This is a genomic window from Kineosporia succinea (genome assembly GCF_030811555.1).
Taxonomy (GTDB): Bacteria; Actinomycetota; Actinomycetes; order Actinomycetales; family Kineosporiaceae; genus Kineosporia; species Kineosporia succinea.
Genome location: NZ_JAUSQZ010000001.1, coordinates 4,880,815 through 4,996,157, shown reverse-complemented (window position 1 = coordinate 4,996,157; position 115,343 = coordinate 4,880,815). Strand labels below are relative to the sequence as shown.

The window sequence follows — 115,343 nt, the reverse complement described above, 5'->3', positions numbered from 1 at the left end:
CCTCGACGGTCAACCTGCGCTGGGCCCTGAGCGGCCTGACCACCAACGGGCTGACCTCCGCACGCACGGTCACGGTGATCGTCGGAGCCCCGGTCAGCGGCGGCACCGGCGCCGGGGTACTGAGCCGTTCCGGGCTGGACGCCGCCGGGGTGCGCACCCTGGTGGCCGACACCGTGGCGCTCGCCCGGGCGGCCGAACCGGCCGAGGACGCGGCCCCTTTCGCCACCGGTGACGAACTGCCGGGGTTCGCCGACCCGGGGGCCGAGACCGGGGCGTCCACCCTGGGCGGGGTCGCCGAGGCCCTCGGCGAGGTGTTCGGGCGCTCGCGGGCGCAGAACCGGGAGTCGTTCGGGTTCGCCCTGCACGAGGTGGTCACCACCTGGCTGGGCACCAGCGGCGGCCTGCGCTACCGGCACGAGCAGCCCCGCGGCACCATCGAGCTCACCGGAAAGGCCGGTGCGCGAAGCCGTTCCGCGTACGTCGCGGGCGCCACGCGCGACTTCAGCGACGTCGACGTGCTGGCCCTGGACGACGAGATCGCCACCCGGCTGCGCTGGCAGGAACGCACCGTGGCGCTCGAGCCGGGCCGCTACACCACCGTGCTGCCGCCGACCTCGGTGGCCGACCTGATGATCTACCTGCTGTGGTCGGCCGACGCGCGCACCGCGCACGAGGGCCGCAGCGTGTTCTCGAAACCGGGCGGCGGCACCCGGGTCGGCGAGAAGATCACCGGCAGCCCGCTGAGCCTGCTCAGCGACCCCTTCCACCCCGGACTGGGCTGTGCCGACCGGGTTCTCACCACGTCGTCCTCGCCGATGGCCTCGGTGTTCGACAACGGCCTGCCCTCCCCCGCGGCGGCCTGGCTGGACTCCGGCACGATCAGCGCCCTGCCCAGCAGCCGGCACACCGCGAGCCTGACCGGCCTGCCGGTGACGCCCGCCGCGGAGAATCTGGTGCTGACCGGGACCGACGGCACCGGCTCGACGATGGACCTGCTGGAGGGCGTCGAGCACGGGCTGCTGCTGAGCTCGATGTGGTACATCCGCGAGGTCGAGGCGCAGACCCTGCTGCTGACCGGGCTCACCCGCGACGGCGTCTACGTGGTGGAGAACGGCGAGGTCGTCGGCGCCACCACGAATTTCCGGTACAACGAGAGCCCGGTCGACCTGCTGTCGCGGGTCGAGGCGTACGGGGCGACGGAGGTGTGCCTGAGTCGCGAGTGGGGTGAGTGGTTCACCCGGACGGCGATGCCGGCGCTGCGGATCACGGACTTCAACATGTCGACGGTGGCCGAGGGCGCCTGACGCGCCCCGACCCCGTCGGGTGACCACCGCGTCCGTCATGGAGCTTTCGGACGCGGTGGACCCGAACCCCGGTGACCTACAACCCGTGGGAGAGACCACCGTCGACGGAGAGCATCGTGCCGGTGACGAAACTCGCGGCGGGTGACAGCAGGAACACGGCGGGCCGCGCGAACTCCAGCGGCTCGCCGTAACGCCCCAGCGGGATGCGGGACTCCTGCTGGCGGCGGGCCTCCTCGGGGCGGCCACCGGCGGCGTCGAGCGTGCGCACCCGGTCGGTGTCGATACGGCCCGGCAGGATGCCGTTGACCCGGACGTTGCGCTCGCCCAGCTCGTTGGCCAGAGACTTGGCCGCCATCGCGAGCCCCGGCCGCAGGCCGTTCGACAGCGCCAGCCCGGCGATCGGCTCCTTCACCGAGGTGGAGAGCACGAGCACCACCGAACCGCCCTCACGCGAGGACAGTTTGCCGATCGTGCGGGCCAGCCGCAGCGGGCCCAGGAAGGTCTCCTCGAACGACAGGCGCCAGGCGCCGTCGTCGAGGTCCATCACCGTGCCGGCGGGCGGACCGCCGACACTGATGAGCCCGCCGTCGAGCCGCCCGTAGCGCGCGATCGCGGCGGCGACCAGGCAGGTCTCGATGCCCGGCTCCCCGATGTCACCGGGCACGGCGATCGCCCGTTCGGACCCGCCCAGCGAGGCGGCCGTGGCCTTCAGCTCCTCCTCGTTGCGCGAGCACAGCACCAGCCGGGCCCCCTCCGCCGCCAGCAGTTCCGCGCAGGCCCGGCCGAGTCCCCTCGACGCCCCCGTGACGACGTACACCCGGTCCGACAGACCCAGATCCATCACTGTTCCGTTCTTCGCGCCCCGTTGACCACTCATCGTGACTGGACGATCACTCTAGAGCGCGGGGCCGGGCGAATCCCGCGACGCGGGTCGTCCGATCGGACCGAACTCTCACCTGGCATCATTTGGCGGGTGATGACCCGTACCCGTCGGATCGCGTTCCAGGGTGAACTGGGCGCGAACTCGCACATTGCCTGCCGCGACGTCTATCCCGACTACGACCCGGTGCCGTTCCGCACCTTCGAGGAGTGCTTCGGCGCGCTCGAGGACGGCACGGCCGACCTGGCGATGATCCCCGTCGAGAACTCCACCGCGGGCCGGGTGGCGGACATCCACTACCTGCTGCCCCAGTCGAAGGTGCACATCGTCGGGGAGTACTTCCTGCCGGTGCGCCACCAGCTGCTCGGTGTGCCCGGTGCCCGGGTGGAGGCGATCAAGAGCGCCCGCAGCCACCCGCAGGCCCTCGACCAGTGCCGCAACGCGCTGCGCGAGCTCGGCATCGTGCCGGTCGTGACGGCCGACACGGCCGGCAGCGCCCGCGAGATCGCCGAGCTGGGCGACCCGACCGTGGCCTCGATCGCCTCCCGGCTGGCGGCGGAGGTCTACGGGCTGGAGATCCTGCGTGAGGACTTCGAGGACGAGGCGCACAACACCACGCGTTTCATCATCCTCTCGCCCGAGAACCTGCGCGCGGCGGCCGGAGTCGGGCCGATCGTGACGACCTTCGTGTTCGGCGTGCGCAACATCCCGGCCGCGCTCTACAAGGGGCTGGGCGGTTTCGCCACGAACGGCGTGAACATGACGAAGCTGGAGAGCTACATGGTGGGTGGGCAGTTCACCGCCACACAGTTCCTCGCCGACATCGACGGGCACCCCGACGAGCCGCACGTGGCGCGGGCGTTCGAGGAGCTCAGCTTCTTCGCCGAGGTGCGCATGCTCGGGGTGTACCGGGCCAGCCCGTTCCGCGAGCAGCAGCGGCCGGGGGTCTAGGCCCTGCTTCGTCTCCGGCGGGAGCCCTTCGGCCTCAGCGGTAGGTGGCTCCGGTGAGGGTCACCGGGCCGTCGTCCTCCTCGTCGTCCTCGCCGTCGCCGTCGCCGTCGCCGTCCTCGCCGTCACGACGGCGCACCTCCCGCACCAGGGCGACGGCGAAGAGGATGTAGGCGACGATCGCGAATCCGTCCCACTGCACCGAGTACGACAGGTTGATGCCGATGCCGGGGTCGGGCTCCTCGGCGCCCTCCGGGGTGTCGGCGGCCGCCGGGTCCTCGCTCACCAGGGCGCCGAAGGCACCCACCACCCGCTCGTCGGCCAGGCCGGTCGCGGTCGCCAGCGCGGCCACGTTCAGCCGCACGGCCTGGCCCTCGGGCGCGGTGCGACTGGAGAGCGGCTCGCTGGGCCGCAGCCGGGAGACCACGGTGACCTCGCCGGTGGGAGCGGCGGGGACGCTGTCGGGTCTGGACGCGTCGTTCGTGCCGGCGGGGATCCAGCCGCGGTCGACGAAGAACACGCTGCCGTCGGTGGTGCGCAGCGGGACGACGACCTCGTAGCCGTTCTGGGCGTTGCTGCCGCCCGCGCTGAGCGAACCGGCCTGGCCGATCTGGTCGTGCGGGCGGTTGCGGATGAGCACGGTCTGCTCGGGCAGGTACTCGCCCTTCACCGTGACCGGGCGGTACTCCAGGGTTTTCGGCAGGGTGGCCCCGGCCTGCTGCTCGGCCGGGGGGATCAGCTCGGCCAGCGGCACCGGGGCGGCGTGGTAGTTGGCCTTGACCACGTTGTTGCGCTCGGAGCGGGCCTCGTGGCGGTGGAACTGCCAGCGGCCCAGGAACACGAAGACGACCGAGAGCACCACGATGCCGACGAGAGCGAGGAGCCAGCCGCGTTCGCGGAGCAGGGCCAGGGCGGCCTTGGTGGTGCTCCAGGCGCTGCGGCGGGTGACGGTGGCCGCTGAGGGGTCAGGGCCGTCGTAGTCCTCGGGATCGCCGGTGCCCTCAGAACCTCCGGTCCCGGTGGGGCCTGCTGCCGATTCGACGCTCATCCCAGCTCCTGCGTGCTCACCGTGTCCTTGAGGAAGCCCCTCAGGCTGAGGAACTCCTCAAGGTGTTCCCGGTGGTCGTCACAGGCCACCCAGATCTTGCGCCGCTCCGGCGTGTGCAGCTTGGGGTTGTTCCACCGCAGGGCCCAGACCGCGGGCCGTCGGCATCCCCGGGCGCTGCACGTGGGGTCTTGCCGCTCTGTCACGCAGGACAGTCTGCCAAAAGGCGAACGCCGGGCGGCCACGGGGGATGCCGCCCGGCGTTCATTTGCGCGGCCCGACGGGGGATGCAGGCCGCGCTCAACAAGTATGACACGGATCGGTGTCAGTCTGACCCACCAATCAGGACGGCCATTCGGATGATGCTCACTTCGGCCGTTCGGTCGCCTGTTCGAATCGCCGGGCCGAATCCGCCTCGAAACGCGCGGAGTCGGGGCCCGGCGCCCTGAAACCCGGCTCAAAATAATCCGAATCGGACTTTTCTTCTCGAACGGGGCGCTGCGGCGGATGAATCGTGATCTCGACGTCGTCGTCGAGCCGGGTGGGCGGCTCGGCCGCGGGCAGCGAGCGCTTCGCCTGCGGGGTGATCGGGGCCGGCCCCGGGCCGCCGCGCTGCCGGTCGACGGCGTTGGCCATGACGACGGCGACATAGGGAAGGATGACCGCACCGATGGCGAAGATCCACCAGGACCAGTGCCCCCACCGCGCGTGCACGACGATCGCCAGGATCACGCAGAGCACGCGCACGGACATCGAGATCAGGTACCGGCGGATGCGGATGTCGAGATCGTCGGAGTGCGGCGTGAGCGCTCCGGTGATGCTGTGGACGGGCTGGGGCTCGCGGCCGCGGGAACGCCGGTCGGTGTCCTGGTCAGCCCGTGAGGGAGAGGTCTGGCGTTCTGGGCCCGCGGACCCGGGCGCCCGCTCCCCCGCGCGATCCGGCTCGGGTGCGCCGGTCGTCTTCGATTGGGGCTTTCCGCCACTGTCCACGCGACAACCGTACGCCTGTGGGCAGGGATGACCAGTTGCGGGTGAACCACCGCCCAAAGCCGCGTTTGATCACGCGGTGCGGTTCACGAATTCGCGGGCCGGACTCGCCGACGGCCCGGGGGCGCAGGTGGTGCGACGCACCCCCGGCCGTCGGCAACACTAGGGACTCCTCCTGAGTCCGGCCAATGGCAGGGCGACGAAGGCGGTCAGGCCTGCTTCGCCTTGCCCCGGGTAGCACCACCCCGGCCTCGGAGCTGGACCTCGTTCTCCGTGAGGATGCGGTGCACGAAACCGTAGGATCGGCCCGTCTCCTCCGCCAGGGCACGAATACTCGCGCCTGACGTGTACTTCTTCTTGAGCTCGCCTGCCAGCTTCGAACGATCGGTGCCCGTGATCCGGGCTCCCTTCTTAACACTCTCGGCCACGAATCCTCCTCGAACGTGTGTCGTTCTTCGACCATGGTGATCTCGAGTCGTGCATCCGGCCACTCGACGCGACACGCAAAGTGACTCGCCGGGCATTCCTTTCATGGCCGGGCAGTCCCGATCAAGCCCACCCACCGGTAACCGAATCCGGCCGTACGGTGGCACGATTCGCCGTCGGGAACGATCTTCACCGCGAATTCCTGCGCCTTTGCCCAGGATCCGAAGGATTACCCGCGAGGAAAGTCAGGCCAGGGTGACCAGGTCGAGATACGACTTGTTCCAGAGATCCTCTTCCCCGTCAGGCAGCAGAACCACCCGTTCGGGGTTCAGCGCCTCGACGGCGCCCTCGTCGTGGGTGACCAGGATGATGGCGCCCTCGTAACGCCGCAGGGCGTCGAGGACCTCCTCACGGCTGGCCGGGTCGAGGTTGTTGGTGGGCTCGTCGAGCAGCAGCACGTTGGCGCCGGAGACGACCAGCGTGGCGAGCGCCAGGCGGGTCTTCTCACCGCCGGAGAGCACCCCGGCGGGCTTCTCGGCGTCGTCGCCGCCGAAGAGGAACGAGCCGAGCACCGTGCGCACCTGGGTGTCGGTGAGGTCGGGGGACGCCGAGCGCATGTTCTCGAGGACGGTGCGCTCGGTGTCGAGGGTCTCGTGCTCCTGCGCGTAGTAGCCCAGGCGCACGCCGTGCCCGGGCCGGATCTCGCCGGTGTCGGGCTTCTCGATGCCGCCGAGCATGCGCAGCAGGGTGGTCTTGCCGGCGCCGTTGAGGCCCAGGACGACGACGCGGGACCCGCGGTCGATGGCCAGCGAGACGTCGGTGAAGATCTCCAGGCTGCCGTAGGACTTGCTGAGCCCCTCGGCCATCAGCGGGGTCTTGCCGCAGGGGGCCGGCTGCGGGAAGCGCAGCTTGGCCACCTTGTCGGCCTGACGGGTCTCTTCCAGGCCGGACAGCAGCTTCTCGGCGCGCTTGGCCATGTTCTGCGCGGCGGTGGCCTTGGTGGCCTTGGCGCGCATCTTGTCGGCCTGCTGCATCAGCACCGAGGCCTTCTTCTCGGCGTTCTGGCGCTCGCGCCGGCGGCGCTTCTCGTCGGTCTCGCGGGCCTCGAGGTACTTCTTCCAGCCGACGTTGTAGACGTCGATCGCGGCCCGGTTGGCGTCGAGGTGGTAGACCTGGTTGACCACTTCCTCCAGCAGCTCGACGTCGTGACTGATCACGATCAGACCGCCGTTCCAGACCCGCAGGAAGTCGCGCAGCCAGGCGATGGAGTCGGCGTCGAGGTGGTTGGTGGGCTCGTCGAGCAGCAGCGTGTCGGAGCCGGAGAAGAGGATGCGGGCCAGCTCGACGCGGCGGCGCTGACCACCCGAGAGGGTGCCCAGCGGCTGCTCCAGCACCCGGTCGGGCAGGCTCAGGCTGGCGCAGATGGTGGCCGCCTCGCTCTCGGCCGCGTAGCCGCCGCCGGCCACGAACTCGGCCTCCAGACGGGAGTAGCGCTCCATCGCGGCGTCACGCGTCTCGTCGACCACGCTGGCCATCTGGCCCTCGGTCTCGCGCATGCGGCGGATGACGTCGTCGAGGTTGCGGGCGCTCAGCACCCGGTCGCGGGCCAGGATCGACAGGTCGGCGGTGCGCGGGTCCTGCGGCAGGTAACCGACGTTGCCGCTGCGGGAGACCGTGCCGGCGGCGGGCTGCGCCTCCCCGGCCAGGACCTTGGTCAGGGTGGTCTTGCCGGCACCGTTACGGCCGACCAGGCCGACGCGCTGACCGGGGCCGACGCGGAAGGTGGCGTTCTCGACGAGCAGACGGGAGCCGGCACGCAGCTCTACACCGTTGGCGACGATCATGGGTGGGTAACGCTCCTGCGAGATGTCTCGGACTGGGCGCCCGGTGTGCAGCAGCAGTCGAACCGGACCAAAGGTGGTGGCAGCATTCTACGCGGGCCCGGGGACGAGCCCGTTCACAGCGGTGACGACAGGGGTGCGCGGTGGGTATCGAGTTCGACGACGACCGGGTGGACGTGGGCGGCGTGGACGACCGCCGCGGGATGGGCCTGGGCACCGGTGGCCTGGCGATCGGTGGTGGTGCGGGAGTCATCGGCGTGGTGATCTACCTGGTCATGACCTTCCTCGGCGGTGATCCGGGCGGGGGTGGCTTCACCCAGCTGGGCGCGGGCAGCGCCAGCAGCACCGGCAAGCAGGAGTCGCGGCAGGAGCTCAGCGACCGCTGCAACTCCGACGGGGCGCTCGATCAGTACACCGACTGCCGGCTGATCAAGGTCTACGACATCGCGGACACCACCTGGGAGGACGAGTTCTCGCAGCGCGGTCTCGACTATCACGCGCCCACGCTGGTGTTCTTCGACGACGCGGTGAGCACCGGCTGCGGCCAGGCCTCCTCGGCGGTGGGCCCGTTCTACTGCCCGGCCGGTGAGGAGATCTACCTCGACCTGGACTTCCTCGACCAGCTCCAGGAGGAGTACGGCGCCGAGGGCGAGTTCGCGCAGGCGTACATCCTGGCCCACGAGTACGGGCACCACCTGCAGACGCTGCTGGGTACCGAGCAGCAGGTGCGCCAGGCCCAGCAGAGCAACCCCGAGGCGGAGAACGAGTACTCGGTCGCGATGGAGCTGCAGGCCGACTGTTACGCCGGCGTCTGGAGCAAGCTGGCCGACCAGGCCAAGAGCGGCATCGACCTGACCCAGGCCAACATCGCCGAGGCGCAGAAGGCCGCGCAGGCGGTGGGTGACGACCGGATCCAGAGCAGGTCCGGGGGCGAGGTCGACCAGGACTCCTGGACCCACGGCTCGGCGGAGCAGCGCAAGAAGTGGTTCACCACCGGCTACTCGGCCGGAGACATCGACCAATGCGACACGTTCAGCTCGATGGGGCTCTAGGCGAGGGCGCCTCGCCCCGGCGCGGCTGCGGCGGCTTGCCCGCCAGGAGACGGTTCAGCCGCTCGTCGTCGGTGCCCGTGGTCGCCAGCATCTCCGGGGTGAACACGGCCACCCGGTTCCGGCCGCCCTCCTTGGCCCGGTACAGCGCCACGTCGGCGAACTCGACGAGCTGCTCGCCGTCGGCCCTGCCGTCGTCGACCGCCACGCCCAGGCTCGAGCTGACCCGCACCGAGCGCCCGTCGAGCGCGAACGGCTCGGCCAGCACCCGGCGCACCCGCTCGGCCACCCCGGCGGCGTTCTGCGAGGTGAGCACCACGAACTCGTCGCCGCCGAGCCGGGTCAGCACGTCGGCGCCGCGCAGCACGGCGGTGACGCGCTCCCCCACCTGCACGAGCAGGTCGTCGCCGGCGCCGTGCCCGAGCGTGTCGTTGATGATCTTGAACCGGTCGAGGTCGAAGTAGATGACGCCCAGGCGCCGCCCGGTCTCCCGGCTCAGCGCCAGCGAACTCGTCAGGTGCTCGAAGAACAGCGTGCGGTTGGGCAGACCGGTCAGCGGGTCGCGGGTGGCCTGGTGCGCCAGCTCGGCGTTGGCCTCGGACAGGCGCAGGTTGGCCCGTTCCACCGCCTCCCGCTCGGTGCGCAGCTCGTCGGCCAGCAGGTGGTTCTGCCGGGCCAGCAGCCGCGCCCCGGCCACCTGCTGGTAGCCGTAACGGGTCAGCGGCATCGCCCCGAACCCGCCGAACGCGACCAGGGCCACCAGCCCCCAGTTGCCCTGCGAGGCGAACCCGGTGACGCCCGCGACCACGATGCCGGCGTGATAGGCCAGGTAGGCCCCCGGGGTGGCGCAGCAGAACAGCAGGTTCGCGGCGTTCGCGAGCACCAGCGTCGCCATCGCCACGGCGAACAGCTCGGCCTGGCCCTCGCCGGGCCGCACGAACACGCAGACACTCCCCCACAGCGTGCCGGTCACGCCCTGGATCACCGTGAAGCGACGCCGCAGCGGATCGACGGGACGCCCCGCCCGCGCCGGGCGGCAGACCCAGATCGGCACCACGACGTGGAAGACGGCCAGCCAGGCCAGCAGCCCGAGCGTCCAGGCCAGGACCTCGCCCGTCCGCAGGCCGGTCGCCCACAGCACCCCGTCCGCCGTCGCGAGCAGCCCGTACCCGAGCAGGTTGCTCAGCCGCGCCGCCTCCGCCGACTGCACCAGAAGCTCCCTGCGCACGACGTCGTCCACGTCCGGGTCCGGCGCCCGGAGCATCCCCCAGATGTCCTGCACGGTCTAGGACTCGACACCCGGCTGCAGCCAGTTGAGTTCCGGCGCGTAGAGCGCCACCCGGTTCCGGCCCTGCTGCTTGGCCCGGTACAGCGCCATGTCGGCCCGTTCGACCAGGTCCTCGGCGCCCAGGCCGGTCTCGTCGATCGCCACCCCGAGGCTGCCCGAGATGGTCACCGGATTGCCGGACAGGTCGAACGGCACGGCCAGCACCTCCCGGATCCGCTCGGCCACCTCGGTCGCCACCTGCGAGCCGGGCCCGGACTCGTAGTCGTGCGTCAGCACCACGAACTCGTCGCCACCGAGCCGGGCCAGCACGTCCGGGCTGCGCAGCACCGCGCTGGTGCGCTCGGCGACCTGGATCAGCAGGTCGTCGCCGGCGCCGTGCCCGAGGGTGTCGTTGATGGCTTTGAACCGGTCGAGGTCGAAGTAGACGACGGCCACCGGGGTGCCGTTGCGCCGCCCGTGCCGCATCGAGCGCACCAGGTGGTCGAAGAACAGGCTGCGGTTGGGCAGGCGGGTGAGCGGGTCGCGGGTCGCCTGGTGCCGCAGCTCGGTATTGGCCTCGGAGAGCTCCAGGTTGATCCGCTCCACGGCCTCCCGTTCGGCGCGCAGGTCCTCGGCCAGCAGGGCGTTCTGCCGCGCCACCAGCCGCGAGCGCGCCACCTGCTGGTACATGTAACGGGCGAGGGGGAAGGCGGCCAGCACGGTCAGCGCGTTCAGGGCCGCGACCGCGCCCTCACCGTGCCGGAGGAGGCCGGCCGAGCCGACGGTCAGCGCCGCCAGGTGGAAACCCAGCCAGGGCAGCGGGGTCGCGGAACTGAAGACCACGTTGGCCGCCACCGCCAGGGTGGTCACGGAACATGAGACCGACACGATCGCGGTGCGGTCGTCCACCGGCGTCACCAGAACCGGGAGCAGGCCCCAGACGGTGCCGCCCAGGGTCTGGGCCACGGTGAAGATCCGCAGGCGCTCGCGGTAGTCGCCGCGCCCCCGCACCACGAACCGGCCGACCGCCGCGACGTACAGGAGCATCACGAGCAGAACCAGGGCGGTCCAGGTACCGATCTCACGCCCCGAGGCGCCGCTGGCCGTCATCGCCGCCAGCACGATCACCGACAGCGGCAGCCCGAGCAGGCTGCTCAGCCGGGAGGCCTGCGCCGACTGCACCAGCAGGCCGTCCCGGACGACGTCGTCCAGCACCGGGTTGGGTGCTGCCACGAGCCGCCAGATGTCCTGCACCCAGCCTTATTCGTCCCTTTGGGGCCCGGCATTGAATGTGAGGCGCGTCCTGCCCCTGCTGGAGGACGCAGGACAGCCCCGGTGCGGTCGGGGCACCGGGGCTGTCGGACGGGTTCGGCTACAGGTTGAAACCGAGCGCCCGCAGCTGCTCGCGGCCGTCGTCGGTGATCTTGTCCGGACCCCACGGCGGCATCCAGACCCAGTTGATGGCCATGCCCTTGACCAGCGGGTCGAGGGCGGCCTGGGCCTGGTCCTCGATGACGTCGGTCAGCGGGCAGGCCGCCGACGTGAGCGTCATGTCGATCGTGGCGTGGTTGTTCTGGTCGATCTGGATGCCGTAGACCAGGCCCAGGTCGACGACGTTGATGCCCAGCTCGGGGTCGACGACGTCGCGCAGGGCCTCCTCGACATCGGCCACGTCCGCGGGGACGTCGGCCGGGCTGGTGTCCACTGCCTGGTCGCTCATGAATTGTCCTTTGCTGTCGGTCGTGCGGCCTCGATACGCAGCAACGCGTCCTCGAACGCCGTCCATCCCAGGATCGCGCACTTCACGCGATTCGCGTGCCGGCTGACCCCGGCGAAGGCCACGGCGTCGCCGAGCACCTCTTCGTCGGGCTCGCCCTCGCCACGGCTGCGGAGCATGGTGCGGTAGTCGGCGAGGATGGCGCGGGCCTCGTCGACGGGCTTGCCGGTGATCAGGTCGTGCATCACCGAGGTGGCGGCCTGGCTGATCGAGCAGCCGTCGCCGGTCCACTCCACGACCCGCACGTCGTGATCGCCCAGCGTGATCTGCACGGTGACCTCGTCACCGCAGAGCGGGTTGTACTGGTGGCTGCGGGCGGTGCCGCTCGCCGGGTCGGCGTCACCGGTCAGCTCGGCGCGACCGTGCTTCTCCTTGGAGTGATCCAGGATCACCTGCTGGTAGAGAGCTTCGAGAGAGGACAAGGTCAGCTCCTGCCGAAGAATCCGCGGACGGTGCCGAGGGCCGTGACGAACCGCTCGATCTCCGCGTCGGTGGTGTAGAGGTAGGCGCTGGCGCGGGTGGACGCGTTGACGCCGAAGCGCCGGTGCACCGGCTGCGCGCAGTGGTGACCCACGCGCACGGCGACCCCGGCCGCGTCGAGCACCTGGCCGACGTCGTGCGGATGCACGCCCTCGACCGCGAAGGCGACGGTGGCCGTGCGGTTCTCGGCATCCTCCGGGCCGATCACCCGCACGCCCTCGACTCCCGCGAGCCCGTCCAGCATCAAGGACGCCAGCTCGTGCTCCCGGGCCGCGATCCGGTCCATGCCCACGCCAGTGAGGTAATCGACCGCCGCGTGCAGGGCCACGGCCTGGGCCACCGGCGGGGTGCCGGCCTCGAACCGCTGCGGGGGCTCACGGAACGTCGCGGTCTCCATCGTGACCAGCTCGACCATGGAGCCACCGGTCTGCACCGGCGGCAGGGCTTCGAGCAGCTGCGGACGCGCGGCGAGGGCGCCGATGCCGGTCGGGCCGAGCATCTTGTGACCGGAGAAGACGGCCGCGTCGACGCCCAGCTCGGTCAGGTCCACCGGGAGGTGGGGAACCGACTGGCAGGCGTCGAGAATGGTGAGAGCGCCCACGCTCCGGGCCTTTTCGGCCAGCAGCGCCACCGGGTTGACCGTGCCGAGCACGTTCGAGGCGTGCGCGAGGGCGACCACCTTCGTCCGCTCGTTGATCAGCTCGTCGATGTTCCGCAGGTCGAGCCGGCCGGCGTCGGTGAGCGGGATCCAGCGCAGCTTCGCCCCGGTGCGGGCGGCGGCGCGCTGCCACGGCACCAGGTTCGCGTGGTGCTCGAGCTCGGTCACCAGGATCTCGTCGCCCGGTTTCAGCGCGTGGGCACCGGCGTCCGGATCGGTGAGCGCACTCGCCAGGAGGTTGAGGCCCTCGGTGGCGTTGCGCGTCCAGACCAGGCCCTCGTAGGGCACGCCGACGAAGCGGGCGACGCTCTCGCGGGCGGCCTCGAACGCGTCGGTGGCCTCGCCGGCGAGGGTGTGGGCGCCGCGGTGCACGGCCGAGTAGGAGGTGGTGGCGAAGTCGTACTCCGCCTGCAGCACGGATTTCGGGCGCTGCGACGTGGCCCCGGAGTCGAGGTAGGCCAGCGGCGCGCCGTCACCGACGGTGCGGTGCAGGATCGGGAAGTCCGCGCGGATCGTCTCGACCTCGTCGGGGCCGAGCGTCGTGGGTGCGGCGGACGTGAGAGTCACGCGATCAGATCCTTCGTCGTTGGATCGAAATGGTGGACGTCCGTACGCGAGTCGCGTACGGACGTCCACCATCGGGTTGATCAGACCGACGCGCTGGTGAAGCGGTCGTAGCCGTTGGCCTCGAGCTCGTCGGCCAGCTCGGGGCCACCGTCGGCCGCCACCTTGCCGTCGACGAACACGTGCACGAAGTCGGGCTTGATGTAGCGCAGGATGCGCGTGTAGTGCGTGATGAGCAGGACGCCCACCTCGCTGTTCTCGCGCACCCGGTTGACACCCTCGGAGACGATCTTCAGGGCGTCGACGTCGAGACCCGAGTCGGTCTCGTCGAGCACCGCGAAACGCGGCTTGAGGAGCTCCATCTGGAGGATCTCGTGGCGCTTCTTCTCTCCGCCGGAGAAGCCGGCGTTGACGTCGCGGTCGGCGAAGGCCGGGTCCATCTTCAGCGCGTCCATCGCGCCGCGGACGTCCTTCACCCAGTGACGCAGGGCCGGGGCCTGGCCGTCGATCGCGGTCTTGGCGGTGCGCAGGAAGTTGGACACCGTGACGCCGGCGACCTCGACCGGGTACTGCATGGCCAGGAAGAGGCCGGCGCGGGCGCGCTCGTCGACGCTCATCTCCAGCAGGTCCTCTCCGTCGAGCGTGACGGAGCCGGAGGTGATCGTGTACTTCGGGTGCCCGGCGATGGAGTAGGCCAGGGTGGACTTGCCGGAGCCGTTCGGGCCCATGATCGCGTGCGTCTCACCGGAGCGGATGGTGAGGTCGACCCCGCGCAGGATCTCCTTCGGGCCCTGCTCGGTCTCGACGCTGACGTGCAGGTCGCGGATTTCCAGAGTGGCCATGGTGGTTCAGTTCTCCTAGAAGGTCTGGGGATTCAGGACGCGGCAGCGTTGGTGATGACGGCGGTGTCCACGTACACGTCGTCGCCCTCGAGCGAGACCTCGTAGACCTCCACCGGGGTGACGGCGGGCAGCACCGTCGGCTTGCCGCTGCGCAGGTCGAAGGCCGAGCCGTGGAGCCAGCACTCGATGGTGCAGTCCTCGACCATGCCCTCCGACAGCGAGACGGCCGCGTGGGTGCAGAGGTCGGCGACCGCGTGCACGTCGCCGTTGCTCTCGCGGGCCAGCGCGACGGTCTTGCCGCCCGCGCTCACCTGGATCGCCTCACCGGGCTTCAGGTCGGCCAGGGACGCGACCCGCTCGCGACTCACTCCGTCACCGCGCCGATGGCGGCTTCGGGCTCGCCCCCCAGCTCGGCCTCGATGGCGGCGAGCAGACGCTCCTGCAGGTCGGGGAGGCCGAGCTTGTTGATCAGCTCGGCGAAGAAGCCGCGCACGACCAGGCGGCGCGCCTCTTCCTCGGTGATGCCCCGGGCCTGCAGGTAAAACAGCTGCTCGTCGTCGAAACGGCCGGTGGTGCTGGCGTGCCCGGCGCCGACGATCTCGCCGGTCTCGATCTCGAGGTTCGGCACCGAGTCCGCGCGGGTGCCGTCGGTCAGCACCAGGTTGCGGTTCATCTCGTAGGTGTCGGTGTCTTCGGCGGTGGCGCGGATGAGCACGTCACCGACCCACACCGTGTGCGCGCCCTCGCCCTGCAGCGCGCCCTTGTACGTGACGTTGCTGCGGCACTTGGGAGCGCTGTGGTCGACGAAGAGCCGGTGCTCCTGGTGCTGACCGGCGTCGGCGATGTAGAGGCCGGCCATCTCGGCGTCGCCGCCGGGACCCGCGTACTCCACGGTCTCGACGAAGCGCACCAGGTCGCCGCCCAGGGTGACCTGGGTGGAGTTGATCGACGCGTCCTTGCCGAGGCGGATGCCGACGTGCTGGGCGTGCACCGCGGTGCGGTCCCAGCCCTGCACGCTGACGAACTTCAGCTTGGCGCCGTCGCCCACCAGGATCGACAGCTCACCCGAGTAGCGAGCGGTGCCGCTGTGCTCGATCACCACGGTCACCTGCGCGTTGGCGCCGATGTCGAGAATGACGTGGCCCCAGACGATCTGGTCGTCGGTGCCGTGCAGCTTGATCACGACGGGCCGGTCGGGCTCGGCGTTCTGCTTCACCCTGACGACGACCGCGCCGTTCTTGGCGTTCTCGAGCGCGAGGACGCTGGTGCGGTCGACCGACTTGGGCACGGCGCGCAGCAGCGGGTCGCCGGAGCCGGCCGTGGTCAGCTCGACGCCCTCGGGCAGGTCGGTGGTCCAGGTGAGGGCGGAGTCGGTGGGCTCGCCCTCGAGCAGGCCGCGGAGGCGGTCGAGCGGGGTGAACCGCCAGTCCTCCTCGCGCCCGTTCGGGATCGGGAAGTCCGCGACGTCGAAGCTCGAGCGGTGCAGCTCGACCGGTCCGCCTTCGATCGTGAAAGTCTCAGTCATGGCTCTCTGTTCTCGGATTCTGGGGTGACGGGGACGGGTGGGCGGACTAGCCGACCGCGCCTTCCATCTGCAGCTCGATCAGGCGGTTCAGCTCGAGCGCGTACTCCATCGGCAGTTCCCGGGCGATCGGCTCGACGAAACCACGCACGATCATCGCCATCGCCTCCTCCTCGGTCATGCCGCGGGACATCAGGTAGAACAGCTGGTCCTCGCTCACCTTGGAGACCGTGGCCTCGTGGCCCAGCGTCACGTCGTCCTCGCGGACGTCGACGTAGGGGTAGGTGTCGGACCGGCTGATCGTGTCGACCAGCAGCGCGTCGCACCGCACCGTGCTGGCCGAGTGGTGCGAGCCCTCGAGCACCTGCAGCAGACCGCGGTAGGAGGTGCGGCCACCGCCCCGGGCCACCGACTTGGAGACGATGGACGACTTGGTGTGCGGCGCGGCGTGCACCATCTTGGCGCCGGCGTCCTGGTGCTGGCCCTCACCGGCGAACGCGATCGACAGCGTCTCGCCGTTGGCGTGCTCACCCATCAGGTAGATGGCCGGGTACTTCATGGTGACCTTGGAGCCGATGTTGCCGTCGACCCACTCCATGGTGGCGCCCTCGGCGGCGGTGGCCCGCTTGGTGACCAGGTTGTACACGTTGTTCGACCAGTTCTGGATGGTCGTGTAGCGGACGCGGGCGTCCTTCTTCACGACGATCTCGACGACGGCCGAGTGCAGCGAGTCGGAGCTGTAGATCGGCGCCGTGCAGCCCTCGACGTAGTGCACGTACGAGCCCTCGTCGGCGATGATCAGCGTGCGCTCGAACTGGCCCATGTTCTCGGTGTTGATCCGGAAGTAGGCCTGCAGCGGGATCTCGACGTGGACGCCCTTGGGCACGTAGATGAACGAGCCACCCGACCACACGGCGCTGTTCAGCGAGGCGAACTTGTTGTCGCCCACCGGGATGACCGTGCCGAAGTACTCCTGGAAGAGCTCCGGGTAGTCACGCAGACCCGTGTCGGTGTCGACGAAGATGACACCCTGCTTCTCGAGTTCCTCGTTGATCTGGTGGTAGACCACCTCGGACTCGTACTGCGCGGCGACGCCGGCGACGAGTCGCTGCTTCTCGGCCTCCGGGATGCCCAGGCGGTCGTAGGTGCTCTTGATGTCGTCGGGCAGGTCGTCCCACGAGGTGGCCTGCTTCTCGGTGGAGCGCACGAAGTACTTGATGTTGTCGAAGTCGATGCCCGACAGGTCGGAGCCCCAGGTCGGCATGGGCTTCTTGCCGAACAGCTTGAGGCCCTTGAGACGCTGGTTCAGCATCCACTCGGGCTCGTTCTTCTTGGCCGAGATGTCGCGCACGACAGCCTCGGACAGGCCACGCTGGGCGGCCGCGCCGGCGGCGTCGGAGTCGGCCCAGCCGAACTCGTACCGCCCGAGGCCCTCGAGTTCAGGATGCGACACGGTGCTCATCGGCTGCTTTCTCCTCTTGTGACGTGACATCCGGCCCGGGTGCTGACTCGGGCCGGCCGGTCGGGTTACGTGTGTCGAGCGTGGCCGAGACCGCGCTCAGGGGAATGTGGGTGGTGCAGACGTGCTCCCCGTGGGCGAGCGTGGCGAGCCGCTGCACGTGGACCCCGAGAAGGTTGGAGAACGCGTGCGTCTCGGCCTCGCACAGCTGCGGGAACTGGGCGGCGACCTGCTGGACCGGGCAGTGCCCCTGGCACAGCTGCTTACCCGTCTGCCGGGTGGTCTGCTCCTCGTGCGCGCGGCCCCGCTCCTCGAGTGAACGCACGCTGGCCGCGTATCCATCCGTGCTGAGGGCCTGGGCCAGAGCTCCGGCCCGGCGGTGGGGGTCTCCCCCGGCCGCATCGACGGCGGGACGGTAGCGCTGGGCGAGCCGTTCGGCCCGCACCACGGCGAACTCGCGCACGGCGTCGGGCCCGGCCGTCTCGGCCAGGAACTCGAGCAGCTGCACGGCCAGGTCGTCGTACGCGGTCGACATCACGGAGTGACCCGCGTCGGTCAGCACGAAGAGCCGGGCCGGACGGCCCCGCCGCCGGGGGGTGCCCTCGGGAGGGTCCCACGTGCAGACGAGACCCTGGTCTGTCAGGGTGTCCAGGTGCCGGCGCACCGCCGCGGGCGTCAGCCCGAGCGTGGCCGCCAGGTCACTCGCGGTGATCGGACCGTGATGCAGGATCTCGCGCGACACCCGGTCACGGGTGCCCCGATCCTCCATGCGACCGGCTTCGGAGTCGGTCTCGGTCATTTCCACCACACCAGTGTGACGTTATTCGACGCCCGCCTCAAGCCGGGAGGGTGTGCTTGCCCCTCACGGGTTCTGTCTGGTGCGTCACGGAAGGTAAACCTAACTTGGGTGTTTTCCGCCGTCGTGAACACCGTTTGTCGCGGGTTGCCGGACCAGGGAACCACGCCGGGCGGGCCGCTCGACGGCGGGGTCGTGCCGAACCGCCCCCGCTTCTTCCCTATGGTGGAGGTGTGCGCGTCGAGTCAGGCAGTACTGCATCAGGTGACGCCGCGGTCGAGGTGACCGGGCTGATGAAGCGTTACGGAGCGAAGCTCGCCGTCGACGGCGCCTCGTTCTCCGCCGTCGCGGGCGCCGTCACCGCCGTGCTCGGCCCCAACGGCGCCGGCAAGACCAGCACCGTCGAGTGCTGCGAGGGACTGCGCCGGCCCGACGGCGGGACGGTTCGCGTGCTCGGGCACGACCCGGTCACGGACGGTGCCTGGCTGCGCCCCCGTGTCGGCGTGATGCTGCAGGACGGCGGCATGCCGCAGGGCGCGCGCGCCGGCGACGTGCTCAACCTGACCGCCGCGATGTACGCCCGGCCCTGGGCCACCGGCGACCTGATCGCCCGTCTCGACCTGGGCTCCCGGCTGCGCACCACGGTGCGGCGCCTGTCCGGCGGCGAGCGCCAGCGTCTGGCCCTGGCCGTGGCCCTGGTCGGCCGCCCCGACGTGGTCTTCCTCGACGAGCCCACCGCCGGTCTCGACCCGCAGGCCCGGATCGCGGTCTGGGGTCTGATCGGTGAGCTGCGGGCCTCCGGCGTCGCGGTGGTCCTGACCACCCACCTGCTCGACGAGGCCGAGCGCCTGGCCGACCACGTGGTGCTGATGGCCGGCGGCCGGGTCGTGGCCGCGGGTTCGCCCCGCGAGCTCACCGGCGGCACCGACCACACCCTGAGCTTCGGTGGCCCGGCCGGTCTGGACCTGACCGAGCTGGCCCCCCTGCTGTCCGCCGGGATCGCCGCCACCGAGGTGCGCCCCGGGCACTACGTCGTGGCCAACCGCACCCCCGAGGCGCACCTGCTGCCCGGTGACGTGGCCGCCACCACCGCCTGGTGCGCCCGTCTCGGGATCATGCCCGAGGGACTGGTTCTCGGCCGGAGGAGTCTGGAAGACGTGTTCCTGGAGATCGCTGCCCGTCAGAACGAGGTGATCGGGGCGTGAGCGCGATCGAGATGACCGCTCCCGAGGCGTCGCCGCGCGCGGACGGCACCGACCGGGCCGCGTCCGCGCGGCGCCGGGTGCTGGCCCAGACCCGGTTCGACGCGATGGCCATGCTCCGCAACGGCGAGCAGCTGCTGCTCACCGTGATCCTGCCGCTGTTCGTGCTGGCCGGTCTGGCCCGGAGCGGGGTCGTCGACCTCGGCACCGGGCGCCGCATCGACCTGGCCACGCCCGGCGTGCTGGCGCTCGCGCTGATCTCCACCTCGTTCACCGGCCAGGCCATCAGCACCGGCTTCGACCGCCGCGCGGGCCTGCTGCGCCTGCTCGGCACCACCCCCCTGGGCCGTTCCGGCCTGATCGCCGGCCGTCTGGGCGCGGTCGCGGTGGTCTCGGCGATCCAGGTCGTGCTGCTCGGCGCCGTCGGCCTGGCGCTCGGCTGGCACCCCTCGGCCGCCGGGCTGGTGCCCGCCCTGCTGGTGGGGGTGCTCGGCTCGGCCGCCTTCGTCAGCCTCGGCCTGCTGCTGGCCGGAACGCTGCGCGCGGAGGCCGTTCTCGCGGCGGCGAACCTGATCTGGGTGCTCCTGCTGGCCGGCGGCGGCGTGGTGCTGGCCGGCGACCAGCTCGGCCCTCTGGGTGACGTGGTGCGCTGGCTGCCGTCGGGGGCGCTCGGCGACGGGCTGCGGGCCACGCTGGCCCACGGCGAGTGGCCGTGGTTCGACCTGGCCGTGCTCGGGGTCTGGACCGCGGCCGGCACCGCGGCCACGATGCGCTGGTTCCGCTGGGACAGCTGACGTCGCCATGGGCCGCGTCCTCAGTCTGATCGCCTGCGGCGCGGGCGGTATCGACGGCCTCCGTCCGGGCCTGGTGGCACCGCTGGTCGACGCGGGGTGGACCGTCGCGATCACCCTGACCCCGACCGCCGGCACCTGGCTGTCGGCCGACGGTGAGGCCGGCGCCCTCGAGACCCTGACCGGGCTCCCGGTGCGGTGGGCCTCCCGCCTCCCCGGGCAGCCGCGTCCTCACCCGGACCCCGACGTGTGCGCGGTGGTGCCCGCCACCGCCAACGCCGTGGCCAAGCTGGCGCTGGGCATCAGCGACAACCAGGCGATGACCGCGGCCAACGAGATGATCGGCCGCCCGGACGTGCCGGTCGTGGTCTTCCCGTGCATCAACCTGGCCCACACCCGCCACCCGGCCTGGGCCGGGCACGTCGCGGCGCTGGAGTCGGCCGGGGTGCGGCTGCTCTCGCGCGACCTCACGGCCCCGCGCCAGGAACCCGGGCTGCCCTGGGCGCTGATCCGCGAGGCGATCACCCGGGCACGGTGAACCGCACGCCCTCGTCGGGCGGGAGCTCGGTGCGGCCCGGCACCGGGCGGGTGAACCGCGCGAAGCCGTAGGGCTGCGCCACGCTCGCCCAGCAGTCCGCCGCCGCGCCGTTGCCGGGCCGGTAGAGGATTCCCCACGTGCCGGGGTGCCGGGCCACCACCGCGCTCGCCGTCGTGAGTCCCGGTCCGCCGCGCCGGGCGCCGGGCGCGATCCAGAACCCGAGGATCGACTGGTCGTCCGTGCCCAGCCGGGTGACGACGGCGAACCCGACCGGAGCCGGGTACCCCGTCCAATGGCCTGTTATCGCCCAGCCAGGAACTCACAGCGATCGAAACACGGCCCACCACCGTCCTTTACCCAGGCGAAACACCGGCGTGCGTCGATGAGGTCACCCTAGACGGGACCCGCAATTCCGGATACGTTCCATTCCTAGATGGATCCAATCTGCGTCGATTGCTATCCAGGCCCCCCTGCTTGCCTGCCCGTCTCGTAGGAGCTCCTCATGCCGCGTCCCCCGATCGACCCCAGCATCGACACCAGTGCCGTCCCCACGAACGACGTCTCCCGCCGCACGATGCTGCGCGGCGCCGGACTGCTCGGCATGGGCATGACCTTCGGCCTCAGTGGCCTGCTCTCGGCCTGCGGGGTGGCCGCCGACGACGACACCGACGGCGCCGCGAGCACCGGCGGCACGCTCACCCTGGCCATCGACGGCACCAGCGCCGTGAACGACCCGGCCTTCTACACCACCCTCGGCGACTGGATGGCCGTCGACTGCGTCTGCCGCGGCCTGACCTTCATCTCGTTCGAGAGCAACGAGCCGCAGCCGGATCTGGCCGAGTCCTGGGAGATCTCGGACGACCAGCTGACCTACACCTTCCGTCTGCGCACCGGTGTGACCTTCCACGACGGCACCACGTTCACCTCGGCCGACGTGCTGGCCAGCCTGAACCGGCAGTGGAACGACAAGGACAAGACCCTGCCCGAGGGCGCGTCGCGGCCTCTGAAGAACCTGGCCGACAACGTGAAGTCGCTGAAGGCGGTCGACGACAACACCGTCGAGCTGAAGCTGAACAAGCCCGACCGGATGGTGCTCTCACGCCTGTCGGACATCGGCGGGCGCATCATCTCCAGCGCCGCGCTGGAGAAGGAGGGTTCCGGCATCGGCAAGGCGCTCGTCGGCACCGGCCCGTTCAAGTTCGTCTCGGCCACGGCCGGCCAGTCCGTGGTGCTGGAGGCGTTCGAGGACTTCCGACTCGGGCGCCCCCCGATCGACCGCCTCGTGCTGCAGCAGGTGACCGACCCGTCCACCATCGTGAACTCCCTGATCTCGGGCGACATCTCGGCCACGCAGTTCACGCCGTACTCGAGCCTGGCCTCGCTGGCCAAGAACGACGCGGTGACGGTGCACGACACCACGCTCGGCTTCGACGCGATCCTGATGATCGACGCGCGGCGCATCCCCGAACTCGAGGTGCGGCAGGCCATCAACCTGGCCATCGACCGCAACGCCATCGTCTCGCAGGCCTTCTTCGGCAAGGGGCAGACACCCGACGGTTACGCCATCCCGCCGTCGCAGAACGGCTACGACGCGAGCCTGAAAGACCTCAGCACGCAGGACCTCACGAAGGCCAGGGAACTGCTGAAGCAGGCCGGGGCCGAGGGACGCACCGTGCACCTGATGGCCGCCAGCGACAGCTGGCACCCCAAGGCCGCGCAGATCGTGGAGCAGAACCTGACCGACCTCGGGCTCACCGTGAAGGTCGATTCCGTGGACCCGGCAGCGTATTTCAACCGGATCTACGACACGACCGACGAATACCACGACCTGATGATCTGGGAGCGCAACTCGTACGTGCCCGACCCGGACAACATGGTCGGCTCGATGGCCCTGCCCTCGGGTGTCTACGGCGACTTCGCCACCGGGTTCGCGTCCTTGAAGGGGTCCGAGCGGTTCGCGGACGACCTCTACACGGCCAAGAACCTGCCCGACGGCGACGAGCGCACCGCGGCCTACACCGAGATCCAGCGGCGCTGGGCCGAGGAGTACATGGTGCTGTCGATGCTCGCCTACTCGACCAACCCGGTGGTGAGCGGCGCGAGCGTGCAGGGCCTGAACCCGAACGCCCTCGGCAACCACCGCTGTTTCCTGGAGAAGGCGAGTGTCTGAGCTTCTCCGCCACCGGCGCATCGGCACCAACTGGCTCTCGGCCGCGTCCTGGCTGGTGCTGGTGTTCTTCGTGCTGGTCGCCCTGGTCGGGCCGTTCCTGGTGAGCGCCGATCCGATGCGTCAGAGCAACAGCCCGCTGCTGCCCCTCGGCAGCGGCGGGCACCCGCTCGGCACCGACGACCTCGGCCGCGACGAACTGGCCCGGCTGGTGCACGGTTCCCGGCCCCTGCTGCTCGTGGCCGTGCTGGCGACCACCCTGGCGACCACGATCGGCACCCTGATCGGCCTGTTCGCCGGGTATTTCGGCGGGGTGGTCGACCAGGTCGTGATGCGGCTGGTCGACCTGGCCCTGGCGTTCCCCTCGATCCTGCTCATCATCCTGCTGGTCGCCGGGGCCGGCGCCGGACCGGCCACCCTGGTGATCGGGATCGGCATCTCGCTGGCTCCCGGCCTGGCCCGGCTGGCCCGGGCCCTCAGTGCCCGGGAGGCGGCGCGGGACTACGTGCTGGCCTCGAAACTCGGTGGCAGCCAGGGCGGGCGGATCATGCTGCGGGAGATCCTGCCGAACATCGCCGGGCCGATGCTGGCCCAGGTGATCATGACGCTCTCCGTCGCCGCGGGTTTCGCGGCCGGGCTCTCGTACCTCGGCCTGGGCATCCCGGCCTCGACCCCGGACTGGGGAAACATGGTGCAGGCCGGGCAGGAGTTCGTGCTCACCACGCCGGCCCTGACCGTGCTGCCCGCGGCGGCCACGCTGGTCTTCGTGGTGGCGTGCAACTTCGCGGGTGACGACCTGCGGGACGCGCTCGACCCGAAGGGACTCGCGTGACCCGCAATCCGGCGACCCGAACCATCGCGCTGAGACTCCTCACCGTTCCCCTGGTGCTGTGGGCCCTGGCCACCCTGGTCTTCGTGGCCCTGCGCTTCCTGCCCGGCTCCCCCGCCACCTCTCTGGCGGCGGGCGGCGCGAGTGACCAGTCGGCCGAGCAGATCACCGCCAACGCCGACCAGATCAGCGAGAGCCTGGGTCTGTCCCAGCCCTTGCCGGTGCAGTACCTGACCTACCTCGGTGACCTGATCCGTGGAGATTTCGGCTCCTCGTACTTCGGTGGCAACGACGTCCTGTCGCTGCTGAGGAGCGCCCTGCCCGCCACCATCGAGCTCACCGTCGCGGCCATGCTCGCCGCCGTCGTCATCGGCGGCGTCTCCGGCCTGGTCGCGGCGCTGCGCAAGGACACCCCGGTCGACACCGGCATCCGGGCGGCCGCCACGGTCACGTTCAGCCTCCCCTGGTTCGCGCTCGGTGTGCTGGGCATCGTGGTGTTCGGCGTCTGGCTGGGCTGGCTGCCCGTGCTGGGCCGGCTGCCCAACCGGCTGGAGTACGAACCGCTCACGAACTTCGTGCTGCTGGACGCGGTCCTGCAGGACCGGCCCGAGCTGATCTGGCCCTGGATCCAGCACCTGATCCTGCCCGCCGCCACGCTGGCCCTGTCCACGGCCGGTTTCATCACCCGGATCGTGCGTGCCTCCGTGCTGGAGGTACTGGGTGACGACTTCGTGCGCACCGCCCAGATGAAGGGCCTCGGCGAGGGGCAGGTGGTGCGCAAACACGTGCTGCGCAACGCGTCCCTGCCCATCATCACCGTGCTCGGGCTCCAGTTCGGCACGCTGCTGGGCGGTTCCACCGTCACCGAGACCGTCTTCTCCTACCCCGGGGTGGGGGTGCTGCTCGTCGACGCGGTGCTGCAGCGCGACTACCCGGTGGTGCAGGGCGCCGCGCTGGCGATCGCCCTGCTGTTCGTACTGGTCAACGCGGCCGTCGACGTCCTGTACCTGGTGCTGGACCCGCGGCTGGGAAAGAGTTGAGATGAACATCGTTCTCGTGCACGGCGCCGGTGGCACGCCCACCACGTGGTCGTTCGTGCTGCCGATGGTCCACGCGCGGGGGCACGTGGTCTCGGCGGTCACCAATCCGATGACCTCCCTCGAGGACGACATCGCGACGACCACCGCGTGGATCGACGAGAACACCGACGGGGACGTGCTTCTCGTCGGGCACTCGTACGGCGGCGCAGTGATCACCGGCGCCGGGCACCATCCGCGGGTCAAGGGCCTGGTCTACGTGGCGGCGTGGGCGCCGGACCAGGACGAGTCGATCCAGGACATCCTGGCCCGGTACGACGTCGCGCCGGTGAACAAGCACATGGTGCGGGGAGCGGACGGTTCGTGGCAGTCGTCGCGCTCGCCCGAGTACTACGCGGAGATCGCCTGGGACCTGCCGCCGGAGCGCCGTGAGGTGTGGTCCGCCGAGGGACGGCCCAGCTCGAACGAGATCTTCGCGCAGAAGTCCGGCGTCCCGGCCTGGAAGACCCGGCCCAGCTGGTATCTCGTGGCCGCTCAGGACAAGACGCTGCGGGTGGACACCCAGCGCGACATGGCCGCCCGGATGCGGGCCGTCACCTCCGAGGTCGACGGCAGCCACTTCGTGCCCCAGGTCAGTCCCGGCCGGGTGGCCGACCTGATCGAGGAAGCCCTGTCGTGACCACCGTTCTCAGCGTCCGTGACCTCAAGGTCGAGTTCGACGTGCCGGCCGGCCGGCTGCCCGCGGTCAACGGCGTCAGCTTCGACTTGTTCGCGGGTGAACTGCTGGCGCTGGTCGGCGAGTCCGGCTCCGGCAAGAGCGCCCTGACGATGGGGCTGACCGGGCTGAACCGGGGCCCGCGCACGCACATCTCGGGTACGGCCGACTTCGACGGCACCGACCTGGTGGCGGCCGGGGACAAACAGCTGCAGCGCATCCGCGGGGCCGGGATCGCCGTGGTGTTCCAGGACGCCCTGGCCGCACTCAACCCGGTGCAGCGGGTGGGTAAGCAGGTGGCGGAGATGATCCGGCAGCACCAGCCGGTGTCGTCCAAGGAGGCTGCGCTGAAGGCGGTGTCCCTCCTGAGGGACGTCGGCCTGGCCAACCCGGAGCAGAGCGCCCGCGCCTACCCGCACCAGCTCTCCGGCGGCATGCGGCAGCGCGTCATGATCGCGATCGCGCTGGCCAACGATCCGGGTGTGCTGATCGCCGACGAGCCCACCACGGCCCTCGACGTGACCATCCAGGCCCAGGTGCTGGCGCTGCTCAAGCGGATGCAGCGCGAGCACGGCAGCGCGGTCGTGCTCATCACCCACGACCTCGGCGTGGTCGCGGAGGTCGCCGACCGGATCGCGGTGATGTACGCCGGGCGGATCGTCGAGATCGGTACCCGCGACGAGGTGCTCAACCACCCGCGCCACCCGTACACGGTCGGGTTGCTGAACTCGATGCCCCGGATCGACGGCCCCCGGCCGCGCCGGCTGGCGGCGATCAAGGGCAACCCGCTGACCGGGGTCGACCGGCCACCGGGATGCGCCTTCGCCCCCCGCTGCGACCTGGTGCAGGACGAATGTCTCGAGCAGGTACCGCCGCTCGAGAACCAGGTCGCGTGTCTGAGAGCCGGTGTCGCATGAAACCCGTTCCCCTGCTCCAGCTCACCGGGCTCCGCGTCGAGTACTCCCGGCCCGGCGGTCAGAAGGTCCGGGCCGTGCGGGACGTCGACCTGGTCATCGCCGAGGGTGAGACGCTGGGCCTGGTCGGCGAGTCCGGGTGTGGCAAGTCCAGTCTCGGCCGGGCCGTGCTGCGGGCGATCGAGCCACAGGCCGGGCGCATCGACTTCCTCGGCCTCGACATCACCCACCTCAAGGGTGCGCCCCTGCGCCGGGTCTGGGCCGACCTGCAGATGATCTTCCAGGACCCGTTCGGCTCGCTGAACCCGCGCCGCAAGGTGGTCGACATCATCGCCGAGCCGGTCGTGCGGGCCCGGGGCGCGACGCGCCAGGAGGCCGAGGAGCGGGCCGGCGAGCTGCTCGAGAAGGTCGGCCTCGGCCGCGACGCCGGGCAGCGCCGGCCCCGGGAGTTCTCCGGCGGCCAGCGTCAGCGCATCGCGATCGCCCGGGCCCTGGCCCCGTCGCCGAGGTTCGTGGTGGCCGACGAGCCGGTCTCCGCGCTCGACGTGTCGATCCAGGCCCAGGTGGTGAACCTGCTCGCCGACCTGACCGAGACGAGCAACCTGACCTGCCTGTTCATATCGCACGACCTGGGCGTGGTGCGGCAGCTGGCCGACCGGGTCGCGGTGATGTACCTGGGCCAGATCATCGAGATCGCCGAGCGCGACCGGTTCTTCGCGGGCCCGGCCCACCCGTACAGCAGTGCCCTGCTGGCCTCGGTGCCCCGGGTCACGGCGGTGGCTGAGCCGAAAGCTGCTCAGCTCCAGGGCGATCCCCCCGACCCGGCCGATCCCCCGGCCGGCTGCCTCTTCTCCACCCGCTGCCCCGCGGCCACCGAGCTCTGCCGTACCGAGCAACCGGTGCTCCGGGAACTCGGGCCCGGCCACGACGTCCGCTGTCATTTCCCTCTCGAACCTCTGGAGCACGCGTGATCATCGACGCCTACAACACCACCCAGGACGTGCGCGGCCGCTCCGACTACCTCACCGGCGCGAAGCCGGGCGAGAAGCCGCCGCCCCACACACCGTTCGACCCGCAGCGCATCCTGACCCGGATGGACGCGGCCGGCGTGGACATGGCCATGGTGTGCTCCCTGGCCCAGCGCATCGAGAACGACTTCCTCATCGACATGGTGTCGAAGCACCCCGACCGGTTCATCGGTTTCGGCCAGGTCATGCCCCAGGCCGACGACGCCCTCGACGAGATCGAGCGGTTCGCGGCGGCCGGGCTGAAGGGCCTGAAGCTGCACCCGAGCCTGCACGGTTACCACGTGGCCGATCACGGGCTGCTCGACCCGGTCTTCGAGAAGTGCGCCTCGCTGGGACTTCCCGTGCTGATCAACGCCCTCGACGACTCGTTCTGCGCCCCGCTGGCCATCGAGGAGATCGCCAAGGACCACCCGGGAGTGCCGACGATCATCGCGCACATGGGTGCCGTCTGGAACGTGCCCGAGGCGATCATCGTGGCCGAGCGCCAGCCGCACGTGTTCCTGGAGACCTCGGCCACCCTGATGAGCGACGTGAAGCGGGCCTACGCACGGCTGGGCGCCTCGAAGATCCTGCTGGGCAGCGAATGGCCCGGCTCCGACTTCGATCTCGAGCGCTTCAAGATCGCCAAGGCCATTCCCGACGAGACCGACCGGGCGCTGGTCGAGGGCGGCAACTTCGCGAAGATCCTGGGCCTGTGATCCTGCGTCTGCAGGCCCCCGGTGATCCTGAGCTCTTCGAGCGAGCCCAGGACCTCCTCGAGAAGGTCTACGTACAGGGCCGTCACGAGGTGGCGACCGCTCTGCGCACCCGGGACGGATCGGTGCACACCGGCGTCCATGTCGAGGGTTCCTGCCGGCGTAGCTCGATCTGCGCCGAGGGGGTGGCCATGGGTGCGGTTCTGGCCGCGGGCGGCGTGCTGGACATCGAGGCCGTGGTCTCGGTGCAGATCAAGCCGGCCGACCGGTTCCGGGTGATCGCCCCCTGCGGGGTGTGCCGGGAACTGATCAGCGACTACAGCCCGGACGCCCGGGTGTGGGTGACAGCCTCCGAGGACATCGTGGAGTACGAGGCCCTCGACCTGCTGCCCGAGAAGTCGCGCCGGGTCTGGTAATACGATGGAGGACGATGTGAGCAAGCCCCTGTACTGGGAACGTCAGACCTGGCCCGAGGCCGGCGAGACGGTGAAACGCACCGACGCGGTGATCATTCCGGTCGGCGCGGTGGAACAGCACGGCCCGCACCTGCCGCTGGCCGTGGACACGCTGATCGGCACGGCGGTCGCCGAGCAGGTCTCGGCGCGCACCGGGGTGCCGGTGCTGCCGCCGGTCACCTACGGGGTGTCCGGGTCGCACGGCGACTTCCCGGGAACCGTCGCGCTGCGCCCCGAGACACTGATCGCGGTGATGGAGGATCTGATCGACTCGCTGCACGCCAGCGGGGTGCGGCAGTTCGTGCTGCTGAACGGGCACATCTGGAACAACGGCGCGCTCGACGTCACGGCCGAGAAACTCCGGGTGCGGCACCCGGACTCGCGGGTGCGGGCGCTGGGCTACGTCACCATGTACCCGGGCCCGGAGGTCAACGGCCGGGTGCAGTACGGGCGAGGCCTGATGCACGCCAACTTCTTCGAGACCTCGGTGATGCTGCACCTGCACCCCGAGCTCGTGCACATGGACCGCGCCACCTCGCACGTGGACGTGGACTCGTTCTGGGACTACCGCATGGACCAGGTCAGCGACACCGGGGTCTGGGGCCGCGACGTGCACGAGGCCAATGCCGACCACGGCAAGGCCGAGTTCGAGCGCTGCGTGAGGACCACCGCCGAGGCGGTGGCCGGAGCCGTCGCCGAGCCCTGGCCGGACCCGACCCATCGCCCCGGAAAGGCGTGACGATGAAGATCTACGACATCACCCTCCCCATCCACCCGAAGATGCTGCACTGGGGCCGCAAACCCGAGGTCGAGGTGGTCGAGTCGCTGGCCAACGGCGACGCGTCCAACGTGACCCGCTGGCGCCTGGGCGCGCACACCGGCACCCACGTCGACGCCCCGGCCCACTTCGTCGACGGCGCGACGCCGATCGACCAGGTGTCGCTGTACTCGATGATCGGCCCGGCCATCGTCGCGGACTGCACCGGGGTCGAGGGCGAGGTGCTCCCCGAGCACCTGGAGGCGGCAGGCGTCGCCGGGCACCGGCGGGTCCTGCTGAAGACCACGAACTCGGCCGGTCCGCTCAAGGAACCCGAACGGGCGCAGACCTGGGTGGGTGTCGGGCCGGCCGCCTCGCAGTGGCTGGTCGATCACGGCGTCGAGCTGATCGGCACCGACTACATGACCCTCGAGCACCACACCCGCACGGACACCTGGGACTCCCACCACGTCCTCCTGAACGCCGGGGTGCTGATCCTGGAGAACGCGGACCTGGACGAGGTGCCGCCGGGCGAGTACGAATTAGTGTGTCTTCCGGCCAAACTGGTCGATGCCGACGGCGCCTTCACCCGGGCCGTCCTGATCACGAGGGACTGAGACACCGATGGCAGCAGTAGCGATCGCGGCTCCCCATCCCGACGCGGTGTCGGCCGCCCGCGCGGTGGTCGAGGCCGGTGGCGGGGCGGTGGACGCCGCGGTCGCCGCCGCTGCCGCCCTCACCGTCGCCTACCCGCACCAGTGCTCGGTCGGCGGTGACCTGATCGCGCTGGTCCGCCTGCCCTCGGGCGAGGTACGGGCCGTGGTCTCGGCCGGGGCCGCGGCCCAGGGTCTCGACGTGTCCGCGGTGGCCGGGCTCGACCGGATGCCCCCGGGCGGCCCGCTGTCGGTCACGGTCCCGGGTGTGGTGGCGGGCTGGGCGCGGCTCGCCGGGCTGGGTGCCCGGTTGCCGCTCGCCGACCTGCTGGCGCCCGCGATCGGGCTCGCCCGCGAGGGGGTGGCCGTGAGCCCCGGGCTGGCCCGGGGCACGCTCGACCGGCTCGCGGTCGTCCGTTCCGATCCGGGGTTGTCGGCTCTCCTGCTGGACGACGCGTCGGCGCCCCGGGCGGTCGGCTCACCTCTGGTGCAGCCGGCTCTCGCGGACACCCTGACCGAGATCGCCGCCGACTGGCGATCGTTCTACACCGGCCCGCTGGCCACCCGGATCGCCTCCGCGCTGGAGGCTTTCGGCAGCCCCCTGCGGGAGCCCGACCTGGCGGTGCACCGGGCCGAGGTGGGCGAACCGCTGTCGGCGACGGTCGACGGCGTGGTCTGGTCGGTCGCTCCCCCGCCCAGTCAGGGGGCGGCTCTGCTGGCCGTGCTGTCCGCCGCCCCGGGCCAGGAGCTCGGCGCCGCCCGGGCCGCCGAACTGCGCCGCGACGCGCTGCTGGGCGACCCGGCGCGGGGTCCGGTCGACGTGGCCGCCCTGCTGGGCCAGTCGTCCGTCCCGGTCGACGCCCTGCCCACCGGTCCCAAGCCGGCCGGCGACACGGTGGCGGTCACGGCCGTCGGCGCCGACGGCACCGCGGTCACGCTGATCCAGAGCGTGTTCCAGACCTTCGGCTCCGGTTTCCTCGACCCGGCCACCGGAATCGTCTTCCACAACCGGGGTTCGGCCTTCAGCCTCGACCCCGCGCACCCGGGCCGGATCCAGCCCGGGGCCCGCCCACCGCACACGCTGTGCCCGGCGATCGCGGTCTCCGGCGAGACGGTCGTGGCCCTCGGCTGCCAGGGAGGCCGCGCCCAGGCGTGGATCCTGTCGCAGGTGGCGCGCGACGTGGTCACGGCCCCCGACCTGTCGGCGGTGCTCGACCGCCCGCGCTGGGTGATCGGTTCGCGGGACCTCGGAATGCCCTCGCCCACGCTGCTGCTCGAGCCCGCGGTGCCCGGTGCCGAGGCCCTGGCGGCGGCGGCCACCGATCTGGGACTGACCGTGGTCACGTCGGGGAGCAAGCGCGACGACGCCGGTCACGTGCAGGTCAGCCGCCTGGACGCCGGGGGCCTGTCCGCCGCGGCCGACCCCCGCGCCGACGGCCGGGGCGAGGTCCTGACCTGAGCGGGATCGATGCGGGCGCCCTCTCGTTCCGGGAGCCCGGGCATGCCTGACGTCCTCATCACCGGCGACATCCACACCCTCTCCCCGGACCGGGCCCTGCCGGCCCGGGTCGGCGCGATCGGGGTGCGCGACGGGGCGATCGTGTCGTGGGGCACGCCGGGCTGGGTGCGGGCCGAGCTCAGCGCCCGCGTGCGTGAGATCAACCTGCCCGGAACGGTCCTGCCCGGCTTCACCGACAGCCACGTCCACGTGATGTGGGCCGGGAGGCGACGCGACCGCTGCGACCTGACCGGCGTCCGTTCGCTCCAGGCCCTGCAGCAACGGCTCAGCGACTACGCCGACACGCACGACGGCTGGATCGAGGCCGACGCCGCGTTCGAGCCCGTCGACCTGGCCGAGCGGCGCCTGCCCAACCGCTACGACCTCGACCGCGCCTGCCCGGGCCGCTTCGTGGTGCTCGACCGCAAGGGGCACGACGCGATCGTCAGTTCGTCCGTGCTGCGGTGGGCCGGGATCTCCGCCACCACGCCCGATCCGCCCGGCGGCCGCATCCAGCGTGACCGCACCGGCTCCCCCACCGGCGTGCTCGTCGAGCGGGCCGTGGCCCTCGCCCGGAAACCCCGGCCCGACCTGGAGACCCGGATGCGCTGGATCCGGCTGGGCCAGGCCGAGCTGCTGGAGCACGGCATCACCACGGCGATGGACCCGGCCGTCGCGCTCGACGACCTGACCGCCTGGACGCGGGCCGCGCAGGAGGGCTGGCTGCGGCAGCGGGCCGTCGTCATGCCGCTGGGCTCGGACGAGGTCGACCCGCTCGACGTCACCGCCGCCGTCGATGCGATCACCGGCGTCGACCCGCGGCAGCTGCGGGTCGGCCCGACGAAACTCTTTCTCGACGGCGGAGGTTCACTCGGCACGGCCTGGCGGTCGGTGCCGTGGCCGGGCACCGACGACCACGGCAACCGCACGATCACGCTCGAGACCCTGCGCCGGCACTGCACGGCGGAGCTGCGTGGGCGCGGCGTCGGGGTGCACGCGGTGGGTGACGCCGCGGTCGACGCCGTGCTGGATGTACTCGAGGTGCTCAACTGGGCCGGTGAACGTCCCTACCGCGGAACGGGTTTCCACATCATCCACGGCTACCTCTCACCCGGTCGCGCCGCGATGGCCCGGGCCGCGCGACTCGGCGTGGCGCTGTCGGCCCACCCGGCGCTGCAGTGGGCGTTCGGCACCACCCTCATCGACCGGCTCGGCGAGGACGAGGCCGCGCAGGCGAATCCGCTGCGGGCGTGGCTCGACGCCGGCGTGCTCGTGGGCGGCGGCAGCGACGGGCCCGGGCCGCCGCTGCCGCCGCTGTTCGGCATGTGGCAGGCCCGCACCCGCCGGGTGCGCGGCCGGGACACCCCGCTGGGCGAGGCCCAGGCGATCACCCCGGCCGAGGCCCTGGCCCTGTTCACCACCGGCGCCGCCCAGGTCACCGGCCGTGCGGGCCACCTGTTCCCGGGCGGGCCGGCCGACCTGGTGGCACTCGACGTGGATCCGCTGACCTGCGACGACGATGCGCTGCGGGAGGCCCGGGTGCTGGCGACGGTGGTCGACGCCCGGGCGGCGTCCACCTGAGGCCTCCTGCGACCTCAGAGGAAGGTGCCTCCGGACGCGGACAGGAAGGCCTCGTCGGTGGCCTCCAGCACCCGCAACACGTTGCGGCCGGCCAGATCGGCCAGTTCCGGCGCCGTCCAGCCCCGCCGCGCGAGCTCACCGAGCAGCCGCGGATAGGTCGAGACGTCTTCCAGGCCGGTCGGGAACGAGGGCGCGCCGTCGTAGTCGCCACCGAGACCGACGTGGGCGAGCCCCGCGACCGAGCGGACGTGCTCGACGTGGTCGGCCGCCTGCTCGAGCGTCGCGACGGGCCCCGGGCCCTCGGGCATCGTGGCCGAGGTGCCCCACCAGTCCGCGACCTCCTGCGACACGAACCCGGCCACGAACGAGACCATCTGCACGCCACCGTTCCCGGGCAGCCGGGCGATCACGTCGTCGGGCACGTTGCGCGGGTGCGAGGAGAGCGCCGCGCACGAGGAGTGGGAGAAGATCACGGGTGCGGTGGTGAGGTCGAGAGCCTGCCGCATCGTATCGGGCGACACGTGCGAGAGGTCGAGAAGCAGGCCGAGCCGGTTCATCTCCCGGACGTAGTCGGCACCCCGGGCGCTCAGACCGCCGTGCACGGGGGTGTCGGTGGCCGAGTCGGCCCAGCTGGTGCCGGTGACGTGGGTCAGGGTCAGGTAGCGCACGCCGAGACGCGCGAACATCCGCAGCACGGCCGGGGAATCGTTGATCGAGTGGGCGCCCTCGGCCCCGATCAGCGAGGCGACCCGGCCCTCGGCGCGGGCCCTCACGACATCGGCCGCGGTACGGGCGAACACGAAGTGCCCGGGGTGGTCGTCGGTGAGGCGGTGCACGAAGTCGATCTGCTCCAGCGTCGCCTGGACCGCGGCGGCGCCCTCGAGATCGACCGGCACGTAGACCGACCAGAACTGACCGCCGACGCCACCGGCCGCGAGCCGGGGGGCGTCCGTGTGCAGACCGGGGACGTCGCCGTCGAGCCCGTCGGTGGTGTGACCGAACCGCTCGCGCCTCGCCCAGGGCAGGTCGTTGTGCCCGTCGATCACGCCGCAGAGGCCGAGGGCCTCCACGACCACGTCGTCCACCTCAGGATGTGCCTCACGTACGTCGCCCATGACGCGATCATGCCTGATCCTGCTCCCGGACGGCATATTGACGCATTCCGGACGCGATACCTAGCCTGGTCCGGACGCCAACCTCCACCCCGGGGAGCCCGCGCGATGACGAGCACCGCCCTGGAAGCGATCTCCGGCCCGTCCGCCTGGAAGGGGTCCGACCTGGCCGCCTCCACCGAGTGGATCTACGAGCTCGACGCGGCCGAGCGGGCCGACCTGGAGGCGGCCGGGCGCCGGTTCGTGGCCGACGACCCCGACCTGCGCACCGTCACCGCCGCCGACTACCCGCTGCCGGCCTGCACCCGGCTGAACCAGGAGTCGGCCCGCCAGCTCGACGCCGGGCGCGGATTCCTGCTGGTGCGGGGGCTGGACACGCCGGACTACGGCGACGTGCTGGCCGGTGCGATCTTCTTCGTGCTGGGCCTGCACCTCGGCCGGCCGATCGGGCAGAACCAGATGGGCGACCTGCTCGACCACGTGATCGCCACCTCCGACAAGACTCTCGCCGACGCCGACGCGAAACCCTCTCGGGTGCGCGACCGTCTGCCGTTCCACTCCGACTCCTCCGACGTGGTCGCGCTGATGTGCCTGCGCGGCTCGAAGGAGGGCGGGGCGAGCAGCCTGGTCAGCGGCACCACGATCTACAACGAACTGCTGCGCCGGCGCCCGGATCTCGCCCCGTTGCTGCTCGAGCCGTTCCACTGGGACTGGAAGGCGCAGGATCCGGACGCCCCGGCGAACACCTACACCTCCCCCGTCGTCTCGTACGTCGACGGGGTCTTCAGCGTCTACGCGGGCATGTCGATGGTCTTCTCGGCGCAGCGGTTCGCCGAGGTGCCCCGCCTGACGCCCGGGCAGGTCGAGGTGCTGAACCTGTTCGACGAGATCTCGCAGGAGCCGGGTCTGGCCCTGGACATGAACTTCCGGCCCGGCGACGTGCAGTGGCTGCTGAACTACGCCGCCCTGCACTCCCGCACGGCCTACACCGACTTTCCCGAGCCCTCGCGGCGGCGTCATCTGCTGCGGCTCTGGCTGAGGAGGGACGTCGGGCGGCCTCTGGTGCCGGAGTTCGGCAAGCACGTGGTGACGATGGGCGAACCGGCCGGTGGGGTGCTGCCGGGTGGCCGGTTCACCATCGCCGAGGCCGTGCTGCCGAACCTCGCGTGGGGGAACTAGGCTCTGTCCTGGGGCCGGACGGCCGCCGAGTCCCAGTAGTCCACGCGGTGGGCGATCAGGCCGTCGGGGTCCAGGGTGAACACGAAGACACCCCGCACCCGCGCCGAGGGCCGGAACGTCATCACGTAGGGAACGGCGACCCTCGCCCCGTCTTCGATGAAACACTCCGGCTCGTAACGAAGCCCGGCGAAGTCGGCCAGGAAACCCGGCAGCGCCGCCGCGTACGCGGCCCGGCCCCGGCGCGTCACCCCTCCCCGGCTCGTGTGCTCGTTGACGAAACCCTCGCTCACACAGGCGACCGCCGCGTCCACCGTGCCCGTGTTCAGAGCACTCAGGTAGCGCCGCACGACCTCACTCAGCCCGATCACCCCACAGCTTCTGCACCAGCTCGAAGACCTTCTGGTTGTGCGAGATCTCGATGACGTTGCCGTCCGGGTCCTTGAGCGCGCAGATGTAGCCGACCGGGCCGGGCATGTCCCGGGGTTCCCAGTGCAGGCACCCGAGTTCACGGGCCCGCTCGGCCATCGCGTCCACGTCCGCCCGCTCGGGCACCTCGACCCCGATGTGCGCGAACGGGGTGAGCAGGCCCAGCTGCCCACCCCTGTCCTGGTTGAACGAGACCAGCACGAGCACCATCGGGGTCTCGACCTGCTGGGCGTTGGACAGCCAGGCGCTCTCCCCGTTCTCGTCGGAGAACCGCTCGACCACCACCAGCGGGGTCAGCTCCGTGTAGAACTCGACGGCCCGGTCGAGGTTGCCCGTGGGCAGCGCGACGTGGGTCCAGCGGGGCGAGGTCAGGTTGGGCATGACGCATCTCCAGTCGGTCGTGTAAGGATGCTCGGGTGGAGTACCGCACGCTGGGAAGAACCGGCATCGAGGTCAGTGCCCTGGCTCTGGGCACCATGATGTTCGGGGCCTGGGGCAACCCCGACGAGGCGCAGTGCCGGCGCATGGTCGACATCGCGCTCGACGCGGGGGTGAACTTCGTCGACACGGCCGACGTCTACGCGTTCGGCGAGTCCGAGACCTTTCTCGGGCGGGCGCTGGCCGGGCGCCGCGACCACGTCGTGCTGGCCACCAAGGGGCACAACGAGATGCCCGGCGACCCGCTCGACCGCAACCGGCGCGGCAACTCGAGGGTCTGGATCACCCGGGCGGTCGAGGCCAGCCTGCGCCGGCTGGGCACCGATCACCTCGACCTCTACCAGGTGCACCGGCCCGACCCGTCCACCGACATCGACGAGACCCTGGGCGTGCTCAGCGATCTGGTGCGGGCGGGCAAGATCCGGGCGATCGGCACGTCCAGCTTCCCGGCCGAGGCGCTGGTGGAGGCGCAGTGGGTCGCGCACGACCGGCACCGCGAGCGCTTCGGCACCGAGCAGGTGTCGTACTCGATCCTGGCGCGGCACAGCGAGACCGCGGTGCTGCCGACGGCGGCGCGGTTCAATCTGGGCGTGCTGGCCTGGAGCCCGCTCAACGGGGGCTGGCTCACCGGCAAGTACCGGGCGGGGCAGGAACCCTCCGCCGGCTCCCGGGCGCTGCGCGAGCCGGAGCACTTCGACTACGGCGACTTCCCGGTGCGGGAGCAGAAACTGGCCGCGGTGGAACGACTCACGGCGATCGCCGACGAGGCCGGGCTGCCGCTCGTCCGGCTGGCGCTGGGATTCGTGCTGAGTCACCCGGCGGTCACGTCGGCGATCATGGGGCCGCGCACGCCGGAGCAGCTCTCCGCCCAGCTGGGGGCGGCGCCCCTGCCCCACGACGTACTCGACGCCATTGACGACGTGGTGGCCCCGGGCACGCTGATCAACCCGGTCGACGTGGGGTACGTGCCTCCCGCACTCGAGACGCCGTCGCTGCGGCGGCGCTGACCTCACCGCCATAACCGGGGTTTTCACGAAGACCCCCGTTCGAAGGGCTGTCCCAGGGCCCGGGGCTGCCGCGACGAGGCGACGAACACCAGCATGGCCACCAGCGCCAGCAGGTACGGCGCGGCGGCGAGCAGCTGCGAGTTCAGCGTGACCCCGAGGGCGGGCAGCGCCAGGCGCAGCGCGTCGGCCAGCCCGAACAACGCGCAGCCCAGCAGCGTGCGCCCGAGCCGCCAGGCCCCGAAGATCACCGCCGCGATCACGATGTAACCGCGTCCGGCGGTCATGTTCTGGCTGAACGACCCCACCTCGCCCACGGCCAGGTGCGCCCCGCCGAGCCCGGCCATCACCCCGCACCAGAGCATGGCCTGCCGACGCCGCCGGTTCACGTGGATGCCCGTGACGTCGGCGGCCTCCGGGTTCTCGCCCACCGAGCGCAGTTCCAGGCCCCAGCGGCTGCGGGAGACCAGCCACCAGGTCAGCGGCACCAGGCCGAGGAGCAGGTAGACGGGCCAGCGCTCGACGGCCAGCGGGGGCCCGAGCACCGGCAGGTCACGCAGCACCGGCACGCTGACCTGCGTCACCTGGTGCGACGCGAAGTCCGACGAGGCGATCAGGTAGCTGGTCAGGCCGAGGACGAGGGTGTTCAGCGCGAGGCCGACGACGAACGGGTTGACCCGGGCCCGGTGGCTCAGCGTGCCGTGCACCAGCGCGATCAGGGCGCCGGCGGCCACCCCGGCCGCCAGCCCGAGCGTGGCGCTGCCGGTGGCCGACGCGGCCGCGACCGATGCGAACGCCGCCCCGAGCATCATCGCCTCGACGGAGATGTTCAGGCACCCGGCCCGTTCGGCCACGTACTCCCCCAGTGCCGCGAAGGCCAGGGGCGCGGCCAGCCGGACGCCGCTGCTGAGGACGATCTCGATGTCGTTCACGGCTGACGCACCACGAGGGCCAGCACCACCAGCGCCTTGATCACGTCGACCAGGAAGAACGGCACCCCGGTGGCGGACAGGAAGCTGCCGCCCGCCCGCAGCGCGCCGAACCCGAGCGCCACCGGCACGCACGTCCAGGGGTTGCCGCGGGCGACCAGGGCCACGAGCAGGCCGTCCCAGCCGACGCCCGCCGACATCCCGGGCTGCAACCGGTAGGTGCCGATCGGGCTGGCCAGCATGAGTGCCCCCGCGAGTCCCGAGAAGGCCCCGGACACCACCAGGGCCAGCGAGGTGACCCGGGTGACGCGGACCCCGGAGTGCCGCGCGGCGGCCGGGCTGAGACCGGTGAGCGTGAGCCGGAACCCCCAGCGGGTGCGGGCCAGGACGACGGCCGACACAACGGTCAGCGCCAGGGCCAGGACCAGCCCGAGATTGACCACCAGCGAGGGGTATTCACCGAACGAGGGCAGCCGGGCCGGCAACGGCAGCTGGTTCGACTGCGGCGCCACCACCGCCTTGTCCCCCTTCGACTGCTGCAGGAACCAGGCCTGCCCCACCGAGAACGCGACCACCTGCTGGGCCACGAACACCATGAGCAGGGTGCTGACCACGATGTTCACGCCGCGCCAGCGGTGCATGAGCGCGCTCAGCCCGGCCCAGAGCGCGCCGCCCGCCGCCGCGCCGAGCAGCGTCACGACCAGCAGGAGCGGTCCGTCGATCGCCAGCCGCAGGGCGAACCAGGCCCCGGTGAAGCAACCGATGAGGACCTGTCCCTCCTGGCCGATGGTGAAGACCCCGGCGCGCGCGGCCAGGCACGAGCCGACAGCCACCAGGAGCAGGGGTGCGGTGGCGAGCAGGGTGGAGGTGAGGGCCGGTCCGTCGGCCAGGGCCCCCCGGAACACGGCCTCCAGGGCGGAGTCCGGTGAGTGCCCGGTGGCCTGCACGATCAGTGCGGAGAGCAGCAGCACCCCGGCCAGGGCCGGCACGCTGCCGCCCCGCAGGCCCGTGACGTTCACGCCGCCAGGCCCCCGAGCAGCAGGCCCAGGCGCTCGGTGGTGGCCTCGGCCGTGGTCAGCTCCCCGGTGACCCGGCCCCGCGACAGCACCACGATGCGCGAGGCCAGCGCCATCACCTCCTCGAGCTCGGTGGAGACGAGCAGCACGCCCACCCCGTCGCGGGCGGCCCGGCGCAGTCGTTCGTACATCTCCTCGGTCGCGCCGACGTCGAGCCCGTGCGTGGGCCGCGCCGCCACCAGAACCTCCGGCTGCGAGGACAGTTCGCGGGCCAGCACCACGCGTTGCTGGTTGCCGCCCGACAACCGGCGCACCGGCGTGTCGGGAGACGGGGTGACGATGCCGAACTCGTCGATGAGCCGCTGGGCCCGGCGTCGCATGGCCCGGCGGTCGAGCAGGCCGAGCCGGTTGCTGAAGGTGCCGACCGACTTCATCAGCAGGTTGTCGGTGACGCTGAGATCCGGCACCAGGCCGCAGTGATGGCGGTCTTCCGGGATCATGCCGAGGCCGCGGGCCTCCACCGTGCCCCGGTCGGGTGTGAGCAGCCCGGCCAGCACGCGCCCGAGTTCGCTCTGGCCGTTGCCCTCCACCCCGTACACGCCCACGATCTCGCCCGGGGCCACGTCGAGGTCGACGGGCCCGATACCGGGTGCGGTCAGTCCCCTGAGTCGCAGGGCCTGGCCCGGGTTCCGGGGTCGGCTCTCGATGAGGGACGCGGTGGCCGGCCCGACGGTGGACGCGGGGGTCGGGCCGGTGGTCGGCCCGGTGGTCGCTTCGGTGGTCGCTTCGGTGGACGCTTCGGTGGTGGCGCCGGTTGTCGCGCGGGTGGTCGCGCCGGTCAGGAGAGAGACGTCCCGGCCCACCATCTCGCGTGCCAGTTCGGCCGGGCTCGTGGCGGCGGTCGCCGCCCGGAAACGCACCCGGCCCCGGCGCAGCACGGTGACCCGGTCGGTGGCGTCGGTGATCTCGCCCAGCTTGTGGCTGATCAGGACCACCGCCCGGCCCCGGGTGCGCACGAGGGTGCGCAGCACGGCGAAGAGCTCGGCCGACTCGGCCTGGGTGAGCACCGACGTCGGCTCGTCGAGGATCAGCACGGAAGGGTCGCGCCGCAGGCACTTCACCAGTTCCACGCGCTGCCGGAGCCCGGGTGACAGGTCGGCCACCCGGGCGTCCGGATCGACCGGCAGCCCGTAGCCGGACGCCACCCGCTCGACGTCGGCGCGGGCGCGGCGCCGGTCGACGCGGCCGGTGTCGCCGAGCACCACGTTCTCCCAGACGGTCAGCGGCTCGATCAGGCTGAAGTGCTGGTGCACCATGCCCAGGCCGAGGCGGGCGGCCGTCTGCGGATCGTCGATCGCGACCGGCTCACCGCCCAGGGCGACGGTTCCCGCGTCCTTGCGCACCAGCCCGAGCAGGATCCGCATCAGCGTGGACTTGCCGGCTCCGTTCTCACCCAGCAGGCCGTGGATCTCACCGGCGGCGACCGTGAGGTCCACGCCGTCGCAGGCCACCACCGGCCCGAAGCGCTTGCTGATCCCGGAGAGCTCCAGCGCCGGGACGCTCATCCGATCTTCGCCACCTCGGCCACGGCGTCGATCTCGCCGGTGCCGACCCGCTCCACGAAGTCGGCGACCTTCTGCTGCTGCTCGGGCGTGGGGTCGCAGATCTTCACGGTGGGGTACGGGTCGACGCCCATGCGCCAGACCTTCTGCACACCCATCGGCAGCTCCCCCGCGGCGAACCGCTGCAGGGCGGCGGTGAAGTAGTCGCCGGGGCTGAAGATCACCGAGATGTCGAAGGCCGGGGCGGTGGAGTCGCAGCGGTCGGTGCCCGGGGTGAGCACGGCGACGTCGGAGGAGTTCGCCAGCTCGGCGACCGCGTCGGTGGCCCCGCCCAGGTAGGGGTAGGTGACGCCGACGCCCTGGCTGATCTGTGCCTGCGCCGCCTCGCGGCCCTTGGCCGGGTCGTTCGCGTCACCGGTGAAGGTCACGCTCAGGGTGGTGGCGGGGTTCACCAGCTTCAGGCCCGCCTCGAACGCCTTCGCCGCCTCGGTGCTGTAGTCGGCCTCCGGCCCGGCGATGAACCCGGCCTTCGCCGACTTCCTGCCCTCCAGCACCAGGCCGGCCGCGTAGCCGGCCGCCAGCAGGTCTTGCGCCGGGTCGTCGGAGCTCAGGAAGATCTCCGGGGTCTGCTCCACGTTCTCGGAACTCGGCACGTACCAGGCGGTCTCGGAGCACACCGCCTCGGTCGAGGCCGGGATGGCGTCGGACAGCTCGGAGGCCCCCAGCGCGACCAGGTCGACCTTCTGCCGGCACAGGGCCCGGGCCGCGTTCAGCGCGTCGGTCGGGGCGACCCCGCCGCGGCTGATCACCTGCCAGCCCTGCTGTTGCGCGAACGATCCGGCGGCGTCGACGAAGCTCTGGTAGTACCCCTTGTCGTGGATGTCACCCGGGCTGAGCACCCCGACAACGACCTTGCCGTCACCGTTCACGTCCGGTTCCCCCTCCGGCACGGTGCCTTCCGCGGCCACTCCCGGCGTGGGGGCGGGCCCGGCCGCCGCCGTGTCGTCGTTGCTGGCGCAGGCCGTGAGCGAGATCCCGGCGGCCAGTGCCGCGGCCACCAGGCGGAGCGGAACAGTCTTCACGGTGCGACCTTTCGACGAGGGTTCAGTCCGGCCCGGGCCAGCAGCGCGGCCCGACGGCCGGCGGCTTCCTCCCGGAGCACGGCGAGGTCGACGAGCAGAGGACGACGGTCACGGACGACGACCCGGCCGGCCACGACCACGTCGCGGACCGTGTCGGAGACACCGCCCCAGACGATCTGGCGGGCCAGGGCGTCCGGTTCGGGGGCCCGCGGGATCCAGGCCGGGCGAGAGGTGTCGAGCAGCACCAGGTCGGCCTGGTGACCGGGGGCGATCACCCCCAGGTCGGGTGCGCCGATCGCCTCGGCCCCGGCCCGGGTGGCGAGGGCGAGAACGTCGGACGCGCGCAGCGGCGGCTCGGTGCCCCGGTCGCGTTCCAGCCCGGCCAGCAGGCGCGCGGCTCCCAGCACGTCGGGGGCGTCACCGGCGTTGTGCGAGTCGCAGCCCAGCGCCAGACGTCCACCCCGGTGCACGAATTCGGCGTAGCGACCGGCCCTTCCCACCCCCTGACCGAGCCGCAGGTAGGCCCCCGGGCAGGCGGCGAGGGCCGTGCGGGTGCGCAGCAGGGCCTCCAGCTCACCGCTCTCCAGCCAGACCCCGTGCGCGATGATGAGCCGCTCGCCGAGGGCCCCGATCCGGTCGAGGTGCTCCACCGGGCGCACGCCGTGGCGCCGCAGGAACGCCGCCGGGTCGTCCGGGCCGGGCGAAAGGTGCCAGGTGACCTGGGTGTTCAGTTCTTCGGCGAGCTTCACCGCGCCCCGGAACAGCTCGTCCCCGGCCAGGTCGTGCCCGACCAGGGTGACCCATCCGGTGACCGGGCCACCCCCGGCGTTCACCGCGGCGACGCTCTCGCGCTGGGCGGCCAGCACCTCACCGGCCGCCGCCGCGAACGGCAGGCCCGGCGTGTCCCAGCCCCAGCCACCCACCCGGGCGCGGATGCCCGCGTTCCGCAGCCCGGCGGCGACCCGCAGCGGGTGCGCGACCGTGCCCGGATCGAGCACGGTGGTCACGCCGCGGGTGAGGCAGTCGACGGCGGTGACGGTGGCCGACAGCTCGTCGTCGTCGCCGTCGACGTGCTGGTGCAGGGGTACCGCCCACGCGTAAATGGCCTCCGGCGAGGGAATGTCGTCGGGAATCAGGCTGCGCACGAGGGGGTCGACCGTGGTGTGCTGATGCGCGTCGACGAGGCCGGGGATGACGACCGTGCCGCTCGCGTCGAGCTCGGTGGCGCCGGGGAAGGATTCACGCAGCTGCGCGGCCGGGCCCAGCGCGGCGATCGTGCTGCCGCTGACGGCGACGCTGGTGCCGGGCAGCAGCGGCTGCGCCGGATCCATCGTGACCACGTCGCCACCCGTCACGAGCAGGGCGGGGACCACCTCGCGGGACGCGCCGACGGCTGGCATAGCGACATGTTTGCCCCGGTATGTCCAGGTGTCAACGCTGCATCACCAGTCGTGACGTGACGTAACCGGCCCGAAGCATTTCGCGGTTCCCGGACCACCGATCGAAATTGTCGGTGAACCGCCTTGTTTCAGACCCCTCGCGTGCTTATGGTGTCGGCGGCACGCGGGCGGGGCCCGGTGGCGCGGCCGGGGAACACCGCGCACCGACATCAGGAGAACACGCCGTGGCCTCTCCCTCCGGGCACCCCCACGTCTTCGACCATCACAGCGACCGGGCCAACGCCGATCCCCGCGCCTACTACGCGCAGTTCCGCACGGCCTGCCCGGTCGGCCGCACCCCGGCGCACGGTGGCTACGTCTACACCAGCACCTACGCCGACGTGGTGCGCGTGGCCCGTGACGACGCCACCTTCTCCTCCTCCCGCGAGGCCGATCCGGACGGTGAGGGAACCGTCATCGTGATCCCGCGCGGGGCCGGTCTGGAGCAGTTCCCGATCGAGCTCGACCCGCCGCGCTCCACGCCCTACCGCGACCTCGTCGACCCGCTGCTCAGCCCCGACGCCGTGGCCCGGCTGCGGCCGATGATCGCCCGGCACACCGCGCGCGTCATCGACGCCTTCATCGAACGCGGAAGTGCCGACCTGGTCAAGGATCTCACCAATCCCCTGCCCGCCGCCGTGACCCTGTACTGGCTGGGGTTCCCCGAAGCCGACTGGGCCCTGCTGGCCGGCCCGATCCACGACATCTTCGCGGCCCGGGCTGGCAGCGAGCGAGCGGCCCGCGGCGCGGCCGGGCTGGGCGTGATGGACCAGCGCATCCGCTCACTCGTGCGCGCCCGGCGGGTGGAACCGCACGACGACGCGGTCTCCGTCCTCGTCCGGGCCCGACGGCCCGACGGATCCCCGTTCACGGACGACGAACTCGTCTCGGTGATCGGCCTGCTGGTGGCGGGCGGGGTCGACACCACCACCTCGCTGACCGGTTCCACGCTCGTGCACCTGGCCCGGCATCCCGCGCAGCGCGCCCGCCTGATCGCCGAACCCGACCTGCTCCGGGGCGCGACCGAGGAGTTCCTGCGCGCGTTCTCGCCGTCGCAGTCGATGGCCCGCACCGCCACCACCGACACGTCGATCGGCGGCTGCCCGGTGAGTCACGGCGAACGGGTGCTGGTCGCGTGGGTCGCGGCCAACCACGACCCGGTGGTGTTCCCCGATCCGGACACGGTCGACCTCGACCGCGACGCCCGCCGCCACGTGAGCTTCGGCATCGGCACCCACCGCTGTGCCGGCGCCCACCTGGCCCGGGCGATGTTCACCGAGATGATCACCCAGGTGCTCACCCGGCTCGGCGACTGGACCGTCGACGAGGACGGTCTCGAGGAGTACCCGACCAAGGGCAACCAGACCGGCTGGGACGCGATCCCGGCCCGCTTCTCCCCCGGCCCGCGCGTCGCGGTGCCGAACAGCACGCTCGTGGTGGAGAGCACGCACGAGATCGCGGAGGAGATCGTCTCGGTCACCTTCACCGCGCCCGGAGGCGGGTCGCTGCCGGACTGGGAACCGGGCGCCCATCTCGAGATCGTGCTGCCGAGTGGGCAACTGCGGCAGTACTCGCTGTGCGGCGACCCCACCGACCGCGCGCGCTACCGGATCGCGGTGCTGCGCGAGGACGACGGGCGCGGCGGCTCCCTCGAACTGCACCACATCGCGGTCCCCGGCCTGGAGGTGGGATTCCGACCGCCCCGCAACCACTTCCCGCTGTTGCCCGCCGATCGCTACCTGTTCCTGGCCGGCGGCATCGGCATGACACCGCTGTTGCCGATGATCCGCGCGGTGGCGGCCTCCGGCACTCCGTTCGAGGTCGTCTACGGCGGGCGCCGCCGGGCCACCATGGCGTTCGTCCCCGAGCTCGAACCGCTGGGCCCGCTCACCGTCGTGCCCTACGACGAGGTCGGCCACCCGGACTTCCCGCACCGGCTGGCCGGCACCCCGCCGGGCACCGCCGTCTACGCCTGCGGTTCGCCCAGCATGCTCGCCGCCGTCGAATCGGCCTGCACGGCCGTGGGTCTGGAGCTGCACACCGAGCGCTTCACGGCTCCTGGCGACCCGGGCGAGCCGGGCGACCTGAGCAACCTGGGCGACCCGGCCACCAACACCCCGTTCGAGGTCGTGCTGCACCGCACCGGCACCCGTCTGTCCGTGCCGGCCGGCCTGCGCCTGATCGAGGTGGTGCGCCAGGCCCGCCCGAACCTGGCCTACGACTGCGAGAGCGGTTACTGCGGCGCGTGCGAGACCCGGGTACTGGCAGGCGTTCCCGAGCACCGCGACAGCCTGCTCACCGACACCGAGCGCGCGAGCGGCCGGACGATGATGATCTGCATCAGCCGCTGCGCGGAAGGCCCGCTCGTGCTGGACCTGTGATCGACTCCAGCCAGGCCCGGGACTCCGGGGTCGTCGGCGGGTGGGTCTCGGCGTACGACAGCACGAAGCTCAGCGACGCCGGGTCGGCCATCTCAGCCAGAACCGCCGTCGCGTCACCGCTTTCGATGGTCCCGAACAGCCGCCGGTGCCGGGCCGCCCGCTCGCTCAGGGATTCCGACGACGAGCGCGCCGCCCGGTTCAGCTGCATGCACATCCGCAGCTGCAGGGCGATGGCGCGATAGGCGTCGTCGAGCCGGGAGTGCCCGGCCAGGGCGATGAATGCGAGGTGGAAGCGTGAGGAGTCCTCGGTGGAGAGGTCCTCGCGCCCGTCGGCCGCGTTGCGCTCCCACTCCTCGAGCGCCGAGCGCAGCCGCTCCAGGCGGGTGGGGTGGTGGCAGGGCACCCCCAGCCGCACGGCCATGGTCTCGAGGGTGGTGCGCAGCGTGACGATCTCGTAGACGTCGTGCAGCGTGAGCACCCGCACCACGGCCCCGCGCCGGGGCACCTGCTCGATCAGGCCCTCCTGCTGCAGGATGCGCAGGGCCTCGCGCAGCGGCGGGCGGCTGACCCCGAGCGTGGCCGTGAGCTGGTTCTCGATCACCCGCTCGTCGCCGAGATCACACCGGGTGTCCGGGAGGCGGTCGCGGCCCATCTGACTGGCTATGTCGATCTTGCCCAGGCCCTGGGCTGCCCCGTCGTCATCGTGCACGCCGGCTACTGGTTCGGCGACGACAAGGACGCCCGGGTCGAGCAGGCCGCCCGCACTCTGGCGACCGCGGCCTCGTACGCGCGGGAGCGGGGCATCACCCTGGCGCTGGAGAACATGAACGAGCTACCGGCCGAGGCCGAGATCCGCTATCTGGGCTGCACGGCCGCCGAGGTCCTCACCATCCTCGGCCTCGCCGGCTCCCCCGCCCTGACGGCCTGCGCCGACCTGGGCCACGCGAACCTGCTGCCGGGTGGCGCGGTGCGGTTCGTCGAGCAGCTGGCCGGTCACATCGGGCACGTGCAGCTCACCGACAACGACGGCGTGATCGACCACCACCTCCCCCTGGGCGAAGGCTCGCTGGACGTGGCCGCCGCGCTGAACGCCCTGGCCGCAACCGGTTACGAGGGGCAGGTCGCGATCGAGCTGGACGACCCGCGCGCCCAGGCGGCGAGTCTGGAGCACCTGCGGGCCGTGGCCCCGCGCTTCCTGGCCTGAGAGGTCAGCCTCGTTCGGCCAGCTCCGCACGCTCCCGGTGGAACACCAGCCGCACCAGCCGTTCGGTGTCGATCGGCGAGATGTCGGTGAACTCGGCCCGGAAACCGTCGCGGGTCTCCTCCAGCACGATCATCAGCGTCGGCACGAGATCACCGTTGGGCAGGGTGATCTCGCCGTACAGGGTGCCGCCGACGGCGAACGGGACGGCCTGCGACAGGTCGACGCACACACCCCCGGCCGAGATCGAGGTGGTGACGCCGACCAGCTCGGCCTGGGCGTCCGGGCCGGGCCCCGAGGCCGCGAGCAGCCCGCGCTGCACCCGGGCGGGCGCGCGCCGGGGGGCCTGCGGCATCAGGGTGCCGCGGAACTCCAGACGCACCGGCCCGCGCACGTTCTCGCGGCGCTGGTCGGTGAGCGACGCCGCGCGGATCGGCCGCGAGGCCCGGACCTTCGGCGCCCGCAGGATGAGATCGCCCTCGGTGGCGACGATCTCGACGTCCACCTGCATCGGGCCGGAGTCGGTGGTCAGGTCGACGACGGCGGGACGGCCGGGCAGCCCGGCGGCCTGGAGGCTCCGCAGATCGGCCATGACCGGGATGGCCCAGCCGGAACCGCCGATGTCCACGTTGCGCAACGAGCGCATGGACACGGACACGTCGCCCGCACGGACGACCAGCTTGCTGCCCCAGGCGACCGACACCATCTGCTGAACCCACCCTCATCCGGCCAACGTTCCTGCCGGGTCCAGTGTGGGGTCGTCACTGCCTGTCGCTCAGGCCCTTGAGCGGGAATCACCCGAAAGCAGCAGGCGGTGACGACCGGTCACGAAAAGGGTGACTACTTCTTGTCGTCGGCCGGCTGCAGCACCTTGTCGATGAGGTAGACGGTGGCGTTGGCGGTCTTGATGCCACCACAGCTCACGTTGGCCCCGTCGACCTTGATCTCGTTGCCCTTGGCGGTGATCTCGAGCTCCGAGCCCTCCACCGTGACCTGCTTGCCGCTGACCTTGCCGGGCGCCAGCTCGCCGGCCACCACGTGGTAGGTGAGCAGCTTCGTCAGCTTGCCGGCGTCCTTCTGCAGGTCGCTGCGGTCGGCCGAGGAGAGCTGGGCGAACGCGGTGTCGACCGGGGCGAAGATCGTGTACTCGCCGCCGTTCAGGGTGTCCTCGAGGTCGACCTTCTTGTTCAGCTTGCCGGTGGCGGCCTGGGTGAAGGTCTTGAGCATCGGGTTGTGGCTCGCGGCCGTGACCACCGGGTCGTTCGCCATGCCCTCGACCGAGCCCTTGCCGGTCGGCACCTGCGCGGCGTAGGCGTTGCAGCCCGGGCCGACCAGGCTGGCCATCTCGACCGAGACGTTGGCCGGCTTGGTGGTGGCGGTGGTGGGTGCGGCCTCGGTCTTGTCGTCACTGCCACTGCAGGCCGCCAGGCCGGTGGTGACCGTGAGCGCGGCACCGACGACGAGCATCCGGCGGATCTGGGTGTTCATGGAACGAGCCTTCTTCCCTGGCAATTCGACCGGTGGACACGGAGTTTCCGGTGTCCACCCTGCCCCGCGGCACCCGGCCGCGGGGCAGAGCGACACACCCCCCTCGTCTCTCGTCCGATCGTCCGAGGCTCAGCTCAAAGGCCCCACCAGCAACAACAATCACTCAAGGGTGGACGCGCTGAGCTGCACCACCGGGGTGGTCGTCGGCCGTTCCGAACCGCCCTCGGGCTCGACGGACACCGCCAGCCGCACGTCGGGGCTCAGGCCCGTCATCATCGCGCTGCCGTCGCCGTCGCGGAGGTCGAGACGACCGCCCGAGACCACCGAACCGCCGCGGATCACCCACATCTGGTACTCGTGACCGTGCGGGGCGTCGGGCACCCCGCTGGCCGAGAGCACGGCGGTGTCCCCGGCCATGACCATCGTGACGGTGCCGCCACCGCTGACATCGCCCGCGGTCGAGATCCGGTCCGGGTCACGCAGCACCCGGGCCATGCCCTCGGCCAGCGTCTGCGCCTCCCGCAGCGAGCGGTGCTCGTTCCAGGCCAGCCCACCCAGCCCGACACCGACGACGAGCACCAGCACGGCGGCCGCCCCGGCGAGAAGGCGACGGGCCCGGCCCGGGCGGGCCGCGCGTCCCCCGTCGAGAGACCCGGCCGACACCTGACGGGTCTCACGCACCTGCGTGAGCACCGCGTCCCTCATGCCCGCCGGAGCCGGCTCGGCGACCCGGTCGGCCAGGGAGGCCGCCGCCTCACCGAACTCGCGCACCTCGACGCGGCAGGGCTCGCACTCGCGCAGGTGCCGTTCGAAGGCGCGGCGTTCCAGCTCGTCGAGCGCGTCGAGGGCGTAGGCCGCCGTCAGCGTGTGCAGATCGTGAATCTCAGGCATCGGAACCCACCCCCAGGCAGTCTCGTAGACGGATCAGGCCGTCGCGCATCCGGGTCTTGACCGTGCCGAGCGGCAGGTGCATGAGGCCGGCCACGTCGGCGTACGAACGCCCTCCGTAGTAGGCCAGGGTGACCGTGTCGCGCTGGCGCGGGGTCAGGCCGTCCAGGCAGTGACGCACCCGTTCGGCGTCGAGGCGGCGTTCCACCTTCTCCACCACCTCGTCGTACTCGCGTTCGTTGCTGCGGGAGGCGACCGCCTCGTCGCGGTTGCGGGCGGCCTGGGAACTGCGCACCCGGTCGACCGCCCGGCGGTGGGTCAGCGTGGCGATCCAGGCGCGGGCGCTGCCCTTGGCCTCGTCGAAACGGGCCGCGGTGCGCCAGACCTCCAGCAGCACCTCCTGGGCGACCTCCTCGGCCTGGTGCGGATCCCGCAGCACCGAGCGGGCCAGGCCGAACACCACGTCGGCGACGCGGGCGTAGACCTGCTCGAAGGCGGCCTCGTCCCCCCGGCCCACCCGCGTCAGCAGGGCCTCGGTGCTCTCGCCGGGATCCGGGGCGGTCCTCAGCCCCGGCACGGTCTCTCTCTGCGCCATACCCCGCCCCTCCGTCCGTTCCGGTCAGCGTGAGTTCGGCACCCGGGGCCGCACGGATTGGTGTCGGTTACGGATCGGTGTCGGTCACAGCCAGTCGTTCTTCTTGAAGAGGGCCCAGAGTCCCACGCTGATCCCGGCGATGGCCGACAGCGCGAAGTAGTAGCCGTAGTGCCAGGTCAGTTCCGGCATGTTCTCGAAGTTCATCCCGTAGATCCCGGCGATCCCGGTCGGCACCAGGCCGATCGCGGCCCACGCGGAGATCTTGCGCATGTCCTCGTTCTGCCGCATCGCCACGTCGTTCTGGGTCACCGACAGCCGCGCCACGTTGGCCTGCAGCACGTCGGAGAGCAGGCTGTCCTGACGCTCGATCTCGTCGGTCACCCGCATGATGTGGTCGTGCACGTCGCGGAAGTACTGGCGGGCCTTCTTGTCCTGGTCCATCCCGGGCACCGACCCCTGCGTCAGGCGCAGCAGCGGCTCCCCCAGCGGCAGTGCGGCCCGGCGGAACTCCAGCACCTCCCGCTTGAGCTTGTAGATGCGCTCGGTGTGATCGCCCTCGCGCACCCCGAACACCTGTTGCTCGATCTCCGCGATGTCGTCGTCGATCGAGGTCGCCACCACCGCGTACTCGTCGACGACCAGGTCGGCGATGCGGTGCAGCACCGCGATCGGCCCGCGCTGACTGGCCTCGAGCTTTCCCCCGTCGAGCTCCTTGCGCACCCGGGTGAGCACGTCGGTCTTCCCGTGCCGCACCGAGACCAGGAAGTGCCGGCCGACGAACAGCGCGATCTCCTCGACGTCGACGATCTCGTCCTTGTCCACGTACCGGACCGGGCGCAGCACCATGAACCAGAGGTCCTCGTACACCTCGAGCTTGGCCCGCTGGTGGGCGCTGATCGCGTCCTCCACGGCCAGCGCGGGCAGCCGGAACTCCTCGGCGACGTGCATGACGTCCTCCGGGTCGGGGTTCTGCAGGCCGATCCAGACGAAACCGTCGGTGCGCCGGGCCGTGCGGGCCGCCTGCTGCATCGGCAGGCGGGTGCTGCGGCCCAGACCGGGCTCGTAGACGGCACAGTCGCCGATCACGTCCTCGACGTCGCGGCGCCGGCGCGGGTTCTCGTCCATCGGGTTCTGCTCCTCGGCCGGGTGCCTGCTCACCCATCCCTCCCACATGCGGCCGATGGCCACCTCACCGCGCCCGAACCAGCGTCTCGCTCTCACACCGGGCGAATCTACGGCAACGACCAGGTGTGCACCGGTTCGTTGGCGTGCATCCCCTCGCAGTACAGCTCGGTCATCGTGCGCAGCGCCTCGGCCCGGTCCAGACCCGGCCGGCCGGCCGTGCCCTGCTCGAGCCGCTCCACCGCCGCCACCTGCCAGGCCGCGCCGTTCATCCCGGTCTTCACCCGGCCCTCCACGATGCCCAGGTACCGGTCCAGGTCGTCGGACGGCACCCCGGCCGACTGAAGCCCCTGCACCGCCATCGGCAGCAGCCGCCGCAGGATCAGCTCCTCGGCACCGGTCTGGCCCAGCTGCGGCGAGTACACCTGCGCGTCCAGGCCGTCCTTGGCGCAGGCCAGGAAGTTGTCCTCCGCCGCCGCGAACGACATCTTCGACCAGGCGGGTCGCTGGTCGTCCATCAGCGAGCGCAGCGCGCCGTGGAAGAACGCCGCGTTGGCCACGGTGTCGACCACGGTCGGTCCGGCGGGCAGCACCCGGTTCTCGACGCGCACGTGCGGCTCACCGTCGACCACCGCGTAGATCGGCCGGTTCCAGCGGTAGACCGTGCCGTTGTGCAGCCGCAGCTCCTGCAGCGTGGGCGCCCGGCCGGCGTCGAGCACGGCCACCGGGTCCTCCTCGCTCATCTCGGGCAGCAGCGAGGGGAAGTACCAGCCGTTCTCGGCGAACAGGTCGAAGATCGAGGAGATCCACTTCTCGCCGAACCACACCCGCGGCCGGACGCCCTGGTTCTGGAGCTCCTGCGGGCGGGTGTCGGTGGCCTGCTTGAACAGCTCGATGCGGGTCTCGGCCCAGAGCCGGCGGCCGAAGAAGAACGGCGAGTTGGCCCCGATCGCCAGCTGCGGCCCGGCCAGCACCTGCGCGGCGTTCCAGGCGCTGGCGAACCGCTCGGGCTGCACCTGCACGTGCAGTTGCACGCTGGTGCAGGCGGATTCGGGAGCCAGCGAGGAGGCGAACGTGGAGAGGCGCTCGGCGCCGTGGATGTCCAGGTGCAGGTTCTCGCCCCGGGCGGCCAGGATCGAGTCGTTGAGGGCCTTGTAGCGCGCCGAGGCCGTCATCCACTCGGGGTCGTTGAGGTGCTCGGGCATCGTGGTGGGCAGGATCCCGACCATCACGATGTGCGCGTCGCGGGCGTTGGCGGCCTGCTCGGCGTGGTTGAGCACGTCACGCAGACGGGTCTCCAGGCGCGCGAGTTCGCTCAGCGGTGCCGGCTCGACGTTGAGCTCGATGTTGTAGGCACCCAGCTCGGTCTGGAAGTTCGGGTCGCCGATGTTCTCCAGCACCGCGGTGTTGCGCAGCGTCGGCCGGAAGTCGCCGCCGACCAGGTTCAGTTCCATCTCCAGGCCGGTCATCGGACGGTCGTCGTCGAACGTCCAGGTGGCCAGGAGACGTTCGAAGACGTCGAGGCAGAGGTCCACCTTCTCGCGGTAGCGCTGCCTCTCCTCCGCCGAGTAGCGGATCGCCGAGATCTCGTCACCCATGCCTTCGACCAAACCACACCTTCGGGTTGCTGGCGAGGGCAGATGATCAACGAATGCGGCGGGCGGGGCACCGCTTTTGGACGTTCCGGTGGCCTTCGGGGGCGTCGCCCCCCTTGGGCGGCCGGTACCGAAGTGCCCGATTCACCGCCCGGACACTCCGCTTTTGTCCGTATTCCGGGCGCGCCGATGACGAGTTTGTCGGTGCGGGTGCCTACCGTGTGGGTCGTGCGCATCCTCCACACCTCCGACTGGCACCTGGGCCGGTCGTTCCACCGGGTGGATCTGCTGAGCGCCCAGGCCCAGCAGTTCGACCAGCTGGTGAGCGTGGTGCGCACCGAGCGGGTGGACGTGGTGGTGGTCGCCGGGGACATCTACGACCGGGCCCTGCCCGGCGTCGACGCGGTCGCCCTCCTCGACGAGGGCCTGCACCGTTTGGTGTCCGCCGGTGCCCAGGTGGTGGTCTCCAGCGGCAACCACGACTCGGCCCGCCGGCTGGGCTTCAACGCGCGGCTGCTGGGTGCGGCGGGACTGCACATTCGCACCGACGTCTCCACCGTGGGAACGCCGGTGATGATCGATGACGTGGCCTTCTACCCGCTGCCCTACCTGGAGCCCGCGCTGGCCTCCGGGCCGCTGGGCAGCGAGCGCAGTCACGTCGGGGTGCTGGGGGCCGCGATGGCCCGGGTGCGGGCCTCGCGCAGGCCCGGGGTGCGCTCGGTAGTGAGCGCGCACGCCTTCGTCATGGGCGGGGCCGCCTCCGACAGCGAACGTGAGCTCGCCGTGGGCGGTCTCGGCCAGGTGCCGCTCAGCCTGTTCGACGGCATCGACTACGTGGCGCTCGGGCATCTGCACGGGCGTCAGCAGTTGTCGCCGCACGTGCGCTACAGCGGTTCCCCGCTGGCGTTCTCGTTCTCGGAGGCGGATCAGCGCAAGGGGAGCTGGCTGGTCACGCTGGGTTCTGACGGCCTGGGAACGGTGGAGGCGGTCGAGGCGCCGGTGCCGCGGCGGCTGGCCCGGTTGCGGGGGCGGCTCGACGATCTCCTGGCCTCGTCCGCCCACGCCGGGGCCGAAGACGCCTGGGTGCAGGTCACGCTGACCGACCCGCAGCGCCCGGCCGAGCCGATGGAACGGCTGCGGCGGCGCTTCCCGCACCTGCTCGAGCTGCGCCTCGAACCCGAGCGCAGCGGTGCCACCGACGACTCCTCGTACACCGAGAAGATCGCCGGGCTGCCCGATCTCGACGTGTGCTGCGGCTTTCTCGAGCACGTGCGCGGGCGCCCGGCCACCCTGGCCGAGACCCAGCTGCTCGCCCGGGCTCTCGAGGCCGCGCTGATCGAGAGCATGGAAGGGGTCGTCACCGGCCCGGCCTACCAGGACCTGGCCTCGATGGCCGGGTCGCTCGACACCGACCTCGACCGGCTGCTGGGCGGTGCCTGATGCGGCTGCACCGGCTCGAGATCACCGCCTTCGGCCCGTTCGCCGGGCACCAGCGCATCGACTTCGACGACCTGAACGCCGCCGGGCTGTTCCTGCTGCACGGCCCCACCGGCGCGGGCAAGACCAGCGTGCTCGACGCGATCTGCTTCGCGCTGTACGGCCGGGTGCCGGGCAGCCGCGGGGCCGGGGCCCGCTATCGCAGCGACCACGCCGCGTCCGGTGTGAAGTCCGAGGTGGTGTGCGAGTTCACCGTCTCCGGGCGGCGTCTGGAGATCGCCCGCTCCCCGGAGTGGCAGCGCCCGAAGAAACGCGGCACCGGTTTCACCCGGGAGCAGGCGCACGTGGTGGTGCGCGAGCGCTTCGCCGACGGCTGGGTCGGGCTGACCCACCGCATGGACGAGGCGGGCGAGGTGATCGGCCGGCTCGTCGGGCTCGGGCCCGACCAGTTCACCAAGCTCATCATGCTGCCGCAGGGCGAGTTCGCGGCGTTCCTGCGGGCCTCCGCCGAAGAACGCCGTCCGCTGCTGCAGAAGCTGTTCGGCACCGACCGTTTCGCCTCGGTGGAGAACTGGCTGGGCGAACGGCGGCGCGAGAGCGCGGGTTCGGTGAGTGCGGCCCGGGCCGAGACCGCCCGGCTGTACGCGCGGGCGTGCGAGGCGCACGGTGTCGTGGGTGGCTCGCTGGCGGGGGCCGACCCGGACCTGGGTGACACCGAGGCCGTCGCCGCGCTGGTGCGGGGCTGGGCCACCGAGGCGGCCACCGGGCTGCGTGCGGCCCACGCGGCCGTGCGCCGGGCCGAGACCGCCCACGAGAAGGCCCGCTCGGGGCACGACGCGGCCACCGAACGCCTGAGACTGCGCGACCGGCGGCGCGAACTCACCGCCGAACGTGATCTACTGGTGGCGCGCTCGGGCGATCACGACGAGCGCAGGGCACGGCTGCAGGCCGCCGGGCACGCCCCGGTGCTGCTGCCGCTGCTGGCCGAGCTCGACGCGGCGTCGGCGGAGGTCGAGACCGCCGAATTCCGCGTCGAGACGGCCCGTTCCACGGCCGAGGCCCTCCACGGGCCGCTCGGCGAGACGGCCACGGTCTCCGCGCAGATCGCCGAGCTGCGCACCGAGCTGGGTGCGCTCACCTCGCTGCTGTCGTCCGAGCTGGAGCTGCGGCGGCTCGACAAGCAGGTCGTCACCACGCACGAGCAGGTGGCCGCCGCCGAGACCGAACGCGAGCAGGCCGAGCAGGCCGGGCTCGACCTGGGCCGGCGGGTGCAGAAGCTGCTCGACGAGCGTGGTGAGGGCGAGGTGCTGGCCTCGTCGATGGAAGACCGCGGCCACGACCTCGACCGGGCCAAGCGGGTCGCCTCGGCGGTGCTGCGCTCGCAGGAGCTGGAGGAGCAGCAGACCCGGCTCGAAGACACCCTGCGGGCCGTCACCGACGTGCACCAGGCCGCCGTCGCCGCCGCGCAGGAACTGCAGGCGCGGCGTCTGGCCGGGATGGCCGCCGAGCTGGCGGCCGGACTCGGCCGGGGTGAGGAGTGCCCGGTCTGCGGGTCGCACGAGCACCCCCGCCCGGCCCGGCACCGCGGCGGCGCCGTCACCGAGGACGAGCAGGAGCGCGCCGCCGAGCGTGAGGCCCAGACGGCCTCCCGCCGCGAGAAGGCGCGCCAGCTGGTCGAGGCCGGGCGGCAGCAGCTCGCGGCGCTGGCCGCGGTCTCGGGCGGGGCCGACGCCGGCACCGCGATGGCCGACCTCGCCGAGGCCCAGGAACGGCTGCTCGAGGCACAGCGGGCGGCGTTGCGTCTCGAAGACGTGATGGCCGAGCTCGAGGGACTGCAGGCGTCGCTCGCGACGGCGAAGACCCGCCTGGAGACGGCCACCGCCACCGCGGCGGCCGGGCGCGAAGAGCTGGCCGCGCTCGACAGCCGCCGCGACGACCTGCGCACCCGCCTCGACGAGGCCCGCGGTGACGACGCCGATCTGCCCACCCGGCACGCCCGGGTGATGGCCGCCGCCGACGCCCTGACCGAGTACGAGGAGGCCGCGCGCGCTCTGGTCGCGGCGCTGGCCCGGCTCAAGCGGGCCCGGGCGGCGGCCGACAAGGCTTCCACGGCGGCCGGTTTCGCGTCCCGCGAGGCGGCGGCCGAGGCGGCGCTGAGCGACGGTGAGCGCGCGGAGCTGACCGAGGCGATCGCCGACCACGAGAACCGGCTGGCCAGCGTGGGCGCGCTCCTCGACGAGCTGGCCCGCGACGAGCAGGCCGCGCTGGAGCCACCGAAACGGCGGGCGCCGCGTAAACCACGCAAGAAGAAGGGCGCCGGCGATCAGCCGATGCTCGAGCTGTGGGCCGAGGCCGCGGTGGTGGCGCTCTCTCCCGGCTCCGAGCAGGACTCGGGCGACTCGGAGGACGGCTCGGATGCCGGTTCGGACATCGGCTCGGACATCGGCCTGGACGAGGTCGGCGACAGGACAACGGGTTCCGCACAACCGACAACCGGCGCCCCGGCCGAAGGCGCCCCGGTTGGCAGCGCCCTGGTTGGCAGCGCCCCAGCTGCCAGCGCCCCGGCTGCCAGCGCCCCGGCTGCCAGCGCCCCGGCTGACGCGAGCCCGGTTGACGCGAGCCCGGTTGACGGCGACTCCGCGTCTTCCGGCTCCGGGGCCGGAACGTCCGCGTCACCGGCCGGCGCCGCGCCCGGAACGCCCGGGGCCACCGCGGGAGGCGAGGTGATCCGCGTCCGTCACTGGCAGCCCGAACCCGATCTCGACGCCCTCGCCGACGAGCTGCGCGACGCGTACGACAAGGCCCGCGAGGCGCACCAGGCCGCGCAGGAACGGCACACCCTGGCCACCCGCGCGGCCCAGGCCCTGGGTGGACTGGCCGCCGACCTGGAACGCCAGGCGCTCGAGACCCGTCCTCTGCGTGAGTCTTTCGCCACGCTCGACGCGGTCTCGCGCTGTGTCGAGGGCACCGGCGCCGACAACCAGCTGCGCATGCGCCTGAGCTCGTACGTGCTGGCGGCCCGGCTGGAACAGGTGGCACAGGCCGCGAGCGCGCGGCTGGCCGCGATGTCGGGCGGGCGCTACGAGCTGGTGCACACCGACGGCCCGTCGCGGGGCGGGGCCCGTTCGGGCCTGGGGCTGGCGGTGGTCGACGGCTGGACCGGCGTGCAGCGTGACCCGGCCACCCTCTCGGGCGGCGAGACGTTCTGCACGTCACTGGCCCTGGCGCTCGGCCTGGCCGACGTGGTGCAGGCGGAGGCGGGCGGCGCGGTGATCGAGACCCTGCTCGTGGACGAGGGTTTCGGCAGCCTCGACCAGGACACTCTCGACGAGGTGATGGACGTGCTCGACGGCCTGCGCAGCGGCGGCCGCTCGGTCGGGCTGGTGAGTCACGTGGCCGATCTGCGCGACCGGATCCCGGCGCAGGTCGAGGTGGTCAAGACCCGCGTGGGGTCCCAGATCCGGGTGGGCGCGGCGGCCCTGGCCGGGTGAGGTGATCACCCGGCCAGGAGCACGATCCCCGTCAGTCCTCGAACGCCTCCGGCGACGGGCACGAGCAGACCAGGTTGCGGTCACCGAACGCACCGTCGATCCGGCGCACCGGCGGCCAGTACTTGAACCGCGGGTTCACACCTGAGGGGTACACGGCCTCCGACCGGCTGTACGGGTGCTCCCACTCCCCCGTCAGGCACTGCGCCGTGTGGGGGGCGTTCACGAGCGGGTTGTCGTCGGCCGGCCAGGAACCCGCGGCCACCTGGTCGATCTCGGCGCGGATCGCGATCATCGCGTCGCAGAACCGGTCGAGCTCGGCCAGGTCCTCGCTCTCGGTCGGCTCGACCATCAGCGTGCCGGCGACCGGGAACGACATGGTCGGCGCGTGGAAACCGTAGTCCACCAGGCGCTTCGCCACGTCGTCGACCGTGACGCCGGTGGCCTTGGTGAGCGGGCGCAGGTCGAGGATGCACTCGTGCGCGACCAGCGCGTCCCGGCCCGAGTAGAGCACCGGGTAGTGCTGACGCAGCCGGGTCGCCACGTAGTTGGCCGTCAGGATCGCGGTGCGGGTGGCGCGGGTCAGACCCTCCAGGCCCATCATGCGCACGTACGCCCACGAGATCGGCAGGATGCCCGCCGAGCCGTACGGCGCCGCCGACACCGGGCCGATGCCCGTGGCCGGACCGGCCAGGTCGTCGAGCGGGTGGTTGGGCAGGAACGGAGCCAGGTGCGAGCGCACCGCCACCGGCCCGACGCCCGGGCCGCCACCGCCGTGCGGGATGCAGAACGTCTTGTGCAGGTTCAGGTGCGAGACGTCGGCACCGAACGCGCCCGGCCGGGAAAGACCCACCAGCGCATTGAGGTTCGCACCGTCGACGTAGACCTGGCCGCCGGCCTCGTGCACCTGCGAGCAGATCTCGCCGATGCCCTCCTCGAACACACCGTGCGTGCTCGGGTAGGTCACCATGATCGCGGCCAGGGAGGCACCGTGCTGCGAGATCTTGGCGGACAGGTCGCTCAGGTCGACGTTGCCGTTCTCGTCGCAGGCCACCACGACGACCTTCATGCCCGCCATCACCGCGCTGGCCGCGTTGGTGCCGTGCGCGGACGACGGGATCAGGCAGATGTTGCGCTCACCGTGACCGTTCGAGCGGTGGTAGGCCCGGATCGCCAGCAGCCCGGCGAGCTCACCCTGCGAGCCGGCGTTGGGCTGCAGCGAGACCGCCGCGTAGCCGGTCAGCTCGGCCAGCCAGGTCTCGAGATCCTTGACCAGGGAACGGATTCCCTCGGTGTCGGCGCTCGGCGCGAACGGGTGCAGGCCACCGAACTCGGGCCAGGTGATGGCCTCCATCTCGGTGGTGGCGTTGAGCTTCATGGTGCACGAGCCGAGCGGGATCATGCCCCGGTCGAGCGCGTAGTCCTCGTCGGCCAGGCGCTTGAGGAAGCGCAGCATCGAGGTCTCGCTGTGGTGGGTGTTGAAGACCGGGTTGGTGAGGTACTCCGAGGTGCGCCCGAGCTCGGCAGGAATCGCCGGCCGAGCCTCGCCGGCACCTCCCGAAACCCCGAAAGCCCCCAGAACCAGAGCAATGACGGCGGACGTGGTGGTCTCGTCACACGCGACGCTCACGTGGTTCGCGTCCACCCTGCGCAGCAGGACACCCGCGTCGCGAGCCTTGGCGACCACGTCGTCCGCCATCGAGGGGACCGACACGAGAACCGTGTCGAAGAAGTTCTCGTGCACCACGGTGAGACCGCTCGACCGCAACGCGGCCGCCAGCGAGGCCGCGTGCCCGGCCGTGCGCTCCGCGATCTGCCGCAGCCCCTGCGGGCCGTGGTACACCGCGTACATGGCAGCCATCACGGCCAGCAGCACCTGCGCGGTACAGATGTTGCTCGTGGCCTTCTCGCGGCGGATGTGCTGCTCACGGGTCTGCAGCGCGAGACGGTAGGCGGGCCGTCCGTCCGCGTCCTTGGAGACGCCCACGAGCCGACCGGGCAGCGAGCGCTCCAGGCCCTTGCGCACGCTCATGTACCCGGCGTGCGGACCACCGAAACCGAGCGGCACACCGAAGCGCTGGGTGTTGCCGACCGCGACGTCGGCGCCGTCCTCACCGGGCGAGCGCAGGAGGGTCAGCGCGAGCAGGTCGGCGGCGACGGTCACGAGGGCCTTGCGCTCGTGCGCGGCCTCGACGAGGGGACGCAGGTCGGCGACCCGGCCGGAGGCGCCCGGGTACTGCGCGAGGACACCGAACACACCGTTCTCGACGCCGTCGAGGGCGGCCGCGGCATCACTCAGGTCCGCGACGACCACCGGGATGCCCAGCGGTTCGGCGCGGGTCTGGATCACCGCGAGGGTCTGCGGGAGCACGTCGGTGTCGACGACGAACGCGGCGGTGGCGGGAAGCCGGGACGCGCGGCGCATCAGGGTCATCGCCTCGGCGGCGGCGGTGGCCTCGTCGAGCAGGGACGCGCTGGACGTCTCCAGGCCGGTGAGGTCGGAGACCATGGTCTGGAACGTGAGCAGGGCCTCGAGCCGGCCCTGCGAGATCTCCGGCTGGTACGGCGTGTAGGCCGTGTACCAGGACGGGTTCTCGAGCACGTTCCGCAGGATCACGCCCGGGGTGTGGGTGCCGTAGTAGCCCAGGCCGAGCATGGGCACGCGCACCGTGTTGCGGGCGGCCAGGGCGCGCAGCTCGGCCAGCGCCTCGGCCTCACCGATCGGCTCGGGCAGGGCGGGGACTCCGCCGTCCCGGATGACGGGCGGGATCACGGCCTGCTCGAGGGCGTCGAGGCTGTCGAGCCCGACCCGCTTCAGCATGGCCTGGACCTGCGGCTCGTCGGCGCCGATGTGCCGGTCGGCGAAGGCGCTCAGCCGGTGCCCCGGGCCGCGGCCGGGCTCGGGCAGGTCGTCCCGCAGGTCATCGGTGGCATCGATGAAAGTCGTCATCGGAGGCTCCCACGCTAAGGGCGTAGCGACCCTGAGGGCCGCACGGATACCTCCCCATCCGTCAGGCCACGTCGCCCTTCGGAGCTGCCTCGTCCCTGCGGTCCTTGGCGCCTGAGAGGTTCCGGGGAGAGTTGCCCCTTCGGCGCCCCTGTGACGGGGTCTCTCCCGCGGGGGTCTTCAGCTGCCGGTCGCTGACGACGACCGACGACACTGACGGTACCAGCGCCGCGTGTCGTCCTCATCTCCCGGCTCCCCGGCACCCGGATGGCGTACGGCAGGCGAACGGAGGGTTGCACACAGGCACGGCCTCAGGATGCAATTGGGGCCGGTCGGGAGCACGGCCCCTCCGGGGGTTCGTGACTCTGCGTGGGACGTCGGTCACGTCTGCCACACGACGGCCTTAATCACCGGTTGGAACTTGATAACGAGGTAGCGTCGGACACCGTGATCGTCGTCAGCGTGTGCAGTCTGAAGGGTGGCGTCGGCAAGACGTCAGTGGTCCTGGGGCTGGCGTCGGCCGCCCTGGCCCGCGGGGTCCCCACCCTCATCGTCGACATCGATCCACAGGCCGACGCGACCCTGGGTCTCGACATCACGGCCGAGATCACCACCAACGTGGCCACCGTCATGGGCGCCTCGCGCCGCAACGCGCAGAAGGTCAACGTCGTGCCGTCCGGCTGGGCGGCGAACGGCGGCACGCTCGACGTGCTCCCCGGTTCGCACGACATGGCCGCGCTCGACCGGCCCACCGGCAGTGAACGCACCCTGGCCCGGCTCTCGCACGCGATCAAGCAGCTCGAGGGCTACCAGCTCGTGCTCATCGACTGCCCGCCCTCGCTCGGCACGATCACCCGCTCCGGGCTGGCCGCGAGCCAGCGCGCGATCGTGGTGTCGGAGCCGGCGCTCTTCTCGGTCACGGCCGCCGACCGCGCCCTGCACGCGATCGAGGAGGTGCGCCGCAACATCGCCCCCACGCTGCAACCGCTGGGCGTGGTGGTGAACCGCTACCGCGAGCGCTCCCCCGAGCACCGCTACCGCCTGCAGGAGCTGTCGGACATGTTCGGCCCGCTGGTGCTGGGCCCCTCGATCCGTGAGCGCAGCGCGCTGCAGCAGGCGCAGGGGGCGAGCCAGCCGATCCACCGCTGGCCGGGTGCCCCGGCGCAGGAGCTGGCGGGTGCGTTCGACGCGCACCTGGCGCGGGTGCTGCGGGCGAACACACGGGGCCGGCGGCCGGCGGCGTCCGCGAGCTGATCCCTCGAAGCCATCGCAGATGTGGGACGAGGTGGGCACCCTGGGTGCCCACCTCGTCCCACATCTGCTTTGACGGTTCGTGGGGAAAGCAGACGCAGAGAAGCCCCGGGGTACCGGACCCGGGGCTTCTCTGCTGATCTGAGGGGCGTGTGCGCCCAGTGTGACTAGCTGATGGCGCGGGCCCGGCGACGGGCGGCCAGCTCGTCACCGGCGGCCATCGCCGGCTCGTCCTCCGGACGCTCGGCGGGCAGCTCGGCGAGGGTGCCCTCGACCTCGCGCCACACCCGGCCGACGGCGATGCCGAACACGCCCTGGCCACCCTGGACGAGATCGATGACCTCGTCCGCCGACGTGCACTCGTACACGCTCGCGCCGTCGCTCATCAGCGTTATCTGCGCCAGGTCTTCCACACCCCGGTCGCGCAGGTGAGAGACGGCGATGCGGATCTGCTGCAGCGAGACGCCGGTGTCGAGAAGTCGCTTGACCACCTTGAGCACGAGCACGTCACGGAAGCTGTACAGCCTCTGGGTGCCCGAGCCGGTGGCGTTCCGCACGGTCGGCTGGACCAGGCCCGTGCGGGCCCAGTAGTCGAGCTGGCGGTAGGTGATACCCGCTGCCCGGCACGCGATCGGGCCGCGGTAACCGGCCTCCTCGTCGAGCTCGGGCAGGTCGTCGGTGAAGAGCATGCCCTGCGCCTGCGCGACGACGTGACCGGGCACAGCATCTCGCTCGCTACGCTCGCTCACGGCGGCTCCATTCAACGTTCCGAGTCCGGCACGCTGGTCCGAGGGACGGATCTCAGCGGGAGAACTACACCGGGGTCGTTTCATTTGAACCGTAGGCTGCGCACCCGGCGCCGTCAACGAGGTGGCATCCGAGGCGGGCGGCGTGTCGGCAGATCACCCCTCTTTCGGACCAATCGGAACTCCCCGAAACCCGCTGGTGTCCTGCCCGTCACCGCTTCGGTACCGAGGTTTCGGGAGTGGCGGGTTGACGCCCCTGCGCTCCCTCAGGAGTTCTCGCCGAAGTCCTCCGGGGAGATGTTGTCGAGGAACTCGCGGAACTTCTCGACCTCGTCCTCGTCCTCGTCGGGCACCGAGACACCGCCGGCCTCGAGCACCTCCTCGGCCCCCACGATCGGGCAGCCGACGCGCAGCGCGAGCGCGATCGCGTCGGACGACCGGGAGCTGACCGACAGACCGCCGTCGAACACCAGCTCCGCGTGGAAGACGTTCTCCTTGAGGGCGACGATGCGCACCTCGGTGAGCTCGCGGCCGAGGGCCCCGATCACGTCTTTCATCAGGTCGTGCGTCAGCGGACGCGGGGGCACGAGCCCCTGCTGCGCGTTCGCGATCGCGTTGGCCTCCGGCGCCCCGACCCAGATCGGCAGGTAGCGATCGCCGTCCCGCTCCTTGAGCAGAACGATCGGGTTGTTCGAGGGAACCTCGACCCTGACACCCACCACATCAAGCTCCCGCACCCCGCAAACGTACCCCGGCGCTGAGCGGGACGGCGACCGCGGGCCGATTTCCGGGCCGGATCAGAGGGGATTCCCCGGACCGAACGGCTGGTTCACCCGCCGGCGGCGCCCGGAGCGGGGCTCAGGCCTGGCCGCGTTCCAGTGCCGCCTTCAGCAGGGCCGCGTGCAGCTGGACGCTCAGGCTCGACAGCTCCTGGGTGAGGCCGGCGGCCTGCGCGGCGACGTCGCCCCCGCGCGCCCGCAGCGGGTTGGTGACCTGCTCGATCAGGCCGGCCTCACGATCGGCGGCGCTGCGGAAGGCCCGCAGGTGCCGGGGCTCGATGCCGAACGTGGCCAGTTCGCCGGCGGTGCGGGCGACCGTCACCGCGTCGGCGTCGAACCAGCCTGCGGCGCGGGCACTCACCAGGCCGTGCGACTCCAGGGCGGACAGCACGTCGTCGTCGATCTCGGCCGCGATCAGCACCTGGGCGCGGGTGAAGCGCCGCTGCGGCTCCGGCCGGGACTGCGCCGGAGGAGCCTCGACCAGCCGCGGGGCGAACGGGCCGGGAGCCAGGCCCGCGCCGAACCGGCCGACCGGGGCCTCCAGGCCGTGGTCGATCGCGTCGAGGTGCTCGCGGATCACGCGCAGGGGCATGTAGTGGTCGCGCTGCACCCCGAGCACGTAGCGCAGACGCTCCACGTGCCCCGGGGTGAACTTGCGGTAGCCGGAGGCGGTGCGCTCCGGCTCGACCAGCCCCTGGTCTTCCAGGTACCGGATCTTCGAGATCGAGATGTCGGGGAAGTCCTGCCGCAGCAGTTCGAGCACCGCCCCGATGCTCATCGCCCTGGGGGCCGCCGTACGGTCGGCCCGGCCTCTGGGTTCCTCGGCCGGGCCACTCGCGCGGCCCCTCGCCGCCGCGCTCACCATCGCGGCTTCAGGACGTACGGCGGCTGGGGTGGAAGACCAGCCGGTACTTGCCGATCTGGACCTCGTCCCCGTCCTTGAGCAGGGCCTCGTCGATCCGGTCACCGGCCAGGTAGGTGCCGTTGAGGCTGCCGGCGTCACGGACGAAGAAGGCACTGTCGCGCCGCACGAACTCGGCGTGCTTGCGGGAGACGGTGACGTCGTCCAGGAAGATGTCGCTGTCCGGCTTACGGCCGGCGGTGGTGCGCTCGGCGTTCAGCAGGAACCGGGCCCCCGCGTTCGGGCCGCGCTGCACGACCAGCAGCGCCGAGGCCTCGGGCAGGGCGTCGACGGCGGCCTGCTCGGCGCCGGAGAGCCCGGTGGGGCGCTCGTCGCTGTCCAGGCCCGGCAGCGCGCCGAAGGAGATTGTCGTCTCGACCAGGGGAGTGTCGTACTCGTTCCTGGTGCCGTCCGGCCCCTGACCGCTCAGGAACCTCGGTTCCGACATCTCGATCTCCTGTCTCGTGACATCTTGATTAGCGTAACCCTCACCTGATGGTCGAGGCATGTGCGTCGTCCCCTGTCCCCCGTCGGACGGCCCGGAAAGGATCTCCGGGGAATCATCCTTGACCGCCGCGGGGCTCGCCTTGTGCCGGCGAGTCGAAAACCCGAACGTGGCTCGTCCTCAGTCGAGCTGGGTCTGGTAGTCGGCCGCGCTGAGCAGGTCCGCGAAGGCCGAGGGGTCGGCCACCGTGACCTCGAACATCCAGCCCTCGCCGTACGGGTCCGAGTTGACCAGTTCCGGGGTGGCGTCGAGCGAGGCGTTGCGGCTGGACACCGTACCGGTGACCGGCGCGTAGACGTCACTCACGCTCTTGGTGGACTCCACCTCGCCGCACGTGGAGCCGGCCTGAACGTCCGCCCCCTCGTCGGGCAGGGTGACGAAGACGATGTCACCGAGCGCGTCCTGGGCGAACGCGGTGATGCCGACACGGGCAACGTTGCCGTCGACCTTCACCCACTCGTGATCGGTGGTGTACCTCAGGTCCTCGGGGTACTCGAAGTCGCTCACAGCGTCCTCATGGTCCTTTCTCAGTTCTCCGTACGGGGCACGGCGTAGGTCGGGCCGGTGACCTCTCGCACCGCGGACACGGTGAGATCTTGCCTGCGCTGAACCGTACCGCTCGCACCCACCTGGTGCAGCGTCTCCAGCACGCCGCCGGGGATGTTCAGGGCCGACTCCATGGTCGCCGGGTCACCGATCGCGACGATCCGGTAGGGCGGTGACTGCTCGACGCCGTCGGCCACGATCCCGCCGGCCGTCGAGGGGTCGGTGAACGACGTGCTCGCCACCACCCTCACCTGCCCGAACTGGATGGCCTCGGCCCCCGCGTCGCGCAGTTCCTGCACAGTGTCGAGCAAGGTCGCCGAGTCGACCAGGGCCTGTGGGTCCTCGATCCGGATCGTGATCCCCGGACCCTGGGCCGGGTCCGTGCCGGCCAGGATCCCGAGCACGTCGAGCCGCTCGCGGGTGGCCTTCTCGGCCGCTGCCGCGCGGTCGGTGCCCGAGCGCAGCTCGTTCTGGGTCTCCTCCAGGTCACGGGCCTCGGCGTCGAGGCGTTCGCTCTGCCGGCTCACGTCGTCGAGAACGCGCACCAGCTCGCTCTGGCTCAGCGACGACAGGTCACCGTCGCCGGTCTGCCGGGCCTGCACGACCAGCCCGAAGCCGAGGGCCCCGAGCAGAACGGCGGCCAGGAGCTGCACCTTGGTCAGGCGGGTGAGCCGGGTCAGGGGCGCGAGACGGGCGCGGGCGCCGGCCGGCTCCGGGGGTGACGGTTGCGACGTGGCTTCAGGGCCGCTGCCGTGGCCGGGGTCGCGGTGGTCCCCGTCGGTCGCGGTGGCGCGGTCGCTCGCGGAGGTGGGCTCGTCCCGCTCCGGGCCGGCGGACGCGGTGGCACCGTCACGCTGCGGAGCCACCCCGCGTTCGCTATCGGCTGACGCGTGGGTGGGCCGGGCGAGGTGGTCGGGCTGCGCGGTCGCGTCGGGCGGTGCGCTCGAGCCCGTCGGCTGCTTGCGGACGCCGCGGTCCCCCACCCCTCCAACCTCCCCTTCGCGGGGAGTTCCGGAGCCGGTGTTCGAGGACGTCGGGGCGGAGGAACTGGTCCCGTCCGCAGACCCGGTCCCGCCGCCGGAGGAGCTCCCGGCCCCCGCGCCGGTCCCGGGGCCGGACGAGTTCGAGGGACGCCCCGCCGAGGACTCAGGCCGTCGCGCACCGGCCGGACGGATCACCCGGGTACGCCCCGCCGACGGACGCGTGAACAAGCTCGCCGCGTCGTCCGGCACCCCGGCCGCGCCCGGACGCCCCGAGGCCCCCGGAGCCTGTGCCCCCGGAACCTGCGCCCCCGGAACCTGCGCCCCCGGAACCTGCGCACCCGGAACCTGCGCACCCGGAACCTGCGCACCCGGAACCTGCGCACCCGGAACCTGCGCACCCGGCTCGGCGCGACCTTCTCCCCCGGCCGCCCCGGACGCGTCGTCGTCAGAAGCCCTGCCGCCGGGGCCCCCCGGCCCCGGGCCGACACCCCCCACGCCGCCCGAAGCACCCACAGCGCCCGGGCCACGCACGGTGCCCGCGTCACCCAAACCGTCCGCAGCGCCCGAGCCACCCACGCCACCCGAACCACCCACGCCACCCGAACCATCCGCGGTGCCCGAACTGATCCCAGCGCCCGAACCACCCGCAGTGCCCGAGCCACCCACGCCACCCGAACCATCCGCGGTGCCCGAACTGATCCCAGCGCCCGAACCACCCGCAGTGCTCGAGCCACCCGGGCCGCCCGCAGTGCCCGGACCACTCACGCCGCCCGAACCAACCGCAGCGCCCGAACCACCCGCGGTGCCCGCGCCACCTACGGCGCCCGGACCACCCACGCCGCCCGAACCGCCCAGGGATCCGCCTACCGAGCCGCCTCGGGCGCCTGAGCGACCGGGGCCCTCGTCACGCGAACCGGTGCCGGCACCCGCACGACCCGAACCCGCCGGAGGCAACGGCATCACCGGGATCGGACGGGTCGTGTCCTGGTCGTAGTCCTCGTCGGCGACCGTGCTGCCGGCCCGGTCGCCGTCGCCCGTGCCGTCGCCGTGGCCACCGCCCGTGCCGTCACCGTCACCGCCGCCCGCGCCGTGACCGTCACCGCCGCCCGCGCCGTGACCGTCACCGCCGCCCGCGCCGTGACCGTCGCCGCCGCCCGCGCCGTGAACGTCGCCGCGCGTTTCGTCACGGTCGTGGCCGCCCGTACCGTCACCGCCCGTGCCGTCGCCGCCCGTGCCGTCGCCGCCCGTGCCGTCGCCGCCCGTGCCGTCGCCGCCCGTGCCGTCACCGTGGTCGCCATCGGTCGGCTCGTCCACCGCGCGGGCCCCGTCCGGGGCGCCGGGGTTCGGGGAGCCGGGGATCCACGGCTCTCGGCGGGCGTCGTGGCCCTCGTCGGGGTTCTGGTCGTCGGTCGTCATCTCACGCCTTGAAGATGTGCCGGCGGATCGCGGCCGCGTTCGAGAAGATCCGGATACCGAGCACCACCACCACGCCGGTGGACAGCTGCGCGCCGACGCCCAGGTGGTCACCCAGGAACACGATCAGCGCGGCCACCACGACGTTCGACAGGAACGAGACGATGAACACCCGGTCGTCGAAGATCCCGTCGAGCAGAGCGCGCACACCCCCGAACACCGCGTCCAGCGCCGCCACCACGGCGATCGGCAGGTAGGGCTGCAACCAGAGCGGGACGGTCGGCTGCAGCACCAGGCCGGCCACCACCCCGATCAGCAGACCGATCGCCGCGATCACGTACGTCCTCCTGGGCTCTCCACCGGATCCTGCGTGTCCTGTGAGCCGTCACGGCCAGCGTCGCCGGCCGTTCCGGTACTGCTGCTCGAACTGGTGTTGCTGGTCGAACCGGTGTCCTCGGTCGACCTCGGGTCGTTCGTCGAGCTCGGGTCGTCCGTGGCGTCATCCGAGCCCGTCGAACGGGTCGTACGCGCCGAACGGGTCGAACCGGTCGCGCCCGAGGTCTCTTCTACCGGTTTCGCGGCCCTGAGCACGAACTGGCCCGCTCCGGGCAGGGTCAGGCCGTCGGACGTGGCGATGTCCACCTGGATGCCGTTGTTGTCGCGCAGCGACTGCACGTAGGGCCCGGCCGAGCCGTCGGCGAAGCCGGTCTGCAGCTTCGACTGGTCGCCGATCACCGACACCACGTAGGGCGGCACCAGCGGCCGGAAGTCGACCAGGATCGCCTCCCCCGCCGACCGGATCGCCGAGACCGCCGTCAGCCGCTCACCGTTGATCGAGATCGCCTCGGCCCCGGCCGACCACAGCCCGTTCACCACGACCTGCAGATCGGCGTCGAGCACCACGCCCTCGTCGTAACCGCTGTCGGTGCGCGGGTCCCCGCCGACCTCGTCGCGGCCCGGAGCGTCGTCGAGGGTGACGGTGAGTCCCTTGCCGGTGACCGCGATCTCACCGGTCAGGGCCCCCAGCTCACGCACCTGCTCGCCGAGCGCGGTGCCGCGGTCGCCCAGCAGCGTCTGCTGGGCCGCGGCGTTGGCGGCGGCCAGCTCGGCGTTGCGTTTCTCCTGCGTATCGACCGACTCGCTGCGGTGGTCGATCTCCTCGCGCAGCTCGCGGCTGACCTGGTCGGACTCGCGCTGCGGCACCCGGATCGAGCTCACCGCCACGCAGAACCCGATGCCCGCCAGGATCGACAGCACCAGCGTCACGGCCGTGCGCACCCGGGTGCGCGGCCGGGGATGGGCCGCGGCCGCCGCGTACCCGGGATCGAGCGGACGCTCCATCACCTCGCGCAGCAACGTCATTGAGGCGTCGAGCGCTCGCGGGGGCCGGGAGGCACCCGACGAGACCGGGGACGAGACCGGGGACGAGGCCGGGGACGAGGCCGGGGACGAGACCGGGGACGAGACCGGGGACGAGACCGGGGACGAGACCGGGGACGAGACCGGGGACGAGACCGGGGACTCAGGAGAAGAGGCCCCGGAGGAGGACGACGCGCCGCCGGACGACGCCTCGCCAGGCGACGCGGCACCGGACGACGAAAACCCACCGGACGAGGCCTCGCCGGGCGACGCCCCGGCCGACCGGGGCCCCGACGAGGACGAGGCCGCCTGGGCAGAGGGAGGCCTCGGGGAAGGCGAGACCGGCGGAGGGGAAAGGGACGGCGAAGGGGTGGGGAACGGCGTGGAGGGGTGCCCCGGAGGCGGGGCTGCCTGCGACGACTCGTCGGAGCGGGAGCTGGGCTCCTCGTCCGGGGAGGGGGTGGGCCGGGTCATCCGGCGACCTCGCCCGAGGTGCCGCCCGCCGGGGACGCCGACCCCGACACCGAACCGGACGTCGCGTCCGAGGCGGGCCCGGGGTCGGAACCCGACCCGGGGTCGGAGGCAGGACCCGACACCGACTCGGCGCCGGCACCCGAGCCGGCGACCGCCGAGCCACCGCCCGCCGAAACCGCAGCCTCTGAACCGCCCATCACCGAACCACCAGTCTCCGGGCCCCCGACCACCGAACCCGCGACCACCGAACCCGTGACCACCGCGGCCCCGTCACCCGAACCACTGGGCGGCCGCGTGCGCAGCCGCTCGCGCCGCGCCAGCACCGCCGCCGCCTGCCGCAGGTAGATGAGCGCCGCCCACCAGTACAGCGACGTGCCCCACCAGGCGAACGCCCAGCCGAACGGCTGCGCGATGTCACCGGCCCGGCCGTCGAGATCGCCCAGCAGCATCAGCGGGAAGGCGTAGAGCAGGTTCGCGGTGGCGGCCTTGCCCAGGAACGAGACCTCGAGCGGACGGCGCTCGTCGGCCGTCATCAGCAGCAGCGAGCCGACCAGCACCGCGTCGCGGGCGATCAGCAGCAGCACCAGCCACCACGGGATGACCTCGCGATAGGCCAGGCCCAGCAGCGTGGTGAGGATGTAGAGACGGTCGGCGACCGGGTCGAGCATCTGCCCGAGCCGCGTGGTCTGCCCCCAGCGCCGGGCCAGCATGCCGTCGAGATAGTCGGTGAAACCGCTGACCATGAGCACGGCGATGGCCCAGCCGATGTGCCCGCGCAGGATCAGCACGGCGAACACCGGCACCAGCAGCAGGCGGCCGAAACTCAGCAGGTTGGGGATGTTGAGCACCCGAGTGCCGGCCACCGGGTTCTCTCCCACCTGACGTTCCTCCTTCGACGATCTCCCCCGGCCACAGATCCCCGAGCGGCACGCCACCTCGTTGATCTGCGCCGCACAGCCTACGGGCAGCCACCGACAGCCTCGGTCAGGCCCGCACCGCCCGCCCGGTCAGAGTCCAGAACCCGCACCGGCGAGACGTTCACACCACGTGACCGACGCCACGATCACTCCGTGCCCGATTCGCGTCGGGTATAAATCTCTCTCGGTTCTGGGGCATTCGGTGGCATTCACTCCTTATGCTGTATTCGGAGCTGCACTCGGTGTAACTGGCCTTTCGAGGGAGGGCGGCGTGGGCTCGAGCCCCGGCCTGTCCGCCTCCGGCAATCTCGCCCTTGCCACGGCCGCTCTCGCCGGCCTCACGCTGGTCCCCTTCACCGGGCTGGTCGACGCCTCGACCACCCGCACCCTGGCCGACGTCAACCTCGTCCTCGCGGGTTCCCTGGCCACCGCAAGCCTGGCGCACTCCTGGCGCCGCTCCGGCGGCAACAACCTCTGGCGTCCCCTGCTCGCCACCGGCACCGCCCTCTGGACCCTCGCCCAGTTGCTCGACTGCGTCGGCCGCATCCTCGGCGGCCCGGGCGCCCCGCTCACCGCGCTCGTCGGCGCCGGCCGCCTCGCCCTCCCGCTCCTGGCCCTCGCCGCCGTCCTGCGCCTGCCCACCCGGGCACCCCGCGAACCGGAGGCCGACGACGGCAGCCGTCCGGCGCGTCCGTACGCCCTGATCGCCCTCGCGCTCGACACCGTGATCGTGACCGGCTCGCTGCTCCTGCTCACCTGGGTCACGAGCCTCGAGCCGATGGTGGACGCGCCGGGGCACCGACCGCTCGCGCTCGCCGCCCCACCCGCCTACCTGGCGCTGGTCAGCACGGTCGTGCTGACCACCCGCTTCCGCCGGGCCGCCGATCCCCGGGCCTGTGCCCTGCTCGGCGCCGGCCTGGTGACGCTGGCCGTGGCCGGCACCCACCTGGCCCGGCTCCCGGACGCCCCCGGCCGTCTCGTCCCCCTCGGCCTGGTCGCCGGGTTCCTGCTGCTGGCCACCGCGGCGCTGTCCACCGGCCCCGGTCCGCACACCGGCCACCTGCGGAAACTGGCCCGCGTGACCGTCCACGTCCCGGCCGCCCTCGCAGCCCTCGTGCTCACCGTCCACGTCCTCACCGGCCCCACCCCGGATGCGGTCGAGACCGGCACCGGGCTCGGCCTGGCCGCCGCGCTGGTCGCGCGCCGCCTCGTCGCCGGTCTCGACAACGTGCGCCTCGTGCGCGAACTGCGTGAGAGCCACGACCGGCTGCGCGCCCAGGCCTTCAGCGACTCCCTGACCGGCCTGGCCAACCGCGCCCGGTTCGACCAGCGCCTGCGCGCGGCCATCCGCGGCGGCCGTCCGCTCGGGCTGCTGTTCTGCGACCTCGACGACTTCAAGGCCGTCAACGACCGGCTCGGCCACAACGCCGGCGACGACCTGCTGCGCGCCGTCGGCATCCGGCTGCGCGCCTGTGTGCGGCCGGGTGACACCGTGGCGCGACTGGGCGGCGACGAGTTCGCCATCCTGATGGAGGACGCCGACGAGGGGCCGGACGTGATCGGGCGCCGGATCCTGGCCGCTCTCGGGCGGCCGTTCCAGATCGGCCACCGGGGCCGCGAGACCCGGGTGCGGGTCGGGGCCAGCGTCGGGGTGGCGGTGCTCGACCGCGTAGCCCCCGACGCCTCGCCGGAGAGCCTGCTGGCCGGGGTCGACCAGGCGATGTACGCAGCGAAGAGACGAGGCAAGAACCAGTTGGTCACCTTCCGCACCGGTTCCGGCAACGACCGGCCCGACCGTTACCTGCCGCTGCTCGACCCGGCGGCCCCGCCGGCCGAGCGCGCCGGCCCCGCGGCCCCGGCTGACGCGCTTGACCCGGCTGACCCGGCTGACCCGGCTGTCCCGGCTGTCCCCGCGGCTCAGGCCAAAGGCCCCGCCACCGGCAGCATCCCCCCGCCCGGCCTCCCGCTGCCCCAGGTCATGGACCAGACCGGCCCCATCCCCCGTGTCGGCCCCCGCACCGCGCCCGGCGGGCTGACCACCCCGGCCGCTCGGTACCGGGGCTCGGGCCAGGCGAAACCCGAACCGCCCAAGCCCGAACCGTCGCCCGAGGCCGCCCGCGAGGCCGAGAAGGACAAGCTGGTCGCGGCCACCCAACGCGACACCGAGCGCTGGCTCGCCGAGTACCAGGAGGCGGAGCGCCGCTCGGCCGAACGCGACGCCGCCGAGCGCCGGGCCCTGGAGTGGCTGCAGATCGAGGCCGAGGTCCGGGCCGGCACCCGGCCGGAGGCCGAGATCATCCCGATCGGCCGGGCCGTCGACATCATCGGCGAGAAGGCCCGGCGCGCCGCCGAGAAGGCCGAGAAGGCGGAACGGGCCGAGAAGGCGCACAAGGCCGAGTGGATCGAGAAGGACGAGAAGGCCCTCGCCGAGACCCTCGAGCACACCGAGCAGCTCTCGACGCTCTCGTCCGACCACATCGATCTGGTCTACCACCCGGTGCTGGGCCTGAACTCCGGCCGTCTGGAGGCACTCACGGCCTCGGCGCGCTGGCGGCACCCGGTGCACGGCGTGATGGACGCGGACTCGCTGATGTCGGCCGCCGAGCACGCCGGGCTCCGGAGGCCGCTGGAGGAGCGGCTCTTCGACTCGATCGGCGGCGACATCGCCCGGCTGCGCCGGGCCCCGGCCTGGGAGGACCTGGTCGCGCACGTGCCACTGAGCGCCTCCCACCTGACCGACGAGCGGCTGCCGACCGTTCTCGAGCGCACGCTGCGCCGTCACGACCTGCCCGGCCGGGCCCTGCTGCTGCTCATCACCGAGACCTATCCCCTGCCCGACCTGGGCGTGACGGCAGGCATTCTGGAGCGGATCCGCGACCTCGGCACCGGCATCGGCCTGGACGCGTTCGGCACCGGGCCGGTCGGGCTCGAATTCCTGACCCGTCTGCCGGTCACCTCGGTCACGCTGCACGGGTCACTGACCGTGGCCGAGCCACACACCCGGGCCTTCCGGGTGCTCGCGGGCACGGCCGCGATGGTGAACGACCTCGACCTGATGCTGGTGGCCGACGACGTGAACGACCAGGAGCAGGCCGACCGCCTGGCCGGGCTCGGCATCGACCAGGCCCAGGGCCCGCTCTACGGAAAGCCCGTCCCGCTGCCCGATCTGGACCTGATCACGTTGCCGATGAACCCCGCGCGACGGTGAAACCGGTGACGCCGACCGGGAAACCGGAGAACGCCCCACGCGGGGCGTTGGCCGAGATCCAGTCGCCGTGCGGCCTCATCCGGGCCAGCCCGGGCCCGAGGCCCGCCAGCACCACCCCACCCGCACCGAGAGCGGCCCGGGTGGAGGCGAATTCGCCGTCGCCGGGAACGTCCGGGCCGGCGGCGTCACTGCCGATCGCCCGGATCCGGCGGGCCGTGAACAGCCAGGAGACCACCTCCGGCTCCAGGCCCGGTGCGCCGTCTCTCAGCACCACGCAAGCTCCGGGAGGGACGCGACCGAACCGGCGCTCGTAGGTGCGCACGTCGTCCATCATGACCGAAAGGCCCCGAACCGCAAGGACGACCAGCGGCATCAGCGTCCAGCCCTCACCGAGCTGGGTGACCACCGCACCCCCGGTCACGAAGTGCCCCGGCGCGTCGACATGAGTGCCCAGATGCGTTCCCAGACTGGTGATCTGCTCGACCAGGTAACCGGAGCGCTCCACCGTCGTCCACACCCGGTGCTCGAACGGCGGGTCGCCCTCGAAAACCTCGGTCTCGGGCGAGAGGTCGCGCCACAAGGGCACCCGGGTGGCGGTGCGCGGGTCGACACGACGGTATCCGGGCGGAATGGTGGACGCACGACGCAAGCGACGGGGAATCACGGCTCCCAGCATGGCCGGGTGGTGTGCGGAACACCAGCCGGCCACACCGGAGGCCTCAGCTCGCCGACTCGAGGTTGCTGCGCGGGCCGCTGAACCAGTGCTTGACCGAGACGTGCCAGCCCACGAACAGCGCACCCAGCAGCAGGGCGAGCACGATCGGCGCGTAATTGACCGCGGTCCAGGTGAAGTCGTCGTTCAGGGGCCAGCCCGCCGGCGAGAACGGCAGCACGAAGTACACCGAGGTGATCGCGATCTCGGCGACCGCCAGCACGCACAGCCAGCGGTACCTCGGGCCCAGCGTCCACGGGCCGGGTTCCCAGCCGTCACCGGCCTTCCAGCGCAGGTAGATCGGGATCGCGAAGGCCAGGTACAGCCCGATGACGCCGATCGAGACGACCGCGTAGAAGGCCGTGGGCGCACCCGACGGGCTCTCGTACAGCGCGGGCAGGGTCAGCAGCACGGCAGCGGCCCCGGCGGCCAGCACGGCGTTGCGCGGCACCCCCTTCGCGTCGACGGACGCCCACAGCCCGGAACCCGGCACCGCCCGGTCACGGCTGAACGCGAACAGCATCCGCGAGGTCGAGGTCATGCAGGCCGTCGAGCAGTAGATCTGGCCGCTCATGCTGATGAACACGACCAGCTTGAACAGGCCCGGCGACAGCGCACTGGCCAGCACCGCGAGCACACTGCCCCCGCCGTAGGGGTTCACGGCCGGGTCGAAGGAGTTGATGTAGTCGGTGTTCGTCGCCGCGAAGAGGAAGGCCAGCAGCAGGATCCAGCCGCCGATCGCGGAGTACAGGATGGACTGCCAGATCCCCTTGGCGGCCGCGTTCGCCGCGCCCTGCGTCTCCTCGGACAGGTGGGCCGAGGCGTCGTACCCGGTGATCGTGTACTGCGTGAGCAGGAAACCCAGCGGCAGCACGTAGAACCAGAAGGTGCCCTCTCCCAGTCCCGAGTTGTTGATGCGCTCACCGAAGACGAAACCCAGGCTCTGGTGCGAGTCCGGTCCGAAGACGAGCACCAGCACCACGATCGCGGCCCCGAACACGTGCCACCACACCGACACGTTGTTGATGACCGCCAGCAGGTGCGAGCTGAAGATGTTGACCGCGGTGATGAGCAGCATGATCACCGCGAACCAGAAGAACTGCTGGTAGAGGTAGTTCCCGCCGAGGAAGCCGGTGGCGTAGCCGTCGGAGAACAGGTCGATGAAGGTGTTCAGGTAGATCGCGGCGCCGTAGGCCACCGACGCCAGGATCGCCACCAGCCCGACCAGGTTGAGCCACCCGGTGTAGTACCCGGCCTTCGCTCCCCCGAGTTTGGCCGCCCACCAGTAGATCCCGCCCGACGTCGGGTAGGCCGAGACCAGCTCGGCCATGCAGAGACCGATGATCAGGATGAACGCCGAGATGACCGGCCAGCCGATCGAGATCGCGATCGGGCCACCGTTGTTCCAGGCCTGGCCGAACGTGGTGAAGCAGCCGGCCAGGATCGAGATGATGCTGAACGAGATGGCGAAGTTGGAGAAGCCGGACCAGGAGCGGTGCAGCTCCTGCTTGTAACCGAGACGGGCGAGCACGGACTCGTCGTCACCGGGCGTGCTGTCGGGCATCGGAACTCCTCGGTCGTGAGAAGTGCAGGTGAGGCAGGGCGCCCACTGTCGCCCTGCCTCGTTTCCGGTACCAGCACCTATCGGTCACAACCGGATGAAGCGCCGAACGGTAATTGACTGGACCGTTACCCGGCGCACCCGACATGCTCAAGGCCGCACTTACCGCTGGGGTGAGACGGACATGGGAGGTGGACGGTGACGGTGCAGCGCTTGGGAGAGAAGCTCTTCAACTGGGCGAGCATCCTGGAGGACAAGACGAGGGAGCAGGCCGTGCGCACCTCCCAGATGCCCTTCATCTGGCCGCATCTCGCGCTGATGCCCGACGCCCACCTGGGCAAGGGCGCCACCGTGGGCTCGGTGATCCCGACCGACCGGGCGATCATCCCGGCCGCGGTCGGCGTCGACATCGGCTGCGGCATGATCGCGGTGCGGACGCAGTGGACCGAGTCGCAGGTGCGTTCGAAGGGTGAGCTGAGCGCGCTGCGGGTGGCGATCGAGAAGGCGATCCCGCTGTCGGCCGGTGGTTACAACACGGAGTCGCAGGTGCTGGAGGCCGGGGTCGCCGGGCGGCTCGCCGAGCTCGAGGCCAGGGCCGGGAAGGCCGGCTTCGACCCGTCCTCGTACACCGCGAAGTGGAAGCGGCAGCTCGGAAGCCTGGGCTCCGGCAACCATTTCATCGAGGTGACGGCCGACGAGGAGGGCACGGTGTGGCTGTTCCTGCACTCCGGTTCGCGGGGCGTGGGCAACCTGATCGCGCAGAAGCACATCAAGGTCGCGCGGGCCCAGATGGAGAAGTGGCACATCGACCTGCCCGACCTCGACCTGGCCTACCTGGTGGAGGACACCGACGAGTTCTGGTCGTACATCAACGAGATGCGCTGGGCGCAGGACTTCGCGCTCGCCAACCGGGAGGAGATGATGCACCGGCTCATGCTGTGCGTCAGCGATTTCATGGGCTCGGACGTACAGGACCTCGAGCGGATCAACTGCCACCACAACTTCACGCAGCAGGAGAACCACTACGGCAAGAACCTCTGGATCAGCCGGAAGGGCGCGATCCAGGCCGACGCCGGACGGCCGGGCCTGATCCCGGGCTCGATGGGCACGGCCAGCTACGTGGTGGTGGGGCGGGGCAGCAAGCTCTCGCTCAACTCCTCGCCGCACGGTGCGGGGCGGGAGTTCTCGCGGACGGCGGCCCGGAAGCGGTTCGGGATCGAGGATCTCCGGACCGCGATGAAGGGCATCGAGTACCGCGACACCGACGCGTTCATCGACGAGATCCCGGCGGCGTACAAGCCCATCGACCAGGTCATGGCCGATGCCGACGACCTGGTGAAGGTGAAGCACACGCTTCACCAGATCCTGAACGTGAAGGGCGACTGACACCAAACCCACGATGAGGGACGCCGGTTCGCACCGGCGTCCCTCATCGTGCGGTTTGCGGTCGGGTCAGTCGGTGCCCGACTCCATCGCGGCCTGGTCGAGGAGCACGACCTCTTCGGCGTCGACGTCGCGGTTACGGCTGATCCGGTCGGAACCGCCCGGCTCCAGCTCGCCCACGATGCGGGCCTGGCCCTCGAGCTGGCCGAGACCGGCGAACAGCTCGAGCTTCTGGCGGGAGTCGGCGATGTCGAGGTTGCGCATCGTCAGCTGGCCGATGCGGTCGACCGGGCCGAACGCGGCGTCTTCGGTGCGCTCCATCGAGAGCCGGTCGGGGTGGTAGCTCAGGTTCGGGCCGGCCGTGTTGACGATGGTCCAGTCGTCGCCGCGGCGCAGGCGCACGGTGACCTCACCGGTGACGGCGCGCGCGACCCACTGCGTGAGGCTGCTCTGGAGCATGAGCGACTGCGGATCGAGCCAGCGGCCCTCGTACAGCAGGCGGCCGAGGCGGCGCCCCATCGTGTGGTACGAGTCGACGGTGTCTTCGTTGTGGATGGCGTTGACGAGGCGCTCGTAGGTCAGGAAGAGCAGCGCCATGCCGGGCGCCTCGTAGATGCCGCGGCTCTTGGCCTCGATGATGCGGTTCTCGATCTGGTCGGACATGCCCAGACCGTGGCGGCCGCCGATCTCGTTGGCCTTCATCACGAGGTCGACCTGGGAGGCGAACTTCTCGCCGTTGATGGCGACCGGGCGGCCGTTCTCGTAGGTGACCGTGACGTCTTCGGTCTCGATGACGACCGACGGGTCCCAGTGCTTGACGCCCATGATCGGCTCGACGATCTCGAGCGACTCGTCGAGGTGCTCGAGGGTCTTGGCCTCGTGGGTGGCGCCCCAGATGTTGGCGTCGGTGGAGTACGCCTTCTCCTTGCTGGCGCGGTACGGCAGGTCGTGCTCGGTGAGCCACTGCGACATCTCGGCGCGGCCGCCGAGCTCGTCGACGAACTGCGCGTCGAGCCACGGCTTGTAGATGCGCAGCGCCGGGTTGGCCAGCAGGCCGTACCGGTAGAAACGCTCGATGTCGTTGCCCTTGTAGGTCGAGCCGTCGCCCCAGATCGAGACGCCGTCCTCCTTCATGGCCTGCACCAGGAGCGTGCCGGTGACGACGCGGCCCAGCGGCGTGGTGTTGAAGTACGCCTTGCCGCCGGAGCGGATGTGGAAGGCACCGCACGACAGGGCGACCAGGCCGGCCTCGACCAGGGCCTCGCGGCAGTCGATCAGGCGGCCGATCTCGGCGCCGTACTGCTTGGCGCGTCCGGGCAGCGACTCCATGTCGTCCTCGTCGTACTGACCGAGGTCGGCGCTGTAGGCGCAGGGGACGGCACCGTGGTGGCGCATCCACGCGACGGCGACGGAGGTGTCGAGACCACCGGAGAAGGCGATGCCGACTCGGTCACCGACGGGGAGAGCTGTCAATACCTTGGACACGAAAGACAAAGATAGGGCATGTCCCGGGGCTGTTTACGCGCCCGGGACATGCCCCGAAATTCTTCGCCTGAATTGGACCCGATCAGCAGGATTTCGCGTTGTACAGCGAGTTCAGGCCGGCAATCTCGTAGCGGGTGAGACTGGTCGGCGAGCCGACCCCGGAGACCGGGTACATCAGCGCCGACGTGGTGGTGACGTGACCGAGGCCGAGCGAGTGCGCCACCTCGTGCACGATGAGGGCGCCGCGGCCGGGGACGCCGTCGTAACGGCCGTAGCCCGGGTCACCGACCCAGCGGGAGGCGGTGTTGAACCAGACCGTGCCCTTGGTGGCGACGACGCCGTTGCCGCTGGAGCCGCCCAGGCCGTCGGCGTCGGTCTCACCGTCGGGGAAGTGCTTCTTGCCGGCCCAGGTGAGGCTGATGGTGCCGCCCTTGGCGACGCGCTTGAACCGGATGCCGGTGGCGCTGGTGATCCGGTTGAACCCGGACTTGATGTCGACCGCCATGTTCTTGGCCCGCGCCGGCTCGTTCGCGGCGTTGTACGACCAGGTGAGCGTCTTGCAGCGGGCGAAGGGCGGGTTCATCGGCGCCCAGTTGTCGGCGATCCCGGTGGGCACGCGCACCGTCGTGCCGCCCGAGGTGACCGTGACCGCGTAGCCGCCGGGACGGGTCTTGCCGGGGGCCCAGGTGAAGGTGGCCTTCCTCGCCTTCCTGGTGCCGAGCGTCCGCACCGTCTTCGTGCCCTTGACCAGGCGCGCGGTGACGCCGGTCTTCGCCGTGGTCACCGAGACGGTGAGCTTGCGGTCGGAGGCCTTCTCGGAGGCCGGGGCGACCCAGCGCGTGACCTTGCCGATGTGCACGGGCTGGCTGATCGTCTTGTAGCCGATGCCGTAGACCGGGTAGCTGTCGGTCTTGGAACAGCCCACCGCGTAGACCTTCAGGCGGCTCGAGCCCGCCTTGAGGTCGGACAGCGTGACCGGGATCGTGTAGGGCCTCTTCATGTCCTGGCGCGGCACCGACTGCTCGATGATCCCGCAGACCTTGCTCGAGCCGGTGACCTTGACGTTGTACGTCGCGTTCTTCGTCATCGTCGAGGGCCCGGAGACCGTGACCTTCACGGCGGCCGCCTCGTAGTCGGACGCGCCGTAACCCGAGGCCGGCTTGAACACGCCGTTCGGGGTGATCGTGCCGAGCGCGTCGGACTCGTCGGACGGTGCGGCGGTGACGGTGTGCTCGGCGGCCCCGGCGGGAGCCATCGACGCCACGACCACGGCGACGAGAAGACCTCCGATGCCCAGCAGCCTGGGCTTGACGGAGCGTGAACGTCTTGAGTCAGGGACGGTGCTCGGCAATTGCGACTCTCGCTCTCTTCAGCGGCGCGACGGTGTGCTGCGAGCCCGTCGTTCGGCGGCTACGGGTTGGTGAGGCTGTGTACCGACTGTCAACCGGTCGGCGGAGGTCAACCTACCCGCTCGGCGGAGCGAGAAGTGCCCGATCAGGCTAGTTGATCACGCACTTTGCGGTCAGAGAGTCAGCGAGCGCGGGCAGCACGACCCCCAAAGGGGCATCAACCCGGATGTTGCAGTGCGTATCGCCCCGAGTCTCCCCCTGGTTCACGATGGCCACGGGAATGCCCAGCTTTCTCGCGTGCAACACGAACCTGAATCCGGACATGACTTTCAGTGATGAACCCAGGATCAGCAACGACCCGGCGCGGTTCACCAGCTCGAAGCACGTGTCCACGCGCGGACGAGGAACGGTCTCCCCGAAGAACACCACGTCGGGCTTGAGCGGCCCGTCACCGCAGACCTCGCACGGCACCATCGTGAAGGCGTCGAGCTCCTCCTCGGGCAGTTCGGCGTCGCCGTCCGGGTTGACCTGCTCCGCGTGCGCGGTGAAGTCGGGATTGACGGCATGCAGGTCTCGGTCGAGGTCGGCCCGCGAGATCGCCGCGCCGCAGTTCAGGCACAACGCGCGGTCGAGCCCGCCGTGCAGCTCGATGACGCCGGTCGCGCCGGCGGCCTGGTGCAGCCCGTCGACGTTCTGGGTGATGACCCCTTCGAGCAGCCCCTGCCGCTGCAGCGAAGCGACCGCCCGGTGGCCCGAGTTCGGCCGCGCACCGGTCATGTGACGCCAGCCCAGATAGCTGCGGGCCCAGTAGCGGTGTCGAGCCGCCGCGTCGCCCATGAACGTCTGATAGGTCATCGGGGCGTGCCGGCGCAGGGCCGCCCCGGACGGCCCCCGGTAGTCCGGGATCCCCGAGTCGGTCGAGATCCCCGCCCCGCTCAGGATCACGACACCGCCGTCACCGACCAGGTCGACCAGGGCGTCGAAGCCCGCCGTCTCAGCAGTTTCCACGCCAGCTATTAGACGCCCCGCCGCCGCTCGCCGCCCGTACGGGTAGCCGCCCAGCCCCGCCAGCCGCCCAGGTCCGCCCGGCCACCCCAGCCCCGAAGCCCCTCAGTCCCTCAGTCCCTCAGTCCCTCAGTCCCAACGCTCCACTCGCCCCGACCCAACCTCAACCCCACCGACCCGATCCCGCCCGCCCCGACCGACCCGTCCCGACACCCCTCCCTGTCTCAGCAGACCCCACCGTCCTCAAGGCGCCGACTCCCCCTCGACACCCATCTGCCCCCGGTGCACATCCCGTACCGGTGGCCACGGAGACAGGGGCGCCACCCGTCCCGCCAACGACGTTGTGCTGCTTTCGATTATCGATAATCGAAAGCAGCACAACGGGTTTGGCGCCCATGATGGACGTGGTGGTCACCCGGCCCCGTCCCGCACCAGAGGTTTCGGAGGGCTCGCGGCAGCCCCGGCCAGCCCCGGCCAGCCCCGGCCAGCCCCGGCCAGCCCCGGCCAGCCCCGGCCAGCCCCGGCCAGCCCCGGCCAGCCCCGGCCAGCCCCGGCCAGCCCCGGCCAGCCCCGGCCAGCTCCGGCCAGCTCCGGCCAGCTCCGGCCGAAGTCTCACTGGGCGGGCGTTCAGCCAGCGGTCAGCGGTCAGGGCCTCAGCGGAGGGGCAGGCGGCGCAGGGGTTCTCAGCAGCTGGCCGCCGGGTAGAGGAGCTTCAGGCCGGACTTCTCGTAGGCCGTGAGCGTCGAGGGTGAGCCGTTGCTGGAGACCGGGTACATCAGGGCCTTCTTGTTCGTCACGTGGTTCAGGCCCAGGACGTGCCCGAGCTCGTGCAGGATCAGGCCACCGCGGGCCGGGAAGTTGCCGGCGTCGTGCCCGAAGCCGGGCATGCCCACCCAGGTCGAGGCCGAGTTCAGCGTCAGGGCGCCGGAGATCGCGCGGCCACCGCTGACCGTGGAGCCGCCGACACCGGCCGCGTCACTGCCCCCGTCGGGGAACCGGTCGGACCCGCCCCAGTTGACCTCGATCGTGCCGCCGCTCTTGACCTGCTTGAACTTCAGCCCGGTCACCGTGGCGACCCGGCTGAACGCACCCCGCAGGTCCTTCTCGATGCCGGCGGCCCGGGCCGGTTCGCCCTTGGCGTCGTAGTTCCAGGTGAGCGTGTTGCAGCGCGGGAACGGCGAGAGCATCGGGGCCCAGCCGTTGGTGATCGTGGTGCGCAGCTTGACCGTCTTGCCGCCCGAGGTCACCGCCAGCGTGTAGGTGCCCGCCTTCAGGCCCTTCGGGCTGACCGAGTAGGTGGCGCTCTTGCCGGTCTTACGGCCCAGCGACTTCACCGTCGTGGTCCCCCGCAGCAGTTTCGCGCTGACCCCGGACTTCGCCGTCGAGACCTTGAGCCGCACCTTGCGCTGCCCGGCGTCGGAGGAGGCCGGGGCGACCCAGCGGCTGTACTCCCCGACGTGCACCGGCACCGTCAGGGTCTTGGTCGCCGTGCCGTAGACCGGGAAGCTGTTGGTGTCCGAGCACCCGATGGCGGCGATCGAGAGCTTGTTCGTGCCCGCCTTCAGGTTCTGCGGCGAGAAGGTCAGCCTGTAGGGCTTCTTCTTGTCGATCTGGTTGGTCGTGCCCTCCATCACGCCGCACACCCGGGAGTCGCCGGTGACCGTGACCGTGTACGCCGCGGAGGCCGTGACCGTGGCCGGGCCCGCCACCGAGATCTTGATGCCGGCCGCCGAGACCGGGTTCGCCGCCCCCGCGGGCGAGAGCGAGTTGACGGCCACCGGCACCACCACCAGACCACCGAGGCCCGCGGCCAGCAGGGCCCGGCCGCGGCGGGTGCGGAACCAGGAGGGTGTGGGACTCGACACGGTGGGGCTCGCTCTCTTGCGTACGTCAGGTGCTGGCGAACGTATTCGCCGGAAGTTCAGCGAGAGGGAAGAGACGGTCAAGCTCACGTCATGACCGAGCGATGAGACAATGGTGGCGATGCTTCCCCCCGACAACCACGTGCACTCCCAGTTCAGTTGGGACACCCGCAGCAACGGCTCGATGGAACTCACCTGCGCGCGAGCCGTCGAGATCGGCCTGCCCGCGATCGCGTTCACCGAGCACGTCGACTTCACCGCCTGGGGTCACGAAGACCTGCCCCCCGGCGAGAACGTCTCCATCGTGCACCGCGACCGCGTCCAGCCTCTCGACGTCGAGGCCTACCACGCCACGCTCGCCGAGTGTCGCGACAAGTATCCGCAGCTGCGCATCCTTTCCGGTATCGAGACCGGCGAACCTCACCTGTTCGCCGGAAGCGTCGCCGCCGTGCTCCGCTCGGGCGCCTTCGAGCGCGTCCTGGGCTCGCTGCACTCGGTGGTGCACGAGGGCCGCATCCTGTCCCCCGAGCGCATGTTCGCCCTCGGCATCGCCCCCGAAGACACCATGCGCCGCTACTTCGAGGGCATGCTCGACCTGATCAAGGGCTCGGACGTGTTCCAGGTGCTGGCCCACTGCGACTTCCCCCGCCGCTACTGGCCCACCGGCGCCGCCCCCTACGACGAGGCGCTGTTCGAGGAGGAGTACCGAACGGTCTTCCGCGCGCTCGCCACCAGCGGCCGGGCCCTCGAGATCAACACCCGCAGCCCGCTCTGGTCGGTCGACCTCATGCGCTGGTGGTACGAGGAGGGCGGCGAGGCCGTCTCGTTCGGCAGCGACGCCCATGTGCCCTACCGCGTCGGGGCCCAGTTCGAGCTGGCCGTCGACGTGGTCGAGGCCGCGGGCTTCCGGCCGGGGCGCGACCCCTTCGACTTCTGGCGCCGCTGAACCGCTCCGCGCCGCCGAACCGCCATAATGGTGGACGTTTCGGCACCTTGGGTGCCCCGACGCGTCCATCATGGGGTTGGGGATCTTTCGGATGAGCATGAACGTGGCCGTGGTGCAGTCGGTGCCGGACAACGGCGACCTCGACGCCAATCTGCAGCGCACCCGGGAACTGGTCGAGCAGGCCGTCGCGCGGGGCGCCGACCTCGTGCTGTTCCCCGAGCTGTCACTCACCGGCTACGACCTGGCGATCGCGACCGACGAACGCATGTGGTTCAGGCCCGGCGATGCCCGGCTGGCCCCGATCCGGCGGGCCGCCGGCAGCAGCGTGGTCGCGGTCGGCGCGTTCGTGCACGACGGCCCGCGGCGCCTGATCGCCCAGCTCCTGCTGCGGGCCGACGCCCCGGACCTCCTCGCCCCGAAAACCCATCTGCACGGCGCGGAGTCCGACGTGGCCGAGCCCGGCGACGGCCCGCTGATCACCCGGATCGCCGGTCACGACGTGGCTTTCGCGATCTGCTACGACACCGCGTTCCCCGCCCACGCCGAGGCCGCCGCCACCGCGGGCGCCGAGATCTACGTGACGTCAGTGCTGTTCACCGAGGGCGAAGACCTGCCCGGCCGAATGGCCTCCCGCGCAGTCGATCACGGCCTCTTCACCGTCGCGGCCAACCTCGGCGGGCATCAGCTCGGGCAGCGCTCGGCCGGAGACTCGGGCATCTGGGCTCCGGACGGGTCGTGCGTCGCGCGCACGACCGGGGCGGACGAGGAGATCCTGTTCGCCCCGGTCGGCTGAGACGGATCAGTCGTGGCCGTTGTACCAGGTGGTGCAGGTGGTCGGGCGGCTGTTGCCGCTCTTGTAGTTGAAGCAGGCGCGGGTCTGCCAGCCGTTGTGGTTCGAGACCTCGTTGCTCAGAACGGCATTGAACGGACCGCACTGGGTCCACGTGGCCGAGCCGATCTTGCGCTTGTCGATCCAGACGCGGTCGGAGCCACTGCCGTTCTTGATGTAGGCGTGGTCCTCGTCGAAGATCTTTCCGGTGTAGAGCTGGATGGTCCGCCCGCCGGCCTTCGCGCTGCGGACCAGCACGTACGCGTCGAAACCACCCACGATCGTGCCGCAATTGGTGGTGCCGGCCATCCGGATCGGCGCCTGCGTGGCGGCTGACGCGGCTCCGGTCGGCACCAGGGCGGCGGCGACAACCGCTGCGGCGGCGAGCAGTACGCGGGCAGACTGGGCGATCCTCGGGGTACGCATACAGCTCTCCTTGTTCACGGTGACTCGAAAGTCCGACGCCGCGACCGTCTCCGACAGCCAGCAGCGTCGACACACGAGTTCCCCCGCGCCCGATTCCCCCGCGCACACCTGTCTCCGACGGATCTCGTGGCCCCCCACGGCGTCCAGAAACAGGAATATAGCGCCGAATTCCCCCGAACGGAACATTCCCGTGTCGGCCAGATGACCCACGCGAGGCTTCGGCCCCTGCTCGACCACCCGGCCGCGGCCGCGAACGAACGCGCCACGACGGATGCCGGTCGGGGCACCGGCACGCCGCCGAGCACCCCGGCACCTGACGGTGGACGCCGCAGGCGACCACGGCGTCCACCGTTGAAGGGACCTCAGCGCTGCTTCTGCCGCTCCAGCTGCGTCAGATCAGCCTGGCGAGCCACCGGAATACGCTGCCCCCGAACGGGTTCGGGCAGGGCACGGAGGAAGGCGCTGGTGGCGACGACCCCCGCGACCTCGAACCGGCTCTCGCCCGCCAGGTGCGCCTTGGTGGCCCGCTCGACGCCCGGCCAGTTCTTGTCGCCGTAGTCGTCGAGCACCACGATCCCACCCGGGGCGACGATCTTCTCGGCGAAGACCAGGTCGTTCGCGACCCCCTCGGCCGAGTGGTCGCCGTCGATGATGACGACGCCGTACTCGCGGTCGCTGACGGCGGCCTGCACCTTGGGGTCTTCGGAGAAGCCCTTGACCAGCCGCATCCGGTTCGGGTCGACACCGGCCAGGGCCAGGTTCTCGCGCACCACGGTCTCGGTGACCGGCGAGCCGGAGGTGTCGGCCTTGAGCTCCTTGACCTGCAGCTGCACGTCGGCGAGGGGGTCGATGATGGTGAGCCGGTAGTTCAGGCCGACGCGGCTGATCTGCCGGGCCATGCCACCCGAGAAGAGACCGAAAAGGGTTCCGATCTCGAGGATCTCACCGTTCGGCGGATCGAGGAGCGGAGTGGTCGCGAGCTTGCCGAGGATGTTGGGCGCGCCCCCCGCGAGCCGCCCGACACCCCGCAGCTCGAGTTCGAAGAGCGTCCGGTAGGCCTGCACGACCCGGCCGTAGGCGTCGGGCGCCCCGGTGGTCTCGGCGATCTGCGCGGCCAGCGTGCGCAACCGTTCCTCGCTGATCAGCCGGGTGCTGCGGCGCCCCTGGGACCCCAGCAGCAGGTCGACGGCGTAGCCGCCGGTGCGCATCTTCTCCAGCTCGGTGCGCAGCTGCAGCACCTCGGTGCGCAGATCGAGCACCTCGCTGCTCTCGCTGAGAACCTGCCGGGCCCGTTTCCGGGCCAGGCGCTCGATCCGCCGGTCGAGCACGGTCAGAACGGGCTTGAGCGCCCGCGCGGTGGTGTCTTGTGCCCATCTCTGCGCCATGACCCTATGAGATCAGAGGATCACGGCGTGATTTCGGCGACACGGGCGGGCCTCCCCCGAAGACCCGACCCGACATCGGGAGGCAGCCCCCTTTTCAGACGACAGCCGCTGCTTCCCCGTCGTCACCACTGCTCGCACCGGCCACCACGGGCGGCTGCGTCGACCAGGGGAAGTTGATCCACTTGTCGGTCTCGCGCCAGGAGAAGTCGGGCTGAACGATCGTGCGCGGCTTGGTGTAGAGCACGGCCGAGCGCACGGCCGTCGGCTGGTGGTGCCGCAGCAGCTCGAGCACCAGGTGCAGGGTGCGGCCGGAGTCGGCCACGTCGTCGACGACGAGCAGGTTCTTGCCCACGATCGCGTCGGTGTCGAGCAGCGGCTCCAGCAGCACCGGGTCGGGCAGGGTCTCCTCGACGTCGCTGTAGAACTCGACGTTCAGGGTGCCCGCGGCCTTCACGCCCAGCGCGTACGAGATGGCTCCCGCCGGCAGCAGGCCACCGCGGGCGACCGCGATGACCATGTCGGGCTGGAATCCACTGTCGGCGACGGCGCGGGCCAGGTCTCGGCTCGCCTCGCCGAACAGGTCCCAGGTGAGGATCTCGCGTTCCGGGGTGCTCATCCCGCCAATCTACTGGTCAGCGCGATCATGCCCGCAACCAGCTCAGCAGCCTCTCGCCCACCGCCGGGTCGTCGAAGTAGCGGGTGTGCTCGACCCCGGCGTGCGGCTCGAGCAGCAGCGGGCCGGCGACGGGGAACCCGGGCACGTCGGCGAGATGGTGGACGCCCCGGGTCGGCACGACGAGATCGTTGCCTTCGGAGCCGAACACCAGATCGGTGACGCCGTTGCGGCTCACCCGCCGCAGCGGCGAGTGCTCGGGCGGGTCGTAGTCGGAGGCCACCGCGTGGAGTGTGGTTCCGGCGCTGACGGTTTTCAGGTTGAGCCCCCGGGCCAGGTACTCACCGGCCGGGTCCATCGAGGTCAGCCCGTCGAGGCCCTTCACCGCGCCGAGGGCCAGGTGCTTGAGCACGGTCAGCACCGCGTCGAGGGTGTCGGTGACCGGGTTGCCGGGCACGAACTGCAGCAGGTTCGTCATCCGGTCGACGTAGGCGCCCCAGTGCTTGGCGTCGGCCAGAACCGTGCCGGCGTTCGGGGTGGCGACCATGACCAGGCGGCGCACCCCGATGTTGTGCTGGAGGGTGGCGGCGATCTCGCGCCCGACGAGACCTCCCCGGCTGTGGGCGATCACGTCGAGGTTCAGGGTGGCGGTCGCGGGCAGCCGGGAGAGGAACTCACGGGCGTTCGCGGAGGGGTCGGCCGACAGGGTGGGATGGTCGAACGCCAGCACGCGGCCCTGGTAGAGGTCGTGGAGCTGGCTGAACGTGGCGCGGGGCAGGGCGCGGAAGGCCAGGTCGGACCGGCTGAAGGTGCCGTGCAGGAAGAGCAGTGCCGGCCCCTGGGAGAGCTGGGCCCAGTCTTCGGCGTCGAGGCCGCGGCCCTCCGGGTCGGTGTAGTCGTCAGGGGTGAAGGCGCGCAGCAGGTACGGCCGGTGCCCGGCCTCCCAGCGGGTGGCCAGCTGCTCGGCCACGATCGCGGTGCCCCGCTCGAGCAGCGGAAAGGCCAGGACCTTGAGCAGTTTCCGGCCGATCGTCCAGACCAGCCCGCGGTAGCCGGGTTCGGACGGGGTGGCCACGACGGCGCGCGGGATCGAGTACGTCAGGGGCCGGGCGTCGTCGGGACCCTGGGGTTCGGCCGGCAGGTGCCACGACTGGCTGCCGTCCTCGGCGGTGTAGAGCAGGACCTGGGCGAACGAGCGGCCCGGGCTGGGGACCGACAGGGTGATGTCCGGCGCGGCGCCGGCGCGGGCCCCGGCGACCAGGCCGACCTCGGTGTGGCCACTGATCTCGACGGTGAGCTGCTCCATGAACCCGGCCGAGGCCACGGCCCGGGTCAGCTCGTCGGCGCTGCCCTCGCGGGCGCGCAGTCCGGGGCCTCCGGCGGGCAGAACCTCGGCCTGGCCGCTCAGACCGGGGGTGCTCAGCACCACGCCGTCGAGCGTGACCGGGGTGCCGTCGGGGTTGAGAGGCTGTGCCATCACTGCCCTTTCCTGGAGCTGACGCCGTTGCCGGGTGCGTGCACCAGGCGCAGACGGGGGTGCCCGAACAGCTGGAACGAGACCAGCGTGGCGTCGATGCCCGGGGTCTCGCGCCGCACGGCCCGCTCGGTGTAGCGGGCCCGCACCCGCCGCAGGAACTCCGCGACGGTGAGGAGTTCCCGGCTCGCCGGGGCCTCGGGGAAGGCGATGCCGAGGCAGCGCCGGTAGAACTCCTCGGCCAGGCCGGAGGCGGTGCGGTCGTCGATGTTCCAGATCGGTGCCACCACGGCTCCGGCGCCCGCCTCGAGGAAGGCGGCGGCCATGCCGCCGTAGTCGCCGATCATGCGGTTGTCGCCCGCGCCGATCTGGCAGGCGTTGAGGTACACGAACGGGGACGCGGGCAGCCGCCGCCCGCGGATGTGGTTCTCGTGCAGCACGTCCGGAGTGGGTCCGGTCTCCTCGGGCAGGAGCAGCAGGCCGCCCGCCGCGCCGAGCGGGTCGAAGCGCCCGTGCAGCGCGAAGTGCATCAGGTCGACGCCCGGCCGCCCGCCGATCAGGTCGAGCACGTCGGTGAACAGCGGCCGCACCGCCACCACCGACGGCTCCAGCGCCGTGATCAGACGGGCAGCCTCCAGCTCGGCGTGCGGAAGTGTGTCGGCGCCGAGAAGCCCCTCGTAGTGGGCGGTCACGACGGCGGTGGCCCTGACCTCGAGCCGGGCCGAGGGACGCGGCGAGGGCGGCACCACGTCACTGACCAGCCAGCGGCTGATCGCGACGTGCCCACCGAGGAACACCGACTCCTCGTGCTCGCCCCATCGTTTCGGCCCGGCGGCGAGTTCCCACGGAACGTGCGGCTCGTCGCTGAGAATCAGCACGGTCGCGGGATTCTCGGCCGTTCCCCGGGCCGCGGCCTGGTGCAGGGCCCGCCGGATCGGTTCGGGCAGCGAGCGGTAGATCCGGTTTCCGAGCCCCTGCAGCCAGGCGTACAGATCGAGCTGCCCGGCCGTGGTCGCGACCTTGTGACGGGCCTGCGCCCCCAGCTCGTGCGGCGTGGTGCCGGTGCCGCCCTCACCGACGACGACGCCGGCGCGGGGCTCGGTCTGGTCGGTGACGTCGCGGTGATGGCTGTACGCGGTGTAGACGAGCCTCGTGCCGTCGCGGTCGGCGCCCCGCCTCACCACGACCACCAGGTCAGGGCGCTCATGGTCGAGCAGCGGCGCCAGATCGATGCTGCCGCTCATCTTCTCGAGCGGTGACCCGGCATCGGGGGACGCGTCGGTCACCTCCGTCGCCCGCGCCAGGTTCCCGGGTGCCCACGGTGGCATCACCGCGTACGGACGCGTCGCTGCCTCCCCCTCACGGTGCCCGGCCGAGGGAACGCGAAGCCCGTCGCCGCCCAGCCCCGCCCGGTCGTCGGCAAGCCCCGCCGGCCCGGAGAGCCACGGACGTTCGGAAACATCCGGCCGGCCTCCGGCCTGATGCCGGCTCGTCCCCCGGTGCAGTCCGGTGCGGGACCGATGAAGCATCTGTGCCCCCGTATCCGGCGCACCCGACTCCTCGTGAGGTAGCCGGATCTCCCCCACCGGCAACCCGACCTCGGCGGCACCCGTCCCCTGTGCGCGGGCTGAGCCACCCGCGTCACCCGAACCCGCGCCGTCTCCCGAACCCGCGGCGCCGCCCGAACCGTCCGTGTCAGCCAAAGCCGTAGTGCCGCCCAGACCGTCCGCACCCGCACCCGGCCCGACGTCCCGCACCACGCTGAGCGTCTGCCCCTCGGCCGCGATGACGACCGCCCGCGACGCGAACCCGATGAGCGTCCCCTCGCGCACGAAGCTGACGTCGATGCGCCGCACCGACCGCAGCCCGGGCCAGGCCAGGCCCACGAACTTGACCCGCACCGAGGGCCACGGATCGCCCGGTGTGCGGCGCAGCGTGTAGACGCCCGGCTGTTCCTCGTCCGGCACCGGAGCGTCGCGCTCGACCTCGGGCAGCAGCACGAACGCGTGCGGATCGAACTGGAACGCCACCTGCAGCTCGACGACCTCCAGATCCCGCGGCACCTTCACGGTCCGGGGGCCGACCAGTGCCGTGTCCTGGTCCGGCCGCAGCCCCACCGTCACGCTGAACGGAACGCCGGGCGCCTCCCGGTCCGGCGCGTCGAGCCGTGGGTACACCGGCTCCGCCGGACGCTTCGGGACCGGCCGGGAACGGTCGCCCTCCGCCGACGGCCGACCCGTAGCCGGCCCACCTCGAAGCCGACCCGGCGCCCCGGGAACGGACCCCCTGCCCGGGGTCGGCGCCCCGCGCACCGCGTCCGGCGACCGCGTCTCTCCCGGTTCGTCCGCCCCGGAGGTCTCACCGGGCGTCCCCAGACCCCGTGCCCCACCCGACTGCGCCCCACCCGGCTGCGCCCCACCCACCCCTGACCCACTGCCCCGAGGTACGCCCCTCAGCGACCGCGCGTCGTCGACGCGCTCCCACCGCCGCTCCGCTCCGGACGGGCGACCGCTTCCACCCGCCGCCCCCGGACGGTCGCCGAAGTCGATCGCCACCCAGGGTTCCACCGCGCGTCCACCAGCACCCCGGATCCGGAACAACTGCACCGGCGGCGGGAACCCGTCACGCGTGAGGCTGGACAGCAGCACCCGCATGACCGTGGAATCGTCGGGATCCGTGGTGTCGCGCGCCAGTTCGAACAGCACCGTGTATTTCTGCAGCACCGGCATGCGCGCGATGAGCTCGATGAACTGCCCCCGGTGCGCGGTGCCCGGCGGCACCTGCGCCACCCCCAGCGCGCGACGGCCGAAATCCGGCCAGAGTGTGGGCGGCAGTTCCCCCAGAAGACGCACGAGCAGGCGCAATCGGGTCTCGGCGGTCGCGGTCGAAGCGACGTCGAGAAGCTCCACGGCCTCGGCACGGCTCAGCATCGGCAAGTCCCCCATCTTGTCCACGGACAGCTGATCACAAACGGAGGAAAACGCGCAATTAGGTTGACGCGCGAAGTGGTCCGATCAGTGCCAGGGTGGGACGAGCTGAACGTCCGCAAGGAGGAGTTGCCTGATGAACGCCGTTTCCGTCCCCACCGTGAAGCTCCGCTCCGGCCAGGAGATCCCGCAGCTGGGGCTCGGCACCGCGCGCAACGACGACGCGACCACCCGGCGCAACGTGGCCGACGCGATCGGCCTCGGCTACCGGCTCATCGACACCGCGGCCAAGTACGAGAACGAGGTCGGCGTCGGGCAGGGCATCGCCGATGCCGGGATCCCCCGCGACGAGCTCTTCGTGACCACCAAACTGCGGGGCTCCGAGCAGGGCTACGGCTCGACGCTGCAGGCCCTCGACAGCAGCCTCGAGCGTCTCGGCCTGGACTACGTCGACCTGTACCTCATCCACTGGCCGCTGCCCCGCCTCGACCGTTACGTCGATTCCTGGCGGGCGATGGAGGAGGCCGTGGCGCTCGGCAAGGTCCGGGCCATCGGGGTCTCGAACTTCCTGCCCGAGCACCTCGACCGCCTCGCCGCCGAGACCACGACCGTGCCGGTGGTGAACCAGATCGAGATCCACCCGCAGTTCCCCAACCGCGAGCTGATCGCCGAGAACACCCGCCGCGGCATCGTCACCGAGTCGTGGTCGCCGCTGGCCAACGCGAACGACCTGCTGAAGTCCCCGGTCCTCGACGAGATCGCCTCCACGCACGGGTGTTCCGCGGTCCAGGTGGTGCTGGCGTGGCACCTGCACCAGGGCCTCGTCGTGATCCCCAAGGCCTCGCACCCCGACCGCCTGCGCCAGAACCTCGACGTCTTCGACATCCACCTCACCGATGACGACGTCGCCCGCATCGCCACCCTCTCGACCGGCGAGCGCTCCGGCGGCCAGGATCCGGCGACGCACGAGGAGTTCTGACCCACTTCTGCGCGCTTCTGCCCCCTCTGCTCGCTTCCACCTCACGGCACCCCTCAGGCCCCAGCGGTCCTGAGCCCGCGGCGAAGGGTGCGCTGCTTTCGATTATCGATAATCGAAAGCAGCGCCCTTGGCCGCCCGACCACCCCACAATGAGGGACGCGTCGGCCCACCACCCCCGACAGGTCCCCGAACGCTCAGGGCACCGAAAAAGCAAGACCAGCAACGAGAATCGTCAAGCACGACCACGCCCAGATGCCCACATCCAGCGCCACAGACACAAGACGCCCCACCGAACACACCCGGGCAACCAGCACAACCGGCCAAGACCCGGCCGAGCAGGCGGCCGGGCCGGGGCAAGCGGCCAGGCCGAGGCAGGCAGCCAGCCCAGGGCAGGCGAGCAGGCCGAGCTCTCACCTGGGGCAGGCGAAGCGATCAGGCGGGGCTGTCGGCCGGATCGGGGGCCGGCTGGGTCCAGACGGGGGGTTCGCCGGGGGCCAGGTCGGGGTCGTCCACCCGGAAGGTCTTGATCGGGCCCGGACCGGTGTGGGGACCCTCGAAGCGAACCGTCACGCGTCCCAGACCGGTGCCCTGCACCCAGCCCGCTCCCCGCTCGGCGTGCACGATGTCCTGACCGGGCCGCCACTCGGGCACCCCCAGGTCGGGTGGGCGGGGTTCACGCAACTCCGCCGTCCACCCGAAGCCCTTGTTGCCGTAGGCCTCTTCGGCGCCGCCCGACACCTCGGGCGCGACGTCCGCCAGCCGCGACAGCACCAGCACGCCGTCGCCCGTCGTGCCCTCGGCCACCGACACGGCCGCCTCACCCGGCACCACCCCGGCCACCTCACCCGGCACCACCCCGGCCGCACCGGCGGGCACCGGCCTGGCCATCGCCCCAGCCGCCGGCCTGGCCGTCGACTTGGCCGTCGACCTTGCCGCTGCACCGGGCACACTCGGCGTCGCATCGTGGGTCTGATCGCCCGAGTCCCGATCCATGGTGGTCAGGGCCGATTGAGGTGCCGGCGCTGCCCCGGCCGTGATCATCCCGGTCACCGCGCCGGGGAGCTGCTCGTCGGGGTCGTCGCCCAGTTCGGCGAGAAGGTCGGCCAGCAGGTCGGTCTGGGCGAAGTCGGTGAGGCCGGCGACGCCGACGCCGAGCAGGCGCACGCCGTCGCTGACGTCGACGGCGTCGAGCAGGTGACGGATGCTGGCCATGATCTTGTTCAGCGAGTCGGTGGGCTGGTCGAGCGTGAACGAGCGGGTGATCGTGCTGAAGTCGTAGCTGCGCACCTTGATCGTGATGGTGCGGGCACACAGGCCGTCTTTGGTGATGCGGCCGACGACCTTCTCGGCCATGCGACGGGCGTGGGCCATCAGCTCGCGACGGTCGGTCAGGTCGGTGGAGAAGGTCTCTTCGGCGGAGACGGACTTGGCGTCGCGGTCGGGCTCGAGCTCACGGTTGTCGATGCCCAGCGAGTGCTGGTGCACGGCGGCGCCCTGGGCCTGACCGAGGATGCCGATGATCTCTTTCTCGGTGGCGGCCGCGACCTCGCCGACCGTGTGCATGCCGTATTTGTGCAGCCGCTCCTGCGTGGCCGGGCCGATGCCGGGCAGCTTGCGCACCGGCATCGAGGCCAGCAGCTCGCGCTCAGTGCCGGGCGCGACCACGGTGAGCCCGTCGGGCTTGTTGAGGTCGGAGCCGATCTTGGCGATCAGTTTGCTGGTGCCCGCGCCGACGGACGCGGTGAGCCCGGTGGTCTCGCGGATGCGGCGGCGCACGCTCTGTGCGAGTTCGGTGACGCCCTCGACGTCGATGTCGGGCATCGTGGGCGTCAGGTCGACGTAGGCCTCGTCGACCGACATCTGCTCGACCAGCGGCGACAACTCGGCCAGATGCCCCATCACCAGGCGGGACGCCGCCCGGTAGGCCTGGAACCGGGGTGTGAGATAGGCGGCATTGGGGCAGCGGCGACGCGCCTCGACGATCGACATCGCCGAGCCGACCCCGAACTTGCGGGCCTCGTAGGACGCGGTGGAAACCACACCGCGACGGCCGGTTCCACCCACGATGACCGGCTTGCCCCGCAGCGACGGCTTGTGCAGTTGCTCGACGGCGGAGAAGAACGCGTCGAGATCCAGATGCAGGATCACCGGCCGCGTTCTCATACCCACAGTTCTACCCGCCGGGTACGACAATCTTGCCCCCCACACCCGGATAGAGTTGCGCCATGTCTGGCTCGGACATTCCGGACCCCTCTCCCGAGACCCCTCGCAAGCGCCCGACCATGCTGGTCGGCGTCGACGGCTCGGAGAGCTCGCTGCGCGCCCGCGCCTACGCCGTCGGGCTGGCCCGGCGCTCCGACGCGTACCTGATCATGGTCTACGTGCGTCAGCTGAGCACGATGACGGCCTTCGCCCCCGGCCCGGGCACCGCCGCCATCGAGGAGGCCGAAGACGAAGTGGCCGCCGAGCTCCGCCACGAGATGACCCTCCTGGCCGACGAGCCCGGTCCCCCGCTCGACGCCGAGCTGATCGAGTGCACCGGCAGCCCGTTCCAGGCCCTGAGCCAGATCGCCAAGGAACGCCGGGCCGACGGCATCATCGTGGGCGCCTCCAAGCAGGCCGGCCACCGCTTCGTCGGATCCCTCGCCGTGCACCTGGTGCGCAACGCGACCTGCCCGGTCACCGTCGTCCCCTGATCGAAACCCTCACAACCACCATGAGAGACGCGTCGGGTCACCGACGGCGCCCGGGTTCCGGGCCGGGACGACAGCGGCGACCAGCATCCCGGCCGGAGCGCTGAAGCACTTGAAGCACCCGAGACATCATCGGCCCGGGCTGCTGAATCCCTTCGGCACGATCAGGTCGCCGGCACTCAGGTCCCGCACCGACGAGTGCCCGAGACCCAGCACCGCGGAGTCGATCCCGCCGCGCAGGACATCGAGCACGTTCTCCACCCCGGCCTGCCCGTTCGCCGCCAGCCCCCACAGGTAGGCCCGCCCGATCAGCACCGCCCGGGCTCCCAGCGCCAGCGCCTTGACCACGTCGGACCCGCGCCGGATCCCGCCGTCCAGGAGCACCTCCACCTGATCCCCCACCGCCGCCGCGACGGCGGGCAGGCTCCGGATCGACGCGCGCTCGGTGTCCAGGTTGTTACCACCGTGGTTGGACACCGAGATCGCCGTGGCCCCGGCGTCCACGGCCCTCAGGGCGTCGTCCGCCCGCGTGATCCCCTTGACCAGGAACGGCCCGTCCCACTGCGAGCGCAGCCAGGCGATGTCGTCCCAGGTCGGCGGTGGGGTGTTCTTCCAGGTGCCGTACGCCTCGAAGAAGGTCGGGACCCGCTCGCCCGGCCCGGCCAGGTTGGGCACGGTCAGGTCGGGCAGCTGCCCGGCGCGCACCCACGAGGCCAGCCAGCGCGGGCGGCGCAGCACGGCCGGTGCGAGACGCACGGCGGTGGGCAGGTCGATCCGCGTGGGGATCGCGGGCGAACCCCAGTCGCGGCCCTCGGAGAACGACCAGTTGAGGGTGAGCACGAGCCCCACCGCCCCGGCGGCCGCCGCGCGCTCGAGCCCGGCCAGGAGGTGTGCGCGCGAACCCGTCCAGCTCGTCTGGAAAAGCGTGGGCGCCCCGGCGGCCACCACGTCCTCGATCGACCGGCTCGCGAAGGTCGACAGACCCATGACGATGCCGCGCGAGGCAGCCGCGCGGGCGACCGCGACCTCGCCCAGAGGGTGCACCGCCTGCACCCCGGTGGGCGAGATGAGCACGGGCATCGAGAGTTCCTGGCCCATCACGGTGGTTTCCGACGATCGCACCGAAGCAAGTCCGGCCACGTGCGGCGCGAACCCGAGCTCGGCGAAGGCCCGCTGGTTGTCCTCGATCGTGAGCCCGCGTTCGGACCCGGCCAGCAACGCCTTGTAGACGGGGTCGGGCAGCCGGCGGGCGGCGCGCCGCTGGGCCTCGGCCACGCTCTCGAACCAGGGATTCACCGGGTCAGCCTTTCAGGTTTCGCTATATTGTCACCACGTGCCAATATAGGACCAAGGTCAGGCGGTCGATCAGACCTTCAGCGAGTCGGCGCCGGACCTCTCGAAGAGGAGAGAACACATATGGCCAATCCATGGTTCGAGACGGTCGCCGAGGCCCAGCGGCGCGCGAAGAAGCGGCTGCCCAAGTCCGTCTACATGGCCCTCGTCGCGGGTTCCGAGCGTGGCCTGACCGTCGACGACAACCTGAACGCGTTCGGTGAGCTCGGTTTCGCCCCGCACGTGGCCGGTCTGTCGCAGACCCGCGAGCTCAGCACGTCCGTGATGGGCCAGGACCTCGCCCTGCCGGTGATGATCTCCCCCACCGGTGTGCAGGCCGTGCACCCCGAGGGTGAGGTGGCCGTGGCCCGGGCCGCCGCCAACCGCGGCATCACGATGGGCCTGAGCTCGTTCGCCAGCCGCTCCATCGAGGACGTGGCGGCGGTCAACGACAAGACGTTCTTCCAGATGTACTGGGTCGGCACCCGTGAGGTCCTGGTGCAGCGCATGGAGCGCGCCCGCGCCGCCGGGGCCAAGGGCCTGATCATGACCACCGACTGGTCGTTCTCGATGGGCCGCGACTGGGGCTCCCCCGAGATCCCGTCGAAGGTCGACCTGAAGACGGCGATCAAGTTCGCCCCCGAGGTGCTGCGCCGCCCGAAGTGGCTGCTGGAGTTCGGCAAGACCGGCAAGATCCCCGACCTGACCACGCCGAACCTCGCCCCCGCGGGCGGCGGCCCGGCCCCGACCTTCTTCGGCGCCTACGGCGAGTGGTACGGCACCCCGCTCCCGACCTGGGACGACATCGCCTGGCTGCGTGAGCAGTGGGGCGGGGAGTTCATGCTCAAGGGCGTCATGCGGGTGGACGACGCGAAGCGCGCCCGCGACGCCGGCGTCACCGCCATCTCGGTCTCCAACCACGGCGGCAACAACCTCGACGGCACCCCGGCGCCGATCCGGGCCCTGCCCGCGATCGCCGAGGCGGTCGGCAACGACATCGAGGTCGTGCTCGACGGCGGCATCCGCCGCGGCTCCGACGTGGTCAAGGCCGTGGCCCTGGGCGCGAAGGCCGTGATGATCGGCCGCGCGTACCTGTGGGGCCTCGCCGCCAACGGCCAGGCCGGCGTCGAGAACGTCATCGACATCCTGCGCGGCGGTATCGACTCCGCCGTGCTGGGTCTCGGTCACTCCTCGATCCACGACCTGACCGCCGACGACCTGATCGTGCCGGACGGGTTCACCCGTTCGCTCGGTGTCACGCCGCTCACGAAGGCCGTGTAGCACCCCTCGTCGGCCCGGCGGAAACCAGTTCACCGCACTGGTTTCCGCCGGGCACTCCACTGTGTGAGCAACCGTGACCGAAACCGGCAGATTTCATACCCCTGGCGGTTTCGGACAAACCCCGTCGACCCCCTAGGCTTTCGCAGGTGCCCGCCCACCCCGAGCCGCCCGCGTCCCGGCCCTTCCAGGTCGACCTGCGCGGCATCGTCGACCTGCTGAGCCGCAGCATCTACTCCGGCCCGCAGGTGTATCTGCGTGAGCTGTTGCAGAACGGTGTCGACGCGATCACCGCGCGTCAGGCGGTGCCCGGCGCACCCCCCGGGGCGATCCGGATCACCCCCGGCGAGAGCCTCGTCTTCACCGACAACGGCATCGGCCTCACCGCCGCCGAGGTCGGCGAGCTCCTGGCCACGGTCGGGCGCAGCTCCAAGCGCGACGTGCTCGACCTGCCCCGCACCGACCGGCTCGGCCAGTTCGGCATCGGCCTGCTCAGCTGCTTCATGGTCAGCGACGACATCCGGGTCCTGAGCCGCAGCGCCGGCGGCGAGGCCCCGGTGGAGTGGATCGGCAGCGCCGACGGCACCTTCACCGTGCGCGAGCTGCCCCTCGACACCCCGATCGAGGTCGGCACCCAGGTCCACCTGAAACCCCGCCCGGGCGAGGGCGACCTCACCTCCGCCACCGGCGTCCTCGATCTGGCCACCCGCTTCGGCGCCTACCTGCCGGTGCCCGTGCGTGTCGACCTGCCCGGCGGGGGCGAGCAGACCGTCAGCGCCGAACCGCTGTTCGCGCACCCGTTCACGCACCCCTCGCCCGAGCTGATGGCGCTGGGCCGCGACCTGATCGGCGCCGACCCGCTCGACGCGATCCCGCTGCACGTGCCCGCCACCGGCACCCGCGGCACCGCCTTCGTGCTGCCCTTCGCCCCCTCCCCCGGGGCCCGCCAGGCCACCCGTGTCTACCTGCGCGGCATGTTGCTGTCCGAACGGGCCGACGACCTGCTGCCCGAATGGGCGTTCTTCGCCCGCTGCGTGGTCGACACCACCGGGCTGCGGCCCACGGCCAGCCGCGAGGCGCTGATTCAAGACGACGCGCTCGAGGAGACCCGGGCCGAGCTCGGCGCCGCCCTGCGCCGCTGGGTGGCCACGATGGCCAACCGCGACCCGGTGCGCCTGAGCACCTTCCTCAGCGTGCACCACCTGGCGCTGCGCTCGCTGGTGCTGCACGACGACGAGCTGGCCGGTTTCATCGTGCCCTGGCTGCCGATCGAGACCAGCAACGGCCAGACCACCTACCGCGAGCTGCTGCGCCGCGGCGGGCCGCTGCGCTTCGCCGAGACGGTCGACGAGTTCCGCCAGATCGCGGCGATCGCCCGGCCCGACGCCCCGGTGATCAACGGCGGCTACGTCTACGACTCCGACATCCTGCGGCGCCTGCCCGACCTGATCCCCGGCACCGTGGTCGAGACGGTCACCATCACCGACGAGCTGGCCTCGCTCGACGTGCCGCCGCTGGCCGAGCGGCCGTCCGCCCAGCGCCTGCAGGCCCGGGCCGAGGCCGCTCTCCAAGATCTCGACTGCACGGTCCTCGTGCGGTCGTTCGCTCCCGACACCCTCCCCGCACTGCACATCGCCGACGCCGGGGTCCTGCGCCGGCTGCAGCGGCAGCGCGCCAAGGAGGCCGGGAGCGGTATGTGGGCGTCGATTCTGCAGCGCATCGACGACGCCCACGACTCCACCCCCCAGGACCAGGCAGAACCGGTCGGCGCCGCCGGCCAGCTCTGCCTGAACTGGCGCAACCGGCTGGTACGGGCACTGGCCGAGAGCGATGACGATCTGTTGCTGGCCCGTACCGTGAGGGTGGTGCACGTGCAGGCCCTGCTGGCTGCACACCGCCCCCTCCGCGCGGTCGAGCGGGCTTCGCTCACCGACGCGCTGACCGACATCGTGCACCTGAGTGCCGGGCTGGGGGCAGACCTCGGCGAACTGCCGGACGCCCCCGGGGAGAACTGATCATGAACACGACCACGAGCCGCACCGACGGCAAGTCGGCACGGTCCATCGACACGGACGTCCTGCTGGACCGCGTGGAATGTCTCCTCGTGCTCGAGGAGTTCGGTCTGGCCGGGCAGCTGCTCGACCTGATCGCGACGCGCCGGATGCTGCTGAAGACGACCTTCACCGACGAGCAGAACGAGCGGCTGCGGCAGGCCCGGGCCCGGCGGGAAGACCCGCCGGAGCTCGACGAGGCCCTGGCGCCGGTGGTGGCCGTGCCCGACGACATGGAGCCGCTGAAGGTGGCCTCGGTCGTCGACTCGGCGCTGGAGAACCCGGGTCTCAACCGCGGCCAGGTGGCGGCGCTGCTGCGGGCCAAGGCCTGGATGCTGGCCGGCGCCGGGCAGCTCGAGGACATGCTCAACACCGCGGAAGACGCCCTGAAGATCGGTCTCGACCTGGGCGCCCACGGCTTCTGCGTGCAGCTGTCGCGCACCGCCGCGCAGGCCACCCTGGAGCTGCACCGCTATCAGGAGGCCGCCGACCTGTACCGGCTGGCACTGACCGAGGCCGCCGCCGGTGAGCCGATCGTCATCGTCGAGCCGCCCCGGCAGCCGCACGGTGACCTGCTCGGCCTGATCGACTCGCTGCACCTGCTGGGCCGCGCCCGCGGTCGCGCCGGTGACGTGCCCGGCGCCGAGGAGGTGCTGAAAGAGGCCGTGCAGCTGGCCTCCACGCCGCCGGCGTCCGAGCACCCGGCCGTCAGCGCCGCGCGGGCCGAGGTGCTGCACGCCCTGGCCGTGCTGATCAGCGGGGTCGACACCACGCGGGTCGACGAGGCGGTCGAGCACGCGCAGAACTCGGCCGACACCTACTCCAACATCAGCGCCAAGGTCGAGGCCGGCCGCTCACTCACGCTGGCCGCGCGCCTGCTGACCTCGGCCGACCGCCCGGCCGACGCGGTGCCCTACCTGGAGCGGGCCACCGCGGTGCTGGCCGGCGAGCCCGAGCACCTGGTCGGCTGCCTCGACATCCTGGCCGCGACCTACGCCCAGCTGGGCCGCACCGATGACGCCAAGGCCGCCGAGGAGATGTCCGAGCAGATCCGCGGGCTGAAGGAAGAAGCGCGGTAGCCGGCTGGTTCGTCCCCGTAGGACCCTTCTTTTCGACGGCGAAGAAACCCAAGGAGTCAGCGGGATGATTGCGGACCTCGACGATCACGGACGATGCGAAGGGTGACGCTGCCGGCGTCACCCTCGCTGCGGGCTGCCTGGGCGTCAGAGGGCGAACGGACGCGCCGGGCCGGGTGGGTGGGGCCCGTCGGGTCGGTGCGTCCGGGCGGACGGACGCACCGAGAAGGACGGACGCGTCGGGACGGACGGGTGGGCCGGTGAGCGCCGCCCGGAAGCGCCTCGACGAGCTGCTCACCCGGATCGACGCCGCCGGGCCCGGCCCCGCCGGACGTCTGCTCATCGACGAGGCCGTCACCCTGGCCGACGCCGAGGGTCTCGACGAGCTCGGCTACGCCGCCCGGCTGCGCCTGCTCGCCGCGGCCAACCGGGACGGTGACACCGACGCCCAGCTGTCCGCGTTCGCCTGGTGCGTGGGCCGCAACCAGTCCGACCCGCAGCGGTTTCCGCAGCGCGTCGGCGAGCACGACCTGCTGTGGTTCCACAAGCACGTGGTCGGCGCGCTGATGGGCAGCCCGCTGTTCACCCTCGACGACGTCGACGCGGCCCTCGACGCGATGGCCGACGCCTACAACCGGGCCGGCGTGGGCCTGTCCGGGGTGTGGCAGGCCCGGTTCCAGGCCGTCTTCGCGATGGGCCGTCCCGACCGCGCCGCCGGCATGCTGGCCGCGGCCAAGCGCCTGCCCCGCGACCGGTACAGCCACTGCGCCGCCTGTTCCCGCGCCCAGGAGGCCGAGCACCTCTACGCCACCGGTGACGACGAGGGCGGCCTGCGTCTGGCCGACGAGGTGCTCGAACTCGACCTGACCTGCGGTGCCGAACCGGCCAACACGCTCGCCCACGCCCTGCTGCCACTGCTGCGCGCCGGGCGCCCGGCCGATGCCCGCCGCGCCCACCTGCGCGGCTACCGGGCCGCCCGCGGAAACCCCGACAACCTGCGGATGATCGCGCAGCACCTGCGCTTCTGCGCCGTCACCGGCAACGAGGCGCGCGGTCTGGAGATCCTCGAGCAGCACGTGCGCTGGCTCTCCCACGACGGCCTGAACGCCCGCGGCCACCTCGACGTGCTGTCGGCCGCCGTGGTGCTGCTGCGGGCCGCCGGGCGTGCCGGAGCCGGTGAGCAGGTGGTGACCACCGCGTCCGCCATCTCGCTCGAACCGTTCTTCGGCCGCCGCGAAACCCCCTGGACCGTGAACGATCTCATGCACGTGGCCTACGAGCGGGCCGCCGCGATCGCGGCCGCGTTCGACGCGCGCAACGGCAACGCGTTCCACACCGGCCTGCTCGAGGCCGACATCGCGCTGCTCGAGACCTGCCACGACGTGCCGCTGGCCACGCGCCCCACCCTCCCGGCCGCCGTCCCGATCGCCATGGAGGACGAGGGCGACCTGCGTGCCCGCGCGGCCCTGCTGAAGGCCGAGACCGAACGCCGCCTGGCCTCCGACGAACCGGGGCTGGCCCTGACCAGCGCCCAGGAGGCACTGAACGCGGGCCTGGCCCTGGGCGACCGCGAACTGTCCGTGGCCGCAGCCCGTCTCGCGTCGCTGGCGGCCACCACCGTCGGGCAGGACGACGCCGCCGTCGAGTACTGCCGCACCGCCGTGCGCGAGGCCGCGGCCGGTGAACTGGCCGGTGAGGCCGCGTTCCGGCTCGAGCTGGGCGCCGCGCTGTGCCGCGCCGGTGAACCCGACGAGGGCACGCTCGAGATCGAGGAGGCCATCGCCCGGCTGCGCGCCGCCGGGGCCCCGGCCGGCGAACTGGCCGAGGCGCACTACCTGCTCGGGCAGGCCCTGGCCGCGCAGTTCGACGGCGACGGCGCCCGCGACAGCTACCGTAACGCCGTGGCCCTGGCCTCGAACACCGGCGACTGGGCCGCCACCACCCGCTACGGCATGGCGCTGGGCACCCTGCTGTTCGACCGCCGCGACCGCGACTCGCTCAACGTGCTGGCCGGGGCGGTCGAGTCCTCGCGCCGGGCCAGTGACTCGCTGTCGCTGGTGAAGGCCGAGCACCTGCTCGGTCAGGCCCTGGCCCAGATCGCCGGGGTCGAGCCGGCCGAGGCGGTGCTGCGCGAGGCGCTGCGCGAGGCCTCGAACCCGCTGGCCGGGCTGAACCCGGCCGTGGTGTTCGAGCACGCCGACATCCTCGACTCCCTGGCCCGTACCATCGGTGAGAAGGAAGACCGGCTCGACGAGGCCGTGAGCACGGCCCGGGAGTCGGCCGACGCGTTCCGCTCGATCCACGCGGAACCCGAGGCGGGCCGGGCCCTGGTGCTGGCGGCGAGCCTGCTCACCGGCGCGGGCCGTTCCGGTGAGGCACTCCCCCTGCTGCGCCAGGCCGAACCGCTGCTGCGCGAACGGCCGAACCTGCTGCTGGAGTGCCTGACCGGCCTGGCCGCCGCCTACGAACGGCTCGGGCGCACCGCCGACGCCCGGGCGACCGCCGCCCGGGTCGAGCGGGTGCGGCAGGATCAGTACGGCGACCTGGCCTTCATCGACGACCTGGGCTGAGACGACGACCGGGGACTGAGACGACGACCTGACCACGCACGAGAACCGGGGGCCGGAACGACGATGTGGGCCGAACCGGACGACCAGGGCTGAACCACGACGACCGGGGCCGGCGTCCGACCGAGCGCCACCCACGACAGAGCAAGGAGCATCACCGCCATGGACAGCGCCGAGGACCGCATCGCGACCCTCTTCGAGGAGATCGACGTCACGCCCTTCGGCCCGGCCGAACGCGCCCTGATCGACGAGGCGATCGCGCTGGCCGACGAGCACGGGCTCGACGAGAAGGGCTACGAGGCCCGGCTGCGTCTGCTCCCCTCGGCCAGCATGCTCGGTGACACCGACGCCCAGCTGTCGGCGTTCGCCTGGTGCGTGGGCCGCAACGCCGCCGATCCCGTGCGTTTCCCGCTCCGGGTCGGTGGTTTCGACCTGCTCTGGTACCACAAGCACGTGGTCAGCTCGCTGATGGGCAGCCCGCTGTTCTCGCTGGCCGACGTGGAGTCGGCGATCGAGGCGATGGAGCAGCAGTACGTCAAGGAGGGCGTGGGCGTCTCGGGGGTGCTGCAGGCCCGCTTCCAGGCCGCGACCGGTCAGGGCCGTCTCGACGAGGCCGGCACCTGGCTCGGTGAACTCAAGCGCACGCCCCGCGACAACTACAGCCACTGCGAGACCTGTGTGCGCGCCGAGGAGGCCGAGTACCACTACGCCATCGGCAAGGACGCCGACGGCCTGGCCCTCGCCGACGAGATCCTCGAGGCGGGCATGACCTGCGGCGACGAGCCGGAGAACACCATCGCCCAGGCCCTGCTGCCCGCCCTGCGGGCCGGGCGCCTCGACGAGGCCCGCCAGATGCACCTGCGCGGCTACCGGATGGCCCGCACCAACGCCGACCACCTGCCGATGATCGCCCAGCACCTGCGGTTCTGCGCCGTCACCGGCAACGAGGCACGCGGCCTGGAGATCCTCGAACGCCACCTGGGCTGGCTGGTGCACGACGGCCTGAACGCCGAGGCGCACTTCGACGCGCTGAGCGCCGCCGCGGTGCTGCTGGCCGCGGCCGAGCGCGCCGGGGCGGACGCCCAGACCGTGAGCGCCGCCGCCGATCCCAAGCTGGCCGGCCTGTTCGGCGGGCGCGACGAGCCGTGGACCGTGGCGTCGCTGCGCCGGGCCGCCCGCCGGGCCGCCGAGGACCTGGCCGCGAAGTTCGACGAGCGCAACGGGAACACCTGGTACGCCTCCCGTCTGAAGGCCGACGACGCGCTCGCCGAGGTCTCCTACGACCTGCCGGTCGGCGCGACCCGGGTGGCCACCGACGCCGGTCCGGCCGCGCTGCCCGACGACCTCACCGGCCGTCTGACCATGGCCGCCGACCTGCTCTCGATGGACGAGCGAGGTCAGGCGCGGCAGGTCGTCGCGGCCGTCGACGGGCTCGGCGACTCCCCCGGCGGGGAGCCGCTGACCGCCGCCCAGATCGCCGAGATCGCCGGTCTGAAGGCCCGTCTCGAGGCCGCCGGGGAGAGCGACGAGACCCTGGCCGCGATCTTCGAGGCCGCGAGCGACGACGGTCTCGACGCGGCGCTGGCGCTGACCGACACCGCACTGGGCGACCCGGAGCTGGAGCAGGGCAGGGGCCGGGGCAAGCGCGCGGCACTGCTGCGCACCAAGGCCCAGCTGCTGGGCGCGGACGAGCAGTTCGACGCCGGCCTGGCCGCCGCCGACGCCAGCCTGGCGATCGGGCTGCGCCTGGGCGCACGCGAATGGGCCTCCACCACGGCGATTCTCGGCGCGCACCTGGCCCAGGACGCGGGCAAGGCCGACCTCGCGATCGAACGCTGGCGGATCGCGATCCGGGAGGCCGCGCTGGCCGAGCTGCCGCAGGAACTCTCGGCGCGGCTCGAGCTGGGCACGCTGCTGCAGGCCCTGGGCCGCGCCGAGGAGGGCGTGGAGGAGGCCCGGGTGGTGCTGCGGCGTCAGACCGAGACCGGGGCGAGCGACTCCGAGCGGGCCGAGACGCTGCGCCGGATCGGCGCCGGGGCGGTCGCGATGCAGGAGTACCAGGACGCGCTCGACGCCTACCGCGACGCCGTGGCCCTGGCCTCGAAGGGTGAGGACTGGCTGCTGGCCACCCGGGCGGCGCTGTCGCTGGGTGAGCTGATGACCGACGCCGGTGACGAGGACGGGATCGCGGTGATGGCCGGGGCGGTCGAGTCGGCCCGGCACCTGGAAGAAGAAGACCCGATGTGGCTGGTGCGGTCGATGCACATGCACGGGCGGGCGCTGAGTCTGGCCGACGACGACGACCAGGCCGCCGACGTGCTGCGCGAGGCCCTCGACCGGGCCGCGCGGGCCGCCGCCGACGAGCACCCGGCCGCCGCGTTCGAGCACGCCGACCTGCTCGACTCGCTGGCGCGGGCGCTGGGCTCGGACCACCACGACGACGCCGTGCAGGTCGCACAGCAGGCCGCCGCGGAGTTCCTGGAGATCGGGGAGGACGTCCCGGCCGGGCGCGCGCTGATGCTCGCGGCGGGAGTCCTGTTCAACAACGGCCGCGAGGCCGAGGCCCTGCCGTTGATGGAGCGGGCCACCGCGGTGCTGGCCGACCACCCCGACGTGCTCGGTCAGGTGCTCGTGGCGCTGGGTGACGTGTACGAGAAGCTGGGCCGCCACCACGACGCCAAGGTGGCGCGGGACAAGGCCGAACTGGTCGGCTGAACGACGGGCTCACCGGGCCTGCGGCCCGGGGGTCGGTGGCTTGCTCACCGACCCCAGCAGCCGCCACTTCCAGGTCGGCCGCACGGCCCGCACGTGCCCGGCCCTCAGGCTGCCCGCCCACACCCCGGCGCCGTAGGCCGCATCGTCGAGCAGCACCGCCATGCTCCAGCGCACCGGGTCGATGTCGGGTCGCAACCGCAGCCACTCCCGAACGGGGGACGCGGCGGTGAGGGCAAGAGCCGCCAGCAGGCGGCCCTTTCGTTGCGGCCCGGGAACGAGGGCCAGGACCGCCGCGGCCGGGAGCGCGAACTGCGAGGTCCAGCGCCCCATGCCGAAGAACGTCTCGCGCACACCCACAGCCAGCGGTTTCAGCAGGTCGTCACCGCTGCTGCCGGCCTTCTTCAGGGCCAGCCGGGTGTCGGCGTAGCCCGCCGCGAACGTGGCGGCGGCCAGCAGCGGACGGCGCGCCAGCAGGGCCGTCACCGTGGAGACGGGCGCGGCCACCATCACCAACGGCGCCACCTGCCCCGGGTGCCGCTCCTCGAGCTTCGCGGCCGACGTGCCGTAGGCGAACCGCCTGCGCAGCAGCGACTTCCAGCCGGCCGGCTCCTCGTGCCCGATCTGCACCGACGGGTCGTAGCGCACCCGCCAGCCGGCCTCGAGCAGCCGCCAGACCAGGTCGACGTCCTCGCCGTAGCGCAGCGCCTCGTCGAACCCGGCCGGTCCGGACACGTCTTTCAGCGCCGAGACCCGCAGCAGCAGCGCGGCCGTGGGCAGGTACGAGACCCGGCTCATCGGCGCCACCCGGGCCGGCAGCGCCCCCAGGTCGAGCACCGGGCGCGCGGCCGCGAACCGCTCGGCCAGCGACGTGCCGATGCTGCCCCCGGCCACGATCCGGGGCGCCACCGCGGCCAGCAGCGGGTCGTCGAAATGCCCGGCCAGCGCGTCGATCCAGTCGGCGGGCGGCAGGCAGTCCGAGTCCAGGAACGCGACCAGCGGCGTGTTCACCGACCGCAGCGCGATGTTGCGGGCCGGTCCGGGCCCGCCGTTGACCCGCCGCGCGATCAGCCGTGCACCGTGCCTGCGCACCACCTCGGCGACCGCGAGGGGATCCTCCGACGCGTCGTCCACCACCACGACCTCGGCCACGGCCTTCTGCGTGCCGGCGGCCAGGCCGCTCAGGCAGCGGTCGAGTTCGGCCGCCCGGTCCCGCACCGGGACGACCACGGTGACCGTGCCCGCCCGCTCGCCCCGCGCGTCTTCAGGCAGCCCCTCACGCACCGGGTGCACCAGACCGGCGTCGGAGAACCGGCGGGCCAGCTTCGAGGCCGCGGCGGTCGTCACCGAACCGGCCCGCAGTTGCGAGAACGCCTCCTGCCCGGCCGGATTGAGGCGGTACAGGCGGGCGGGTGACCCCCCGAAGACGGTTCCGTCGGGCTTGACCACGACTTCCGGATCGAGCTCGACCGGCATGCCCACCGGCAGTCCCTGAACGTGCCCCGTCGACGTCACGGACCCAGCCTATGCGCCCAGCTTGCCGTACGGCGGATCCCAGGCCACGACCTGCGTGTGCAGCCCGTCGACGAGGCGCTGCACCAGCCGCTCGCCCTCCTCGGCCGAGGCACCGGCCGGGTCGCCGAGCACCCCGTTCTCCGTCACCGCCCTGAGCCCACCGGCGCGGAGCGCGGAGATCAGCTCGCGCACCGGCGTGGTGTTGCCCGCCTCGGCCAGCTCCTCGTAGACCAGCTCCGGGTGCAGGGCCAGCTGCAGCGAGGTCTCGGTGCGACCGGCGTGCGCGTCACCGTCCCACGTCGCCATCCACAGCAGAACGTCGCGGGACTCGGCCCGCAGCTTGCGCACGGCCCGCACCGCGGGCACCGCGTTGCCGCCGTGCGCGTTCACGTACACCTGCCGCCGGTAGGTCTCCCCGGCCGAGCGCCCCAGCTCGAGCAGCATGAACTCGAGGGCCTCCTGCCCGATCGAGATCGTGCCCGCGAAACCGGCGTGCTCCCCGCTCGAGCCGTAGCCGATGGCCGGGGCCAGCGCGACCTGTGGCATCCGCTCGGCCAGGCGCCGGGCGACGGCCACCGCGACGTCGCGGTCGGTGCCCAGTGGCAGGTGGGGGCCGTGCTGCTCGGTCGAGCCGATCGGGACGACGAGAATGCCGCCGGCCGCGGCGTGCTCGGCGATCTGTGGGCTCGTCATGGCGGCCAGGTCGAAGTACGACACGACGGGGAATCTACGCCGCGTCACTTTCCGTACACCTGCCGGGGCTAGCGTCGGCCGGTGACCACTGCTCTGGTAAGGCGTCTCGGCCTGTCCGACGCCGTGATGATCGGCCTCGGCGCGATGATCGGGGCCGGCGTCTTCGCCGCGCTCGCCCCCGCCGCGTCCGCCGCCGGCTCCGGCCTGCTGATCGGCCTGCTCATCGCCGCGGTGGTGGCCTACTGCAACGCCACCTCCTCGGCCCGCCTGGCCGCCCTCTACCCGGCCTCCGGCGGCACCTACGTGTACGGACGCGAACGGCTCGGCCCGTTCTGGGGCTACCTGGCCGGGTGGGCGTTCGTCGTCGGCAAGACCGCCTCCGGCGCGGCCATGGCCTACACCGTCGGCGCCTACGTCTGGCCGGAACAGGCGCACGCCGTGGCGGTCGCGGCGGTCGTCGCCCTGACCACGGTGAATCTCCGGGGCGTGCAGAAATCGGCGCTGGCCACCCGGATCATCGTGGCGATCGTCCTCGCCACCCTCGCCGCCGTGGTGGTGAGCTGCCTGACCGCCGCGACCACCACGTCCCCCCTCCAGACCGCACCGACGGACGGCAACCTGCTCCAGGCCGCCGGGCTGCTCTTCTTCGCCTTCGCCGGCTACGCGCGCATCGCCACGCTCGGCGAGGAGGTTCGCGACCCGGCCCGCACCATTCCCCGCGCCGTGCGGATCGCTCTGGGCATCACCCTGGTCGTCTACGCGACCGTGGCGCTGGCCGTGCTGTCGGTGCTCACGCCCGCCGAGCTCGCCGCCTCCACCGAGCCCCTCACCGACGCCGTGCGCGCCGCCGGCCATCCCGCCCTGGTGCCGGTGGTGAAGGTGGGTGCCGCCGTTGCCGCCCTGGGTTCGCTGCTCGCGCTCGTGCTCGGCGTCTCCCGCACCACCCTGGCCATGGCCCGCGACCACCACCTGCCGCCCGCGCTCGCGGCCGTGCACCCGCGCTACCACGTGCCCCACCGCGCCGAGCTGGCCGTGGGAGTGGTGGTCGCGGTGCTCGCCGCGACCGTGGATCTGCGTGCGGCGATCGGGTTCTCGTCGTTCGGCGTGCTCGTCTACTACGCCGTGGCCAATGCTTCCGCCTGTACGCTGGGACGCCGGTTCGTCCCGGTCGTGGGTCTCGTGGGGTGCGTCGTGGTCGCCTTCGCCCTGCCGGTCGTGAGTGTGGTCAGCGGTCTGGCGGTGCTGGCGCTGGGGGCGCTGATCTACGCGGTGCGCACCCGGCTCGTCCCCTGAGGGAGGACGAGCCGCCTCCCGACCTCCCGGACTCCACGACCTTCACGACCTTCACGACCTTCACGACCTTCACGACCGGAAGATCTGCGACAGCGCCGGCGCCACCTGCCGGTGGTCGCGGATCGTGAACATCCGCCCCCGCCCGACCGCGGCCAGCTCCCGTCCCAGTTGCTCGTCCTTCTCCCCCGACGCGTCGAGCAGCACGTCGAGCCGCGGGAGAAGGGCGGCCGGGCCGCGCGGATCGGGCCCGGCGTTGTGCACGCAGTCCGACAGCAGCAGCACCCGGGCCTCCGGGTTCGGCCGCCGCGACAGCTCCGCGGCCGCCAGCTGCAGCGGGAACCCGACGTTGGTCAGGCCTTTCGCGGGCAGCTTGAGGAGGTCGTCGAGCAGGGCCGAGGCCACGAACGGCTTGCCCAGCGGCAGCAGGATCGACACGTCCGACCAGAACGCGATCACGCCCACGTCGTCGTTGCCCAGCTCACCGGCCAGCGCGCCCACCGTCGCCGCGGCGGTGCGGATGCGCTCGCCCTTCATCGAGCCGGACACGTCCACGACCACCTCGACCGACCGGCGCCGGCGCACCCGCTCCCGCACGACGATGTCCTCGTCCTGCGGAAAGGGCTTCTCGGCCAGCACTTCCAGCGTGCGGTCGAGGTCGATGTCGTCGGCGCCCTCGCGGTAGCGCACGCTCACCAGTTCACCCGTGCCGCGGCGCCGCCCAGTGCCGTGCGGCGGACGGTGCAGCGACAGGCGCGCGGCGATCTGCCGGGCCCGCTGCTTCACCTCGTTCTCGACCGGGTCGTCGTCCGGTTCCAGCGGCACGACCTCGCCGGTGTCGTCCGTCTCCCCGGGCGCCCCCGACCCCTTGGTGAACGCCTTCGCCGCCGCCTTCGTCCCCCGGCCGAGGGCCTGAAGCACCGGCCCGCCGCCTTTCTCGGAGATGCTGAAGACCATCGGCTCGGCGTTCAGGGCCTTGGGCCGGCGTTTCAGCGGCCGTTTCGCTCGACGGGACTGCCCCGGCTTCTCGACCGGGGAGTCCGCGTCGACCGCTCTTCAACCTGGCTCGGCCGCGGCCGGGGTGAGAATGAAGCGGTCTTCCCAGATCTCGCGCACGACGCGCTCGGGCGTGGTGTCGGAGGCCTCGTCGAGGTGCACGCGTCCCGACAGCGCCACCGTCATGGCATCGAGAACGACCTGGGGGTAGGCACTCCCGGGGTCGAGGCGGGTGGTCGAGTCCTCGGCCCGGGTCACGCCGCGCATGGCCGCGAGCTGGTTGGCGATGAGCACCACGTCGATCGCGCCGCGCACACTGCTGCCCTGGCGCAGGTGCGGGTGCCGGCGCGTGGCGCGGCCCACCCAGACCGCGTCGTGCACCAGCAGGTCACCGAGCTTGCCGCCGCCCGAGGTGCGCAGGTCGACGATGCCGATCTCGGCGGCCTCGTCCTGGTAGTTCACCGCCAGACGGCACAGCCGGTCGGTGATCGACGTGGAGAGCCGGGTGGTGCCCACGTTGTCGTACGGGTTCATCGACGCGATCAGCCGGAACGTCGGCACGGCCCTCACCTCGCCCACCCGCGGCACCGCGATACGCCGCTCGGCCAGCGCCGCCAGCAGCGTGTTCAGGGTGTCGTCGGGAGCGCGGTTGAACTCCTCGAGGTACAGGAACCCGCCCTGGCGCATCGCCTCGAGCAGCGGCCCGGCCACGAAATTGTCTTCGGTGTAGTCCTCTTTCAGCACCCGCGCCGGGTTGTGGTGCCCGACCAGCTTGGCCGGGGTCAGGTCGGCGTTGCCCTCGACGTAGAACAGCGGGATGCCCCACTCGTCGGCGATCGCGCGCAGCAGGGTGGTCTTGCCGGTGCCGGGCGGGCCCTCGAGCACCAGGTCGCGGCCCGCGGCCACGGCCGAGAGGATCAGCTCGAGCTCGTGCTCGCGGCCGACCAGGTGGGAGGCGACCCGGTTGCGGGTCTGCGCGACGTCGGGGGCGTTGAGGGTCACGGTCACCATGATTTCAGGGCAGATGGGGGACGTGGTGGTCGGGTCCCCGTGGCCCCCTCACGTCGAGGGGGCCACGGCGAACTACTTGGTCGTGTAACCCGCGTCGACCTTCAGCTCGGTGCCGGTGACGTACCGGGCCTCGTCGGAGGCCAGGAACAGCAGGGCGTTGCTGATGTCGATCGCCTCGACCCAGGGCACGGGCAGACTGTTCGTGGTGCGGAAGACCTCGGCGGCCTGCTCCTGCGTGGGGTGCTCGAGGTGCGGCAGGAACAGCTTGAACGTGGTCTCGTTCAGGATCATCGGGGTGGCCACCCCGGTCGGGTGGATCGTGTTGACCCGGATCGAGTACTCGGCCAGCTCGTTCGACAGGGTGCGGGCCAGGCCCAGCACGGCGTGCTTGCTCGCCGTGTAGGGCGCCACGTTCGGCGTGCCCTTCAGACCGGCCGAGGAGCTGGTGATGATGATCGAGCCGCCCTGGTTCTGCTCGATCAGGAACGGGGTGACGGCCTTGGTCGTGTGCCAGACACCCTTGAGGTTGATGTCGAGCACGTCGTTCCAGTCCGAGTCGCTGACCTCGTGGGTCTTGTCGGAGTGCAGGAAGATGCCCGCGTTCGCGGAAACGATGTCCAGGCGCCCGAACTCGGCGATGCCGGCGTCGGTCGCGGCCTTCAGCGCGTCGTAGTCACGCACGTCGACCTTGGCCGAGAAGATCCGCCGGTCCAGCGCCTCGACCTGCCGCACGGTCTCGGCCAGGTCCTCCTCGGTCGCGCCCGGGTAGAACCGGTCGACACTGGGGATGGACTCGGCGATGTCGAGCGCGATGATGTCCGCGCCCTCCTGCGCCAGCCGGATCGCATGGCTGCGTCCCTGCCCCCGGGCCGCACCGGTGATGAGCGCGACCTTGCCCTCTACACGTCCTGTCACGGTGATCCTCTCCCTACAGCTGGGTGGCGCCGGCGTCGACGGTCATGGCCAGGGCGGTGACGTAGCGGGACTCGTCGCTGGCCAGGAAGAGCACGGCGTTCGACTGGTCCTCGGGCTGCGTGGCCGCGACCGGGTACATGTTGCCGAGCATGACGCCAGGCCCCGGATTGGCCTCGAGCAGCGGGCCGAAAGCGTTGCCCATGGCGCCCATCGGGGTCTCGACGCCGGTCGGGTGCAGGCTGTTGACGCGGATGTGGTGCTGCGCCAGCTCGGCCGCGAAGGTGCGGGCGAGGCCGGTGACCGCGTGCTTGCTGGCCACGTACGGGGTGAGGAAGGGCAGGCCGACCAGACCGGCGACCGAGCTGGTCAGGATGATCGAGCCGCCGCCGTTGCGGATCAGGTGAGGAGCCCCGGCGCGCACCGTGTTCCAGGTACCGGTGATGTTGACGTCGAGCGTGTCCTGCCACTGCTTCTGCGTGACCTTGTCCCAGGCACCCACGTGACAGATACCCGCGTTGCCGACGATGACGTCGAGCTTGCCGAGCTGGGCCACACCGTCGTCGACGGCCTTGGTCAGCGCCTCGCCGTCGCGAATGTCGGTGACGGAGGCGACGATCCGGCGGTCGAGCGCCTCGACCAGCTTCACCGTCTCGGCCAGGTCGTCCTCGGTCGCCGCCGGGTACTCCAGGTCGTCGAACGGGGCGCAGATGTCGACGGCGATGATGTCTGCCCCCTCGGAGGCCAGCTTGAGCGCGTGGCTGCGCCCCTGACCACGGGCTGCTCCGGTGACGAAAGCGACCTTGCCCTCTACTCGTCCTGCCATGGGGGTTACCTCTTCCAACTACGTTGTCAGCGAATGGTTCGCATCCCCTCAGGTCTATTAGTAGCCCGGTCAACTATCGATCGCCTCCCTCGGCGGCGCCGAACGGGAGGTGACCTTCGTCTCTTCGACACTTGTCGAACGCCCCTGGTGGTCAAGGACTTTCGTCTCCCCAGTCGGGAACGACGAAATGGCCCCGGGTCCCGGGGCCTGCGAAAAGTGTTTTCAGGACTAGGAAAACACGAACGCGCGGCAACTCCCCACCGGGAGCTGCCGCGCGTCCATCATTGACTCAGTTGACCTGCGAGCCGGTTTCGAGACCCGCGAGCGGATTCTCGTCGCAGCCGCGCACCGGCGGACGCACCCCCGCCGCGGCGGGATCGAAGCCGGCGAGCGGGTTCTCGTCGCACCCTCGGGCCGGCGGGGCCGAGACCACCCCGGTGACCGGGCGCACGCCGAGTGTCAGCGCCACGGGCTTCTTCTTGTTCTTCTGCGAGCGCAGCGGGTTCTTGTGCGAGTGGTCGCCCATCGGCTTCGGGGTCGCCCCCTCCACCCCCTCGAGCAGCGACTCACCGAAACCGCGCACGCACTCCGGGTCGGGCCCGTCGAGCGGCAGGCCGGTGAAGAACTTGGCCGCCATGCAGCCACCCCGGCAGGAGTCGAAGAACTGGCAGGACGAGCACGCCCCGCCGCTCTGCGGCTGCCGCAGCTCCTGGAAGAGCTCCGAGGTCTGCCACACGCCCTTGAAACCGCCCTCCTCGCGCACGTTCCCGGCGAGGAACTCGTCGTGGATGGCGAACGGGCAGGCGTACACGTCGCCGATCGGGTCGATCAGGCAGACCACGCGACCGGCCCCGCACAGGTTGAGCCCGGGCAGGGCGTCACCGAAAGCGGCCAGGTGGAAGAAGGAGTCGCCGGTGAGGACTTCCTCGCCGTTGGCGACGAGCCAGTCGTACAGCTCCTTCTGCTGCGGTGCGAGCAGGTGCAGCTCGTCCCAGACGTCGGCGCCGCGGCCCGAGGGACGCAGCCGGGTCAGGCGCAGCTGAGCGCCGTACCGGTCGGCGATCGCCTTGAACTCGTCCAGCTGGCCGACGTTCTGGCGGGTGACCACGACCGACAGCTTGAACCCGGAGAATCCGGCGTCCTTCATGTTCTGCATGGCCCGCATGGCGGTGTCGTAACTGCCGGCACCACGTACGTAGTCGTTGACCTCGGCGGTCGCGCCGTCGAGCGAGATCTGCACGTCGACGTAGTCGGAGGCGGCCAGACGCTCGGCGACCTCCTTGTTGATGCGGACACCGTTGGTCGAGAACTTCACGCCGACGTGGTGCGCGGTGGCGTAGTCGACCAGGTGCCAGAAATCCGGTCGCACGGTCGGCTCGCCGCCGCCGATGTTGACGTAGAAGACCTGCATCCGCTCCAGCTCGTCGATGACCGCTTCGGCCTCGGCGGTGGTCAGCTCGCGGGGGTCACGCCGTCCGGAACTCGAAAGGCAGTGCACGCAGGCGAGATTGCAGGCATAGGTGAGTTCCCAGGTGAGGCAGATCGGCGCGTCCAGCCCGAGGGCGAACTTGTCGACGAGCCGACCAGGACTCGGGGTGTTGGGCTTGACAGGGTTCGGGGTGAAACCGGCCGGGGTAGCCGGTTCGAGCACAGCCGTCATGCAGGCTCCTCCGTGGACATCGTCGTCGTCTTCGGGCGGATGAGATCACCGGCCGCGAGGGATCCCAGGGCCCGGCCGAGGACCGGGAGCTGGGAGGGGTCGACCCCCGCCTCCAGACACGCGGTGCGCGCGTCCGGGGCGGTGGCCAGACCGTTGACGACGTCCAGTAGTTGACGGGTCTTCAGGAACGACAGGCGCCGGTTCCCGAAGTGGTACATCAGGGCCCCGAAGGGTTCGGGCCGGATGGAGACGCTGGGGTGCAGCTCCCAGGCGGCGTCGAGATCGAAGCCCTGCGCCGGGGCCTTGGGAGGCACCGACATCCGGTTCTTCTGCTGGGTGTTCGCCATGGTCTGAGGGACGGCCGTCAGTAGACGCCGCACATCCCGTCGATGGAGACCTCTTCGACCAGAAGTTCCTCGACGGCGTCCTGAGCTTCGGCGACGTCCTGGGGAGCGTTCGTGTTGTCCATCGAAACGACCTCTCTTCCACGGTGAACAGCGATGTTCACCGGAGTTTATGACACTCCGTGTCGTAAGCGTCAAGGGTAGTCATCGACATCCGGGGAGTGACCACTGATCGGCCGGGCGGGGGTTGACCGCGGCACCTCGTGGATCAACTCGGTGATTGAATGGCACTCGATGACACGTCCGGCGTGTCACGACACGCGGAGGAGTGTGCG

General features: G+C 71.6%; 100 protein-coding genes, 1 pseudogene and 1 riboswitch (1 of these 102 running past the window's edge). Of the genes and pseudogenes, 37 read left to right on the top strand and 64 right to left on the bottom strand.

Annotated elements, in window-relative coordinates:
• Positions 1–1,304: the 3' portion of a metallopeptidase TldD-related protein gene (locus J2S57_RS21740; RefSeq protein WP_307245917.1), read on the top strand. It extends 82 nt beyond the left edge of the window; only the last 1,304 of its 1,386 coding nucleotides appear in the window; the start codon falls outside the window, past its left edge; it ends in the stop codon at positions 1,302–1,304.
• A 76-nt stretch (positions 1,305–1,380) separates the two neighbouring features.
• Here J2S57_RS21740 and J2S57_RS21735 read toward each other — a convergent pair whose 3' ends face one another.
• On the bottom strand, positions 1,381–2,145 hold the full coding sequence (locus tag J2S57_RS21735) for an SDR family oxidoreductase (RefSeq protein WP_307245915.1): 765 nt from the start codon (positions 2,143–2,145) through the stop codon (positions 1,381–1,383).
• Positions 2,146–2,280: 135 nt separating this feature from the next.
• On the opposite strand from J2S57_RS21735, the gene J2S57_RS21730 reads away from it, so the two are divergent.
• A complete protein-coding gene (locus J2S57_RS21730; RefSeq protein WP_307245913.1) occupies positions 2,281–3,135 on the top strand; it encodes a prephenate dehydratase in 855 nt (284 codons plus the stop codon).
• 34 nt (positions 3,136–3,169) lie between these two features.
• On the opposite strand, the gene J2S57_RS21725 is transcribed toward J2S57_RS21730, so the two are convergent.
• The 5 genes from J2S57_RS21725 to abc-f all read right to left on the bottom strand — a co-directional run bounded on the left by J2S57_RS21725 (position 3,170) and on the right by abc-f (position 7,434).
• Complete coding sequence (locus tag J2S57_RS21725) at positions 3,170–4,180, bottom strand: SURF1 family cytochrome oxidase biogenesis protein (RefSeq protein WP_307245911.1); 1,011 nt, start codon at positions 4,178–4,180, stop codon at positions 3,170–3,172.
• Entirely contained in the window at positions 4,177–4,383 is a 207-nt protein-coding gene (locus J2S57_RS21720) for a hypothetical protein (RefSeq protein ID WP_307245909.1), read from the bottom strand. Before J2S57_RS21720 ends, J2S57_RS21725 begins: the two co-directional genes overlap by 4 nt.
• Positions 4,384–4,543: 160 nt before the next feature.
• On the bottom strand, positions 4,544–5,167 hold the full coding sequence (locus tag J2S57_RS21715; protein WP_307245907.1) for a DUF3099 domain-containing protein: 624 nt from the start codon (positions 5,165–5,167) through the stop codon (positions 4,544–4,546).
• A gap of 206 nt (positions 5,168–5,373) precedes the next feature.
• Positions 5,374–5,592: a helix-turn-helix domain-containing protein gene (locus J2S57_RS21710; protein WP_370882495.1), complete on the bottom strand. Its 219-nt coding sequence runs from the start codon at positions 5,590–5,592 to the stop codon at positions 5,374–5,376.
• A 243-nt stretch (positions 5,593–5,835) separates the two neighbouring features.
• Positions 5,836–7,434: a ribosomal protection-like ABC-F family protein gene (abc-f, locus tag J2S57_RS21705; RefSeq protein ID WP_307245905.1), complete on the bottom strand. Its 1,599-nt coding sequence runs from the start codon at positions 7,432–7,434 to the stop codon at positions 5,836–5,838.
• Positions 7,435–7,580: 146 nt separating this feature from the next.
• Between abc-f and ypfJ the strand changes: the two genes are divergently transcribed.
• Positions 7,581–8,483 (top strand): KPN_02809 family neutral zinc metallopeptidase, encoded by a 903-nt coding sequence (gene ypfJ, locus J2S57_RS21700; RefSeq protein WP_442358351.1) that lies wholly within the window; start codon positions 7,581–7,583, stop codon positions 8,481–8,483.
• Here ypfJ and J2S57_RS21695 read toward each other — a convergent pair.
• The 10 genes from J2S57_RS21695 to J2S57_RS21650 all read right to left on the bottom strand — a co-directional run bounded on the left by J2S57_RS21695 (position 8,464) and on the right by J2S57_RS21650 (position 17,848).
• A complete protein-coding gene (locus tag J2S57_RS21695) occupies positions 8,464–9,762 on the bottom strand; it encodes a GGDEF domain-containing protein (RefSeq protein WP_307245902.1) in 1,299 nt (432 codons plus the stop codon). The genes ypfJ and J2S57_RS21695 overlap by 20 nt on opposite strands.
• Before the next feature lie 3 nt (positions 9,763–9,765).
• Positions 9,766–11,001, bottom strand: a complete 1,236-nt coding sequence (locus J2S57_RS21690; protein ID WP_307245900.1) for a GGDEF domain-containing protein — start codon at positions 10,999–11,001, stop codon at positions 9,766–9,768.
• A gap of 118 nt (positions 11,002–11,119) precedes the next feature.
• Positions 11,120–11,467, bottom strand: coding sequence for a metal-sulfur cluster assembly factor (locus J2S57_RS21685; protein ID WP_307245898.1), 348 nt, complete (start codon positions 11,465–11,467; stop codon positions 11,120–11,122).
• Entirely contained in the window at positions 11,464–11,946 is a 483-nt protein-coding gene (sufU, locus tag J2S57_RS21680; RefSeq protein ID WP_307245896.1) for a Fe-S cluster assembly sulfur transfer protein SufU, read from the bottom strand. Before sufU ends, J2S57_RS21685 begins: the two co-directional genes overlap by 4 nt.
• Positions 11,947–11,948: 2 nt before the next feature.
• Positions 11,949–13,229, bottom strand: a complete 1,281-nt coding sequence (locus tag J2S57_RS21675) for a SufS family cysteine desulfurase (RefSeq protein ID WP_307245894.1) — start codon at positions 13,227–13,229, stop codon at positions 11,949–11,951.
• An 80-nt stretch (positions 13,230–13,309) separates the two neighbouring features.
• Positions 13,310–14,068: a Fe-S cluster assembly ATPase SufC gene (gene sufC, locus J2S57_RS21670; RefSeq protein ID WP_307245892.1), complete on the bottom strand. Its 759-nt coding sequence runs from the start codon at positions 14,066–14,068 to the stop codon at positions 13,310–13,312.
• Between the two features lie 32 nt (positions 14,069–14,100).
• Positions 14,101–14,436 carry a non-heme iron oxygenase ferredoxin subunit gene (locus J2S57_RS21665; RefSeq protein WP_307245890.1) on the bottom strand — a complete coding sequence of 112 codons (336 nt, stop codon included), beginning with the start codon at positions 14,434–14,436 and terminating at the stop codon, positions 14,101–14,103.
• Complete coding sequence (sufD, locus tag J2S57_RS21660) at positions 14,433–15,593, bottom strand: Fe-S cluster assembly protein SufD (RefSeq protein ID WP_307245887.1); 1,161 nt, start codon at positions 15,591–15,593, stop codon at positions 14,433–14,435. Before sufD ends, J2S57_RS21665 begins: the two co-directional genes overlap by 4 nt.
• Positions 15,594–15,639: 46 nt before the next feature.
• Complete coding sequence (sufB, locus tag J2S57_RS21655) at positions 15,640–17,052, bottom strand: Fe-S cluster assembly protein SufB (protein ID WP_370882494.1); 1,413 nt, start codon at positions 17,050–17,052, stop codon at positions 15,640–15,642.
• The gene (locus J2S57_RS21650; protein ID WP_307245883.1) at positions 17,030–17,848 is read right to left on the bottom strand and encodes a helix-turn-helix transcriptional regulator; all 819 of its coding nucleotides are present in this window, start codon (positions 17,846–17,848) and stop codon (positions 17,030–17,032) included. The genes sufB and J2S57_RS21650 overlap by 23 nt, the downstream gene beginning before the upstream one ends.
• A 290-nt stretch (positions 17,849–18,138) precedes the next feature.
• Between J2S57_RS21650 and J2S57_RS21645 the strand changes: the two genes are divergently transcribed.
• From J2S57_RS21645 to J2S57_RS21635, 3 genes are read left to right on the top strand one after another with little or no spacing between them, the layout of a single operon-like run.
• Positions 18,139–19,050, top strand: coding sequence for an ABC transporter ATP-binding protein (locus J2S57_RS21645; protein ID WP_370882695.1), 912 nt, complete (start codon positions 18,139–18,141; stop codon positions 19,048–19,050).
• Positions 19,047–19,841: an ABC transporter permease gene (locus J2S57_RS21640; protein WP_307245879.1), complete on the top strand. Its 795-nt coding sequence runs from the start codon at positions 19,047–19,049 to the stop codon at positions 19,839–19,841. Before J2S57_RS21645 ends, J2S57_RS21640 begins: the two co-directional genes overlap by 4 nt.
• A gap of 7 nt (positions 19,842–19,848) precedes the next feature.
• Positions 19,849–20,376 carry a flavoprotein gene (locus tag J2S57_RS21635; protein ID WP_307245876.1) on the top strand — a complete coding sequence of 176 codons (528 nt, stop codon included), beginning with the start codon at positions 19,849–19,851 and terminating at the stop codon, positions 20,374–20,376.
• Here the strand turns inward: J2S57_RS21635 and J2S57_RS21630 are convergent.
• Positions 20,360–20,536, bottom strand: a complete 177-nt coding sequence (locus J2S57_RS21630) for a hypothetical protein (protein WP_307245874.1) — start codon at positions 20,534–20,536, stop codon at positions 20,360–20,362. The genes J2S57_RS21635 and J2S57_RS21630 overlap by 17 nt on opposite strands.
• Positions 20,537–20,878: 342 nt before the next feature.
• Here J2S57_RS21630 and J2S57_RS21625 point away from each other — a divergent pair, with 342 nt between their 5' ends.
• The 12 genes from J2S57_RS21625 to J2S57_RS21570 are packed head-to-tail and all read left to right on the top strand — an operon-like array spanning position 20,879 to position 32,705.
• Positions 20,879–22,546 (top strand): ABC transporter substrate-binding protein, encoded by a 1,668-nt coding sequence (locus tag J2S57_RS21625; protein ID WP_307245872.1) that lies wholly within the window; start codon positions 20,879–20,881, stop codon positions 22,544–22,546.
• A complete protein-coding gene (locus J2S57_RS21620; RefSeq protein WP_307245870.1) occupies positions 22,539–23,375 on the top strand; it encodes an ABC transporter permease in 837 nt (278 codons plus the stop codon). Before J2S57_RS21625 ends, J2S57_RS21620 begins: the two co-directional genes overlap by 8 nt.
• Positions 23,372–24,412: an ABC transporter permease gene (locus tag J2S57_RS21615; RefSeq protein ID WP_307245868.1), complete on the top strand. Its 1,041-nt coding sequence runs from the start codon at positions 23,372–23,374 to the stop codon at positions 24,410–24,412. The genes J2S57_RS21620 and J2S57_RS21615 overlap by 4 nt, the downstream gene beginning before the upstream one ends.
• 1 nt (position 24,413) lies before the next feature.
• On the top strand, positions 24,414–25,088 hold the full coding sequence (locus J2S57_RS21610) for an alpha/beta fold hydrolase (RefSeq protein WP_307245866.1): 675 nt from the start codon (positions 24,414–24,416) through the stop codon (positions 25,086–25,088).
• Positions 25,085–26,041 (top strand): ABC transporter ATP-binding protein, encoded by a 957-nt coding sequence (locus J2S57_RS21605; protein ID WP_307245864.1) that lies wholly within the window; start codon positions 25,085–25,087, stop codon positions 26,039–26,041. Before J2S57_RS21610 ends, J2S57_RS21605 begins: the two co-directional genes overlap by 4 nt.
• Complete coding sequence (locus tag J2S57_RS21600) at positions 26,038–27,009, top strand: ABC transporter ATP-binding protein (RefSeq protein WP_307245862.1); 972 nt, start codon at positions 26,038–26,040, stop codon at positions 27,007–27,009. Before J2S57_RS21605 ends, J2S57_RS21600 begins: the two co-directional genes overlap by 4 nt.
• Positions 27,006–27,764 (top strand): amidohydrolase family protein, encoded by a 759-nt coding sequence (locus tag J2S57_RS21595; protein ID WP_307245860.1) that lies wholly within the window; start codon positions 27,006–27,008, stop codon positions 27,762–27,764. The genes J2S57_RS21600 and J2S57_RS21595 overlap by 4 nt, the downstream gene beginning before the upstream one ends.
• A complete protein-coding gene (locus tag J2S57_RS21590) occupies positions 27,761–28,177 on the top strand; it encodes a cytidine/deoxycytidylate deaminase family protein (protein ID WP_307245858.1) in 417 nt (138 codons plus the stop codon). The genes J2S57_RS21595 and J2S57_RS21590 overlap by 4 nt, the downstream gene beginning before the upstream one ends.
• Before the next feature lie 16 nt (positions 28,178–28,193).
• A complete protein-coding gene (locus J2S57_RS21585) occupies positions 28,194–28,955 on the top strand; it encodes a creatininase family protein (protein ID WP_307245855.1) in 762 nt (253 codons plus the stop codon).
• 2 nt (positions 28,956–28,957) lie between these two features.
• Positions 28,958–29,590, top strand: coding sequence for a cyclase family protein (locus J2S57_RS21580; RefSeq protein ID WP_307245853.1), 633 nt, complete (start codon positions 28,958–28,960; stop codon positions 29,588–29,590).
• 7 nt (positions 29,591–29,597) lie between these two features.
• Positions 29,598–31,085 (top strand): gamma-glutamyltransferase, encoded by a 1,488-nt coding sequence (locus tag J2S57_RS21575; protein ID WP_307245851.1) that lies wholly within the window; start codon positions 29,598–29,600, stop codon positions 31,083–31,085.
• 42 nt (positions 31,086–31,127) lie between these two features.
• On the top strand, positions 31,128–32,705 hold the full coding sequence (locus J2S57_RS21570; RefSeq protein WP_307245849.1) for an amidohydrolase: 1,578 nt from the start codon (positions 31,128–31,130) through the stop codon (positions 32,703–32,705).
• Between the two features lie 14 nt (positions 32,706–32,719).
• On the opposite strand, the gene J2S57_RS21565 is transcribed toward J2S57_RS21570, so the two are convergent.
• Positions 32,720–33,820, bottom strand: a complete 1,101-nt coding sequence (locus J2S57_RS21565) for a dipeptidase (protein WP_307245847.1) — start codon at positions 33,818–33,820, stop codon at positions 32,720–32,722.
• 105 nt (positions 33,821–33,925) lie between these two features.
• On the opposite strand from J2S57_RS21565, the gene J2S57_RS21560 reads away from it, so the two are divergent.
• Positions 33,926–34,996, top strand: coding sequence for a TauD/TfdA family dioxygenase (locus tag J2S57_RS21560; RefSeq protein WP_307245844.1), 1,071 nt, complete (start codon positions 33,926–33,928; stop codon positions 34,994–34,996).
• Here the strand turns inward: J2S57_RS21560 and J2S57_RS21555 are convergent.
• Positions 34,993–35,364: a nuclear transport factor 2 family protein gene (locus tag J2S57_RS21555; RefSeq protein ID WP_307245842.1), complete on the bottom strand. Its 372-nt coding sequence runs from the start codon at positions 35,362–35,364 to the stop codon at positions 34,993–34,995. The two genes, J2S57_RS21560 and J2S57_RS21555, sit on opposite strands and share 4 nt — an antisense overlap.
• Positions 35,348–35,803, bottom strand: a complete 456-nt coding sequence (locus tag J2S57_RS21550; protein WP_307245840.1) for a VOC family protein — start codon at positions 35,801–35,803, stop codon at positions 35,348–35,350. Before J2S57_RS21550 ends, J2S57_RS21555 begins: the two co-directional genes overlap by 17 nt.
• A 35-nt stretch (positions 35,804–35,838) precedes the next feature.
• Between J2S57_RS21550 and J2S57_RS21545 the strand changes: the two genes are divergently transcribed.
• Complete coding sequence (locus J2S57_RS21545) at positions 35,839–36,867, top strand: aldo/keto reductase (RefSeq protein WP_307245837.1); 1,029 nt, start codon at positions 35,839–35,841, stop codon at positions 36,865–36,867.
• A 23-nt stretch (positions 36,868–36,890) separates the two neighbouring features.
• On the opposite strand, the gene J2S57_RS21540 is transcribed toward J2S57_RS21545, so the two are convergent.
• Genes J2S57_RS21540 through J2S57_RS21520 form a run of 5 tightly spaced genes read right to left on the bottom strand, consistent with a single transcriptional unit; the run spans position 36,891 to position 42,853 of the window.
• Positions 36,891–37,796: an ABC transporter permease gene (locus tag J2S57_RS21540; protein WP_307245835.1), complete on the bottom strand. Its 906-nt coding sequence runs from the start codon at positions 37,794–37,796 to the stop codon at positions 36,891–36,893.
• A complete protein-coding gene (locus J2S57_RS21535) occupies positions 37,793–38,812 on the bottom strand; it encodes an ABC transporter permease (RefSeq protein ID WP_307245833.1) in 1,020 nt (339 codons plus the stop codon). The genes J2S57_RS21540 and J2S57_RS21535 overlap by 4 nt, the downstream gene beginning before the upstream one ends.
• Positions 38,809–40,374, bottom strand: a complete 1,566-nt coding sequence (locus tag J2S57_RS21530; protein WP_307245831.1) for an ABC transporter ATP-binding protein — start codon at positions 40,372–40,374, stop codon at positions 38,809–38,811. Before J2S57_RS21530 ends, J2S57_RS21535 begins: the two co-directional genes overlap by 4 nt.
• Positions 40,371–41,453, bottom strand: coding sequence for a BMP family ABC transporter substrate-binding protein (locus J2S57_RS21525; RefSeq protein ID WP_307245829.1), 1,083 nt, complete (start codon positions 41,451–41,453; stop codon positions 40,371–40,373). Before J2S57_RS21525 ends, J2S57_RS21530 begins: the two co-directional genes overlap by 4 nt.
• Positions 41,450–42,853: an amidohydrolase family protein gene (locus J2S57_RS21520; protein WP_307245826.1), complete on the bottom strand. Its 1,404-nt coding sequence runs from the start codon at positions 42,851–42,853 to the stop codon at positions 41,450–41,452. The genes J2S57_RS21525 and J2S57_RS21520 overlap by 4 nt, the downstream gene beginning before the upstream one ends.
• Positions 42,854–43,077: 224 nt before the next feature.
• Here J2S57_RS21520 and J2S57_RS21515 point away from each other — a divergent pair, with 224 nt between their 5' ends.
• Positions 43,078–45,273 carry a cytochrome P450/oxidoreductase gene (locus tag J2S57_RS21515; RefSeq protein WP_307245824.1) on the top strand — a complete coding sequence of 732 codons (2,196 nt, stop codon included), beginning with the start codon at positions 43,078–43,080 and terminating at the stop codon, positions 45,271–45,273.
• Here the strand turns inward: J2S57_RS21515 and J2S57_RS21510 are convergent.
• Positions 45,233–45,982 carry a GntR family transcriptional regulator gene (locus tag J2S57_RS21510; RefSeq protein WP_307245822.1) on the bottom strand — a complete coding sequence of 250 codons (750 nt, stop codon included), beginning with the start codon at positions 45,980–45,982 and terminating at the stop codon, positions 45,233–45,235. The genes J2S57_RS21515 and J2S57_RS21510 overlap by 41 nt on opposite strands.
• On the opposite strand from J2S57_RS21510, the gene J2S57_RS21505 reads away from it, so the two are divergent.
• A complete protein-coding gene (locus tag J2S57_RS21505; RefSeq protein WP_307251092.1) occupies positions 45,890–46,477 on the top strand; it encodes a sugar phosphate isomerase/epimerase family protein in 588 nt (195 codons plus the stop codon). The genes J2S57_RS21510 and J2S57_RS21505 overlap by 93 nt on opposite strands.
• Before the next feature lie 4 nt (positions 46,478–46,481).
• On the opposite strand, the gene J2S57_RS21500 is transcribed toward J2S57_RS21505, so the two are convergent.
• The 6 genes from J2S57_RS21500 to J2S57_RS21475 form a co-directional block, all read right to left on the bottom strand.
• Complete coding sequence (locus J2S57_RS21500; protein ID WP_307245820.1) at positions 46,482–47,180, bottom strand: PilZ domain-containing protein; 699 nt, start codon at positions 47,178–47,180, stop codon at positions 46,482–46,484.
• A gap of 134 nt (positions 47,181–47,314) precedes the next feature.
• Positions 47,315–47,962: a fasciclin domain-containing protein gene (locus J2S57_RS21495; RefSeq protein WP_307245818.1), complete on the bottom strand. Its 648-nt coding sequence runs from the start codon at positions 47,960–47,962 to the stop codon at positions 47,315–47,317.
• Positions 47,963–48,121: 159 nt separating this feature from the next.
• Entirely contained in the window at positions 48,122–48,853 is a 732-nt protein-coding gene (locus J2S57_RS21490; RefSeq protein ID WP_307245816.1) for an anti-sigma factor, read from the bottom strand.
• On the bottom strand, positions 48,846–49,445 hold the full coding sequence (sigK, locus tag J2S57_RS21485) for an ECF RNA polymerase sigma factor SigK (RefSeq protein ID WP_307245814.1): 600 nt from the start codon (positions 49,443–49,445) through the stop codon (positions 48,846–48,848). Before sigK ends, J2S57_RS21490 begins: the two co-directional genes overlap by 8 nt.
• Positions 49,446–49,529: 84 nt before the next feature.
• Complete coding sequence (locus J2S57_RS21480) at positions 49,530–50,666, bottom strand: magnesium and cobalt transport protein CorA (protein ID WP_307245812.1); 1,137 nt, start codon at positions 50,664–50,666, stop codon at positions 49,530–49,532.
• An 11-nt stretch (positions 50,667–50,677) separates the two neighbouring features.
• The gene (locus J2S57_RS21475) at positions 50,678–52,165 is read right to left on the bottom strand and encodes a glutamate-cysteine ligase family protein (RefSeq protein ID WP_307245810.1); all 1,488 of its coding nucleotides are present in this window, start codon (positions 52,163–52,165) and stop codon (positions 50,678–50,680) included.
• A 225-nt stretch (positions 52,166–52,390) separates the two neighbouring features.
• Between J2S57_RS21475 and J2S57_RS21470 the strand changes: the two genes are divergently transcribed.
• Together J2S57_RS21470 and J2S57_RS21465 are read left to right on the top strand one after the other, a co-directional pair.
• Positions 52,391–53,602 carry an exonuclease SbcCD subunit D gene (locus J2S57_RS21470; protein WP_307245808.1) on the top strand — a complete coding sequence of 404 codons (1,212 nt, stop codon included), beginning with the start codon at positions 52,391–52,393 and terminating at the stop codon, positions 53,600–53,602.
• On the top strand, positions 53,602–57,090 hold the full coding sequence (locus J2S57_RS21465) for an AAA family ATPase (RefSeq protein WP_307245806.1): 3,489 nt from the start codon (positions 53,602–53,604) through the stop codon (positions 57,088–57,090). Before J2S57_RS21470 ends, J2S57_RS21465 begins: the two co-directional genes overlap by 1 nt.
• A gap of 31 nt (positions 57,091–57,121) precedes the next feature.
• Here the strand turns inward: J2S57_RS21465 and gcvP are convergent, their stop codons facing one another.
• Positions 57,122–60,037 (bottom strand): aminomethyl-transferring glycine dehydrogenase, encoded by a 2,916-nt coding sequence (gene gcvP, locus J2S57_RS21460; protein ID WP_307245804.1) that lies wholly within the window; start codon positions 60,035–60,037, stop codon positions 57,122–57,124.
• Positions 60,038–60,125: 88 nt separating this feature from the next.
• Positions 60,126–60,215, bottom strand: a riboswitch (glycine riboswitch).
• A gap of 281 nt (positions 60,216–60,496) precedes the next feature.
• Here gcvP and J2S57_RS21455 point away from each other — a divergent pair.
• On the top strand, positions 60,497–61,288 hold the full coding sequence (locus J2S57_RS21455) for a ParA family protein (RefSeq protein ID WP_307245802.1): 792 nt from the start codon (positions 60,497–60,499) through the stop codon (positions 61,286–61,288).
• A gap of 164 nt (positions 61,289–61,452) precedes the next feature.
• Here the strand turns inward: J2S57_RS21455 and J2S57_RS21450 are convergent, their stop codons facing one another.
• From J2S57_RS21450 to clsA, 9 genes and pseudogenes are all read right to left on the bottom strand, one after another.
• The gene (locus J2S57_RS21450; RefSeq protein WP_307251090.1) at positions 61,453–61,974 is read right to left on the bottom strand and encodes a MerR family transcriptional regulator; all 522 of its coding nucleotides are present in this window, start codon (positions 61,972–61,974) and stop codon (positions 61,453–61,455) included.
• Between the two features lie 323 nt (positions 61,975–62,297).
• Positions 62,298–62,768, bottom strand: coding sequence for a bifunctional nuclease family protein (locus J2S57_RS21445; protein WP_307245800.1), 471 nt, complete (start codon positions 62,766–62,768; stop codon positions 62,298–62,300).
• Positions 62,769–62,889: 121 nt separating this feature from the next.
• Complete coding sequence (gene ftsR, locus J2S57_RS21440) at positions 62,890–63,588, bottom strand: transcriptional regulator FtsR (protein ID WP_307245798.1); 699 nt, start codon at positions 63,586–63,588, stop codon at positions 62,890–62,892.
• A gap of 94 nt (positions 63,589–63,682) precedes the next feature.
• A complete protein-coding gene (locus J2S57_RS21435; RefSeq protein ID WP_307245796.1) occupies positions 63,683–64,159 on the bottom strand; it encodes an FHA domain-containing protein in 477 nt (158 codons plus the stop codon).
• 177 nt (positions 64,160–64,336) lie between these two features.
• Entirely contained in the window at positions 64,337–64,723 is a 387-nt protein-coding gene (gene gcvH, locus J2S57_RS21430; RefSeq protein ID WP_307245795.1) for a glycine cleavage system protein GcvH, read from the bottom strand.
• A gap of 20 nt (positions 64,724–64,743) precedes the next feature.
• Positions 64,744–67,161 (bottom strand): DUF881 domain-containing protein, encoded by a 2,418-nt coding sequence (locus J2S57_RS21425; protein WP_307245793.1) that lies wholly within the window; start codon positions 67,159–67,161, stop codon positions 64,744–64,746.
• A 1-nt stretch (position 67,162) separates the two neighbouring features.
• Entirely contained in the window at positions 67,163–67,495 is a 333-nt protein-coding gene (locus J2S57_RS21420) for a small basic family protein (RefSeq protein WP_307245790.1), read from the bottom strand.
• On the bottom strand, positions 67,492–68,991 hold the full coding sequence (locus tag J2S57_RS21415) for a DUF881 domain-containing protein (protein WP_307245788.1): 1,500 nt from the start codon (positions 68,989–68,991) through the stop codon (positions 67,492–67,494). Before J2S57_RS21415 ends, J2S57_RS21420 begins: the two co-directional genes overlap by 4 nt.
• Before the next feature lie 317 nt (positions 68,992–69,308).
• Positions 69,309–69,869 (bottom strand): annotated as a pseudogene (clsA, locus tag J2S57_RS35405) (cardiolipin synthase ClsA); the annotation flags it as partial.
• A gap of 310 nt (positions 69,870–70,179) precedes the next feature.
• Between clsA and J2S57_RS21405 the strand changes: the two are divergent.
• Positions 70,180–73,116, top strand: coding sequence for an EAL domain-containing protein (locus tag J2S57_RS21405; protein ID WP_307245783.1), 2,937 nt, complete (start codon positions 70,180–70,182; stop codon positions 73,114–73,116).
• Here J2S57_RS21405 and J2S57_RS21400 read toward each other — a convergent pair.
• Positions 73,085–73,780, bottom strand: coding sequence for a cyclase family protein (locus J2S57_RS21400; RefSeq protein ID WP_307245781.1), 696 nt, complete (start codon positions 73,778–73,780; stop codon positions 73,085–73,087). The genes J2S57_RS21405 and J2S57_RS21400 overlap by 32 nt on opposite strands.
• A gap of 55 nt (positions 73,781–73,835) precedes the next feature.
• A complete protein-coding gene (locus J2S57_RS21395; protein ID WP_307245779.1) occupies positions 73,836–75,392 on the bottom strand; it encodes an amino acid permease in 1,557 nt (518 codons plus the stop codon).
• 201 nt (positions 75,393–75,593) lie between these two features.
• Between J2S57_RS21395 and J2S57_RS21390 the strand changes: the two genes are divergently transcribed.
• Positions 75,594–76,775, top strand: coding sequence for an RtcB family protein (locus tag J2S57_RS21390; protein WP_307245777.1), 1,182 nt, complete (start codon positions 75,594–75,596; stop codon positions 76,773–76,775).
• A 66-nt stretch (positions 76,776–76,841) separates the two neighbouring features.
• On the opposite strand, the gene argG is transcribed toward J2S57_RS21390, so the two are convergent.
• The 4 genes from argG to J2S57_RS21370 form a co-directional block, all read right to left on the bottom strand.
• A complete protein-coding gene (gene argG / locus J2S57_RS21385; RefSeq protein WP_307245775.1) occupies positions 76,842–78,257 on the bottom strand; it encodes an argininosuccinate synthase in 1,416 nt (471 codons plus the stop codon).
• An 82-nt stretch (positions 78,258–78,339) separates the two neighbouring features.
• Positions 78,340–79,527 carry a matrixin family metalloprotease gene (locus J2S57_RS21380; protein ID WP_307245773.1) on the bottom strand — a complete coding sequence of 396 codons (1,188 nt, stop codon included), beginning with the start codon at positions 79,525–79,527 and terminating at the stop codon, positions 78,340–78,342.
• 229 nt (positions 79,528–79,756) lie between these two features.
• Complete coding sequence (locus J2S57_RS21375) at positions 79,757–80,623, bottom strand: NAD-dependent protein deacetylase (protein WP_370882694.1); 867 nt, start codon at positions 80,621–80,623, stop codon at positions 79,757–79,759.
• A 671-nt stretch (positions 80,624–81,294) separates the two neighbouring features.
• Complete coding sequence (locus tag J2S57_RS21370; RefSeq protein ID WP_307245769.1) at positions 81,295–82,476, bottom strand: matrixin family metalloprotease; 1,182 nt, start codon at positions 82,474–82,476, stop codon at positions 81,295–81,297.
• Between the two features lie 118 nt (positions 82,477–82,594).
• On the opposite strand from J2S57_RS21370, the gene J2S57_RS21365 reads away from it, so the two are divergent.
• Entirely contained in the window at positions 82,595–83,419 is an 825-nt protein-coding gene (locus J2S57_RS21365) for a PHP domain-containing protein (protein ID WP_307245767.1), read from the top strand.
• A 91-nt stretch (positions 83,420–83,510) separates the two neighbouring features.
• Positions 83,511–84,212: a carbon-nitrogen hydrolase family protein gene (locus tag J2S57_RS21360; RefSeq protein ID WP_307245766.1), complete on the top strand. Its 702-nt coding sequence runs from the start codon at positions 83,511–83,513 to the stop codon at positions 84,210–84,212.
• Positions 84,213–84,218: 6 nt separating this feature from the next.
• Here the strand turns inward: J2S57_RS21360 and J2S57_RS21355 are convergent, their stop codons facing one another.
• The 5 genes from J2S57_RS21355 to J2S57_RS21335 all read right to left on the bottom strand — a co-directional run bounded on the left by J2S57_RS21355 (position 84,219) and on the right by J2S57_RS21335 (position 91,076).
• Positions 84,219–84,674 (bottom strand): hypothetical protein, encoded by a 456-nt coding sequence (locus tag J2S57_RS21355; RefSeq protein WP_307245764.1) that lies wholly within the window; start codon positions 84,672–84,674, stop codon positions 84,219–84,221.
• 362 nt (positions 84,675–85,036) lie between these two features.
• Positions 85,037–86,059, bottom strand: a complete 1,023-nt coding sequence (locus J2S57_RS21350; RefSeq protein WP_307245762.1) for a class I SAM-dependent methyltransferase — start codon at positions 86,057–86,059, stop codon at positions 85,037–85,039.
• 94 nt (positions 86,060–86,153) lie between these two features.
• Positions 86,154–86,675, bottom strand: coding sequence for a phosphoribosyltransferase (locus tag J2S57_RS21345; RefSeq protein ID WP_307245760.1), 522 nt, complete (start codon positions 86,673–86,675; stop codon positions 86,154–86,156).
• 25 nt (positions 86,676–86,700) lie between these two features.
• A complete protein-coding gene (locus J2S57_RS21340; RefSeq protein WP_307245758.1) occupies positions 86,701–88,149 on the bottom strand; it encodes an esterase/lipase family protein in 1,449 nt (482 codons plus the stop codon).
• Positions 88,149–91,076: a CHAT domain-containing protein gene (locus J2S57_RS21335; protein ID WP_307245756.1), complete on the bottom strand. Its 2,928-nt coding sequence runs from the start codon at positions 91,074–91,076 to the stop codon at positions 88,149–88,151. The genes J2S57_RS21340 and J2S57_RS21335 overlap by 1 nt, the downstream gene beginning before the upstream one ends.
• A 133-nt stretch (positions 91,077–91,209) precedes the next feature.
• Between J2S57_RS21335 and J2S57_RS21330 the strand changes: the two genes are divergently transcribed.
• A complete protein-coding gene (locus J2S57_RS21330) occupies positions 91,210–92,052 on the top strand; it encodes an aldo/keto reductase (RefSeq protein WP_307245754.1) in 843 nt (280 codons plus the stop codon).
• A gap of 432 nt (positions 92,053–92,484) precedes the next feature.
• Here the strand turns inward: J2S57_RS21330 and J2S57_RS21325 are convergent, their stop codons facing one another.
• Positions 92,485–94,215 carry a DNA polymerase IV gene (locus J2S57_RS21325; protein ID WP_307245752.1) on the bottom strand — a complete coding sequence of 577 codons (1,731 nt, stop codon included), beginning with the start codon at positions 94,213–94,215 and terminating at the stop codon, positions 92,485–92,487.
• 62 nt (positions 94,216–94,277) lie between these two features.
• On the opposite strand from J2S57_RS21325, the gene J2S57_RS21320 reads away from it, so the two are divergent.
• Positions 94,278–94,748, top strand: coding sequence for a universal stress protein (locus J2S57_RS21320; protein WP_307245750.1), 471 nt, complete (start codon positions 94,278–94,280; stop codon positions 94,746–94,748).
• Between the two features lie 126 nt (positions 94,749–94,874).
• Here the strand turns inward: J2S57_RS21320 and mftD (J2S57_RS21315) are convergent, their stop codons facing one another.
• Positions 94,875–96,041 (bottom strand): pre-mycofactocin synthase MftD, encoded by a 1,167-nt coding sequence (gene mftD, locus J2S57_RS21315; protein ID WP_307245748.1) that lies wholly within the window; start codon positions 96,039–96,041, stop codon positions 94,875–94,877.
• Positions 96,042–96,161: 120 nt separating this feature from the next.
• On the opposite strand from mftD (J2S57_RS21315), the gene mftD (J2S57_RS21310) reads away from it, so the two are divergent.
• The 5 genes from mftD (J2S57_RS21310) (at position 96,162) to J2S57_RS21290 (ending at position 105,764) form a co-directional block, all read left to right on the top strand.
• Entirely contained in the window at positions 96,162–97,358 is a 1,197-nt protein-coding gene (gene mftD / locus J2S57_RS21310; RefSeq protein ID WP_307245747.1) for a pre-mycofactocin synthase MftD, read from the top strand.
• 146 nt (positions 97,359–97,504) lie between these two features.
• The gene (locus tag J2S57_RS21305) at positions 97,505–99,370 is read left to right on the top strand and encodes an HSP90 family protein (protein ID WP_307245745.1); all 1,866 of its coding nucleotides are present in this window, start codon (positions 97,505–97,507) and stop codon (positions 99,368–99,370) included.
• Positions 99,371–99,372: 2 nt separating this feature from the next.
• Positions 99,373–100,485 (top strand): tetratricopeptide repeat protein, encoded by a 1,113-nt coding sequence (locus J2S57_RS21300; RefSeq protein WP_307245743.1) that lies wholly within the window; start codon positions 99,373–99,375, stop codon positions 100,483–100,485.
• 257 nt (positions 100,486–100,742) lie between these two features.
• A complete protein-coding gene (locus tag J2S57_RS21295; protein WP_307245741.1) occupies positions 100,743–103,052 on the top strand; it encodes a tetratricopeptide repeat protein in 2,310 nt (769 codons plus the stop codon).
• Positions 103,053–103,211: 159 nt separating this feature from the next.
• Complete coding sequence (locus tag J2S57_RS21290; protein ID WP_307245739.1) at positions 103,212–105,764, top strand: hypothetical protein; 2,553 nt, start codon at positions 103,212–103,214, stop codon at positions 105,762–105,764.
• A 9-nt stretch (positions 105,765–105,773) separates the two neighbouring features.
• Here J2S57_RS21290 and mftF read toward each other — a convergent pair whose 3' ends face one another.
• Both mftF and mftE read right to left on the bottom strand, forming a co-directional pair.
• A complete protein-coding gene (mftF, locus tag J2S57_RS21285; protein ID WP_307245738.1) occupies positions 105,774–107,276 on the bottom strand; it encodes a mycofactocin biosynthesis glycosyltransferase MftF in 1,503 nt (500 codons plus the stop codon).
• 9 nt (positions 107,277–107,285) lie between these two features.
• Positions 107,286–107,993, bottom strand: a complete 708-nt coding sequence (gene mftE, locus J2S57_RS21280) for a mycofactocin biosynthesis peptidyl-dipeptidase MftE (RefSeq protein WP_307245735.1) — start codon at positions 107,991–107,993, stop codon at positions 107,286–107,288.
• A gap of 57 nt (positions 107,994–108,050) precedes the next feature.
• Here mftE and J2S57_RS21275 point away from each other — a divergent pair, with 57 nt between their 5' ends.
• Positions 108,051–109,262, top strand: a complete 1,212-nt coding sequence (locus tag J2S57_RS21275; RefSeq protein ID WP_307245733.1) for an APC family permease — start codon at positions 108,051–108,053, stop codon at positions 109,260–109,262.
• A gap of 69 nt (positions 109,263–109,331) precedes the next feature.
• Here the strand turns inward: J2S57_RS21275 and J2S57_RS21270 are convergent, their stop codons facing one another.
• The 7 genes from J2S57_RS21270 to mftA all read right to left on the bottom strand — a co-directional run bounded on the left by J2S57_RS21270 (position 109,332) and on the right by mftA (position 115,133).
• Positions 109,332–110,216, bottom strand: coding sequence for a vWA domain-containing protein (locus J2S57_RS21270; protein WP_370882493.1), 885 nt, complete (start codon positions 110,214–110,216; stop codon positions 109,332–109,334).
• 99 nt (positions 110,217–110,315) lie between these two features.
• Positions 110,316–111,266: an AAA family ATPase gene (locus tag J2S57_RS21265; RefSeq protein WP_307245729.1), complete on the bottom strand. Its 951-nt coding sequence runs from the start codon at positions 111,264–111,266 to the stop codon at positions 110,316–110,318.
• A 72-nt stretch (positions 111,267–111,338) separates the two neighbouring features.
• The gene (locus J2S57_RS21260) at positions 111,339–112,181 is read right to left on the bottom strand and encodes a mycofactocin-coupled SDR family oxidoreductase (RefSeq protein WP_307245727.1); all 843 of its coding nucleotides are present in this window, start codon (positions 112,179–112,181) and stop codon (positions 111,339–111,341) included.
• Between the two features lie 13 nt (positions 112,182–112,194).
• A complete protein-coding gene (locus J2S57_RS21255) occupies positions 112,195–113,004 on the bottom strand; it encodes a mycofactocin-coupled SDR family oxidoreductase (RefSeq protein WP_307245725.1) in 810 nt (269 codons plus the stop codon).
• A 289-nt stretch (positions 113,005–113,293) separates the two neighbouring features.
• Complete coding sequence (gene mftC / locus J2S57_RS21250; RefSeq protein ID WP_307245723.1) at positions 113,294–114,664, bottom strand: mycofactocin radical SAM maturase; 1,371 nt, start codon at positions 114,662–114,664, stop codon at positions 113,294–113,296.
• Positions 114,661–115,011 carry a mycofactocin biosynthesis chaperone MftB gene (mftB, locus tag J2S57_RS21245; RefSeq protein WP_307245721.1) on the bottom strand — a complete coding sequence of 117 codons (351 nt, stop codon included), beginning with the start codon at positions 115,009–115,011 and terminating at the stop codon, positions 114,661–114,663. Before mftB ends, mftC begins: the two co-directional genes overlap by 4 nt.
• A gap of 17 nt (positions 115,012–115,028) precedes the next feature.
• Positions 115,029–115,133, bottom strand: coding sequence for a mycofactocin precursor MftA (gene mftA / locus J2S57_RS21240; RefSeq protein WP_307245719.1), 105 nt, complete (start codon positions 115,131–115,133; stop codon positions 115,029–115,031).
• Between the last annotated feature and the right edge of the window lie 210 nt (positions 115,134–115,343).

What these genes read in the sequence shown, in the direction of transcription:
- J2S57_RS21735 (WP_307245915.1), bottom strand. Translation starts at nt 2,145, where the DNA reads ATGGATCTGGGTCTGTCGGACCGGGTGTACGTCGTCACGGGGGCGTCG.
- J2S57_RS21730 (WP_307245913.1), top strand. Translation starts at nt 2,281, where the DNA reads ATGACCCGTACCCGTCGGATCGCGTTCCAGGGTGAACTGGGCGCGAAC.
- J2S57_RS21725 (WP_307245911.1), bottom strand. Translation starts at nt 4,180, where the DNA reads ATGAGCGTCGAATCGGCAGCAGGCCCCACCGGGACCGGAGGTTCTGAG.
- abc-f (WP_307245905.1), bottom strand. Translation starts at nt 7,434, where the DNA reads ATGATCGTCGCCAACGGTGTAGAGCTGCGTGCCGGCTCCCGTCTGCTC.
- J2S57_RS21685 (WP_307245898.1), bottom strand. Translation starts at nt 11,467, where the DNA reads ATGAGCGACCAGGCAGTGGACACCAGCCCGGCCGACGTCCCCGCGGAC.
- sufC (WP_307245892.1), bottom strand. Translation starts at nt 14,068, where the DNA reads ATGGCCACTCTGGAAATCCGCGACCTGCACGTCAGCGTCGAGACCGAG.
- sufD (WP_307245887.1), bottom strand. Translation starts at nt 15,593, where the DNA reads ATGACTGAGACTTTCACGATCGAAGGCGGACCGGTCGAGCTGCACCGC.
- sufB (WP_370882494.1), bottom strand. Translation starts at nt 17,052, where the DNA reads ATGAGCACCGTGTCGCATCCTGAACTCGAGGGCCTCGGGCGGTACGAG.
- J2S57_RS21650 (WP_307245883.1), bottom strand. Translation starts at nt 17,848, where the DNA reads ATGACCGAGACCGACTCCGAAGCCGGTCGCATGGAGGATCGGGGCACC.
- J2S57_RS21645 (WP_370882695.1), top strand. Translation starts at nt 18,139, where the DNA reads ATGAAGCGTTACGGAGCGAAGCTCGCCGTCGACGGCGCCTCGTTCTCC.
- J2S57_RS21635 (WP_307245876.1), top strand. Translation starts at nt 19,849, where the DNA reads ATGGGCCGCGTCCTCAGTCTGATCGCCTGCGGCGCGGGCGGTATCGAC.
- J2S57_RS21625 (WP_307245872.1), top strand. Translation starts at nt 20,879, where the DNA reads ATGCCGCGTCCCCCGATCGACCCCAGCATCGACACCAGTGCCGTCCCC.
- J2S57_RS21610 (WP_307245866.1), top strand. Translation starts at nt 24,414, where the DNA reads ATGAACATCGTTCTCGTGCACGGCGCCGGTGGCACGCCCACCACGTGG.
- J2S57_RS21600 (WP_307245862.1), top strand. Translation starts at nt 26,038, where the DNA reads ATGAAACCCGTTCCCCTGCTCCAGCTCACCGGGCTCCGCGTCGAGTAC.
- J2S57_RS21580 (WP_307245853.1), top strand. Translation starts at nt 28,958, where the DNA reads ATGAAGATCTACGACATCACCCTCCCCATCCACCCGAAGATGCTGCAC.
- J2S57_RS21575 (WP_307245851.1), top strand. Translation starts at nt 29,598, where the DNA reads ATGGCAGCAGTAGCGATCGCGGCTCCCCATCCCGACGCGGTGTCGGCC.
- J2S57_RS21570 (WP_307245849.1), top strand. Translation starts at nt 31,128, where the DNA reads ATGCCTGACGTCCTCATCACCGGCGACATCCACACCCTCTCCCCGGAC.
- J2S57_RS21565 (WP_307245847.1), bottom strand. Translation starts at nt 33,820, where the DNA reads ATGGGCGACGTACGTGAGGCACATCCTGAGGTGGACGACGTGGTCGTG.
- J2S57_RS21560 (WP_307245844.1), top strand. Translation starts at nt 33,926, where the DNA reads ATGACGAGCACCGCCCTGGAAGCGATCTCCGGCCCGTCCGCCTGGAAG.
- J2S57_RS21550 (WP_307245840.1), bottom strand. Translation starts at nt 35,803, where the DNA reads ATGCCCAACCTGACCTCGCCCCGCTGGACCCACGTCGCGCTGCCCACG.
- J2S57_RS21530 (WP_307245831.1), bottom strand. Translation starts at nt 40,374, where the DNA reads ATGAGCGTCCCGGCGCTGGAGCTCTCCGGGATCAGCAAGCGCTTCGGG.
- J2S57_RS21520 (WP_307245826.1), bottom strand. Translation starts at nt 42,853, where the DNA reads ATGCCAGCCGTCGGCGCGTCCCGCGAGGTGGTCCCCGCCCTGCTCGTG.
- J2S57_RS21500 (WP_307245820.1), bottom strand. Translation starts at nt 47,180, where the DNA reads ATGGTGTCGGTCGCCTGGGGCAGCAAGCTGGTCGTCCGTGCGGGCGAC.
- J2S57_RS21495 (WP_307245818.1), bottom strand. Translation starts at nt 47,962, where the DNA reads ATGAACACCCAGATCCGCCGGATGCTCGTCGTCGGTGCCGCGCTCACG.
- J2S57_RS21490 (WP_307245816.1), bottom strand. Translation starts at nt 48,853, where the DNA reads ATGCCTGAGATTCACGATCTGCACACGCTGACGGCGGCCTACGCCCTC.
- sigK (WP_307245814.1), bottom strand. Translation starts at nt 49,445, where the DNA reads ATGGCGCAGAGAGAGACCGTGCCGGGGCTGAGGACCGCCCCGGATCCC.
- J2S57_RS21475 (WP_307245810.1), bottom strand. Translation starts at nt 52,165, where the DNA reads ATGGGTGACGAGATCTCGGCGATCCGCTACTCGGCGGAGGAGAGGCAG.
- J2S57_RS21465 (WP_307245806.1), top strand. Translation starts at nt 53,602, where the DNA reads ATGCGGCTGCACCGGCTCGAGATCACCGCCTTCGGCCCGTTCGCCGGG.
- gcvP (WP_307245804.1), bottom strand. Translation starts at nt 60,037, where the DNA reads ATGACGACTTTCATCGATGCCACCGATGACCTGCGGGACGACCTGCCC.
- J2S57_RS21450 (WP_307251090.1), bottom strand. Translation starts at nt 61,974, where the DNA reads ATGCTCTTCACCGACGACCTGCCCGAGCTCGACGAGGAGGCCGGTTAC.
- ftsR (WP_307245798.1), bottom strand. Translation starts at nt 63,588, where the DNA reads ATGAGCATCGGGGCGGTGCTCGAACTGCTGCGGCAGGACTTCCCCGAC.
- J2S57_RS21435 (WP_307245796.1), bottom strand. Translation starts at nt 64,159, where the DNA reads ATGTCGGAACCGAGGTTCCTGAGCGGTCAGGGGCCGGACGGCACCAGG.
- J2S57_RS21425 (WP_307245793.1), bottom strand. Translation starts at nt 67,161, where the DNA reads ATGACGACCGACGACCAGAACCCCGACGAGGGCCACGACGCCCGCCGA.
- J2S57_RS21415 (WP_307245788.1), bottom strand. Translation starts at nt 68,991, where the DNA reads ATGACCCGGCCCACCCCCTCCCCGGACGAGGAGCCCAGCTCCCGCTCC.
- J2S57_RS21395 (WP_307245779.1), bottom strand. Translation starts at nt 75,392, where the DNA reads ATGCCCGACAGCACGCCCGGTGACGACGAGTCCGTGCTCGCCCGTCTC.
- J2S57_RS21365 (WP_307245767.1), top strand. Translation starts at nt 82,595, where the DNA reads ATGCTTCCCCCCGACAACCACGTGCACTCCCAGTTCAGTTGGGACACC.
- J2S57_RS21360 (WP_307245766.1), top strand. Translation starts at nt 83,511, where the DNA reads ATGAGCATGAACGTGGCCGTGGTGCAGTCGGTGCCGGACAACGGCGAC.
- J2S57_RS21355 (WP_307245764.1), bottom strand. Translation starts at nt 84,674, where the DNA reads ATGCGTACCCCGAGGATCGCCCAGTCTGCCCGCGTACTGCTCGCCGCC.
- J2S57_RS21350 (WP_307245762.1), bottom strand. Translation starts at nt 86,059, where the DNA reads ATGGCGCAGAGATGGGCACAAGACACCACCGCGCGGGCGCTCAAGCCC.
- J2S57_RS21345 (WP_307245760.1), bottom strand. Translation starts at nt 86,675, where the DNA reads ATGAGCACCCCGGAACGCGAGATCCTCACCTGGGACCTGTTCGGCGAG.
- J2S57_RS21340 (WP_307245758.1), bottom strand. Translation starts at nt 88,149, where the DNA reads ATGGCACAGCCTCTCAACCCCGACGGCACCCCGGTCACGCTCGACGGC.
- J2S57_RS21335 (WP_307245756.1), bottom strand. Translation starts at nt 91,076, where the DNA reads ATGCTGAGCCGTGCCGAGGCCGTGGAGCTTCTCGACGTCGCTTCGACC.
- J2S57_RS21330 (WP_307245754.1), top strand. Translation starts at nt 91,210, where the DNA reads ATGAACGCCGTTTCCGTCCCCACCGTGAAGCTCCGCTCCGGCCAGGAG.
- J2S57_RS21325 (WP_307245752.1), bottom strand. Translation starts at nt 94,215, where the DNA reads ATGAGAACGCGGCCGGTGATCCTGCATCTGGATCTCGACGCGTTCTTC.
- J2S57_RS21320 (WP_307245750.1), top strand. Translation starts at nt 94,278, where the DNA reads ATGTCTGGCTCGGACATTCCGGACCCCTCTCCCGAGACCCCTCGCAAG.
- mftD (WP_307245747.1), top strand. Translation starts at nt 96,162, where the DNA reads ATGGCCAATCCATGGTTCGAGACGGTCGCCGAGGCCCAGCGGCGCGCG.
- J2S57_RS21300 (WP_307245743.1), top strand. Translation starts at nt 99,373, where the DNA reads ATGAACACGACCACGAGCCGCACCGACGGCAAGTCGGCACGGTCCATC.
- J2S57_RS21290 (WP_307245739.1), top strand. Translation starts at nt 103,212, where the DNA reads ATGGACAGCGCCGAGGACCGCATCGCGACCCTCTTCGAGGAGATCGAC.
- J2S57_RS21270 (WP_370882493.1), bottom strand. Translation starts at nt 110,216, where the DNA reads ATGGTCTTCAGCATCTCCGAGAAAGGCGGCGGGCCGGTGCTTCAGGCC.
- J2S57_RS21265 (WP_307245729.1), bottom strand. Translation starts at nt 111,266, where the DNA reads ATGGTGACCGTGACCCTCAACGCCCCCGACGTCGCGCAGACCCGCAAC.
- J2S57_RS21255 (WP_307245725.1), bottom strand. Translation starts at nt 113,004, where the DNA reads ATGGCAGGACGAGTAGAGGGCAAGGTCGCTTTCGTCACCGGAGCAGCC.
- mftC (WP_307245723.1), bottom strand. Translation starts at nt 114,664, where the DNA reads ATGACGGCTGTGCTCGAACCGGCTACCCCGGCCGGTTTCACCCCGAAC.
- mftB (WP_307245721.1), bottom strand. Translation starts at nt 115,011, where the DNA reads ATGGCGAACACCCAGCAGAAGAACCGGATGTCGGTGCCTCCCAAGGCC.
- mftA (WP_307245719.1), bottom strand. Translation starts at nt 115,133, where the DNA reads ATGGACAACACGAACGCTCCCCAGGACGTCGCCGAAGCTCAGGACGCC.